The 115,343-nt window shown below is 71.8% G+C and carries 79 protein-coding genes and 1 tRNA gene (2 of these 80 cut by a window edge); 40 read left to right on the forward strand and 40 right to left on the reverse strand.

The annotated features are described in order from the left end of the window. From TU31_RS16025 to TU31_RS16060, 8 genes are all read left to right on the forward strand, one after another. Nucleotides 1-1,604, forward strand: the 3' portion of a protein-coding gene (locus tag TU31_RS16025; protein ID WP_078885801.1) for a serine/threonine-protein kinase. It extends 1,012 nt beyond the left edge of the window; only the last 1,604 of its 2,616 coding nucleotides appear in the window; the start codon falls outside the window, past its left edge; its stop codon occupies nt 1,602-1,604. 277 nt (nt 1,605-1,881) lie between these two features. Then, nucleotides 1,882-3,078: a PP2C family protein-serine/threonine phosphatase gene (locus TU31_RS16030; RefSeq protein WP_423610934.1), complete on the forward strand. Its 1,197-nt coding sequence runs from the start codon at nt 1,882-1,884 to the stop codon at nt 3,076-3,078. 137 nt (nt 3,079-3,215) lie between these two features. After that, nucleotides 3,216-4,565, forward strand: coding sequence for a vWA domain-containing protein (locus TU31_RS16035; RefSeq protein ID WP_042154856.1), 1,350 nt, complete (start codon nt 3,216-3,218; stop codon nt 4,563-4,565). Nucleotides 4,566-4,625: 60 nt separating this feature from the next. Continuing rightward, nucleotides 4,626-6,254 (forward strand): FHA domain-containing protein, encoded by a 1,629-nt coding sequence (locus tag TU31_RS16040; RefSeq protein WP_042154858.1) that lies wholly within the window; start codon nt 4,626-4,628, stop codon nt 6,252-6,254. 116 nt (nt 6,255-6,370) lie between these two features. Next, nucleotides 6,371-6,775, forward strand: a complete 405-nt coding sequence (locus TU31_RS16045) for a globin (RefSeq protein WP_042154860.1) — start codon at nt 6,371-6,373, stop codon at nt 6,773-6,775. 142 nt (nt 6,776-6,917) lie between these two features. Continuing rightward, a complete protein-coding gene (locus TU31_RS16050; RefSeq protein WP_042154862.1) occupies nt 6,918-10,307 on the forward strand; it encodes an FtsX-like permease family protein in 3,390 nt (1,129 codons plus the stop codon). A 96-nt stretch (nt 10,308-10,403) separates the two neighbouring features. Further along, nucleotides 10,404-13,118 (forward strand): FtsX-like permease family protein, encoded by a 2,715-nt coding sequence (locus TU31_RS16055; RefSeq protein ID WP_042154863.1) that lies wholly within the window; start codon nt 10,404-10,406, stop codon nt 13,116-13,118. Further along, on the forward strand, nt 13,115-14,188 hold the full coding sequence (locus TU31_RS16060) for an ABC transporter ATP-binding protein (protein ID WP_245698559.1): 1,074 nt from the start codon (nt 13,115-13,117) through the stop codon (nt 14,186-14,188). The genes TU31_RS16055 and TU31_RS16060 overlap by 4 nt, the downstream gene beginning before the upstream one ends. Before the next feature lie 90 nt (nt 14,189-14,278). On the opposite strand, the gene TU31_RS16065 is transcribed toward TU31_RS16060, so the two are convergent. The 7 genes from TU31_RS16065 to TU31_RS16090 form a co-directional block, all read right to left on the reverse strand. Continuing rightward, on the reverse strand, nt 14,279-14,998 hold the full coding sequence (locus TU31_RS16065; RefSeq protein ID WP_042154865.1) for a DUF8010 domain-containing protein: 720 nt from the start codon (nt 14,996-14,998) through the stop codon (nt 14,279-14,281). Beyond that, nucleotides 14,995-15,429 carry an acyl-CoA thioesterase gene (locus tag TU31_RS16070; RefSeq protein WP_078885802.1) on the reverse strand — a complete coding sequence of 145 codons (435 nt, stop codon included), beginning with the start codon at nt 15,427-15,429 and terminating at the stop codon, nt 14,995-14,997. The genes TU31_RS16065 and TU31_RS16070 overlap by 4 nt, the downstream gene beginning before the upstream one ends. Nucleotides 15,430-15,434: 5 nt before the next feature. Beyond that, entirely contained in the window at nt 15,435-17,099 is a 1,665-nt protein-coding gene (ettA, locus tag TU31_RS16075) for an energy-dependent translational throttle protein EttA (RefSeq protein ID WP_042154866.1), read from the reverse strand. Nucleotides 17,100-17,624: 525 nt separating this feature from the next. Beyond that, nucleotides 17,625-19,022 (reverse strand): Cys-Gln thioester bond-forming surface protein, encoded by a 1,398-nt coding sequence (locus TU31_RS16080; RefSeq protein WP_078885803.1) that lies wholly within the window; start codon nt 19,020-19,022, stop codon nt 17,625-17,627. A 226-nt stretch (nt 19,023-19,248) separates the two neighbouring features. Then, the gene (locus TU31_RS39750; RefSeq protein ID WP_245698579.1) at nt 19,249-20,313 is read right to left on the reverse strand and encodes a single-stranded DNA-binding protein; all 1,065 of its coding nucleotides are present in this window, start codon (nt 20,311-20,313) and stop codon (nt 19,249-19,251) included. 445 nt (nt 20,314-20,758) lie between these two features. Next, nucleotides 20,759-22,834 carry a YfjP family GTPase gene (locus tag TU31_RS16085; RefSeq protein WP_042155519.1) on the reverse strand — a complete coding sequence of 692 codons (2,076 nt, stop codon included), beginning with the start codon at nt 22,832-22,834 and terminating at the stop codon, nt 20,759-20,761. A gap of 791 nt (nt 22,835-23,625) precedes the next feature. Further along, complete coding sequence (locus TU31_RS16090) at nt 23,626-25,482, reverse strand: dynamin family protein (RefSeq protein ID WP_370682739.1); 1,857 nt, start codon at nt 25,480-25,482, stop codon at nt 23,626-23,628. Nucleotides 25,483-25,784: 302 nt separating this feature from the next. On the opposite strand from TU31_RS16090, the gene TU31_RS16095 reads away from it, so the two are divergent. After that, nucleotides 25,785-25,860 (forward strand) — tRNA-Arg (locus TU31_RS16095). 277 nt (nt 25,861-26,137) lie between these two features. Here the strand turns inward: TU31_RS16095 and TU31_RS16100 are convergent. After that, nucleotides 26,138-26,707 carry a MarR family winged helix-turn-helix transcriptional regulator gene (locus TU31_RS16100; protein ID WP_042154871.1) on the reverse strand — a complete coding sequence of 190 codons (570 nt, stop codon included), beginning with the start codon at nt 26,705-26,707 and terminating at the stop codon, nt 26,138-26,140. Nucleotides 26,708-26,958: 251 nt separating this feature from the next. Here TU31_RS16100 and TU31_RS16105 point away from each other — a divergent pair, with 251 nt between their 5' ends. The 3 genes from TU31_RS16105 (at nt 26,959) to TU31_RS16115 (ending at nt 30,298) form a co-directional block, all read left to right on the forward strand. After that, entirely contained in the window at nt 26,959-28,029 is a 1,071-nt protein-coding gene (locus tag TU31_RS16105; RefSeq protein ID WP_042154872.1) for an alkene reductase, read from the forward strand. An 83-nt stretch (nt 28,030-28,112) separates the two neighbouring features. Continuing rightward, entirely contained in the window at nt 28,113-29,018 is a 906-nt protein-coding gene (locus TU31_RS16110; protein WP_042154874.1) for an NADP-dependent oxidoreductase, read from the forward strand. A gap of 131 nt (nt 29,019-29,149) precedes the next feature. Next, nucleotides 29,150-30,298, forward strand: coding sequence for an alpha/beta fold hydrolase (locus tag TU31_RS16115; RefSeq protein WP_078885804.1), 1,149 nt, complete (start codon nt 29,150-29,152; stop codon nt 30,296-30,298). A gap of 491 nt (nt 30,299-30,789) precedes the next feature. On the opposite strand, the gene TU31_RS16120 is transcribed toward TU31_RS16115, so the two are convergent. The 3 genes from TU31_RS16120 to TU31_RS40450 are packed head-to-tail and all read right to left on the reverse strand — an operon-like array spanning nt 30,790 to nt 36,337. Further along, entirely contained in the window at nt 30,790-31,677 is an 888-nt protein-coding gene (locus TU31_RS16120; RefSeq protein ID WP_042154876.1) for a DUF6339 family protein, read from the reverse strand. Continuing rightward, a complete protein-coding gene (locus tag TU31_RS16125; protein WP_181018611.1) occupies nt 31,674-32,666 on the reverse strand; it encodes a hypothetical protein in 993 nt (330 codons plus the stop codon). Before TU31_RS16125 ends, TU31_RS16120 begins: the two co-directional genes overlap by 4 nt. Continuing rightward, on the reverse strand, nt 32,663-36,337 hold the full coding sequence (locus TU31_RS40450) for a sigma-70 family RNA polymerase sigma factor (RefSeq protein ID WP_078885805.1): 3,675 nt from the start codon (nt 36,335-36,337) through the stop codon (nt 32,663-32,665). Before TU31_RS40450 ends, TU31_RS16125 begins: the two co-directional genes overlap by 4 nt. A gap of 45 nt (nt 36,338-36,382) precedes the next feature. Here TU31_RS40450 and TU31_RS16135 point away from each other — a divergent pair, with 45 nt between their 5' ends. Genes TU31_RS16135 through TU31_RS16150 form a run of 4 tightly spaced genes read left to right on the forward strand, consistent with a single transcriptional unit; the run spans nt 36,383 to nt 44,148 of the window. Further along, nucleotides 36,383-37,999: an NERD domain-containing protein gene (locus TU31_RS16135; protein WP_042154878.1), complete on the forward strand. Its 1,617-nt coding sequence runs from the start codon at nt 36,383-36,385 to the stop codon at nt 37,997-37,999. Continuing rightward, on the forward strand, nt 37,996-41,154 hold the full coding sequence (locus TU31_RS16140) for a helicase-related protein (RefSeq protein WP_042154880.1): 3,159 nt from the start codon (nt 37,996-37,998) through the stop codon (nt 41,152-41,154). The genes TU31_RS16135 and TU31_RS16140 overlap by 4 nt, the downstream gene beginning before the upstream one ends. A gap of 4 nt (nt 41,155-41,158) precedes the next feature. Beyond that, the gene (gene drmB, locus TU31_RS38030; protein ID WP_245698560.1) at nt 41,159-43,051 is read left to right on the forward strand and encodes an MrfA Zn-binding domain-containing protein; all 1,893 of its coding nucleotides are present in this window, start codon (nt 41,159-41,161) and stop codon (nt 43,049-43,051) included. Beyond that, nucleotides 43,048-44,148: an AAA family ATPase gene (locus TU31_RS16150; RefSeq protein ID WP_042154882.1), complete on the forward strand. Its 1,101-nt coding sequence runs from the start codon at nt 43,048-43,050 to the stop codon at nt 44,146-44,148. Before drmB ends, TU31_RS16150 begins: the two co-directional genes overlap by 4 nt. 251 nt (nt 44,149-44,399) lie before the next feature. Here the strand turns inward: TU31_RS16150 and TU31_RS16155 are convergent, their stop codons facing one another. After that, the gene (locus TU31_RS16155; protein WP_042154883.1) at nt 44,400-45,254 is read right to left on the reverse strand and encodes a LysR family transcriptional regulator; all 855 of its coding nucleotides are present in this window, start codon (nt 45,252-45,254) and stop codon (nt 44,400-44,402) included. Between the two features lie 561 nt (nt 45,255-45,815). On the opposite strand from TU31_RS16155, the gene TU31_RS16160 reads away from it, so the two are divergent. The 10 genes from TU31_RS16160 (at nt 45,816) to TU31_RS16205 (ending at nt 54,582) form a co-directional block, all read left to right on the forward strand. Then, complete coding sequence (locus TU31_RS16160; RefSeq protein ID WP_042154886.1) at nt 45,816-46,589, forward strand: alpha/beta fold hydrolase; 774 nt, start codon at nt 45,816-45,818, stop codon at nt 46,587-46,589. Continuing rightward, nucleotides 46,586-48,160 (forward strand): amino acid adenylation domain-containing protein, encoded by a 1,575-nt coding sequence (locus TU31_RS16165; RefSeq protein WP_042154888.1) that lies wholly within the window; start codon nt 46,586-46,588, stop codon nt 48,158-48,160. Before TU31_RS16160 ends, TU31_RS16165 begins: the two co-directional genes overlap by 4 nt. Continuing rightward, nucleotides 48,157-48,420: an acyl carrier protein gene (locus tag TU31_RS16170; protein WP_052718961.1), complete on the forward strand. Its 264-nt coding sequence runs from the start codon at nt 48,157-48,159 to the stop codon at nt 48,418-48,420. The genes TU31_RS16165 and TU31_RS16170 overlap by 4 nt, the downstream gene beginning before the upstream one ends. After that, nucleotides 48,417-49,580 carry an acyl-CoA dehydrogenase family protein gene (locus TU31_RS16175; RefSeq protein ID WP_052718962.1) on the forward strand — a complete coding sequence of 388 codons (1,164 nt, stop codon included), beginning with the start codon at nt 48,417-48,419 and terminating at the stop codon, nt 49,578-49,580. The genes TU31_RS16170 and TU31_RS16175 overlap by 4 nt, the downstream gene beginning before the upstream one ends. 44 nt (nt 49,581-49,624) lie before the next feature. After that, nucleotides 49,625-50,815, forward strand: coding sequence for an acyl-CoA dehydrogenase family protein (locus TU31_RS16180; RefSeq protein WP_042154889.1), 1,191 nt, complete (start codon nt 49,625-49,627; stop codon nt 50,813-50,815). Further along, the gene (locus tag TU31_RS16185; RefSeq protein ID WP_042154891.1) at nt 50,809-51,327 is read left to right on the forward strand and encodes a flavin reductase family protein; all 519 of its coding nucleotides are present in this window, start codon (nt 50,809-50,811) and stop codon (nt 51,325-51,327) included. Before TU31_RS16180 ends, TU31_RS16185 begins: the two co-directional genes overlap by 7 nt. A gap of 82 nt (nt 51,328-51,409) precedes the next feature. Next, on the forward strand, nt 51,410-51,826 hold the full coding sequence (panD, locus tag TU31_RS16190) for an aspartate 1-decarboxylase (RefSeq protein ID WP_042154893.1): 417 nt from the start codon (nt 51,410-51,412) through the stop codon (nt 51,824-51,826). A 31-nt stretch (nt 51,827-51,857) separates the two neighbouring features. After that, nucleotides 51,858-52,592, forward strand: a complete 735-nt coding sequence (locus TU31_RS16195) for an SDR family NAD(P)-dependent oxidoreductase (RefSeq protein ID WP_042154895.1) — start codon at nt 51,858-51,860, stop codon at nt 52,590-52,592. Nucleotides 52,593-52,666: 74 nt separating this feature from the next. Further along, entirely contained in the window at nt 52,667-53,479 is an 813-nt protein-coding gene (locus TU31_RS16200) for a phytanoyl-CoA dioxygenase family protein (protein WP_042154897.1), read from the forward strand. After that, nucleotides 53,476-54,582 carry a zinc-binding dehydrogenase gene (locus TU31_RS16205; protein ID WP_042154899.1) on the forward strand — a complete coding sequence of 369 codons (1,107 nt, stop codon included), beginning with the start codon at nt 53,476-53,478 and terminating at the stop codon, nt 54,580-54,582. The genes TU31_RS16200 and TU31_RS16205 overlap by 4 nt, the downstream gene beginning before the upstream one ends. Before the next feature lie 147 nt (nt 54,583-54,729). Here the strand turns inward: TU31_RS16205 and TU31_RS38665 are convergent, their stop codons facing one another. Further along, nucleotides 54,730-55,551 carry a helix-turn-helix domain-containing protein gene (locus TU31_RS38665; protein WP_042154901.1) on the reverse strand — a complete coding sequence of 274 codons (822 nt, stop codon included), beginning with the start codon at nt 55,549-55,551 and terminating at the stop codon, nt 54,730-54,732. Nucleotides 55,552-55,712: 161 nt separating this feature from the next. Between TU31_RS38665 and TU31_RS16215 the strand changes: the two genes are divergently transcribed. Next, nucleotides 55,713-56,927, forward strand: coding sequence for an MFS transporter (locus tag TU31_RS16215; protein WP_042154903.1), 1,215 nt, complete (start codon nt 55,713-55,715; stop codon nt 56,925-56,927). Between the two features lie 112 nt (nt 56,928-57,039). Here TU31_RS16215 and TU31_RS16220 read toward each other — a convergent pair whose 3' ends face one another. Then, nucleotides 57,040-58,512, reverse strand: a complete 1,473-nt coding sequence (locus tag TU31_RS16220; RefSeq protein ID WP_042154904.1) for an amino acid permease — start codon at nt 58,510-58,512, stop codon at nt 57,040-57,042. Nucleotides 58,513-59,056: 544 nt separating this feature from the next. On the opposite strand from TU31_RS16220, the gene TU31_RS16225 reads away from it, so the two are divergent. Both TU31_RS16225 and TU31_RS16230 read left to right on the forward strand, forming a co-directional pair. Beyond that, complete coding sequence (locus tag TU31_RS16225) at nt 59,057-60,556, forward strand: glutamate synthase subunit beta (RefSeq protein ID WP_042154906.1); 1,500 nt, start codon at nt 59,057-59,059, stop codon at nt 60,554-60,556. 312 nt (nt 60,557-60,868) lie between these two features. Beyond that, on the forward strand, nt 60,869-62,263 hold the full coding sequence (locus TU31_RS16230; RefSeq protein ID WP_042154908.1) for an NsdA family TPR-like regulatory protein: 1,395 nt from the start codon (nt 60,869-60,871) through the stop codon (nt 62,261-62,263). Between the two features lie 184 nt (nt 62,264-62,447). On the opposite strand, the gene TU31_RS16235 is transcribed toward TU31_RS16230, so the two are convergent. The 4 genes from TU31_RS16235 to TU31_RS16250 form a co-directional block, all read right to left on the reverse strand. After that, nucleotides 62,448-62,972 carry an ATP-binding protein gene (locus tag TU31_RS16235; protein WP_245698561.1) on the reverse strand — a complete coding sequence of 175 codons (525 nt, stop codon included), beginning with the start codon at nt 62,970-62,972 and terminating at the stop codon, nt 62,448-62,450. Between the two features lie 426 nt (nt 62,973-63,398). Next, on the reverse strand, nt 63,399-69,740 hold the full coding sequence (locus TU31_RS16240) for a type I polyketide synthase (RefSeq protein ID WP_078885806.1): 6,342 nt from the start codon (nt 69,738-69,740) through the stop codon (nt 63,399-63,401). 36 nt (nt 69,741-69,776) lie between these two features. Further along, entirely contained in the window at nt 69,777-71,111 is a 1,335-nt protein-coding gene (locus tag TU31_RS16245) for a beta-ketoacyl-[acyl-carrier-protein] synthase family protein (protein WP_078885807.1), read from the reverse strand. Between the two features lie 79 nt (nt 71,112-71,190). Continuing rightward, on the reverse strand, nt 71,191-71,397 hold the full coding sequence (locus TU31_RS16250) for a DUF5988 family protein (protein ID WP_042154910.1): 207 nt from the start codon (nt 71,395-71,397) through the stop codon (nt 71,191-71,193). Nucleotides 71,398-73,063: 1,666 nt separating this feature from the next. Between TU31_RS16250 and TU31_RS16260 the strand changes: the two genes are divergently transcribed. After that, entirely contained in the window at nt 73,064-74,062 is a 999-nt protein-coding gene (locus TU31_RS16260; protein ID WP_042154913.1) for a tyrosine-type recombinase/integrase, read from the forward strand. A gap of 95 nt (nt 74,063-74,157) precedes the next feature. Here the strand turns inward: TU31_RS16260 and TU31_RS16265 are convergent, their stop codons facing one another. Next, nucleotides 74,158-74,976 (reverse strand): IPT/TIG domain-containing protein, encoded by an 819-nt coding sequence (locus tag TU31_RS16265; RefSeq protein WP_042154915.1) that lies wholly within the window; start codon nt 74,974-74,976, stop codon nt 74,158-74,160. Nucleotides 74,977-75,524: 548 nt separating this feature from the next. Then, nucleotides 75,525-76,853: an FAD-dependent monooxygenase gene (locus tag TU31_RS16270; RefSeq protein ID WP_078885808.1), complete on the reverse strand. Its 1,329-nt coding sequence runs from the start codon at nt 76,851-76,853 to the stop codon at nt 75,525-75,527. 96 nt (nt 76,854-76,949) lie between these two features. Here TU31_RS16270 and TU31_RS16275 point away from each other — a divergent pair, with 96 nt between their 5' ends. Continuing rightward, nucleotides 76,950-77,735 (forward strand): TetR/AcrR family transcriptional regulator, encoded by a 786-nt coding sequence (locus TU31_RS16275; RefSeq protein ID WP_042154917.1) that lies wholly within the window; start codon nt 76,950-76,952, stop codon nt 77,733-77,735. Between the two features lie 94 nt (nt 77,736-77,829). Here TU31_RS16275 and TU31_RS16280 read toward each other — a convergent pair whose 3' ends face one another. The 3 genes from TU31_RS16280 to TU31_RS16290 all read right to left on the reverse strand — a co-directional run bounded on the left by TU31_RS16280 (nt 77,830) and on the right by TU31_RS16290 (nt 82,427). Further along, nucleotides 77,830-78,894, reverse strand: a complete 1,065-nt coding sequence (locus TU31_RS16280; RefSeq protein WP_042154919.1) for an alpha/beta fold hydrolase — start codon at nt 78,892-78,894, stop codon at nt 77,830-77,832. A gap of 187 nt (nt 78,895-79,081) precedes the next feature. After that, nucleotides 79,082-80,161, reverse strand: a complete 1,080-nt coding sequence (locus TU31_RS16285) for a rod shape-determining protein (protein ID WP_042154921.1) — start codon at nt 80,159-80,161, stop codon at nt 79,082-79,084. A gap of 151 nt (nt 80,162-80,312) precedes the next feature. Beyond that, a complete protein-coding gene (locus TU31_RS16290; protein ID WP_042154923.1) occupies nt 80,313-82,427 on the reverse strand; it encodes an FUSC family protein in 2,115 nt (704 codons plus the stop codon). Between the two features lie 268 nt (nt 82,428-82,695). Between TU31_RS16290 and TU31_RS16295 the strand changes: the two genes are divergently transcribed. After that, nucleotides 82,696-83,715: an alpha/beta hydrolase gene (locus TU31_RS16295; RefSeq protein ID WP_042154925.1), complete on the forward strand. Its 1,020-nt coding sequence runs from the start codon at nt 82,696-82,698 to the stop codon at nt 83,713-83,715. A gap of 123 nt (nt 83,716-83,838) precedes the next feature. On the opposite strand, the gene TU31_RS16300 is transcribed toward TU31_RS16295, so the two are convergent. The 10 genes from TU31_RS16300 to iolC all read right to left on the reverse strand — a co-directional run bounded on the left by TU31_RS16300 (nt 83,839) and on the right by iolC (nt 97,655). Next, nucleotides 83,839-84,699, reverse strand: coding sequence for an ABC transporter permease (locus TU31_RS16300; RefSeq protein WP_042154927.1), 861 nt, complete (start codon nt 84,697-84,699; stop codon nt 83,839-83,841). Then, nucleotides 84,696-87,395 carry an alpha/beta fold hydrolase gene (locus TU31_RS16305; RefSeq protein ID WP_042154929.1) on the reverse strand — a complete coding sequence of 900 codons (2,700 nt, stop codon included), beginning with the start codon at nt 87,393-87,395 and terminating at the stop codon, nt 84,696-84,698. The genes TU31_RS16300 and TU31_RS16305 overlap by 4 nt, the downstream gene beginning before the upstream one ends. Before the next feature lie 184 nt (nt 87,396-87,579). After that, nucleotides 87,580-88,773, reverse strand: a complete 1,194-nt coding sequence (locus tag TU31_RS16310) for a sensor histidine kinase (protein WP_245698562.1) — start codon at nt 88,771-88,773, stop codon at nt 87,580-87,582. Between the two features lie 317 nt (nt 88,774-89,090). Then, complete coding sequence (locus TU31_RS16315; protein ID WP_370682740.1) at nt 89,091-89,687, reverse strand: GNAT family N-acetyltransferase; 597 nt, start codon at nt 89,685-89,687, stop codon at nt 89,091-89,093. A gap of 274 nt (nt 89,688-89,961) precedes the next feature. After that, nucleotides 89,962-91,101 (reverse strand): hypothetical protein, encoded by a 1,140-nt coding sequence (locus tag TU31_RS16320; protein ID WP_245698563.1) that lies wholly within the window; start codon nt 91,099-91,101, stop codon nt 89,962-89,964. A 176-nt stretch (nt 91,102-91,277) separates the two neighbouring features. Next, nucleotides 91,278-92,771: a CoA-acylating methylmalonate-semialdehyde dehydrogenase gene (locus TU31_RS16325; protein WP_042154933.1), complete on the reverse strand. Its 1,494-nt coding sequence runs from the start codon at nt 92,769-92,771 to the stop codon at nt 91,278-91,280. A 37-nt stretch (nt 92,772-92,808) separates the two neighbouring features. Then, complete coding sequence (gene iolD / locus TU31_RS16330; RefSeq protein WP_042154935.1) at nt 92,809-94,725, reverse strand: 3D-(3,5/4)-trihydroxycyclohexane-1,2-dione acylhydrolase (decyclizing); 1,917 nt, start codon at nt 94,723-94,725, stop codon at nt 92,809-92,811. Beyond that, complete coding sequence (gene iolB, locus TU31_RS16335) at nt 94,722-95,615, reverse strand: 5-deoxy-glucuronate isomerase (RefSeq protein WP_042154937.1); 894 nt, start codon at nt 95,613-95,615, stop codon at nt 94,722-94,724. Before iolB ends, iolD begins: the two co-directional genes overlap by 4 nt. Before the next feature lie 30 nt (nt 95,616-95,645). After that, on the reverse strand, nt 95,646-96,533 hold the full coding sequence (locus TU31_RS16340; RefSeq protein ID WP_042154939.1) for a Cgl0159 family (beta/alpha)8-fold protein: 888 nt from the start codon (nt 96,531-96,533) through the stop codon (nt 95,646-95,648). 129 nt (nt 96,534-96,662) lie between these two features. Continuing rightward, the gene (gene iolC / locus TU31_RS16345; RefSeq protein WP_042154941.1) at nt 96,663-97,655 is read right to left on the reverse strand and encodes a 5-dehydro-2-deoxygluconokinase; all 993 of its coding nucleotides are present in this window, start codon (nt 97,653-97,655) and stop codon (nt 96,663-96,665) included. 490 nt (nt 97,656-98,145) lie between these two features. Here iolC and TU31_RS16350 point away from each other — a divergent pair, with 490 nt between their 5' ends. The 5 genes from TU31_RS16350 to TU31_RS16370 all read left to right on the forward strand — a co-directional run bounded on the left by TU31_RS16350 (nt 98,146) and on the right by TU31_RS16370 (nt 102,878). Beyond that, on the forward strand, nt 98,146-99,066 hold the full coding sequence (locus TU31_RS16350) for a sugar phosphate isomerase/epimerase family protein (protein ID WP_042154943.1): 921 nt from the start codon (nt 98,146-98,148) through the stop codon (nt 99,064-99,066). A gap of 130 nt (nt 99,067-99,196) precedes the next feature. Beyond that, nucleotides 99,197-100,216, forward strand: coding sequence for a Gfo/Idh/MocA family protein (locus tag TU31_RS16355; RefSeq protein WP_042155548.1), 1,020 nt, complete (start codon nt 99,197-99,199; stop codon nt 100,214-100,216). A gap of 208 nt (nt 100,217-100,424) precedes the next feature. Beyond that, entirely contained in the window at nt 100,425-101,846 is a 1,422-nt protein-coding gene (locus TU31_RS16360; RefSeq protein WP_042155549.1) for a sugar porter family MFS transporter, read from the forward strand. A 77-nt stretch (nt 101,847-101,923) separates the two neighbouring features. Continuing rightward, nucleotides 101,924-102,292, forward strand: a complete 369-nt coding sequence (locus TU31_RS16365; protein ID WP_245698564.1) for a peptidoglycan-binding domain-containing protein — start codon at nt 101,924-101,926, stop codon at nt 102,290-102,292. 391 nt (nt 102,293-102,683) lie between these two features. Further along, nucleotides 102,684-102,878: a helix-turn-helix transcriptional regulator gene (locus TU31_RS16370; RefSeq protein WP_018093041.1), complete on the forward strand. Its 195-nt coding sequence runs from the start codon at nt 102,684-102,686 to the stop codon at nt 102,876-102,878. Nucleotides 102,879-102,940: 62 nt separating this feature from the next. Here the strand turns inward: TU31_RS16370 and TU31_RS16375 are convergent, their stop codons facing one another. Then, nucleotides 102,941-104,050: a LacI family DNA-binding transcriptional regulator gene (locus TU31_RS16375; protein ID WP_042154947.1), complete on the reverse strand. Its 1,110-nt coding sequence runs from the start codon at nt 104,048-104,050 to the stop codon at nt 102,941-102,943. Between the two features lie 236 nt (nt 104,051-104,286). Between TU31_RS16375 and TU31_RS16380 the strand changes: the two genes are divergently transcribed. After that, a complete protein-coding gene (locus TU31_RS16380; protein ID WP_042154949.1) occupies nt 104,287-105,318 on the forward strand; it encodes a Gfo/Idh/MocA family protein in 1,032 nt (343 codons plus the stop codon). Between the two features lie 120 nt (nt 105,319-105,438). On the opposite strand, the gene TU31_RS16385 is transcribed toward TU31_RS16380, so the two are convergent. Continuing rightward, nucleotides 105,439-106,086 (reverse strand): DedA family protein, encoded by a 648-nt coding sequence (locus tag TU31_RS16385; protein WP_042154951.1) that lies wholly within the window; start codon nt 106,084-106,086, stop codon nt 105,439-105,441. Between the two features lie 245 nt (nt 106,087-106,331). On the opposite strand from TU31_RS16385, the gene TU31_RS16390 reads away from it, so the two are divergent. After that, entirely contained in the window at nt 106,332-106,619 is a 288-nt protein-coding gene (locus tag TU31_RS16390) for a heavy-metal-associated domain-containing protein (protein WP_042154952.1), read from the forward strand. Nucleotides 106,620-106,623: 4 nt separating this feature from the next. Further along, complete coding sequence (locus TU31_RS16395) at nt 106,624-108,888, forward strand: heavy metal translocating P-type ATPase (RefSeq protein WP_042154953.1); 2,265 nt, start codon at nt 106,624-106,626, stop codon at nt 108,886-108,888. A 424-nt stretch (nt 108,889-109,312) separates the two neighbouring features. Here TU31_RS16395 and TU31_RS16400 read toward each other — a convergent pair whose 3' ends face one another. From TU31_RS16400 to TU31_RS16420, 5 genes are all read right to left on the reverse strand, one after another. After that, entirely contained in the window at nt 109,313-110,602 is a 1,290-nt protein-coding gene (locus TU31_RS16400; RefSeq protein WP_042154955.1) for a citrate synthase, read from the reverse strand. Between the two features lie 177 nt (nt 110,603-110,779). Beyond that, complete coding sequence (gene recD2, locus TU31_RS16405; RefSeq protein ID WP_042154957.1) at nt 110,780-112,993, reverse strand: SF1B family DNA helicase RecD2; 2,214 nt, start codon at nt 112,991-112,993, stop codon at nt 110,780-110,782. Between the two features lie 247 nt (nt 112,994-113,240). Beyond that, a complete protein-coding gene (locus tag TU31_RS16410) occupies nt 113,241-114,101 on the reverse strand; it encodes a sugar phosphate isomerase/epimerase family protein (protein WP_042154959.1) in 861 nt (286 codons plus the stop codon). Further along, nucleotides 114,098-115,231 (reverse strand): dihydrodipicolinate synthase family protein, encoded by a 1,134-nt coding sequence (locus TU31_RS16415; RefSeq protein ID WP_042154961.1) that lies wholly within the window; start codon nt 115,229-115,231, stop codon nt 114,098-114,100. Before TU31_RS16415 ends, TU31_RS16410 begins: the two co-directional genes overlap by 4 nt. Then, nucleotides 115,228-115,343, reverse strand: the end of a protein-coding gene (locus TU31_RS16420; RefSeq protein WP_042154962.1) for a Gfo/Idh/MocA family protein. It continues 1,036 nt past the right edge of the window; 116 of the gene's 1,152 nt are visible here — the last part of the coding sequence; its start codon lies beyond the right edge, outside the window — the gene reads right to left on this strand; the stop codon is at nt 115,228-115,230. Before TU31_RS16420 ends, TU31_RS16415 begins: the two co-directional genes overlap by 4 nt.

A 115,343-nucleotide genomic window follows, 5' to 3' on the forward strand; every position in this document is an offset into this window, starting at 1 on the left:
GCATCGAGGCGCTGGAGGCGCTCGGTCATCTGCACAGCCGGGGTTACCTCTACTGCGACTTCAAGGTCGACAACGCCATCCAGCAGCACGACCAGCTCAAGCTGATCGACATGGGCGCGGTGCGCAGGATGGACGACCACGTGAGCCCGATCTACGGCACGATCGGCTATCAGGCGCCGGAGATCGCCGCGCTGGGCCCGTCGGTCTCCTCCGATCTCTACACCGTCGCGCGCACCCTCGCCGTCCTCACCTTCGACTTCCAGGGATACACGAACATCTTCGCGGACTCCCTGCCCGATCCGGACCACATCGAGGTGTTCCGCACCTACGAGTCCTTCTACCGGCTGCTGGTGCGCGCCACGGACCCGGACCGGGCGCGCCGGTTCGCCTCAGCGGAGGAGATGGCCGAGCAGCTGACGGGGGTCCTGCGGGAGGTGGTGGCGCTCCAGTCGGGCGAGCCGCGTCCCGCGCCGTCGACCCTGTTCGGGGCCGAACTCCGGGTGATAGACACGGAGTTGATGCCCACGGCGGACGGTGACAGTTCACTGCTGGGCGCGCGGGGCGCGGCGCCGGCGCGCGCGGTGGAGGTGCCCGCCGGCGGGCCGCTGCTGCGCCCCCTGGACGTGGCCGGCGCGGCCCTCGCGCTGCCGGTGCCGCGGGTCGATCCGGGCGACGCCAACGCCGGGCTGCTGGCCGGGCTGCCGGCCGCCGGGCCCGCCGAACTGCTGGCCGCGCTGCGCGCCGCGCCCGACGACTCCCCAGAGCTCCGGCTGCGGGAGCTGCGCGCCCGTCTGGAGGCGGGGGACGGCGCGGCGGCACAAGAGGTGCTGGAGACCCTCGCGGCCGAGCCCGCCGGGCCGTGGCCCGCCGCGGGGCGGGGTGGGGCCGAACCGGCCACGTGGGGCGCGGACTGGCGGGTGGTGTGGCACCGCGGCCTGGTGGCGCTGACGACCGACGACCGCGAGAACGCCGCGCTGGCCTTCGACGCGGTCTACGACGCCTTTCCCGGGGAACCGGCGCCGAAGCTGGCGCTGGGCATCTGCGCCGAGCTGCTGGACCAGTTGGACAACGCGCTGGAGTACTACCGCCTGGTGTGGGCGACCGACCGCAGCTATGTCAGCGCCGCGTTCGGACTGGCCCGGGTGCGGCTGGCGACGGGCGACCGCGGCGGCGCGGTCGCGGCACTGGAGTCCGTGCCGGAGTCGTCCATCCACTACATCGCGGCGCGGGTCGCGGCCATCCGCGCCCGGCTGCGGCAGCGGCCGCCCCGCGATCCGCTGCTGGTGGATCTGCGGGCGGCCGCCGAACAGGTCGAGGCGCTCGGGGACTTCGGTCTGGACACCGAGCGGCGGGAACAACTCACCACCGAGGTACTGGGCAGCGCCCTGGACTGGGTAATCTCCGGTAGCCACGGTGCCGGGCCGGACCTCGCGGCGACCGCCGCCGAGCGGCCGGCGCTGCTCGGCAGCCCGCTGGAGGAGCGCGCTCTGCGCTTCGGCCTGGAGCGGTCGTACCGGCTGCTGGCACGGCTGGCACAGCGTGGTGAGAAAAGGATCGAACTGGTGGAACGGGCCAACCGCTTCCGCCCCAGGACGTGGGTGTGACATGGGTGTGACTGGGCCGTCCCGGTGTCCGGGCTGTGACGAACCGCTCGAGGCGGGGGACAATTTCTGCGGGCGGTGCGGCGCCGAACTTCTGGCGCCCGCCGCACAACCGGCGTACGGCGCTCCGCCCGCGCCCGGCGCGGCCGCCGTACCGCCCCCGCCGCCGATGCCTCCCGGGCCGCCGGCGCCCGCCCCGGCGGCGCGTACCGGTCCGGCCGGGCCGCCGCCTCCGGACCCGCAGGCCCGGCTGCCGTTCGGGGACACCGGCGTGCCGCCGATGCCGGGCCACCCGCCGGTGGCCGACACCCCGCCGCCCGCCGACCCGCGGGTCGCCGGATACGAGGCGGTCGCCGACGCGGCCGCCGCCGGGGCCGGGCATGCGACCGCTGCCGGGCCCGGCACGCCCTCCGGGGTGCCCGCCGCGGAGCCCGTGGCACCGGCCGCGGAACCCGGGACGCCCGCCGCGGCACCCGGTGTGCCCGCCCCCGAGCCGGTGGCGCCCGCCGCGTCAGAAGGCCCGCCCGGCACCGCCGTTGCCGCCGGGGCGCCCGCCCCGGGCACCGCCGTCTGCACCGCCTGCCGGTCCGGCGCCGTGGACGCCGAGGGCTACTGCACGCACTGCGGGCACGCCCGGCCGCGCGCCCGCGACCACATGGAATACGAGGTGGGAGGCATCGCGGCGGTCAGCGACCGGGGCCACCGGCACCACCGCAACGAGGACTTCTTCGCGCTCCGGGCCGCCGCGCTGCCGGACGGCACCCCCGCCGTGGTCGCCGTGGTCTGCGACGGGGTCTCCTCGGCGACCCGCCCCGACGAGGCGTCCACGGCGGCGTCCGAGGCCGCCGGGGAGGCGCTGCGGGAGTCCCTGCCGCGCGGTACGCACCCCGCGCAGGCCATGCACGACGCCATCCTGGCGGCCTCCTCGGCGGTCGACGCGCTCGCCACCGACCCGTCCCTGGCGCATGACGAGCACCGTCAGCAGAACGCCCCGGCCTGCACCTTCGTCGGAGCGGTGGTCGGCGGCGGCCTGCTGACCGTCGGCTGGGTCGGCGACAGCCGCGCCTACTGGATCCCCAACGACCGTACGGCGCCGCCCGCCCGGCTCACCGAGGACGACTCCTGGGCCGCCCAGATGGTCGCCAACAACCTGATGTCCGAGGCCGAGGCGAACGCCGATGAGCGGGCGCACGCCATCACCGGCTGGCTCGGCGCGGACGCGTACGAGGTCGAGCCGCACACCGCGACGTTCAAGCCGGACGGGCCCGGTGTCGTGGTGGTGTGCACCGACGGGCTGTGGAACTACGCCGAGAGCGCGGAGCAGATGGCCGCGGTGCTGCCGTACGACGCCCCCGCCAGGCCGCTGAACGGTGCCCGCACCCTGGTCACCCACGCCCTCGACGGCGGCGGGCACGACAACGTCACCGTTGCCCTGGTGCCGTTCCCCGCACCGGCGGGGGAGCCGGCCCCGGCCTGACCGGCGCACCGCCGGCGAGCGGGGCGGGGGTGCGCGGCACGGCGCCCCCCGCCCGTATGCCGCCGCGCGTGCTGCGCCGTGTACGACGCACCACGTGTACCGACCGACCGGTTACGGCGTCTCAAGGAGCGGAACGGATGGCCAACTTCGCCAAGTCCCGGGTACCGCGTTTCTCCGCCGAGGTGTACCAGAACCCCTATCTCCCCGAGGGCGGGCGGGAGGTTCACGCCATCATTTCGGTCACCGCGACCGGCGGCGGCACGACCGGGGGCCGGCCGGTGCCGGCGGCGGGTACCGGCGGCCCGGCCGCCGGAGTGGTGATCATGGTGGACCGTTCCGGGTCGATGGACCATCCACCGGCGAAGCTGCGCGGCGCCCGGGAGGCGACGGCCGCCGCCCTGGACACCGTGCGCGACGGAGTCCGCTTCGCGGTGGTGGCCGGTAACCACCGGGCCGTCGAGGTCTACCCCGGCGGCGGCCGGCTGGCCGTGGCCGCGGCGGCCACCCGTGCGCAGGCGAAGGCGGCGCTGCGCGCCCTGACCGCGGGCGGCGGCACGGCCATCGGCAGCTGGCTGCGGCTGACCGGGCGGCTGCTGGCGTCCGCCGAGCTCGGCATCCGGCACGCCCTCCTGCTCACCGACGGCCGCAACGAGCACGAGTCACCGCGGGAGCTGCGGGCCGCCCTGGACGCCTGCTCCGGGGCGTTCACCTGCGACGCCCGCGGTGTGGGCACGGACTGGGAGGTCAAGGAGGTCACCGGCATCGCCTCGGCGCTGCTGGGCACCGCCGACATCGTCGCCGATCCTGCCGGGCTGGCCGCCGACTTCACGCGGATGATGGAGGCGGCGATGGGCAAGGAGATCGCCGACGTCGGGCTGCGGCTGTGGACGCCACTGGGCGCCGAGACCGTCTTCGTCCGGCAAGTGGCACCCACCGTGGCGGATTTGACCGGCCGGTGCCGGGAGTCCGGTCCGCGGTCGGCGGACTACCCGACCGGTTCCTGGGGCGACGAGTCCCGCGACTACCACCTCTGCCTCCGGGTACCGGCCGCCGGGATCGGCCGGGAAATGCTGGCCGGCCGGGTCTCGTTGATCACTTCCGCACCGGACGGCGACCCCGCGCGGCGCCCGCCGCAGCCCCTGTCACAGGGCCTCGTACGGGCCGTGTGGACGGACGATGTGGCCGCTGCCACGGCGATCCATCCGCAGGTGGCGCACTACACGGGCCAGGCGGAACTGGCCCAAGCCATTCAACAGGGGCTCGATGCCCGCAAGTCGGGCGATACCGACGGTGCCACGGCGAAACTGGGCCGCGCGGTACAACTGGCCGGTGCCTCGGGGAACGAGGGGACTGCGAAACTCCTTGCGAAGGTGGTGGACGTCGTCGATACGGCGACCGGTACTGTGCGACTGAAGGCGAAGGTCGCCGAGGCGGACGAGATGACTCTCGAAACGCGCTCGACGAAAACCGTTCGCATGAAGAAATAGCCACGAACAGTACCGAGCGGCACCACCGAAAGAAATCGGTACGGAGGGGGAAGAACCGACATGCCGACCTGCCCGAGCGGCCACCAGTCGGTGGCCGAAGACTGGTGCGAGGTGTGCGGCCAGCGGATGGCGGGCGCTGTCCCCCCGCCGCCCTCCCTGCCTGCCGGTTTCCTGAACACACCGCCGCCCGGCCAGCCCACCGGCCAGCCCGGACCGCCCCCGGGACAGCCCGGTCCGCCGCCGGGACAGCCCGGTCCGCCGCCCGGCGGCCCCGCTCCCGACTTCGGCGGCGGCCCCGGCCCCGGCTCCCAGGGCGGCCAGGGCGGCTATGGCTTCCCGCCGCCGCAGCCCGGCCCCCAGGGCGGCCCCGGTGCACCCGCTCCCGACTTCGGCGGCCCCGGTGCGCCCGGCCCCGGCACGCAGGGCGGCCAGGGCGGTTACGGCTTCCCGCCGCCGCAGCCCCAGCAGCCCCAGCCCCCGCAGCAGCAGGGCATGCCCGGCGGCCCCGGCCCGTCCGGTCAGCCGGAGACCTGCCCGCAGTGCGGTACGCCGCGTGAGGCGATGGCGCCGTTCTGTGAGGGCTGCCGCTACAACTTCCTCACCAACTCCCCGACGTCCTATGCCCCGCCCGGCCAGCAGCCGGGTCCGCCGCCCGGTGGTCCCGGTCCCGACTTCGGCGGCCCCGGCGGTCCCGGCACGCAGGGCGGCCAAGGTGGCCAGGGCGGCTATGGGTTCCCGCCGCCGCAGCCCGGCCCCCAGGGCGGCCCCGGCCCGCAGGGCGGCCAGGGCGGTTACGGCTTCCCGCCGCCCCAGCCCCAGCAGCCCCAGCCCCCGCAGCAGCAGGGCATGCCCGGCGGCCCCGGCCCCGGCGGTTTCCCGCCCGGTCCGCCCCCCGGCATGCCCGGCCCCGGCCCGCAGGGCGGCCCGCCGCCGCAGCAGGGCGGCGACGACTGGACGCTGAACCCGCCGAGCGCCCAGGCCGCTCCCCCGCCGATGGCGCCCGCGCCGCCCGGCCCGGGCCCGCAGGCCCCGTACGAGCAGCAGCCGCCCGCGCCGTTCCCGCCGCAGCAGCAGCCGGGACCGTACGAGCAGCAGCCCCCGTTCGAGCAGCAGCCCGGCCCCTATGAGCAGCAACAGCAGCAGCCGCCGTACGAGCAGCAGCCCGGCCCGTACGAGCAGCAGCAGATGCCGCCGCAGCAGCAGCCCGGACCGGACCAGCAGTGGAACGGCGGCCCCGGCCAGGGCCCCGCGGCACCGCCGCAGGGTCCGGCGCCGGTCGTCGGCGCCGGCTGGGTGGTGGCGGTCGCCCCGGACCGTGAGTACTTCATGGCGATGATGGGCCGCAGCGGCCCGGAGGCGGCGGGGCTCAACCTGCCCTCGTACTCCCCCGAGCAGGTGCTGCCGCTCGCCAACGGCCAGATCGCGGTCGGCCGCCGCCGCAACAGCACCGGCGAGTCCCCGGACATCGACCTGGGCAGCGCGCCGGAGGACCCGGGCGTCTCGCACCAGCACGCGCTGCTGGTACAGCAGCAGGACGGCAGCTGGGCAGTGGTGGACCAGAACTCCACCAACGGCACGACGATCAACCTCGCCGAGGACCCGATCCAGCCCTATGTGCCGGTGCCGCTCCATGAGGGCGACCGGGTGCATGTCGGTGCCTGGACGACGCTGACCGTCCGCCGCGGCTGAGCCACCACCGGTCGTGCGCGACCCCGGGGCGTGATCAACCGATCACGCCCCGGCGGCATTTCCGGCCGCGGCCTAGGACCGGACTCCTCCGCCGGGACGTCTGCCACCATGGACGGGTGAACAAGATTCCACGCGGCACGCTCGAGGAGCAGACCTTCTACGAACAGGTCGGAGGCGAGGAGACCTTCCGGCGCCTGGTGCACCGCTTCTACCAGGGAGTCGCCGAGGACCCGCTGCTGCGGCCGATGTACCCGGAGGAGGACCTGGGTCCGGCCGAGGAGCGGCTCGCGCTCTTCCTCATGCAGTACTGGGGCGGCCCCCGTACGTACAGCGACGGCCGCGGGCACCCCCGGCTGCGGATGCGGCACGCCCCGTTCACCGTCGACCGGGCCGCCCATGACGCCTGGCTGCGGCACATGCGGGACGCGGTGGACTCCCTCGGCCTGTCCGAGAAGCACGAGACCCAGCTGTGGAACTACCTCACCTACGCCGCCGCCTCGATGATCAACGCCGCGGACTGAGAAGCACCTCACACCGCACCGCACCGCGCCCGGCCTTCGCCGTCATGATCCGGCCAGGGTTGTCCACAGCCCCCTCCGCCCGAGCCGCTCCTCTGACACCATTCGTTCATCTGTGTGGTGCTGAGCGCGGTAAGGGGGGTCCGTGTCCGGCTTTGTCTTTCTGCGGGTGCGGGCGCACCGTCTGCTGCTGGCCGCGGCCCTGCTCTCGGTGCTGCTCACCACGACCGTACTGACGACGCTCGCGGCCTTCTCCGGAGCGATCGGGGACGCGGGGCTGCGGCAGGCGCTGCGGACCCGCTCCGCGCCGGCCGCCGCGCTCCAGGTGAAGGCCCAACTGCCCACCGGGGCCAGGGAACCGGCGGACCGAGCGGTCGCCCGGGGTGCCCGGCGGGCCTTCGACAGGCTGCCGTTCACGGTGCGCACCCTGGTCCGCTCCGGGCCATACGCCCTCCCCCGCGCGCTGCGGTCGCCGGACGCGCGCACGGGTGAGCCGGATCTCACCCACCTCGCGGCCCTGGACCGCTCCCGTCTGGCCCTCACCGCCGGCCACTGGCCCGGCCCGGCCTCGTCCGGCCGGGTGCCCGTCGCCCTGCCGGAGGCCGCGGCGGCCCGGCTGGGGATCGCGCCCGGCCGGCGGTTCACCCTCGACAACCGGCTGTCCGGTCCCGCCCGTCTGGCCGTCGAGGTCACCGGCGTCTACCGCCCCAAGGACCGCGCCGACCCGTACTGGAAGCTCGACGAACTCGGCGGGCGCGGGGCGCGCACCGCCGGTTTCACCACGTACGGGCCGCTGCTCACCGATCCGGCGGCGTTCCGCGGCGGGTCCCTCGCCCAGGACACGGTGGGCTGGCTCGCCACCGCCGACTTCCGCTCGCTGACCGCGGACCGGCTGGCCCCGCTGGCCGCCGCTGCGGGTCCGGCGCCCAAGGCGCTGATGGCCGATCCGGCGTTCGCGGGCCGGGCCACCGCCACCACCGATCTGCCCGACGCGCTGGGGCAGTTGCGGCGGGCGCTGCTGGTGAACCGCTCGACGATCCTGATCGTCGCGCTGCAACTGATCCTGCTCGCGGGCTACGCACTGCTGCTGGTCGCCCGGATGCTGCGCACCGAGCGGGCGGGCGAGACGACGCTGCTGCGGGCCCGCGGCGGCTCCCGGCGGCGGATCGCGGGACTGGCCCTGGCCGAGTCGCTGCTGCTGGCCGCGCCGGCCGCGGTGGGCGCGCCGCTGCTGGCCGGACCGTTGATGCAACTGCTGTCCGGGCGGGGCGCGTTGGCCCGTATCGGGCTGCCGCTGGACACCCGGCTTACCGTGCCGGTCTGGCTGACCGGCGGCGGCGTGGCACTGGGCTGCGCCCTCGCGGTGGCAGCGCCCGCACTGCTGCGGACCGGTACCGACGGTCCGCGGCGACGGCGGGTACTGCCCGGTGCCCCGGGGTCCGCCCCGGCCCGCGCGGGGCTGCGCGCCTGGGGAAGGACCGGGGCGGACCTCGGGCTGCTGGTGATCGCCGGGGTCGCCTACTGGCAGCTCCAGCGGCAGACGGCGGGCGGCGACGGCACCGGCAGCGGGGTGCTGACCGCGGACGCCGCCGGGCAGTTGGGCATCGATCCGGTGCTGGTGGCCGCCCCGGCGCTGGCGCTGCTCGCCGGTACGGTCCTGACGCTGCGGCTGCTGCCGCTCGCCGCCCGGATCGCCGAGCGGGGCGCGGCCGGTGGCCGGGGACTGGCGGCGGCGCTGGCCGGCTGGCAGATCAGCCGCCGCCCTCTGCGGGGTGCCGGCCCGGTGCTGCTGCTGGTGCTGGCGACCGCCCTGGGCATGCTGGCGATCGGCCAGGGCACTTCCTGGGACCGTTCACAGGACGACCAGGCCGACTTCCGGGCGGGCGCGGCGGTACGCGTACTGGCGAGCCGGACACCGCCGTTGGGCCAGGGCGGCGCCTACGCGACGGCGCCCGGGGTGGCCGCGGCGCTGCCCGCCGGGCTGGCCGGTCTGGAGCTGTCGGACGGCCGGTCCTCCTCGCTGCTCGCGCTGGACGCCCGGAGGTCGGCTGGGGCGCTGCTGCTGCGCGGTGATCTGGTGGGCGGTGGCGCGGACGGCCCACGGGGCCGGGCGGCGGACGGGGTGCTGCGCGCGGTGGCGCCGGACGGAGGCCCCGCGGCGGGGGTGCAACTGCCGTCCGGCAGCGACCGGTTACGGCTGACCGCCGCACTGCGCTCGCTGCGGGCGCTGCCGCCCGCGCCCGGCCGGCAGGCCACCGGGCACGACACCGGGCCGGTCCCGGCGGCCCTCTCCGCCCTCGTCACCGACCGCCACGGCATCCCGTACACCCTGCCGCTCGGCCCGCTCCCGGCCGACGGTGCGCCACACACTCTGCACGCGGACCTCGGTGCCGCGGCCGGCGCCCCGGCGGGCCGCCCGGCCGGTCCGCTGCGGCTGACCGGCCTGCTCGTCGCCATGGACCAGTCGCCGGTCTCGCACCGCCAGCGGCTCACCGTCACCGCCGTATCGGCCGCCACCGGTCACGGTCCGTCCCGGCCCCTCACCCCGCCGACCGCGCTCGCCTGGAAGACGCGGATCACCGACGAGAGCACCTCGGTGGGCGAGCCCTCCGGGCCCCGGGCGGACCGGGCGGGGGTCCCCGACGGCGGGCTGCTGTCCCAGACGTACGACACCGGCGCCAGGCTGGACGACTGGGGAGCCGCGGTCACCACGGTGCGGATCACCGCCGCGCATGCCGCCCGCCCGCCGCTCGCCGCCGTCGCCACCGAGAAGTTCCTGCGCGACAGCGGATCGCGGACCGGCTCCCTCGTCGAGGTGCCGGTCAACGGCCGGCCGCTGAAGGTACGGATCGTCCGGGCCGTGCGGGCGCTGCCGGGTCCGGCGGACGCCCCGGCCACCGGCGGGCTGCTGGTCGACCTCGGGGCCGTCAACGAGGCGCTGTCCGACCACGGTGCGCTGCCGCTGACCGCCACCGAGTGGTGGCTGCGCCCGCGGCCCGGCGCGGCGGCCGGGGTCGTCGCGGCGCTGCGGGACCGCCCCGACACCGACCCGGGCCAGGTGCTGGTCCGCGACGAGATCGCCGGACAGCTGCACGACGATCCGCTGGGGCTCGGCCCGCAGACCGCGCTGACCGCGGCCGCCGCGGTCGCGGTGGCCCTGGCGGCGGTCGGCTTCGCGGTCGGTGCCGCCGGGTCGGTCCGCGAACGGGCCCGGGAATTCGCCGTGTTGCGGGCCCTGGGGGCGCCGCGTCCGCAGCTGGCCCGGATGATCGTCGCCGAGCAGGGTGTGCTGATCGCCCTGGCACTGGGCGTCGGTGCGGCGCTGGGGACGGCGCTGACCCGCGCGGTCGTCCCGCTGATCGTGCTGACCGAGGAGGCGGGCCGCCCGGTGCCGCCGGTTGTGGTGGAGCTGCCGCCGGGTCCGGTCGCCGTGCTGCTCGGGGCGGTCGCGGCGGTGCCGCTGCTGGTCGTCGCGGCCATCGGGCTGCGCCGCGGCGACCCGGTGCGGGCCCTGCGCGGCCAAGGGGTGCGGTGAGATGACGAGATATGTCGCAGGGCCGGTGCCGGAGGCGGGCACGAAATCACGGCCCGTCGGACAGCCGCCGGGCCCCGGTCGGCGGGGTGAGCGCCGGTGAAGGCACCGACGTGGCGGGCCCGGCCGCTTCCGGCGCGCGCGACGGCACTGGCCCTGGGCGCGCTGGTGCTGGTCACGGCGTTCCTCGCGGCCGCGTTCCCGCGAGGCGTGGCGGCGTACGAGACGCGGGGCGTGCGCCAGGCGCTCGGCTCGGTGCCGGCCGGTCAGCGGACGGTGGAGATCACCGTCTCGCGTACCGACGTGACCGGCGACCCCGCGGCCGCCTACTCCGGGGACGAGCTCGCCCGCCAGGACCGGGCGATCCGGGGCCGGTTCCACGCCCCGCTGCGGATCGACGCGGCCGAATCCCTGCACGGCATCCGCACCACCAAGCCGCTGAACGCCCAGGACACCTGGCTGCCCCGGCCCGACGGCGTCGCTCCCTCCTTCTCCCTGTACGCGGCCGCCGGGCTCGGTGTCCATGCCACGCTCGCCGAGGGCCGGCTGCCACAGGGCGCGGCCCCCGGAAAGCGCACCCTGGAGGCCGCGGTCACCGTCGCCACCGCACGGGCCCTCGGCCTGCACGTCGGCAGCACCCTGCATCTGCCGGGCCTGGCGGTACGGATCTCCGGGCTGCTCACCCCGAGCGCCCCGGACCGCGCGTACTGGGCCGTGGACCCGCTGATGGCGGCCGCCCGCCAGGACGTGGCACCGGGCCTGCCACCGCAGAGATTCTGGCGCGCCGGTCTGCTGCTGTCGCCGCAGGACGGCCCGGCGCTGCTGCGCACCGAAGGTGAGCCGGAGAAGTTCTGGCGCTACCCGGTCGACACCCGCGCGCTGACCGCCCGGGACGCCCCGCTGCTGCGGGACCGGCTGCTCTCCCTCGAACACGGCGCGGCGCTCGCCGGGTTGCGCAGCGTGGCGGGCAGCGGTGCGCTGGCCGACAGTGCGGTGGACGGTCTGCTGGACGCCTTCGCGCGGATGCGGGCGGCGGTCGCACCGGTCATCGCGGTGGCCGCGTACGGCATCGGCACCGTCGCGGGGGTGGTGCTGCTGATGACCGCCGGGCTGACCGCGGCCCGCCGGCGCGCCGAACTGGCCCTGCTGCGGGCCCGGGGCGCGTCCCTGGCCGGGCTGGCCGGGCGGCTGACGGCGGAGACCGCGGCGGTGGCGCTGCCGGCGGCCGCGGCCGGGGGTGGTCTGGCGCTGCTGCTGGTGCCCGGGGAGCGGGTGCTGCCCTCGCTGCTGGCGGCGGCCGGCACCGGGCTGCTGGGGACGCTCGCGCTGCCGTTGCGGGCGGCGGTCGCGCACCGCCGTCCGCGCACCGTGGAGCGCGCCGACGGGGCGGGCGCCCGCCCCTCCCGGCTCCGTACGGTCGCCGAACTGACCGTGCTGGTACTGGCGGTGGGCGCGGTGCTCGCACTGCGGGGCCGCAGTACGGCGACGGGTGGGGTGGACGCGCTGGTCAGCACCGCGCCGGTGCTGATCGGGGTGATCGCCGCGCTGGTCCTGATGCGCCTCAGTCCGATACCGCCGCGGCTGGCGGCCCGTCCCGCAGCCCGCACCGCCGGGCTGACCGGCTTTCTGTCGCTGGCCCGCGCGGGCCGCGCCCCGGCCACCGCCGGGCTGCCGCTGCTGGCCCTGGTGGTGGCGCTGACCACGGCGTCGTTCGGTGGCTCGGTGCTGGCCGGGGTCGCCACGGCCCGGGACCACGCGGCGCTGACCGCGGTCGGCGCCGAGGCCCGGATCTCGGCCGACAAGCCGCTCCCCGAAGCACTGCGGCGGGCGGCCGGCCAGGTCCCGGGCGTCGAGGACGCGGTTCCGCTGCGTATCGACGTCCAGGCCGCCGACGACAACGGGCCGCCTCTCTACCTGGTCATCGCCGACGCCAAGGCGTACGCCCGGCTCGCACGGGCCACCGGCCTCGGCGCGTTCGCCGCGCAGGACCTGGCCGACCCCGGCGGCGACCGCCCGCTGCCCGCAGTCGTCTCCCCCCGTTTCCTGACCCGCTTCGGGCGCGCTCCCATGGCCCTCCAGCCGGAGTTGGGCCAGCTCGTCATCCGTCCGAAGACCGTACGCGCCGACACCCCCGCGCAGCCCGGCGGCGACTTCGTCGTCGTCGACGCCGCGAGCGTCGCCCGCCGCCACCCGGACACCTACCGCGACCCCGCCACCGGCCCCTCCGTCCTCCTGCTGTCCGGCCGCTCCCTGCACACCGGTGCGCTGCGCACCGCCGTGCGGGCCCACACCCCGGGATCGCTGTCGGTCCGGCTGGCGCTGCGCTCCGCCGTACGCGCCGAGTTCGCCGACTCCCCCCTCCAGCAGGGCGCGGTACGCCTCTACACCGCCGCGGTCGCGGCCGGCACCGGCTTCGCCCTGCTCGCCCTGCTGCTGTCCCTCCTCCAAACCGCCCCACAACGCAGCCAACTCCTCGCCAGGCTGCGCACGATGGGGCTGACCCGGGCCCAGGGGCGGCGGCTGCTGGTCCTGGAGGCGCTACCGCCGGCGCTGCTCGCTGCCGTCGGGGGCGCACTGGCCGGCGCCGCCACGATCCGGCTGCTGGGCCCCGGTACGGACCTCACCGCGCTCGCCCTCCCCGGCACCTCGGGCGGCGGCACGGCGGACACCATACGACTGCACACCGATCCCGCGTCCCTGCTGCTGCCGTCGGCGGGCGTGGTGGCCCTGGCCCTGGCGGTGGCCCTGGTCCAGGCCTGGCTGAGCGGACGGCGGCGCGAGAGCACCGAGTTGAGAGCGGGGGACACCCGATGACCACACGGCCCGACGACACCTCACCGGACGCGCCCGCACCCGCGGCGGACCCGGCGTCCCCGCCCCGGTCCGCCGCGCCCACCAGCCTGGCCGAGCTGGAGCGGCGCGCGGCCTCCCGCCGCGGGCAGCCCGCCTACGGGCACGATGCGCTGATCGCCTGCGACCGGCTGGTGCGGGTCTTCACCACCGACGGGGTGGAGGTGCAGGCCCTCCAGGGGCTCGATCTGCTGGTCGCGGAGGGCGAGTTGATGGCGCTGGTCGGCGCCTCCGGCAGCGGCAAGTCCACCCTGATGAACATCCTGGCCGGCTTGGACGTGCCCACCGCGGGCGCCGCCACCGTCGCCGGCCGCGATCTGCTGACGATGGACGCCAGGGCCCGGCTCGGGTACCGCCGCGAGGTGGTCGGTTTTGTCTGGCAGCAGACCGCCCGCAATCTGCTGCCGTATCTGACGGCCCTCCAGAACGTGATGCTGCCGATGCAGTTGCGGGGAGGCCGGCGACGGGCGGCCCGGACGAAGGCGGCCGAGGAACTGCTGTCGATGCTCTCGCTCCACCACTGCCGGGACCGCCGTCCACACCAGCTCTCCGGCGGCGAACAGCAGCGCACCGCCATCGCGGTGGCCCTGGCCAACACCCCGTCCGTCCTGCTGGCCGACGAGCCGACCGGCGAACTGGACTCACACACCGCCGAACAGGTCTTCACGGCCTTCCGCACCGCCAACGAGGAGCTGGGCACCACCATCGTGATCGTCACCCATGACCAGACGGTGGCGAGCGAGGTACGGCGCACGGTCGCGATCCGCGACGGCCGCACATCCTCGGAGGTCCTGCGCCGCACCGAACGGGACGCCACCACCGGCCAGGAGTCCCTGGTGTCCCGCGAATACGCCATGCTCGACCGAGCGGGCCGACTCCAGCTGCCCACCGAGTACACCACCAGCCTGGGCATGGCCCACCGCGTCCTGCTGGAGCTGGAGAGCGATCACATCGGGGTGTGGCCGGACCACACGGCGGATGGGGCGGCCCGGGGGCGGGGTGAGGGCGGGGACGGGGACGAGAGCGGGGGCTAGCGCGCCGGCGAAGGGGCGTGGGCCCCGGAACCGCCGCCCAACCGACCGGCTACCTCCCGACCGACTGCCTCCCCCGCAGCCGCCCGCCCGTCAGAGCGGCGTGACCGTGAGGCCCGACAGCCCGGTCAGCCCCGCCGGGCCGCCGGTGCGTACGGCGATCGACCCGTACGGGGTGCTCAGCCGCAGCCAGCCGCCCGTGGACAGCAGGCTCAGCGGCCGCTGCGCGGGCTGCGCGGATGCGGTGCCGCTGCCCGCCAGCGCCCCGGCCCGTACCGGCCGCAGAAAGCCCAGCGACTGTGCGGCATGGGCGGCGCGCAGCGGGAGATGGGTGTCGCCGAGAGTGCGCGACCAGATCTCCCGGCCGATGCGGTCCCGCTCGGTGCGGGTGCGGTGCTGCGGCGGCAACGCCTCGTCACGGGCGCGGAATTCGGCGACCGCGGCGGCCACCGCACGCATCAGCGCCTCGGGCGCGGGCAGCCCCGGTACCCGCTGCCAGCCGCCGCGTGGCGGCAGCAGCCCGGTCCACGGCGGACCGGTGACGGCGGCGGGCACGGTCAGCACACCCGCCGACCCGTCCACGCCTTCGAGGAGTTCACCGGCCGAGACCGTCCGGTCCAGGGTGGTGTCGTCGGCGAGCCGGGCGGTGCGGATGGCCAGCACCTCGAAGGACGGCGGGCGGCCGAAGACGGCGAGCACCCCGCCGCCGGCCTGGAGCCGTACCGCGGCGGCGCGGTCGTAGTGGATCAGGCGGGCGAGGAAGGCGGCGAGATCCGCCGCCTCCCCCGCATCGGCCAGGTGCAGCGCCGTCATACCGCGGCGGATCCCCCTTGATGCGCGGCGTCGTCCAGATACTCCTTGAGGATCGCCTTCTCCTCCGCGCTGAGGCGGCGGGGACGCTCCTCGGTGAAGTCGAACGGGACGACGACGGTCGAGGCCCGCAGGTAGAGGGTGTCCTCGTCCTTGACCTCGTAGCCGACCGTCATCGACGCGGCGCTGATCTTCGTCACCCACAACTCGACGGTCACCGGGGCGTGCCGGTGGACCAGCGGCCGCACATAGTCGATCTCGTGCCGGGCGACGACCGAGCCGCCCGTGAACGACGGGCTGCCGTCCCCCGGCGCCAGCCGGCGCATGAAGTCGATCCGCGCCTCTTCGAGGTAGCGGACGAACACCGCGTTGTTGACATGGCCGAACGCGTCCATGTCCGACCAGCGCAGGGGGCAGGAGTAGAGGTGTCGCACGCCGGTCAGCCCCGGGTCAGCTTCTTGTACGTGGCGCGGTGCGGGCGGGCCGCGTCCGCACCGAGGCGCTCGACCTTGTTCTTCTCGTACGACTCGAAGTTGCCCTCGAACCAGAACCACCGGGAGTCGCCCTCGTACGCCAGGATGTGCGTGGCGACGCGGTCGAGGAACCAGCGGTCGTGGGAGACGACCACGGCGCAGCCCGGGAACTCCAGGAGCGCGTTCTCCAGCGACGACAGGGTCTCGACGTCGAGGTCGTTGGTCGGCTCGTCGAGGAGCAGGAGGTTGCCGCCCTGCTTGAGGGTGAGCGCCAGGTTGAGGCGGTTGCGCTCACCACCGGAGAGCACCCCGGCCGGCTTCTGCTGGTCCGGGCCCTTGAAGCCGAACGCGGAGACATACGCCCGCGAGGGCATCTCGACCTGGCCGACGTTGATGTAGTCCAGCTCGTCGGAGACCACGGCCCACAGGGTCTTCTTGGGGTCGATGTTCTCGCGGCTCTGGTCGACGTAGGAGATCTTGACGGTCTCGCCGACCTTGATGTCGCCGGAGTCCGGGGTCTCCAGACCCTGGAGCATCTTGAACAGCGTGGTCTTGCCGGCGCCGTTCGGGCCGATGATGCCGACGATGCCGTTGCGCGGCAGGGTGAAGCTCAGGTCCTCGATCAGGACCTTCTCACCGAAGGCCTTGTTGAGCTTGTCGACCTCGACGACGACATTGCCCAGTCGCGGGCCCGGCGGGATCTGGATCTCCTCGAAGTCCAGCTTCCGCATCTTGTCCGCCTCGGCGGCCATTTCCTCGTAACGGGCAAGTCGCGACTTGGACTTGGCCTGCCGCCCCTTGGCGTTGGAGCGGACCCACTCCAGCTCTTCCTTGAGGCGCTTGGCGCGCTTGGCGTCCTTCTGGCCCTCGACCTTGAGGCGGGTCTGCTTGGTCTCCAGGTACTTGGAGTAGTTGCCCTCGTAGCCGTGCAGGCGGCCGCGGTCGACCTCACAGATCCACTGGGCGACGTGGTCGAGGAAGTACCGGTCGTGGGTGACGGCGACGACGGTGCCGGGGTACTTCGCGAGGTGCTGCTCCAGCCACTGCACGGACTCGGCGTCCAGGTGGTTGGTGGGCTCGTCGAGGAGCAGCAGGTCAGGGGCCTCCAGCAGCAGCTTGCACAGCGCGACGCGGCGGCGCTCACCACCGGAGAGGTTGGTGACCGGCCAGTCGCCGGGCGGGCAGCCGAGGGCGTCCATGGCCTGTTCGAGCTGGGTGTCCAGGTCCCACGCGTTGGCGTGGTCGAGGTCCTCCTGGAGCTTGCCCATCTCCTCCATGAGCTCGTCGGAGTAGTCGGTGGCCATCAGCTCGGCGACCTCGTTGAAGCGGTGGAGCTTGCCCATGACCTCGGCGGCGCCGTCCTGGACGTTCTGGAGCACCGTCTTGGCCTCGTCCAGCGGCGGCTCCTGAAGGAGCATGCCGACGGTGTAGCCCGGGGAGAGGAACGCGTCACCGTTCGACGGCTGCTCAAGACCGGCCATGATCTTCAGCACCGTGGACTTACCGGCGCCGTTGGGACCCACGACACCGATCTTTGCGCCCGGCAGGAAGCTCAGCGTCACGTCATCGAGGATGACCTTGTCGCCGTGCGCCTTGCGCGCCTTGCGCATCGTGTAGATGTACTCAGCCAAGAGAAACCGTCCGGCAGATTGGATCGATAAGGGTCTGTGCGGCACCGCCCCGGGGCCATCGTGCACGGCAACCGTGGGAGGGCAGATACACCCCATCTTGCCGTACGCCTGCGCTCAGGCGGAAACGAGTAGGTCAGAGCGCCCCTGCTCAGCCCCGACCTGCCACGCCTCTGTGTCCACTTGATCGCCGTCTGTCAGCGTTGATCACCCGGGGGCGGACTTCGGCCGTGCGCGTTTGCGTGCCGACGCGCCCTGCCCGGTGTGCGTAGCCCGGCCGGCCGACTGGCGGGCTGTCCGCGATGCGTCTACCTGGACCGTCGCACGTCGGCCCTGCCCTGCCCTGCCCTGCCCGCTGTATGTCGGCTGCTGGACAGCGGGGGCCGGGGCGGGGTGGACGCCGGCGGCACCGCGCGAACGCCGACGGCCCCGGAGCGCTGCTGCGCTCCGGGGCCGTCGGGGGCTCACCCTCGGGTCACCGAGTGGTTACCGGCGCGGCCGGACGCCGGGGGTCACGGCCGCCGGGTGTTACTGGGCGGGGGTGCCGGTCTTCTTCTTACGGAGGAAGAACACCGCCGCGCCGCCGACCACCACGAGGACGACCGCGATGCCCGCGATCATCGGGGTCGCGTTGCTGGAACCGGTCTCGGCGAGGTCGCCGCCCTTGTCCCCACCGGTGCTGCCACCGACCGAGGCCGGGCTGGGCTGGCTGGAGGGCTTGCCGCCGCCGCTGCCGGCGGTCTTGCAGTCCAGGACCCCGGAGAACGACTTCTTGAAGCCGCCCTCACCCTTGATCGTGATGTTGTACGGCTGGTCCTCGGCCACCGGCACGGTCACGGTCTGCGACTTGCCCGGCGCGATCTCGTAGTCCTTGCCGGAGAGCTGGAAGCGGAACGCCTCATCGCCCTTGTTGCTCGCCGTGACGTCCACGCCACCCTTGGCGCAGTTCTTCTCCGCGGTGATCGCCGGGATGGCGCCCTGCTTCTTCCACGAGAACGTGGCGGCCGCGGAGACCGTGGACTCGCTGGAGCCGGCCAGGATCTGGGTCTGGCTCTTGGCGTGCTCGCCGATGCCGGTGAAGGCACGGCCGACCGGGACCTTGGTGGCGGCCTGCGCGGTCAGCGAGCTGCTGCCGTCCGCGGCGCCCGCGGGCACGTCGAAGAACAGCTGGGTGCCGTCGGTCGCGCTGGTGACCGGCTTGCCGTCCTTGCCGACGACCTTGGCACCGGCAGGCACACCGGCGGCCGGGGAGATCGTGACGCTGTCGGCGTTGGTGTGCACGGTGACCGGACCGAGCTTGCTGCCGGACTTGCCGGAGACGGCCGGCGGGTCGAGCGTCAGCGAGGCCTTGGGCTCGCCGACGTTCTGCGCGCTCTTCTCGAGGTAGTCGGCGAGCTTCTCGGCCGCCGGGTCGACCGCGTCCACCTTGGCGTGGTCGGAGAAGCGCCAGATCGCGACCTGGGTGCCGGCCGCGGCGGTCTTCTCGGTGAGGTTCCCGGCGCCGGCCTTGGCGGCGAGCGCGGCCAGGTCGTTCACCTGCGGGTAGGAGTTCTGAAGGATCCAGCGGATCTTGCCCGCGTCCCCGTTGTTGTGCAGCGACGAGGCGCTCCAGGGCACTTCCTGGTACTTCGCCTGCTGCTGCGTCGGGTTGTGGATGTCGATGCAGTACGTCTGGAGCGTGCCGCCGTTGTCGACCGCCATCTCGAAGAGGCCGGCGCCGACGCGCTGGTCCCCTCCGTCGTTGTGCACGACCGCCTGGTCGAAGGTCTTCAGACCGCCGAGCGTGGCGGTGGCACCCCCGTGGGCGGGGGTCGTCTCGTCCGCCGCGGCAGGCCCCGCGGTGGCTATCGCACCCGCCGCGACCAGGCCGGAGGCCACGACCGCGGCGGCAAGGCGGGCTGCGCCCCGCCTCTTTATCGAAAGCATGAAATTCCCCTCTGGGCGAGGCGGTCGAGTGGGAGAGGTTGCCTCGCCGGAAAGATCCCAAAGAACTCAACAGCCGAACACGTCAGCCCCCGTGAGTACTTGTCGGATCTTATGGAGCAGGTGCATCAGGGTCCCCAGTAATGGCATCCCATAAGCGATCCGAATCGCAATCGTTACCGATCACGAGCACCTTGACCTGGCATTATCGACAAATCACCAGAACTTTTCAGGGCACAGTCACCTTCCCAGGCGAATGGGTCACGGAGGAAGGCGCTGCGGCGGAGTCCCCCGATTCCCCGGCGCCGGCCGCAATCCCGCTGGTCGTAGGCGTTTTGGCGGTCGTGGAGCCCTTGGCGGCCCTCTGCTCCTTGAGAACTCGCCGACCTCCGGCGCCTGTCCGAGGTCTGGAACCCGGCCGTGCTTCACCGACTGCCCGCACCGTGGCGTCCGTTGGCGGGTGGGCGTCCGTTGGAGAGTTGGTTGGAGAGCTGGTTGCTGTTGGAGAGTTGGCCGCCGTTGGAGTGTCGGTTGTCGTGGGAGAGCCAGCTGCTGTCGGTGCTTTGGGGGTTGTCCGGGTACCGGCTTCGGCTTCCGGCAAGGGGCCTTCCCATAAATCTTGTTGTGCCGGCGAGGCGGGGTGCTGCGATCGCGAACGTTGCGGGGAGGGAGAGGGGGAGGGGGACAGTGACACGGACTCCGGTGGGGGCGATTGCGATGGATGCGGTTTCGGTGGCGAGGGCGAGTCCGGTGCCGGGGGCGAATGCGGTGCCGGGGCCAACTGCCCTGGCTGGGAGGGTTCCGGTGCTGTGGAAGGTCCCGGTGCCGGGGAGGGACCCAGTGCCGGGGAGGGGCCCAGTGCCGGGGAGGGGCCCGGTGCCGGGGAGGGTTGCTGAGTCGGGGCCGAGGGGCCGTCCGCTGCCGTACGTACCGCCCGGAGGACCCTTCGGAATGCGGCGGTGCCCCGCGCGAGATCGTGGCCGATCGCCACGGCGTCGACCTCCGCCGAGAACCAGCGCTGCCCGCCCTTCTCGGGCGGCTGCTCCCCCTCCCGCAGCCGTAACCGTCCCTGGACGATGAGTGGTTCACCCACCGCCACCGACGCCGCCACATTGTCGGCGAGCCCACGCCACGACCGGACCGTATAGAAACTCGTCTCGCCGTCGGTCCAGCGTTCCTGTGCCTTGTCCCACCGGCGGGATGTCGCCGCCAGCCGGAACCTCGCCACCGTCACACCCGCCGCCGTCTGGCGATGCTCCACCGCCGTCGCGGCATTCCCCACCAGCGTCACCATCGTGTCGTTCACCCGCTACGCCTCCCCCGTGTCCGGCGGTCGCTCTTGTCGCGTACCGCTCGCGCTGCGTTGACCTCATGCTGCACGGATTCGGCAAGCGCCGCGGCGGCGTGTGGACGGGTGGCCGACTGTGGACAACTCGGCCACCCGGAAGGGGGCGAGAAGGGGGCCGACGGCGGGGTGTTCACAGCCCGGGGTCACCATCTGCCCTCCCCCCCGGGTCTGCCAGCAGTCATCAGCCCTCTCCGTGCTCCCCAGCCGCCATCGGCCCCCAGCCGCCATCGGTCCCCGGTCGTTATCCGCCCCGATCGCCCTCGGTCCGGTCGCTGCCGGCCCCAGTCACTGCCGCCCGGCCGCCTCGGCGGTCCCATCCACCCCGTCGGCCGCCAACTCCCTCCCCCGCCCGACCGTTACGCCGCGCCCTGCTGCTCAGCCCCTCCCGCCGTCACACACCCGAGGCCACCGCGTACTGCTCCCGCACCTCGCGATAGCGCAGCAGCTCGGCAGCCACCGGCTCCAGCACCCGCGCCCGCCCGCACGCCGCCGCCGTACTCCGCAGCCGCCGCTCGGCGTCCTGCCCGTAACGCCGGGCCGGTCCGCGCGCCACCACCCGGCACATCCACGCCAGCGCCGGCCCGCCCACCGACCCGAGAACCGCGGGCAGCAGCCCGGAGATCCAGGCCGTCGCATCGCCCACGCCCGTCATCGCACCCAGCAGCCACAGCACGCCGACGACTTGGAGGACGGACAACATCCCCTGCAACGAGGCGGCAACCGTCCACCACCGCGGCTTCACGGCCGGCCCGCCCCGTAGGGCCTCTTCGGCATCCGCCGCCACCTTGTCCAGCGCCTCCGGCAGCCCGTAGGCACCGCGGTCCGCCGCCTCCCGCACCGCATGGGCCCAGGGCGCCGGCAACCCGTGCGCCGCCTCGCCGGCCACCGTGCGGACGGCGTGTTCCACCACCGGCCGGGCAGCCGCCCGGCCGTCCACCGCCGACGCACCCACCTCACCGGCCCCGGCCCCGCCGTCCCCCGGATGCCCGGCCGCCCACGGCCGCTCCACCAGGCCCTGCCGCCTGCCGCGCCGCCCGGAAGCCGTCAGACCCTCGGGGCCCTCACCGTTCCGCCCGGTACGGGCCCGGCCCGTGCCCGTCCGCCCCGCTTCGCCGTGCCCCGCGCAGACCTGCCCCATGGAGGCCCGCCCGCCCCGGCTCCACCTCGCTCCCGCCCGCCCTCTACGGCCCCGCGCCGCACCGATCCGCCCCTCGTCGGTCCGTCCGGCGCCCGTCTGCCCGGCGCCCGTCTGCCCGGCACCTGCACGCCCTGCACCCCGGCGAACCCCCGCTCCCGTCGTTCCCGGTCCCGCCGCCCCCGCTCCCGTCATCCACCCCTCATTCGCCCCCGCCCCGAAGCCACCGGCCCCCCTCCGACTCCCCCGCCACCGCCACCGCCGCATCCGCGACCACGGAGACCCGCAGGCCCGCTCCGCGTACCGCAGCCAATCGCGCTCCGCCGCCCGCCCGGTGGCCACCGCCCCCACCGCTTCCGCCAAACGGTCGTCGAACTCCGCGCGGGCCCGTTCGGTCAGCCCGACCCCGTGCTGCGCCACGTACGCCGACCGCAACCGCTCGGTCGCCGCGTCCACATCCGCCGCCAGCCGCCGGTCCGCCGCGCCCCGTTCCGCGACGAACTGGCCCAGTGCCTCCCGCAGTTCCCCCACGCCCCGGCCGGTCGCGGCGGACAGCGCGAGCACCGCCGCCCCGGGCTCCCCGTGCTCGCCGAGCGCCAGCCCGTCCTCGTCCAGCAGCCGGCGCAGATCGTCCACCACCTGGTCGGCGGCGTCCCCGGGCAGCCGGTCCACCTGGTTGAGAACGACGAACATGACCTCGGCGTAGCCCGCCAACGGCCGCAGATACCGCTCGTGCAGCACCGCGTCCGCGTACTTCTCCGGGTCCACCACCCAGATCACCGCGTCCACCAGCTCCAGCATCCGGTCCACCTGGGCGCGGTGCTCAGTGGCCGAGGAGTCGTGGTCGGGCAGATCGATCAGGATGAGTCCGCGCAGCTCGGAGCTGCCGTCCGCCGGGACGTGCCGGCGGTGGGCGGGCACGCCGAGCCGGTGCAGCAGCCCGTCCGCGCCCGGCCGGCTGCCCGGCCAGACGCAGGCCACCGGATCCGCGGTCGTCGGCCGCCGCGGCCCGACCTGTGAACGGTTCGCCCCCGCCAGCGCGTTGAACAGCGAGGACTTACCGCTGCCGGTCGCCCCCGCGATGGCGACGACGGTGTGCTCACCGGACAGCCGGTACCGCTCGTCCGCCGTCTCCAGCACCCGGCCCGCCCCCTCCAGCGTCCGCCCGTCCAACCGGGTCCGGGACAGCGCGATCAACTCCCGCAACGCATCCAGCCGCCCGCGCAGCCCGCCCCCCGCGGCCCGCCGCCCCCCATCCGCGACCCACCGGTACGCGCCTCCGACACCGCTCTCCATCTCGGCGGGCAAGCGCGGCTGAACCATGGCCTCCATACGCGGGTCGGCACGGAACGCGCCACGTGCTCCCTCGCCACGCGCCCTCTCCATACGGGATCCCGCGCCATGCGCTGCCGCCGTACGGGCCGCCGCGACACGGGCTTCCGCAGTACGGGTGGCCCCGGCACCGGGCCCCTCAGCGGGAGCCATACCCCCCACCCGCACACTCGGCTCGGCACCCCCGACCGACACACCGGCCGACGTGCCGCCGGGCGCACCGGCCGACGTGCCGACCGAGATACCCGCCGAGGTGCCCTCACCCGCCGCCACACCTGCCCCCGTAGACAGCTCCCCCCTCGTCCCCGGCCTGGGCACACCCGCACCCCGCGCCCGCCGCGCAATCAACCCGTCATCCCACGCCCCACCCACCGCTGCCTCTTGCGCAGCCATTCCCGAAGCCACTCCGGACTCCTGCTGCTCCGCCTCCGGCACCCCGGCCCCCTGAGGCTCCACAGCCCCCACCGACGCCTCAGAAGCCATACAAACCTCAGGCGCCACAGCCCCCGCACCCACCCCAAGCTCCCCCTCCACTGGAGACGCCCCCGCAGTCCCCGCCGCCCCCGCCGCCAACTCCCCCGGCTCCCGCTCTCCCTCAGCCGCCCCACCCACCACCGGCGACTCACCCACCACCAACGCATTACCGGCCACCGACGCCGCCTCCCTCCCCAACACCACACCCCCACCCGGCATCACGCCCTCCCCTGCCGCACCGCCGGTCTCCCCCTCCCCCGTCCCCCGCCGCCCGTTGTTCTCCGCGCCCTCCCCGGAACCAGCCGCCTCGGAATCGCTCACCCCGACACCTCTTCCTTCTCCATCGCCCTCGCCCGCTCGTCCGCCTGCCGCTGCTCCTGCCGCGGTTCGTTCTCCGTCTCCCGCTGCTTCTCTCTCTGCAATACGGACAGCGCGGCAATCAGCTCCGCCTGTTGGTCCAGTGGCACGGTCAGCTGGTCCAGGGGGGCCAGCCGCCGCTCGCGCTCACCGTCCAGCGCGCGCTCCAGATACGTGGCCAGGAGCCGGCCGCCCCGCTCGCAGAGCCGGAGCGCGGTCTGCACCCCCAAGAGATCGGCGAGGTTCTCGCCCGCCGTACGGGCGCGACGGCCGCCGAGCAGGGCGGTGGCCAACAGCGCCGCCGACTCCTCCGGCTCCACCGACCCCGCACGCTCCCCGGCCTGTCCGGCGCGCGCCTCACGGGTCTCCTCCTCGGCCAGTTCCTCCAAGCAGCGCCGCCAGCGCCGGACGATCACCCCGAGCCGGCCGCCCGCACCCGAAGCGCCCGCGGCGGCCGTCAGCGACACCTCGGCCGCCGCGGGGTCCCGCCGCCAGGCCTCCGCGGCCCGCTCGTCGGCCTCGTCCACGGCACAGGTCAGCAGCGAGGTGAGCCCGTCGGTCAGGGCGTCGAGCAGCTCGTCCGACCGGCCGTCGAGCCCATGGTCACGCCAGTGGGCGCGGGCGTCCCCGGACAGCACCTCACCGGCCGCGACCTCCTGCCGTACCCGCTCCGCGGCCCGCTCGTACGCCTCCTCGACCCGGCCTGCCAGCCGCAGCGCCGCGGCGTGCTGGGCGGCGGCGGCCCCGGCCAGTGCGGGCAGCCGGCTACGCAGCGAGGCGATCACCCCGGCCGCCGTACGTTCCGCAGCGGCGGAGCGGGCGACGGGGTCCTGGGCGTGCCGCTCCAGCCAGCCCCGCAGCGCCGCGACGGCCGTGGCGGGCAGCAGCCCGCTGCCTCCGCCGGCCGATTCGGGCAGCTCGGGAATGGTGAACCGCGGGACATGGCCGAGCCCGGCCCGCTGGAGAAGTTCGGCGTACCGCCCGGCGATGTCGGTGGCGATCTGGTGCGGCACCCGGTCCAGCACGGTCACCAGCGTGACGTCGTACTCCTTGGCCGTACGCAGCAGGTGCCAGGGCACCGCATCCGCGTACCGGGCGGCCGTGGTGACCAGCACCCAGACGTCCGCCGCGCAGATCAGCTCGGCGGCGAGCTCCCGGTTCCGCGCGACCAGCGAATCGATGTCCGGTGCGTCCAGCAGCGCCAGCCCACTGGGCAACGCCGCATCCGTCTCGATCCGCACCGTCAGCATCCCCGCGTCGGCCCCGCCCCCGTCCCTCCCGAGCCCTACGCCACTCCCCCCGCCCCCATGGGGCTCACGATGTCCCCCGTGAGGCGCATGCCCCGCACAGGACTCATGCGCCATACGGGCGCCCGCCCCGCCGGCCGCCCCACGCCCACCACCCGCCGCATACGCGTTCTCGCCGCCGTCATCCTGCTCAGGGACCCACACCCGGGCGAGCTGCGGCAGGACGCGTGGTCCGGCGAACCAGTGGAGATCGTCGGGATGGCAGACCAGCACCGGCGTACGCGTCGTCGGGCGCAGCACCCCGGCCTCCGAGACCCGCCGCCCGACCAGCGAATTGACCAGCGTGGACTTGCCCGCACCGGTCGATCCGCCGATCACCGCGAGCAGCGGGGCCTGAGGAGAGCGCAGACGGGGAATCACATAGTCGTCGAGCTGGGCGAGCAGCTCGGCCCGGTTGCGCCGGGCGCGGGCAGCGCCCCGGAGTGGCAGTGGAAAGCGTGCGGCGTCGACGCGGTCGCGCAGAACGGACAGTGCGTCGATCAGCCGGGGTCGTACGTCCAAGGTCGCCACATGTGCAGAATGCCCAATTTCGTTAGGTTTTTGAAGCGTATAACCCCTCGTGCGCGCCGCAAGAACCCCTACAGAACGGGATAAGTGGCGCGCGAGACGTCCGCGACAAGTGAGGCGCAGGCATAACGAGTGCACAACACCCGCCGCACGAGGCGCCAAAAGCGGTGCAGGATTCGTACCTGCCTGCGATTATCGGGACCGCTTCACCGAACCTCCACAACGTGCCACGGAGGTGAAGCAACCGGGACGAGGCACCCGGACCTCTATCCTTGTCCGCGGTCCGTGATCCACGTCCACACCCGGCCCCCGTAGCTCAGTGGATAGAGCAGGTGCCTTCTAAGCACTTGGCCGCAGGTTCGAGTCCTGCCGGGGGCGCCATGACAGACCCTCCCTTGGGGAGGGTCTTTTTGCTGTTCAGAGCACGTGTGGCCACACGCAGAAAAGCGCCGGACACTCCCCCGGTGACCCAACAATCTCCGGTACCGCGCCCCCAAGAGGGCGCAACCTAGGCCCCACCTCTGAACACTTCCAGCTTGAAGCGCACTTGGGCCGGCCGTGCGACTACTGTCCCGCCCCGGCCCCCTGGCGGCACCTGTCGCCCCTGCGCTCCAACGGGCCGTTCCTTCGAGCGGCCCCTTCGCCCACCATCGAGGCGCTATGCGGCCCCGCCCGTACCCGCTGCTCCTGCCGCGCCGGCCGCAGCGCCGGCGTCGCCCCCCTCAGCCGCCGCCCGAACCAGGTTCTGTTCCAGGCGTTCGAGGGTGTGCAGGGCCGCCGTCCGTTCCTCGTCGGAGAGGCCTGCCGTTGAGAGGTCCTCGAGGTGGCTCCAGACCTGTTCGACCTGGCGGCGCAGGGCGTGGCTGGCCGCTGTCGGCTCGATGAGGGAGGCGCGCTTGTCCGTGGGCGAGGGGCGGCGGCGGACGAAGCCGGCCTGTTCCAGGCGGCGGACGGTGCGGGTCATGGTGGCGGCGTCGGAGTCCATCAGGCGCACCAGGTCGGTCTGCCGCTGGGGGCCGAGTTCCCACAGGTGCATCATGACCAGCTCCTGACCCGGGTGCAGGCCGATCCGGCGCAGGAGCTGGCCGGCGAACATGCGGTGCAGACGGGCCAGGCGGAAGATCGCGTGACTGACCGGCCCGCCACTGGCCGCGGCCGGTACCGGGACGGTGGCTTCCTGCCCGATCCCTGCGGGGCCCTTCCCGGCTTCCGGCGTGGACTGCGTCATCTGAATCTCACTTTCCTGTTTGGGCAAGTTAATCCTACCTCCCGGGCCCGGGGCTCCGCGGCGCCCACGACTCCTCCCGGGCCCACAAGGGCAGGCAGCGGTGCGTTACGTACTTCACATCGGAAGGCGGGAAGGGATTCGAGGTCGTTACTTGTTCGGACAGGTGATTTACTTGTTCGGACAGGTATCCGCGTGAGCGGGCACCCCGAGCGCCCGTGCCGCGGCACGACACGACTCCCGAGGGAGAGACCATGACCACTGCTTTTGATCCGATCGTCCTGGGCGGTAAGCACCTGGCGAACCGCCTGGTGATGGCGCCGATGACCCGCAGCCGCGCCTACGGGCCGGGCGCCGAGCCGACCGAGCTGATGGCGACGTACTACGCGCAGCGGGCCGGCGCCGGGCTGATCGTCACGGAGGGCATCCAGCCCTCACTGCTCGGCCAGGGATACCCCGACACCCCCGGTCTGCACACGGCCGGACAGGTGCGGGCGTGGCGGACGGTGACCGACGCCGTGCACCGTGAGGGCGGTGCGATCTACGCGCAGCTGATGCACACCGGCCGGATCGGCCACCCCAGCCTGCTGCCCGACGGACTGGTCCCGGTGGGGCCGTCGGCGGTGACCGCCAAGGGCCAGGTCTTCACCCATGAGGGGCCGAAGGAGTTCGTCACGCCGAAGGAGCTGACCGAGGCGGAGATCCGGCAGACCGTCGCCGACTTCGCCGAGGCGGCCCGTAACGCGGTCGCGGCCGGGTTCGACGGCGTGGAGCTGCACGGTGCCAACGGCTACCTGATCCACCAGTTCCTCGCGCCCAACACCAACCTCCGCACCGACGCCTGGGGCGGCGACACCGAAGGCCGGATCCGCTTCGCCGTCGAGGTCGTTACCGCCGTGGCCGAGGCGATCGGGAGCGACCGGGTCGGCCTGCGGATCTCGCCCGGGAACCAGTACAACGACATCGCCGAGGACGACCCGGACGAGGTCTACCTCGCGCTGCTGGACCGGCTCGCCGGCCTGGACCTGGCCTATCTGCACCTGATGGAGGGGCCGAACCGCGACCTGACCCCGCGGCTGCGCAAGGTCTGGCCCGGCACGTTCGTCCTCAACCCGTTCACCTACCCGGACTCCACGGGTCCGGACGCACTGAGGCTGATCGAGGACGGCAGCGCGGACATGGTGGCCTACGGCGCGCTGTTCCTGGCCAACCCCGACCTGCCGCGGCGCCTCGCCTCCGGCGGCCCGTTCAACTCCGCCGACAAGGCCACCTTCTACGGCGGCGACCACCGCGGCTACACCGACTACCCCACCCTCCCCGCCTGAGCGACGACCCCGCCGAGGCGGCCGCACCGTGCGTGACAGCCCGTGCGGTTCCTTCTCCACCCGCCCCTACCTGGGAGTTTGCGATGTCCAAAGCGATCACCTTCTCCGAGTACGGCGCACCCGAGGTGCTGCGACTGTCGGAGGTCACCACGCCGGAGCCGGGCCCGGGCCAGGTCCGGATCCGTGTGCGGGCCGCCTCCGTGAACCCTCTTGACATCAAGATCCGGTCCGGTCTGATGGCCAAGGCCGCCCCGGCCCGCTTCCCCGTGGTCCCCGGTCTGGATGCGGCCGGTGTCGTCGATGCCGTCGGCGAGGGGGCCGACGCGGCCGTGGGCGACGAGGTTCTCGGTGCCGCGGTCGGCGGCAGCTACGGCGAATACGCCCTGCTCGACCGGCCGGTGGCCAAACCGCGGGCGCTGCCGTGGGAGGTCGCCGCCTCGCTGGTCACGGTCGGTCGGACCGCGTTCCGGGTGCTGTGGCAGCTGGAGGTGCGGGCGGGGCAGACCCTGCTCGTCCACGGCGCCGGGGGCAGTGTGGGCACCGTCGCGGTGCAGCTGGCCGCCGCCCGCGGCCTCGATGTCGTCGGGACCGTCGGCGAGCACGACATCGAGCGCGTCACCGCGCTCGGAGCCACCGCGGTCCGCTACGGCGACGGCTGGGTGGAGCGGGTGCGGGCCGCGGCTCCCCAGGGAGTCGACGCCGTCCTCGACGCCTCCGGCGCCGGCGTACTCGCCGACTCCGTCGCCCTGACCGGTGACAGCGACCGTGTCATCACCATCGCCGACATGTCCGCCGCACAGCACGGCGTCCGCTTCAGCGCCGGCAGTGCCGACCCGGCCGACGACTCGCTGCCGCAGCTGGTGCGACTGGCCGCCGCCGGCGAGCTCGCTCTCCCCGTATGGCGGGCCTATCCGCTCGACGAGGCCGCCACCGCACACGGTGACCTCGAGGCCCGCCGCAACCGGGGCAAGGTCGTTCTCCTTCCCTGACCCCCTGCCCCCTGGCCGCCGCCCCGCGCGCCGGAGCGGACGGGGCGGCCGGGCCGCAGTCGAGACCCCCGGCCGGCTGCGGCCCCCGCCCACCGAACGCCCCTCACCAAGGACGCGAGACCGCGAGACCCATGGCAGCCCGGCCCCACCCCCTGCCGCTGACGGCCGACGCGGACCTCATCGCCGCGTTCGAGGTCCTCGGCCAGAAGTGGACCGGCGTCATCCTCCACACCCTGGCCACCCGCCCCGCCCGCTACGGCGAACTGAGCGCCGCCATCGAGCACATCAGCACCAAGGTGCTCGCCGACCGGCTGCGCGAACTCGTCGGGGCCGGGCTCGTCACCCACGCCCAACTCCCGCCCGGGCCCGCCACCTACACGCTCACCGCCGACGGCCGGGCCCTGCTGCCCGCCCTGGAACAGCTCCGCTCCTGGTCGCAGCACCGCCCCCACCCGCCCCGTCACTCCTCAAGGAAGGCAACCCCCATGTCCGCACGCACCCTGCCCGAAGCGACCTTCGCCCGCACCGTCCTGGGCTCCGGCCCCGGCCTCGCCCTCGCCCACGGCGCCGGCAGCAGCGTGGCCGGCACCTATGGCCCGATCCTGGACGGTCTGGCCGCGCACCACACCGTGGTCGGTGTCGACTACCCCGGCAGCGGCGACACTCCCCGCTCCGCCACGCCGCTGTCGCTGGACGACCTGGCCGATCAGCTCGTCGCCGCCGCTGTCGCCGAGGGCCTGGAGACCTTCGCGGTGTCCGGCTACTCCCTCGGCGGCCCGGTCGCCATCCGCGCGGCGGCCCGCCACCCCGAGCGCGTCACCGCCCTCGTCCTGACCGCGACCTTCCCCCACCGGGACAACCGGCTCGCGCTCGCCCTGCCGGTCTGGCGCAAGCTGGCCGAGTCGGGCAACCGCGCACTGCTGGCCGAGTACCTGACGATGATGGCCCTGGGCGCCGACGCACTGGAGGCGATGCCGGACGAGCAGCTCCAGCAGGCCATAGGCTTCACCGCCGCAAGCGTCGCCGAGGGCACCCCCGAGCACGCCGAGCTGGCCCCCCGGGTCGACGTCCGCGACGACCTGCCGGGCATCCAGGCACCCACCCTGGTCATCTCCACCACGCAGGACCGGTTCACCTCCACCCGCCTGCACCGGCAGCTCGCCGACACCATCCCGCACGCCCAGCTCGTGGAAATCGCCACCGGCCACCTGCCCATGGTCGAACGCCCCGAGGAATGGCGGCAGCTGATCACCGACTTCCTCAAGCAGCACAGCGCCTGAGTACCCACCGGCGGGGGGCCGCATCGGCAACGGCGGTGCGGTCCCACGCCCGCCTTCCCGCAGGGCGTTCGCCCTGCGGCGGACCCTGCCTTGACGGCACCACGCGCGGAGGCGGTAGCCCGTGCGGGGCCGGTCACCGATCCAGGCCGGAAGACCGACGACCTGGCCGGGATGGAGCAACCGCATGCGCACTGCCCGGCTACGCAGCGACGAGCAGCAGCGCACGGAAGGACCACGCGAGGCTCTGCAAAGCCACGCTGAATGCCGATGGCCGTGGCACTCGAGAAGGGCGATTCTCCCGAATTCCCTCAGCCGGGGCGCAATCAGGCCCGGCAGGTAAGCAGCACCGTACCGCCCCGGTTCAGCATGCATATGCTCAGCACGGCGCTACGCGGAAAGGCGTCCACAGAGAAGGAGATGGCGACCGCCACCACGTGAAGTGCACGAAATCGGGTGTGGCGCCCGGGATCGGCGCCACTGAAGTCACAAGATCACCCTCTCTCCTCGGAGACTCGCCCCCTTACCGATACATCCGCGAAGAGCCCTTCGAAAAGAGCGGCCAGACGCTCCACGGACTCGTCCGGCGCAGGCTCCTCCTCCGGCCCCTCCGGCAGAACGTGTCGGGAGACCGCGCGTGAGGTCTCGGCGGCCGCGATCCAGCCCCGCAGAGGATCCGGGTCGTACTCCACGTCGGGAGCAATGAGGTCATACATCAGCGTGGCAGCCGACGCGTTCACAGCGGCCACCAGAGCGTTGACCTCTCGTCCGGTCTGCACGATCTTGTGGTCCATGAGACGTACGAGCGCCTGAGCGGTGGGGCGATGGTCTATGACATCCAGGCGCAGCGTGGTGTTCAGCATGTCCTGGTTGCCACATGCCCTGGCCGCCGGCCCGTAGTCGGCCCCGTCGCGGAAGAGCTCGGCAGCCCACCAGAGGCGGGCGAATGCCTGGGTGTGGTGCGGACCGAGAAATCGCTTCCGGGCGACACCTCGCGGCGCCTCGTCCGCCTTCGGCTCGGGCTGGTGCCGCCACACGACGTAGTCCGGTGCGACACCAAGTGCCAGGTAGGACCAGAGTCCGGCATCGGCCGCTTCACGTCGGCTCAGACGGAGCGTCGCGTGCAGGCGCGGCGCCAGCCAGGCGTCGGCCGCCGTGGGGCGGGTCTCCTGAAACTCCTGAAGTGCCTGCTCGATCAGATCCCGCACGGGGTGGAGACGGCCCCGCTCGTCGTCCCCCTCGAGTGGCTCGGCGACCTTGTTCAACGCGATCGACGCCACGTCCTCGCGTCCGGCGAGCAATCCCGCGGAGATGAACTCGGCAGCCTGCATATCGGAGATCCGAGCAAGCCTCTCCGGCAGATGCTCAGGCCTGGCGGTCATGCGTGGTTCTCCTGCTCAAGTCGCTCGATCTTACGGACGGTGTCGGTCAGGGTCTTGGGCACTCCGGCACGGCGCGTGGCCGCGATATGGATACGCGGCTGAAGTTCGGCCCAGCTCCCGTCACCGCGACGGCGCGTGTGGACCTCGCGCAGGGCATCCTCCACCGAGTGTCCGGGCACGACGTCCGGGAGCATCTCGCGGAGCACCTCCCCGCGCCAGTCCGGTGGGAGGAGCGGGGTTCCGTCGTCCTCGATCTCCAGGTCACCGATGGCGGTGTGGAACACCGCCGTCCACACGTCGGTGCACATCTGGGCCATCAGCATCTCCCCGACGACGCTCTCGACCTTCGATGCCTCGCCTTCCACAAGCGCGAGGAGCCCCTCGAAGTCGGAGTTCAGCCGGACGGTGGGCATCCGCCCCGAGGGGTCCACGATCCAGGGCGCGTCCCGATAGGGGCGCAGCCAAGCGGCACCGCGCGCGAAACTGCTGGTGGTGACGTCCAGTTCACGGTCCCTGAGCGGTACGTCCGCCGTCACGTCGATCATCCATTCCCGCTCGGTGGAGCCGATGATCCGTCCTGCCACCCCATCGACGGTCGCCACCACGTGCACGGCAAGTGAGGCACGGTCAACGAATCCGGGCCGGTGAACCTCTATCTCTCCCGCCCACTCCTTGCCGTCACCGGCGGCACAACCGAGTCGCGTGACGAACCGTGCGTTGGTGGCCTTCTCCGTCAGAACAGCCACCACGGCCACTTCGGACCATCGCCCCTTTTCCGCGATCTCGCGGGCGGGGATCGTCGCCGACAGAGAGAGCCGGGCCGTGTGCCAATCGTCCCGCTCGGCCCGCCCCAGAGCCACGACGTGCTCCACCACTGAGAATCCCTTGGTGTCCAGATCCTCCCGCACGTCGCCGGGGCCCCTGAGTCGCACAGCCGTGACCCGGGACGTCACCGCTCCGGAAAGACGTGGATACGGATAGGCCCTCATGCGAAGTCTCCCTTGCCTGCCTGGAGTTCGACGACGAGTCCGGTGAGCGCCGCGCGGACCGGATGGGTCGACACGTCCGTGACGCCCCTGAAGACGGCACGACGCGTACCCGGCGTGAACTGGATCGTGTCACCATCGAATTCACAATTGCTCACGGCTTCGAGCTTGGCCCACTTGACCACCGGGCGCGGGCCCGAGCGCACCTCCAACTTGGCCACAGGACTCATGCGCCAGGCCTCTCCACCGGTCGGCACCTTGACCTCGGCCGTGACCTGCCACGCTCCGGACGTGTCGACCACGGCATCGAGGTCGTCGAGCTGCGGAGGTTCGGTCGAGCCCTTGACCTTCGCCGACGCATTACCTGTGATCTTGAGCCGCTTACGCACCTTTCCCGTGCCGCTGGGCTTCTTCTCCTGTGGGATGGCCACGAGCTCACGCACGGCCCTGTTGGTCTCCGTGGTCAACGCTGCGATCCTGCGATGGGCCGAGGGCGTGTAGCGCATCCTCAACTCCTCCGTCTGACCCCACTTGTTGTGCTCCGGTGGCTCGGAGGTCCGCAGAAAATCCTCCGCCTCCGCGGCGAACGGGGCGTCCTCACCCGCGGCCCGGCCCGCGAGCAGAACAGCCTGAAACGGATTGGTTCCGATGGGGAGGTCCGGCACCCGGCTCGTCTTGACCGTCATGCGATTGCCGCGCATGGCCGTCACCTGGTTGATCCTGCCGTCGGCGTCCGATGCCTCGGTGACGAGGAGAACCGCCCGGTGTTCGCCTACCGCTCCGGGGACTCCGTCCCGCGCCGGCACCTTCAACGGGACGGTGGTTATGGCCACTTGGCCGGACGAGGTGAGGCGGTCCACCGTGGTGCCGCTGAAGAACGCCTGAAGGGCGCGCGAGCGCGCGGGCTGATGAACCAGCGGATCGATACGTTCCTCCTCGATGAGCTCGACACCGTTGCGCAGCGTCCGCACCGACGCCTCCAGCAAGGGCCGTCGAGCGCCTCCTGCCGTCATCGCAGCCCAGAAGTTCCGGCCGAGTGCCCGGACCAGACGCTGGTGCATGCCCTCGAGGCTGTCCTCGTCGTCGTCTCCTTCGTGGTCCCGGCCGACCTCCGCGAGGCTGGCAACGTCGTGCGCTCCGACGATCAGAAATGAGGTACCCGGGTCATCGCCCTCGCGGGTGAGGTGAAGGTCCTCGACCGTGCTTTCGTCGCCCCACCAGGAGCGCACCACGTCCGCATTGTCCGCCTCGGTGTCGGGACGGCCGAGCCAGGCCGGGCCGGAGTATCGCTTGCCTTGCACCTCCCGCCACGGCAGATCGAGTCGTCCGATCAGCCGGCGTGCCAGGCGCCCCTCATGAGGTTCGGAGAGCGTGGAGTTCATGAGGACCAGTCCCAATCGGCTGGTTGCCCAGAGAGTGGCTTTGCCCAGGCCGTACGAGCCCCCTGCCGCGACATCGGATTTATGGCTGTCGAGTTGACGCCGCACAACGGCGGAGAACCGACCGTCCTCGTAATCGTCTCCGGTCAGCCCGTTGGCGTTGTAGTCGTCGACTCGGAGGAGTACCAGTCGGTCCCGCTCCCGCATCTCCCTCAGGCCGACACTGATGACACGTCCGACCTTCTGATCCTGGAGGGCGGCCGCCTCATAGTGCGGCAGAAGGTCGTCCCAGCGGATCGCCGTACGGAAACGAGCCAGGGTGTCTCCAGTCAGTTCATGCAAGGTGTAGCGAACCCTGACCGGCCGCTCGTTCCCCTTGCAGCGCTCGTCCAGACTGTTCTGAGTCGCCTCCCGTGCCAGCACCTCCAGGTCAGCCTCGAAGGCAAAGGCCGCTGCGTTGCCGAACTCCCGTCCCCCGTCGTCATGTCCAGGGCGGTGGTACCACACGGCCGGCTCCTCGGGCGGTTGACCCTGACGTTCCGGACCGGCCGCGGGGCCATGTCGGCTCTCGTCGTCGACCGTGAACACCTCCCGCACCCCGGCCAGGCGGTCCGGGCCCGGCACGGAACGGTCCGCCAGCCAATCAGAGACAAGCGCTCGCGTCGCTCCCAACCTGCGCGCCAGCTCGACTTCGTCCATCCCACTGCTGTGCATCCGCTCGGCCAACCAGCGGCCGAAGTCTTTCTCTTGTGAGCTCAACGCTCCGTCTCCCCCTTCGGAACCCTTCTCCGCCTCGAAAGTGGCGTTCTTGCCACTGAATGGCTCTCCGACATCTGGGCCCTCTTGTCCCTCCGCGCTTTCCAGGCGTCCCGCCCTTTCAGCGGCCTCCTTCGCACTGTCCCGAGCGGCTCTTTTGCGACGTCGCTCCTCGGCGGGATCATCGGGATCCAGGCCCATATAGGTCCTCATCTCCTTCATGGCGCGTTTCTCGATCTGCCTGATGCGCTCCCGAGAGACGCCAAATCTCCCGCCAATCTCTTCCAGCGTCCAGGACCTGCCGTCGACGAACCCGAACCGCAGAAGGAGAACCTCCCTCATCCGATCCGTAAATGCGCATGCCTGGAAGAGCTGAAAGAGTTCCTCGCGCTCAAAACTCGAGTGAAGAGTCTGCTCGGGGCCGGGCACCGATTGCCCTTCGTCGACGATCAGTTCTGCGAGCGTGGTGTTCTCACCGACAGGAAGTTCGAGTGAGACCACCGGACGACGGCTGAGCCGCAGGCACTCCACAACCTTGGCCGGACTGATTCCACACGCCAGGGCCAGATCCTCCACATTGGGCTTCACGCCTTGGTTCAGGAACATCCGCTCTCGCTTGCGAACCTTCGCAATCTGGTCCCATATGTGAACCGGAAGCCGAATGGACGATCCTTCATTGATCACCGCTCGACTTATGTGCTGGCGAATCCACCAGGTTGCGTAGGTCGAAAACTTGCAGCCCAGCGAAACATCGAACTTCTCCACTGCCCGTATCAAACCGGTCATACCGTGCTGAGCAAGGTCTTCGTACTCGGAGCCTCCCTCCCGGTATCCCAGGGTGTTCAGCATCTTGTGAACAAGTCGCTGATTGTGGACGATCATCGCAGTGAAGGCCCGGTAGGGTTCGCTGTCTCTCGGCAGTCGTGCCGCGTAACCGGAGGTCAGCGACTCCGATGGCGTCCGGACCGCCCGGAACAGGAGACAGAGCCCCACCTCCTCCTCGGCGCTCAGCAGTCGCTGTTCCAGGTCCACCCCCTTGGCGTCGGCCGCGAGGAGGGCTCGCGCAGCGCGTCTTGCCGCATGGTGGTCTTCGACACGCACCGTGCCTCGAAACGACTCGAGGTCCGGGACCTCCTCCACCCCTTCCTCGGGATCTCCCTCAGGGGAATCGAAACCGTCGGCGAGCTCATCGATCTCGACACCCTCCCCCTCGCCGCACTCCCGTTCGAATTTGGTTCCTTTGCTCTCCGCTTCCTTCGCTGCCACCGCCGCGTGCAAGGACCGCGCCTGCGACGCGTCGAGTCGCGCAGCCCTCATCACCTGCTCCAGGGCGACGCGAAGTTCGATGCCCTCCGCCATGAATCGCCGCATGAGCCGGACAAGCGCATTCCAACTGCCGGCCCCCACCGACTCGTTGGATGCACCGTCCCGTTCCCTCGTCATCACACCCCCGAGCTCCGCTTTCGCTCCTCCCAGTCCATCATTCATCGAGCCGCACTGCCGGCACTTCCTCAACAGGTCCTGCAACGTGACGATCAATCACTCGCTACCTTGGAGGCGTTGGCGTGACCATGGGGAGAGTTGATGCGGATCATTCCGAGCGAGATCTCGAGCAGTACCAGGAGCCAGGCCGAGCGCAGCGTGTTCGCCGCACTCAAGGCCATCCCGGACGACGAGAGCGTCGCGCTGCACACTGTCCACCTTCCCAAGCACCACAAGAAGCGACTCGGCGAGATCGACTTCATCGTCATCACGCCCGACCTCCTGCTCTTCATCGAGGTGAAGGGCGGCCGCGTGCACCACAAGGACGGAAGGTGGTTCTACGGTCCCGTCGGCCGCGAAGTCGGACCCAAGGAGAGCCCCTGGGAACAGGCCAACGGGGGTATGCATGAGTTCGAACGCGAATTGGGCGCACTGGTCGGTAACTTGAGGCACCACGGCGTACCCAGCGGTTACCTGGTGATCACCCCGGACGTCAACATCCAACGTATGACCCAGTTCGAGCCCCAGCAGTACCTGGGTCGGGATGCCTACGCCGGCGGGCGCGGCTTGGCACAAGGTATAGAACGGGCTATCCGATTCTGGCTTCCACGGAACAGTTGGGCCCGCACTCCCATCCCCGCCCCCCTGCGCAAGAAGATGCTCGAGGCCGTGCGACCGGACTTCGACCTCGTTCCGAATCTGCAGTCGCGGTTGACGCATCTCGAAGTCGCCTTCGAGCGGCTGACGGGCGAACAGCTCGACAGACTGGATGAGTTGGAGTCGACCCCACGCCTCATCTGGACGGGCGGAGCCGGCACGGGCAAGACGTTTCTCGCCGCCGAGGCTGCCCGGCGCAAGTCGGCCATCGGCACAGTCCTGTTCACCTGCGCCAGTGTCACGCTCGCGACTCACATGGGCCGCATCCTCACCGATGAGGCGATCACCGTCCTGCCCTTCGACCGTCTCGACGAAGTTCGAGGACGCACCTTCGACCACCTGATCGTGGACGAAGCACAGGATCTGATGAACTTCGCGAGCCTGGACACCCTGGAGAAGCTGGTCGATGGCGGTCTCGCCGAGGGCCGATGGCTCTTCATGCTCGACCAGAACAACCAGGTCTTGGCTCCGGAAGCCTACGACCCGGGTGCCTGGGAGTACCTGCATCCGCTCGGATTCCCCTACGGACCGTTGAAGCGCAACTGTCGCAACACCGTGCAGATCGTCAAGCAGGTGCACTTCCACACGGGCGCGAACCTGGGCGTGGCCTCCGCGGGCGAGGGGGAACCGGTTCGGTTCACCGAGGTACGCAGTGCCCAGGAGGAGGCAACCGCTCTCGATGCCTATGTGAACGAGCTCGTACGGCAAGACGTCTCCCCCAAGGACGTCACCCTGCTGTCAGTGGCCGGGGACTGGCAGACGAGTTCAGCCCGCCTCTCACAGCGCGCCTCCAGAATCGAACGGTTCGCGGACGTGGTCGGAACCGATCGCACCAAGCACCGGCTCACCTGGTCCTCGGTCGCCGACTTCAAGGGCCACGAGAACAATGTTGTCTGCCTCATCGACCTCGAACCCGAACACCTGGAAGGCAGGCTGGACGCCATCTATGTCGCCTGGACGAGAGCCCGCGCTCAGCTCTGGGTGGCTTGCCGTCCCGGCACCCGCCAAGTGCTCAAAGATCTCGGTGTTGCGGTGCTGAAGCGGGAGGGACGTCTCGGATGAACGACATCGACCCCCGGCTCTCCGAGCACCGCGAAGACTTCGTCAAGTACCTCCGCGACCAATTGGTCGGGCCGGCTATTGCCGAGGACGAGACGCTCGTCGACCCCCCTGACCGGCGCTATCTCATGGGCACCTTGTATCCGCGTGGTGCTTCCCTGACGAAGCACTCGCAGAACGACGGCGAACAAGACTTCAACGAGATCGCGGCCGGCATCGGGGAAGAAGACGGATTTGCCGACGACCCCGTGGCCGAGGCGAATGCTTGGCTCCCTTCCTCTCTCGGATTCTCCTTCTTCACCAATGCCCGTCATATCGAGGTGACGTGTGAGGCGTCCCGTTACGTGACATCCCGCGACGGCGGGCGGCGCAGTTGGCAACGGCAGCCTCGACTGTCGGCCACGGAGACCATCTCCGTGGAGCAGACGACTCCCGTCCCGGTTCTGGACGGACACGGGCGCCTCCATGTCCGTTGGCGCCCCTTCGGTCGTGGGTATCTCGTCACATGCGTGCTCGCCAATGCGCATGACGAGGAGGAGAGCTCCCACAAGGACCGGGACCTGATGCTCTTCCAAGCCGAGTTGCGGGCCACGACAATCGGCGGCACGATCCGCGAGTACCCGAGCACCCGTCTCAACAGCCGAGACGAAGAAGAGCAGGAGCTGCGGGTCCAGTACCAGCACATCCTGACGCGAGCCGTGGGGCACGGGTGCGCCGTCGAGTGGGACGAGGACTCCGAAGAGGTCACCACCGTCAGGGCGCAGATCATGCCCTCGCAGGTGGTCGAGCACATCAAACCCGACGGGCCGAAGAACCTGTCGGTGCTCAACCTCGCGTATCTCTCCCGACCGGAACTCACAGTGGACGATCTGCGGACCGGGCTGCACTCCTTCGTCCTCGGATATCGCGAATGGTGTGATACCCAACGGTCGGACGCCGCGACCCTGGACTCGTGGGCCTCAGCGCCCGCCGCCCGTATTCTCAAACGCATCGATACCGCGCTCCACCGCATGGAATCGGGCGTGCGGGCTCTCACCGCATCGACCCCGGCGGGGGCCCAGGCGCGCGAGGCGTTCAGGCTCGCCAACCGCGCCATGGCACTCCAAATGCTCCACAGTTGCCCCGAGTTGGCGGGCCGCCGCCGCAAGAGGGACGGCGAGGTACTCGAGCTGACCGAGCCCCCCGCCCACTACGCATGGCACCCGTTCCAACTCGCCTATTTCCTTCTCGTCGTCGAGGGGCTGATGAACCCCGAGCACGAGGACCGCAAGACGGTCGATCTCATCTGGTTCCCCACGGGCGGTGGCAAGACGGAGGCATACCTCCTCACGGCCTGCTTCGAGATCCTCTGGCGCCGGCTGCGATTCGGCGCAGCGGGCGGAGGCACAGCCGTCCTGAGCCGATACACGCTGAGCCTGCTCACCACTCAGCAGTTCCAACGCACGGCAACGGCCATCTGCGCCCTCGAGTACATCCGTGCGGGACACGACGGTCCCCTCTCCCACGACCTGGGCGAGGAGCCCATCTCCATCGGGCTCTGGGTGGGCAAGGACACCACACCGAACAAGATCGCCGCCGCTCGGGACGAGCTCAGCGTCCTCAAGCAGATGAACCAGCCCGATGATCGGTTCCTGCTGGAGCGCTGCCCTTGGTGCGGCACCGAGATCGTCCCGGCCCGACAGGGACAGGACAAGGACTTCGGCATCAAGGCGGACGGGGTCACCACCTCGTTCTTCTGCCCTCGCGGCACCTGCATCTTCCACGATCGACTTCCGGTTTCCGTGGTGGACGAGCAGATCTACGAAGAACCGCCGACCTTCGTGCTCGGCACCGTGGACAAGTTCGCCCGCCTGGCGTGGGAACCGAAGGCGGGAAACCTCTTCGGCCGGAACGGCACACGTAAACCCTCGCTGGTGATCCAGGACGAGCTGCATCTCCTGGCCGGTCCTCTGGGAACAACCGTCGGCCTGTACGAATCGGCGATCCTCGAGCTGTGTGCGTGGGGCGGTACCGTCCCGAAGGTCATCGCTTCCACCGCAACCATTCGGCGTTCGCAGGAACAGGTCCGCAGCCTTTACGGTCGCCCTGCCCAACTCTTCCCCCCGGCCGGTATGAAGGCCGGCCACTCGTACTTCGCCTCACCGGACAAGGAGAAGCCCGGCCGCCTGTACGTCGGAGTCATGGCTCAGGGGCACACGGCGTCGACCTCGACCGTCCATGTGGGGGCGGCCGCACTGCAGGCCCCTAAGGAGATCTGCGACGATGACGCCCTTCGGGACACGTACTGGACCGTGGTCGCCTATCACAACAGTCTGCGAGAGCTGGGCCGAACCGTCACGATCGCTCGGGACGACATCCCCGCCCGCCTCGAGCACCTGACGAACGACGCCACACGACGCCGGACGCTGAACGAGGACTCGGTGCTCGAACTCACCAGCAACATCCCGCGCGCGGTCCAACCACGGCTCCTCGAGCGTCTGGGCAAGCATTTCAAGGAACGCGACAGCATCTCTTTCCTCGCCACGACCAATATGCTCTCGGTCGGTGTCGACGTTCCCCGCCTCGGCCTCATGCTCATGAACGGGCAGCCCAAGACGACATCGGAATACATCCAGGCCACCAGTCGCGTCGGCCGACGTCACGTGCCCGGATTGATCGTCACGCTGTTCCGCTCCAGCAAGCCACGCGATCGATCGCACTACGAATCCTTCGGTATCTACCATCGCTCGCTCTATCGTCACGTCGAACCCACCAGCGTCACACCGTGGTCCATGCCCTCCCGCAAGCGCGCCCTACATGCAGTCCTCACCATCCTCGTGCGTCATGGACTCGGCCTGAGCGCCGAGAATCGGGCGGGCGAAATCCTCGATCATCCGGACGGTGTCGCACGGGTCCGCGAACTCATCGTTGATCACGTACGGCGGGCCGACCCGATGGAGGCCAATGATGCAGCCGAGAAGCTCGACAGCCTGATCGAGACCTGGCAGCAGGAGGCCGAAATCGCTAGAGGCGATGGCAGCCGCCTCTATTACCAACCCCAGGGGCGCTTGCACACATCGCTCCTCACCGACTTCGGCAAGCAGGGCGGCATCTGGGAAACACCGCAGTCGATGCGCAATGTCGACCGCGAGTGCCTGATTGCTGTGAGAGGAGCATGAAGCAGTGAAGGACATTCGTCGAAAAGTTCGCAGGGCTCAGACCATCGTGCCCTTCGGTGTCGGTGGGATCATCGACATTCGAGGCGAATCTTTCGTCGCCGCCGACATTCGCAGTTGGGCGGCCAACGGAGAACGGGTCGAATCCCCCCGACTGGCGGCCAAATTGGGCGTGCAAGGCTTTCGCTCGGCACCAGTCATTCCCTCCGGCAAGGCCGCGTACGCGACCCGCATCGGGCCCACGTATGTACGATTTCCCAAGTGGTTGTTCTGCCCTCAGTGCAGGAAGATGGTGCTCTGGCGGCAGAATCTGGAGCAATGGGAGAAGCAGGCGGTCTGTGGCATCTGCCCGGGAAAGCCGCAACTGGCCCCGATGCGTTTCATCCAGGTGTGTCGGGAAGGCCACATGGCTGATATCGACTGGCGGCGATGGGCTCACTCCAGGAGTGAAGGACACGACCAACGCCAGTGCCGAGTTTACAAACTTCGATTCGTGGCAACTCCCGAATCCTCCGGGTTGGAAGCTCTGCGAGTCACCTGCTTCGCCTGTCATGCCGGAAGGAATCTGGCAGGGATCAGCCAGAAGAACGTTCTCAAGCAGGTCGGCCTGGAATGCACGGGAAGCCATCCGTGGCAATCCACGGATGAGGAGGCGGATCCCTGCGAGGAAACACCGCAAGCTGTGCAGCGCGGCGCATCCAACGTGTACTTCCCGATCACGCACTCGGCCCTGGACATCCCTGCACCCGAAGGGCTTTCCGAGGACGACGAGATGGCGCAGATGGTCGTCAACCACCGCATGTGGCCCGACTTCAAGAGCTCCGAAGGCAGTCCGGCCTCCGATGTCTTCAGAGAGTACATCGCACGGGACTGCGGGGTCCCGGAGGAATTCGTCGAGACTCTGCGTCGCCGGTACGCGGACGAAGCCGCCTCGATGCCGTCAGCGGATGACCCTGACGACGATCTCAGCATCGCTGAATGGGCGGCCTTCTCCGCACCGAAGCCCGGTGCCGGCTCCCAGACGTTCTCCGTCCGTCGCACCCACCTCGGAGTGGACCACGACCACCCCGAATCCATGCGTGAGCTGGACGCGCGGATCTCCGGGGTCGTCGTGGCCGATCGGGTGCGCGAAGTCCGCGCGCTCGAGGGTTTCTCGCGATACGAACCCAGCACCGGCGACGGCGAGGAGGGCGACGGCGGCCGCGTGGTGTCGGTCAACACTCAAGGACGGCCCCTGTGGTTGCCCGCCATCGAGACTTACGGTGAAGGAATCTTCATCTCCGTCGAGGAGCATCGTCTGCGCACTTGGGAGGAGCTTCCCTCGGTTCGCGACTGGACCCGACGGATCGAGCAGAACCTGGACGCCTCGTTCAAAGCCGACCGCCTGAGGGATAAGTCCGGCCCGAAGCTTCTACCGCGATTCGTGATGCTGCACACCTTGGCCCATCAGTTCATCCGCCAGCTGTCCTACGACAGTGGCTACAACTCGTCCGCACTGCGTGAACGCGTCTATGCCCGAAGCCACGCGCCGGGCAGTGAACTGCCACCACAGGCAGGGGTTTTCATCTATACGGCCGCAGGGGACTCGGAGGGCACACTGGGAGGCCTCGTCCGTCAAGGTCAAGCACCGAATCTGATCGAGACCCTGATCCGTTTGCTCGAGTCGGCGCAATGGTGCTCCCAGGACCCGCTCTGCGCCGATTCGACGGGGAGGTCCCTGGCCAACCTCAATCGAGCCGCTTGTCATGCGTGCACGCTCCTCCCCGAGACGTGTTGTGAGATCGACAACTCCCTTTTGGACAGGACCCTGCTGATCGGTGACGGCGCGGTCCCCGGATTCTTTCGGGAAGTTGTCCAAGCGGCACTGGACGAGTCGGCAGAGGTCATTGATCTGCCGTGAGATTTCCTTCCCTTCTCGACCTCGAGCCCGAGCAACAGACGATCGTCGATCTCCCCTTCCACGGATGCCACGTGGTCACCGGAGCACCTGGTGCCGGTAAGACCGTGATGGCCGTCTATCGAGCCTGGATGCTGGCGACGGCAGGTCGCGAAGTCACCCTCTTCGCACGCTCCAACCTGCTGCGGCAGTACCTGGCCCAGGCAGCCCCTCGCCTCACGGAGGCCCTGACCGTCACCACATTCCATCGATGGGTCAGGGAATTCTGGAAGGCGCGTTTCCAGACTGCTCCCCCGCAGACGGACGAGGGTGGTTGGAGCTACGACTGGTTCGAGATGCAGAGGCACTGCATCCTGCAACACGTCACATCCAAAGCGCATCTGGTGATCGACGAAGGTCAGAATCTTCCGGTCGCCTTCTACGATTTGTGCCGAATCCTCAACATCGGTGTCACTGTCTTCGCCGACGAGGAGCAGCGGATCGGTGAAGACCAGAGCACCCTGCTTGAAATATGCGAAGCGCTCGCTGCACATTCCGGTCCACTCGTACTACGCAACAACCATCGAAACAGCCGCGAAATTGTCATGCTGGCGTCCGAGTTCCATAAGAACTCCTGTGGAGAGAAGGAGCTTCCGGCAACCGCCGGACAGCTGCCCTGTGTCCTGAGAGTCCCCTCCTTGGGGCACCTCCTGACCAGCATCGCTCAATACTTCAACGCGCAGCCGGAGCAGCGCATCGGGATCATCTGTAGGTCGACCCTGATGATCCGGGAAATCCAGAGCAGACTCACGCATCACGGTCTCGCCAAGTACACGCAGGCGTATGTGCACGACGACGAGCATCGAAAGCGTATGGACTTCTCAGGGAGATCCATCCGGATTTTGAGCACGGCCAGCATGAAGGGCCTCGAGTTCGACAGCGTCTTTGTCCCGGACCTGGACACATACACGGAGGATCCGACGAGCGTCGACGCGCGTCTGCGCTTCTTCGTGCTGTGCACTCGCGCTCGCGAAGATCTGCATTTCGCCTATCGCGGCTCCCACGAGCCCGCCATCTTGTCCGGTATCCCGGAGTCCGTGCTGGCCCGACGCTCCGATTGAGCTTTCGGCGCAGTCATTTGCACCCCAGGGCATGAGCGGAACCGGGCCGGCGCGCCGAGCCCAGGATTCATACACACCGGACTTCGCACTGATTCGCCCGTGATCTTCCCGATCTCCTGCTTTCTGACTACAAAGCAGGAGATCACCATGCGGGGCTTTCTGCTGGTCAGCGGCGGGCCCGTGGAGCCCGGGCAGCCGGCAGGTATGCGACGAGGCCCCGACCGGAGCTTGGTCGGGGCCTCGTCGTGCGGCTACTCCTGGAGTTCCTCGGCCGCCCGCCAGGCCAGATCGGCGAAGCGGGCCGCCTGGGGGTGGGCGCCGTGGGAGGGGTAGGCGAGGTAGGCGCGGACGGTGGGGGCGCCGGTGAGGGGGACGAGGCGGACGGAGGGGTGGGTGTAGCGGCGGGCGGCGGAGACCGGGGCGGTGCCGACGCCGAGGCCGACGGCCACCTGTTCCAGCCATTCGTCCATGTTGCGGCATTCGGCGCCGACCGCCGGGCGGCGGCCGTCGGGCCACATGTCGGGGAAGGTGGTGCCGCTGACGGTGTTGATGATCAGTGGCAGGTCGGCGAGTTCCGTCCAGTCGAGTGCGGTGCGTTCGGCCAGCTGCCAGCTCGCGGGGACCGCCGCGATGCGGGGCTCCTCGTAGAGGAGGACGGTGCGCAGGCCCTTCGGCAGGGGTTCGCCGCGCAGCAGGCCCAGATGCGCCTGGCCGGTGTCGAGTCCGGCCTGGGGGGTGTCACAGCGGATGAATTCGACGCCGACCCCGGCCTCCGCACCGAAACGGGAGGCGAGGCGCGACAAACCCTGGGGAAGTCCCCAACTGAACCCGATGCGCAGTTTCTCCCCTTTCTGTAAATCCCGCAGTGCCGAATCGAGTTGGCGCAGCAGCGGGGCCACGGTGTCACGCAGGGTTTGTCCTTTGTCGGTCAGCTCCGTTCTGCGGGTGCTGCGTTCGAAGAGCCGGACGCCCAGGGACTCCTCAAGAGACCTGATGTTGCGGGTCAGGGTGGGCTGGGCGAGATGCAGGCGGCGGCCGGCGGCCGTGAAGCCGCCTTCCTCGGCTACGGCAAGAAAGCAGCGCAGATGACGTAGATCGATGTTCATTCGCTGAGCGTATAGGCGGTTCAGCAATTTCATTTCTCCACCCCCTGCCCAGTGTCTAGTGTTCTTGGTGCCGCCGAGCGGACAGCACCCCGGGAAGCACCCGGCCGGTTGCCGACGCCGCCGGTGTGAGTCATGCGTTCAACGGGGGTTATGTGCAAGGACGTTGGTGTGCGCCGTCAAGTGGGACGGCGCAAAAATCGACCAAAGTAAGAGTAAAAGAGTCCCTGGCCCGTCGGGCCGTTCCGCAGGTGTCCGCGGTCGGAGTTGCTTTCTTCGCCGCCGCTGCGAACGCTTCCTAGTTCTGTTACCGGACCGCACCGCCCATCGGCGGCGCGAGGTTCGGCTTGATTGATTCGACCTAATGCGATGCGCCGGCCTTTCACCGTCGCTGCCTTGATGACCGCTGTCCTCTTTTGATTCTTTTTCCTTAACCTTTGCTGCCGCCTTTCCGGCTGCTCATTCACCTTCCTCCCGCGCTCCGGCACGCCGCCGCGGCGTGCCATCGGCTGCGTTTTCCGATTTGCCCCTTCTGCTGCCGTAAATCACTGAGAAGGATTTGCTGTGCCCGTAATCGATACGCGCAACGGTCCCCTTGAACATGTCCTGATCGACGGTGACCCGGACCTGACGCCCCTGGTCTTCCTGCACGGCGGACTCGGCTGCCTCGCGGCCTGGGGACGCTTCCCCGCCCGGCTGGCCGCCGCCACCGGACGCCGCGCCCTGGTCTACTCCCGCCACGGCAACGGCGGCAGCGGTCCCGACCCGCTGCCGCGCACCCCCCGCTATATGCATGAGCACGCCCAGGACGTACTGCCCGAACTGCTCGGCGCGCTGGGCCTGCACCGCCCCGTCCTGGTCGGCCACAGCGACGGCGCGTCCATCGCCCTGCTGTACGCCTCGGCGCACCCCGTCGAGGCCGTCATCGGGATGGGCCCGCACATGTACTTCGAAGAGGAGAACCGCGTCGGCATAGAGAACGCCCGCGCCTCCTACGACGCGGGCCCGCTCGCCAAGAAGATGGCCATGGTGCACGACGACCCCCGGGGCGTCTTCGACCGCTGGAGCGGGGTCTGGCTCTCGCCCGCCTTCCGCAGCTGGTCCCTGGAGAACGACCTCGACATCACCGCGCCGGTGCTGATGATCCAGGGAGACGCGGACGAGTACGGCTCGCTGGCCCAGGTCGACGCCGTGGAGCGCGCGGTCAGCGGCCCGTTCCGGCGCCTGGTCCCCGAGGGCTGCGACCATTACCCGCATCTGGTCTGCCCCGACCTGGTCACCGACACCGTGTGCGACTTCCTCGCCGGGCACCCGCAGTCCGTGGGGGCCGCCCGATGACCGCGCCCGCTTCCGTACGCCTCGACGCCCTGCTGGCCCGCTCGGCACAGGTCCACCCCGACCGGACCGCCCTGGAGGGGGCCGGGGAGAGCTGGACGTACGCCCAACTCGACCGTGCCGTGGACGCGTTGGCGGCCCGGCTGACCGCCGAGGGCGTGGCACCGGGCGACCGGGTCGGCGTCTACGCCCCCAAGACCCCGGCCACCGTCATCGCCCTGTACGCGGCACTGCGGGCCGGTGCGGTGACCGCGCCCCTGGACACCGCCGACCCGCCCGAGCGCACCGCCCGGATGATCCGCAACGCGGGGCTGTCCCTGCTGGTGACCGTCGACCGGGCGCTGACCGGCGCCCGCCGCGCCGCCACCCGCGCCCGCGACGGCGCCCCGGCCGACGAGGGCGCCCTCGACCACGGTCTGCACCGGCTGCGGATCCTCGCCCCCGAGGAGCGGCCCGCACCGCTGCCCGCGCCCGCCGACTCCGGCGGCTACATCCTCTTCACCTCCGGCAGCACCGGCTGGCCCAAGGGCGTGCTGCTCTCGCACGAGAACGTCGCCCACTACGCGCTGTGGGCCGCCGGTGAGTTCGGCCTCACCCCGGACGACCGGATCGGCTCACAGGCCGCGCTCACCTTCGACCTGACCACCTTCGACCTGTTCAGCGCCGCCGCCGCGGGGGCCTGTACGGTCCTGATGCCGGATCTGCTGCGGGCCTTCCCGCGCGATGTGGTCGGCTGGCTGACCGAACAGCGCATCACCGCCTTCATGGCCGTGCCGTCGCTCTACCACAACATGCTCCAGCAGGGCGGTATCGCCGACGCCCCGCCGCCCGCCCTGCGCATCGCGGCCTTCGGCGGGGAGGCGTTCGCCCCCGAACTGCTGGAGCGCTACCTGCGGTTGCTGGACGGGGTGCCGTTCTACAACCTGTACGGGCCGACCGAGACCAACGCCTGCACCTATTACCGGGTGCCGGCCGACTGGACCGCCGACCGGGAACTGCCCATCGGCCGCGGGATCGGCGGCGTCCACATCGAGGTGCTCGACGAGGACGGCGCGCCCACCGACGGCGAGGGCGAGATCCATATCGCCGGGCCCGTCGTCTTCCAGGGCTATCTGCGCGGCGGCGCCCCCGACGACCCCACCACCACCGTCACCTGCCGCGACGGCGTCGCCCGCCGCGCCTACGCCAGCGGCGACCTCGGCCGGATCACCCCCGACGGCCTGGTCTTCCTGCGCGGGCGGCGCGACAACCAGGTCAAGCGGCGCGGGCACCGTATCGATCTGATGGACGTGGAGAACGCCGTCCTGGAGCTGCCGCGGATCGCCACCGCCGCGGTCGTCGCCAAGGACGGCCCGCACGCCGGCCAGATCTGGGCCTACGCACAGACCGACGCCACCGAACGGGAGGTCCTGGCCGCGCTGCGCGAGGTGCTGCCCCGGCGGATGCTGCCGGACCGGATCGTTCCGCTCGCCACCCTGCCCACCACCACCAGCGGGAAGGTCGACCGCCGCGCGCTGCGCGACACCGACGGCCACCCCGCGGCCCCCGCACTCCCCGAGGAGATCACCGTATGAACAGCGTCGAAGAACTCTGCACCCTCATCGGCAGCCGGATCACCTGGGGACCCGGCGAGGACGCCGGTTCCCTGGACGCCGACACCCCGCTGCTGGAGCGGGGCCTGGTCGACTCACTGGCGATCATGGAGATCGTCGCGGCGCTCGACAAGGAGGCCGGTGTCAGCCTGCCCGACACCGAGATCGTCGCCGCCAACTTCCGTAGCCCCAAGGCCCTTTGGGCCGCCATCGAGAAGCTCTCCGCCGAGGGCGGCAAATGAGTACGGCGGCGGCCACCGCGGCGCTGCGCACCGGCGCACCGGAGACCGAGGGCTTCGTCGACACCTACCAGGCGCTGGCCGCGCCGGTGCTGAACCAGCTCGCCGGCCAGGACTTCCGCGCACAGTGGCAGGCCATGGCCGACCTCGGGGTGCTCAAGCTCGCCGCGCCGGAGGCCACGGCACCCGGCCCGGTCACCCGCTCGCTCGCCATGATCGAGGGAATCGGTCTGGCCGGCGCCGACCCGGGCCTGTGCTACGCGCTGGCCTCGCAGATCTTCGGGATGCAGTTCCCGCTGCGGGACGCCCTCGGCGCCGACGCCTGGCGCGCGGTCGCCGATGTCCAGGAGGGCCGGGAGCTGCTGTGCCACGCGCTGACCGAACGCGGCGGCGGCAGCGACCCGTTCTCCATGGAGACCCGCGCCCGGCGGGACGGGGACGGCTTCGTGCTCGACGGCGCCAAGACGTTCATCACCGCCGCCCCGGTGGCCGACCGGGCGATCGTCTTCGCCCGTACCGCCGAGGGACGCTCACCGTTCGCGCTGTCCGCGTTCCTCTTCCCGCTCGATCTGCCGGGGATCCGCCGCGGTGAGACCTTCACCAAGACGGCGCTGCCCACCGTGCCGATGGGGGAGCTGCTCTTCGAGGGCGCCAGGCTGCCGGCGAGCGCGCTGCTCGGCCAGGAGGGCTCCGGGCTGGCGGTGATGGCCTCCACCACCGCCTGGGAGCGCTCCCTCGTCCTCGGTTACGCCCTCGGCCCGATGCGGCGCCTCCTGGCCCGTACGGTCGACTGGGCCGCGGAGCGCGACCACTTCGGCCGCCGCATGGGCGCCAGCCACCAGGTCGCGGGGCGGATCAGCGAGATGGCCCTGGCGCTGCACCGCTCCCGCGTCCAGCTCTACGCGATGGCCGCCCGGCTCGACGCCGGTACACCCGCCCGGCAGCTCGCCGCCGGGGCGGCCCTCACCAAGATCTCCGTCTCCGAGGACTACGTACGGATGACCGAGCACGCCACCGCGCTGTCCGGTGTCCGGGCCTTCCTCCCCGGCTTCGACCTCGCCGCCGACCTGGCCGCCCCCATGGCGGCCCTCACCTACGCCGGTCCGAACGACCTGCTGCGCGTGGGTGTGGCGCGGCAACTCGGCCTGCCCGTCGAGAACTGACCGGTCGGAACCCGACCGGCCGACCACCGACCCGAAGGACTTCGATGACGCTGCCGACCCCCCTCGACGATCTCCTCAAACTCGCCGCGGAGACGGGCGAACGGCTCGCCCCGCTCGCCGCGGACACCGACGCCGGACGCGACAACGGCCACGAGAGCTACCGCATCCTGCGCGAGTCCGGTCTGCTCGCCCTGCTCGTCCCCCAGGAGGCGGGCGGCGCCGGCCTCGGCTTCGGCGACTACTGGCGGGTGCTGGCCGAACTCGGCGCGCACCACGGCGCGGCCGCCCTCGGCTTCAACATGCACCATGTCGTCATCGGCGCGCTCGCCGATGCCGCCGGCACCCGGCTGCCCCCGGCCGCCGAGGCCTTCCGCGCCTGGATGCTGGACGAGGTCGTGAACGGCCGCAAGCTGTTCGCCTCCGCCACCTCCGAGGCCGGCCGCGGCGCCAAGCTCCGCGGTATGCAGACCCGTTACCGCCTCTCCGACGACGGCACCCACTACATTCTCAGCGGCAGGAAGTCGTTCGTGTCGCTGGCCGGCGCCGCCGACTACTACGTCGTCGCGGCCGCCCCCGACAGCGGCGGCGAGGACACCGGCGAGGCCTCGCACTTCGTCGTCGCCGCCGACGACCCCGGGGTCAGCTTCGGCACCGTGCCGCAGCTGTCCGCGATGTACGGCACCAGCACCGCCCCGATGACGCTGGACGAGGTCCCGGTGCCGCGCTCCCGGCTCTACCTCGGCGTCGAGGGCATGTCCCTGTTCAAGGTCGTACGCGAACCGCACTGGATGATCGCCGGCTACACCGGCGCCTATCTCGGCATCGCCGAGGCCCTCTTCCAGTACACCGTCGACCATGTCACCGCCTCCCCCGCCCGCGCGGACTCGCCCGTGGTGCAGCAGGAGCTGGGCCGGATGTCCGCCCGGCTGCGGGCCGCCCGCGCCCTGGTGCACGAGGCCGGTGATCTCGTCACCGACCGGCGCGGCAGCCTGGAGGCCAACGCCATGGTGCACGCCGCCAAGTACGTGGTCGGCGAGGTCGGGCCGCAGCTCGCCCAGGACGCGCTGCGGCTGTGCGGCTCGGCCGCGATCAGCCGCAGCCATCCGCTGGAGCGGCTGATCCGCGAGGCGCAGTTCGCCCATGTGATGCCGGCCAAGCCGCAGGAGTGCCTGGAGTACCTGGGCAAGGCCGCCGTCGGGATCAATCTCTACGACGCTCGGGCGTTCGCATGGTGACCCCGGTCCAGGACGAACTCGCGGTGACCCGGGACGCGTTCCGGGCCCTGATGAGCTCGCACCCCAGCGGTGTCGCCGTCATCACCACCGCCGACGCCGAAGGCACACCGTACGGCTTCACCTGCACCGCCCTGTGCTCGGTCTCCCTCGATCCGCCGCAGCTGCTGGTGTGCGCGGGCAACAACGGCAGCACCCTGCCGGTCCTCGCCGCGCGCGGGGCCTTCACCGTCAACCTCCTGCACGGCGCGGGGCGGCGGGCCGCCGAGGCGTTCGCCGGGCCGGCCGCCGAACGCTTCCGCACCGTCCCCTGGCAGCCGGCGCCCGTCACCGGGCTGCCGGCGCTGATCCAGGACGCCCATGCCACCGCCGAGTGCCGGGTCGCCCGGCTCACCCCGGCCGGCGATCACACCATCGTGATCGGCGAGGTGCTGGGCATCCGGACGCACACCCCGGCCGCCGAAGAGGCGCCGCTGCTGTACGGCATGCGCCGCTACGCGACCTGGCCGGCCTGACCCGGCCGTTGCCCCACCGGCCGGCCCCACCCGCGGCCGTGCCGTGCCATCCCACCCCTCCCACCACACGTGAGGAATACGCATGTACCGCACCCTGATGAAGTCGAAGATCCACCGCGCCACCGTCACCCAGGCCGATCTGCACTACGTCGGCTCGGTGACCGTCGACGCCGACCTGATGAAGGCCGCGAACCTGATGGCCGGCGAGAAGGTCGACATCGTCGACATCGACAACGGCGCCCGGCTGTCCACCTACGTCATCGAGGGCCCGGCCGGTTCCGGCGTCATCGGCATCAACGGCGCCGCGGCCCGGCTCATCAGCCCCGGCGACCTCGTCATCCTCATCGCCTACGCCGCCATGACGGACGACGAAGCGGCCTCCTTCGTCCCGAACGTCGTCTTCGTCGACGCCCACAACGGCATCAGCGGCGTGGGTGGCGACCCGGCCGAGGTGCCCGAGGGCTCGGGCCTCCAGCGCGGCGACCTCGTCGCCAACTGACCGTTCTCACACGCCACTTCAGGGAGATGTCATGACGCTCTCCGTGGTCAGCGGGGGCACCCGCGGCATCGGACGGACACTGAGCCTCAGGCTCGCGGCCCTCGGCCACCGGGTGATCGCCCTCTACCGCGGTGACGACGACGCCGCACAGCAGACCGTGCGGGCCGGCGACGGCCGGATCGAGACGCTGCGCTGCGACCTCGCCCGGCCCGCGGAGATCCGGGCGGTCGGCGCCCGGATCACCGACGGGTACGGCGCACCCGCCGTCCTCGTCAACAACGCCGGCGTCAACCGCGACCGGCCGTTCCTGTCGATGGCCGACGAGGACTGGGACACGGTGCTGGCCACCAACCTCTCCGGCCCCTTCCACCTCACCCGGGCCCTGGCGCCGGCGATGGTGGAGGCCGGCGGCGGCAGCATCGTCAACGTCGCCTCCACCACGGCGATCCGGCCCCGGGCGAACGGCGCCAACTACTGCGCGAGCAAGGCGGGCCTGCTCCAGCTCACCAAGTGCCTGGCCCTCGAACTCGCCCCGCACATCCGGGTGAACGCCCTGCTGCCCGGCTTCACCGACACCGAAGAGGTCACCGAGCGCTACCGCCTCGATGACCCGGAGCGGCTGGCCGCCGTCCTGGGCACCATCCCCGGCGGCCGGCTCGGCACGGCCGAGGACATGGCCGACGCCCTCGAATTCCTGGTGACCGCGCGCAGCGGCTACGTCACCGGACAGCAACTCGTCGTCGACGGCGGGCACTTCATGGGCTGACCCCCCACCCACCGGTCCGCTCACCCCACCGGTCCGCCCCGACGGATTCCCTCACCTCTCAGGAGAAGAACCGCATGCGACTGACCCAGCAACAGGCCGACCAGTACCACGAGCAGGGGTTCCTGCTGCTCGAATCCCTCCTCGACCCGCAGGAGGTGGCCACCCTCCGTACCGCCTTCGAGCGCGATGCGAAGGTGCCCGGCCCGCAGGTGGTGACCGAGGACGGCGGCACGGAGGTGCGCGCGGTCTACTCCTCGCACCAGCGACAGCCCGAGTACGCCGGACTGATCCGCGACCCGCGCATCCTGGAGCCCGTCCGGCAGCTGCTCACCGACGATGTCTACATCTACCAGTTCAAGATCAACGCCAAGCCGGCGTTCGGCGGCGACAAGTGGGCCTGGCACCAGGACTTCCTGGCCTGGCGGCTCGCCGACAACCTGCCCGCTCCGCGCCAGGTCAACATCGGCGTCTTCCTCGACGATGTCACCGAGTTCAACGGCCCGGTGATCTTCCTGCCCGGCTCGCACCGCGGCGGACTCGTCCACGAGGGCCGCTCGGCCGCCGCCCGGTCCGAGCAGCACCTCGACCCCGACGACATCTCGCTGTCGCCGCAGCAGCTCGCCGAGCACGTCGACCGGCACGGGATGACCAGCCCCAAGGGCCCGGCCGGCTCCGTCGTGCTGTTCTCCCCGGAGATCGTGCACGGTTCGTCCCCCAATATGTCGCCGTTCGCCCGCCGGCTGCTGATCGCGACCTACAACGACACCGCCAACCTGCCGCGGCCCCAGGGCGAACCCCGTCCGGAGCATGTGGTGTGCCGCGACACCGAGCCGCTGCGCCCGCTGGCGGCCCCGTTCTCGCAGAGCCTGAGCGCGGTGACGGCATGACGGAGCGCACCGGACGCGCCGTCGTCCTGGAGGAGTTCGGCCGGCCGCTGCGGCTGCGGGAGTTCCCGCTGCCCCCGGCCCCCGCCGGCGGGATGGTCGTGGCCTGCGGCTACGGCGGCATCTGCGGCACCGATCTGCATCTTCAGCAGGGCCACCTGGACATCCCCGTCCCGCTGGTCCTCGGGCACGAAGGGCTCGGTGTCATACGGGAGTTGGGGGACGGCCACCACCAGGACGCCACCGGGGCCCCGCTCGCGGCCGGCGACACGGTGATGTGGGCCTCCTCCCTCGCCTGCGGGGTCTGCCCGCCCTGCCGGCTGCACCGCGAACCGACCCTGTGCGAGCGGCGCCGCACCTACGGCGTCAACCGCGCCCTGGCCGATGGGCCGGAACTCTCCGGGGCCTGGGCCGACCACATCGTGCTGCAACCCGGCACCACCGTGATCAAGGTCCCCGACGGCACCGATCCGCTCGCCGCCATGTCGCTGGCCTGCGCCGGTCCCACCGTGGCCCATGCGCTGTACGAGCGGCGGCCGGTGCGGCTCGGGGAGACCGTCGTGGTGCAGGGCAGCGGCCCGGTCGGGCTGGCGGCCGCCGCGTTCGCGCAGCTGGCCGGGGCCGCCAAGGTCGTGGTCGTCGGCGGCCCGGCCGGGCGGCTGGAGCGGGCCGCGGCGGCCGGCATCGGTGATGTCCATCTGAACATCGCCGACGCCGCCGACCCCGAGAAGATCCTGCGCGAGGTACGGGCCGCCACCGGAGGCGACGGCGCCGACCTGGTGATCGAGTGCGCCGGGGTGCCGGCCGCCGTCGGACAGGGCCTCACCCTGGCCCGCCGGGGCGGCAGCTACCTGATCATCGGCCAGTACACGGACGCCGGGGACACCCTGATCAACCCGCACCAGATCGTCCACCGGCAGCTCGACGTGGTCGGCTCCTGGGCCTTCACCGGCGCCCATCTCGTCGAGTACGTCCGGCTGTTGCCGGCCCTCACCGCCCGCTTCGACCTGGCGAGCCTGGTGACGCCGTTCCCGCTGGAGCGGCACGCCGACGCCCTCACCGCGGTGGCCGACGGGTCGGTGATGAAGGCGGTGCTCACGTCCTGACACCGCACCCCTGACGCCCGCCCCCTGCCGCACCGACCCCCGCGGTGCGCAGTCGGCGCGGGCGACGGCCCGGCCGCAGCCCTCCGGCGCGCGGCCGGGCCGGCACCGTTTGCCCGCGCGCCCGCCGCCGCACGGAGCGGCGCCGGCTCACCCGGTGAGCGCCGTCAGCGCCTCCTCCGTCGCCCGGTCGTCGGGAAGGTAGGCCAGCAGATGGTGGCCCGGCTGGTCCACGGCGGCGAGCTTGACGTACCGCAGCCGCAGATCCCCGGCCACCGGGTGCCGGAAATGGCGGACGGCGGGGTGGAACGCCGAGGTCTCCCGGCGGCCGTACCAGCGGACCGCGTCCGGGTCGGCCAGCAGCTCCTCGGTGATCTCCGCATAGCGGCCGTCCTCCGGATGCCGGGCCGCCTTCGCCCGGAACTGGCCCAGCAGACTCCGCGCCTCCGGCTCCCAACTGGCCAGCAGCGACCGGGCCGGCGGCCAGCGGAACACCAGCCACAGCAGATTGCGCTGCTTGGGCGCCAGCCGCGCCAGGTCGGTGAGCAGCGCCGTGTAGCCCGCGTTCCAGGCCAGCAGGTCCCAGTGCGGGTCGAGCACCACGGCCGGGTTCGGTGCCAGCTTCTCCACCAGCGACAGCAGATTGCGCGACACCCACCCCGGCGACCGCTCGGCCGGTGCGGCGTGCTCCACGAACGAGAGCACATGCGCGGTTTCGTCCGCGTTCAGCCGCAGCGCCCGCGCCACGGACCGCAGCACCTGCTCCGACGTACGGACCCGCCCCTGCTCCAGCCACGCGTACCAGGAGCTGCTGACCCCGGCCAGTCCGGCGACCTCCTCGCGCCGGAGGCCCGGGGTACGGCGCCGCGGTGAGCCGGGCAGCCCCACGTCGGCGGGCGCCAGCCGCTCACGACGGGAGCGCAGGAACGCGCCCAGTTCGCGGCGCGGGCCACCGGATCCGCCGTCGTTCACGCCCCACTCCCCTCCCGCACCGCCGGCCTGCCGCTGGGGCCTCGGCCGTGCCCCAGGGTGTGAGCAAGGGTAATCGGCTGCGGGGTCCCGCCGGCCGGCCGCGGTGATGGGCTGGAGCCGCCGGTCCGACCACACCGGCAGTGCACGCCACAAGGAGCCCCATGGACACCGCCGACTCACCCCGCACCACTCCCCCGCCCGCTCCGGCCGCCGCCACCGGCCCGGCCGCCCCGCCGATGCCCGCCGCCTCACTGCGTCTGCTGCGCACCGCCGGATTCGTCAGCAACTTCGACCGCTTCTGCATCACCCCGATGCTGCTGCTCATCGGCACCCAGCTCGGCGTCCCGCTGACCACGGTGATGCTCGCCGCCAGCGGCTACTTCCTCTCCTACGGCCTGATGCAGCCGGTCTGGGGGCTGCTGAGCGACCGGCTGGGCCGGGTGCGGGTGATGCGGCTCTCGCTGGCCGGGGCCGCCGTCGCCGCCCTCTGCTCGGTGCTCGCACCCGGCGCGACGGTCCTGATCGTGGCGCGGGTGGCGGCCGGTGCGTTCTTCGCCGCGTCCATCGCCGCGTCCATCACCTACGTCGGCGACACCGTGCCCGCCGCGGTCCGCCAGCGCCCGCTCAGCGAGCTGATGACCGCGTTCGCGCTGGGCACCGCCGTGGCCACCGTCGTCGCCGGGGCGCTGGCGCACTACGTCAGCTGGCGGCTGGTCTTCGCCCTCCCCGGCGTGATCGCCGCCTTCCTGGTCGTCGCCCTGCGTCGGCTGCCGGAACCGCCGCGGGCGGCGCCGGGCGCGCTGCTCGCCCCGTTCAAGGTCGTGCTGCGGTCCCGCTGGCAGTGGTACGTCATGGCCGTCGCGATGCTCGAAGGGGCTGTCCTGCTGGGGTTCCTGACGTACCTCGCACCGGCGCTGGAGGCCCAGGGCGCCTCGGCGACGCTGGCCGGTGCGGTCTCCGCGCTGTACGGCGTGGGCTCGATGGCCGCTGCGCAGCAGGTCAAGCGGCTGGTGGGGCGCTGGACGCCGGTGCGGCTGATCGTGGTCGGCGGGGTGCAGATGGCGGTGGCGTTCGGCCTCGCCACGGCGAGCCAGTCGGTGCCCGCGCTGGTGGGGTGCGCGCTGCTGCTCGGTGGCGGCTGGTCGTTCATGCACTCCACGATCCAGTCCTGGGCCACCGCGCTGTCCCCGGCGGCCCGCGCCACCGGCGTCGCGATGTTCGGCGTGGCCCTCTACGTCGGCAGCGCGCTGGCCAGCGCGATCGCCGCGGGCCCGGCGGAACACCACGCCTACCGGGGGATGTTCCTGACCGCGGCGGTCCTCACCGTTCCCCTGACGGTGGCCGCCGCCGTGGGCCGGGCCCGGTACCGCGGCTGACCGGTCCGGGTCCGGCCACGCCGACAGGGCGCCCAGGCTGTCTGCCTGGGCGCCCTGTCAGGGTTTCGACGGCGTCACGGCCGTCTGTCCGGGGCCTTCGCGGCCGCTCCGGTCAGCCGCGGGGCTGCCCGGCGGACTCCAGCTGCTTGTCCTGGTGCGTCGACTTCGCCGCGATGTGCGGGTTGCGCGACTTGAGGACGGCCCAGCCGATGGCCAGGCAGACGGCCCAGCCGGCGCCCACGTACAGCGAGATGCGGCTTTCCGGGTCGATGGCGATCAGGCAGGTCACCAGCAGCAGGAAGGCCACCGCGATCCAGCTGCACACCGTGCCGCCGGGCGCCGGGAAGGACGAGGCGGGCAGGCGGCCGGCGACGACCGCGCGGCGGTAGAGGATATGGCTGACGAGGATCATCAGCCAGGTCCAGATACCGGCCGCGGTGGCCACCGACGTGACGTAGCCGAAGGCCTTCTCCGGGACGACGTAGTTGAGGATCACGCCGATGCCCATGAGGGCGGCGGAGAGGGTGATGCCGAGGGCCGGGGTCTTGGTGGAGCTCAGCTTGCCGAGGACCTTCGGGGCCTCGGAGTTGGCGGCGAGGTCGCGCAGCATGCGCCCGGTGGAGTACATACCCGAGTTGCAGGACGACAGCGCGGCGGTCAGCACGACGAAGTTGATGATCGCCGCACCGGCCGGGATGCCGATCTTCGCGAAGGCGGCCACGAACGGGCTGACGCCCGGCTGGAACTCCGTCCACTTCACGACCATCAGGATCACGCTCAGCGCACCGACGTAGAAGACGATGATGCGCCACGGCAGCGTGTTGATGGCCTTGGGCAGGGTCTTCTCCGGGTTCTCGGACTCACCCGCGGTGACACCGACCAGCTCGACGGCGAGGTAGGCGAACATGACGCCCTGGAGGGTCATGAGGCTGGAGCCGATGCCGTTGGGGAAGATCCCGTCGTGGGCCCAGATGTTGGAGACCGCGGCGGCGTCTCCGGCCTGGCTGAAGCCGAAGGTGACGACGCCGAGACCGATCACGATCATGCCGACGAGCGCGGTGACCTTGACCATCGAGAACCAGAACTCGATCTCACCGAAGATCTTCACCGAGATCAGGTTGGCCACGAACAGCACGACCAGGAAGACCAGTGCGGTCACCCATTGCGGAATGTCCGGGAACCAGAAATGGACGTAGATCGCGGCGGCCGTCAGCTCGGCCATGCCGGTGACGACCCACATGAGCCAGTACGTCCAGCCCGTCACGAACCCGAAGAACGGACCGAGGAACTCACGGGCGTACTCCGAGAAGGACCCCGACACGGGGCGGTACAAGAGCAGCTCACCGAGCGCCCGCATGATGAAGAAGACGATCACGCCGGCGAGGGCGTACATGAGGATGAGACTGGGCCCGGCCTTCGCGATGTTCGCGCCCGCGCCCAGGAAAAGGCCGACGCCGATGGCGCCGCCGATGGCGATCATCTGGACCTGACGGCTGCCGAGACCTCGCTCGTAGCCCTCTTCCGGCGTGGTGCCCGAGGCTCCGCTGCCGTCGCCGAGGTTGGTGCCGACCTGCTTTGAGGTCATGTGTGGTGCGCCTTTCCGCTCCATGCCGACCCGCGCCTAGCTTGGCGACGGATCGGGTCTCGATCCCCCCGGATGCTGATGGAGTTGCATGCCGGCGGTGGCCGGCTCAAGCGCCCCCTACGCGGACATGGGTGACGTCCGTCAGGTGGTCGTGAAGATGTACCACGGGCGAATTTCAGCCAGCGTGATCCAGATCACGGATCGAAACGACCAAAATCCTCTGAACTGGGCAAATTACTGGCCGCTGTGACCTAATCGATATGCGGCACAGGCAACCCGCCAGGGCGATACCCACGCACCGCCGCCACCTCGTCGCCGTGAGTACACACACTTTGCCCCATATCGCCGCGAAGAAGGCCGGCCCTCGCGACCGTCGAGCGCCACCCACGGCCATCGATCGGGCACGCAGGGCGTCTACCTGGTGGCGAGATCTGGTTCATGATCGGCCCCGCGATCGCCCTCATCGACCCAGGAAACCCATACAAACCAGGCGTAGGCTGGCAGAACGCCTTATTGCACCGTGAGTGAGCGATGGAGGCGGCGCATGACCGACCCGCACGGCTTCCTCAAGACCTCCCGCCGGCCCGTTCCCGCGCGCCCCGTCGAGGAGCGGCTGAACGACTGGAACGAGGTCTACGCGGGGCAGGCGCTGCTGCCCCTGGTGGCCGAGCAGGCGGGGCGCTGCATGGACTGCGGCATACCGTTCTGCCACAGCGGCTGTCCGCTCGGGAACCTCATCCCCGAGTGGAACGCCTACGCGACGCGGGGCAACTGGCGGGCCGCGGCCGAGCGGCTGCACGCCACCAACAACTTCCCCGAGTTCACCGGGCGGCTGTGCCCGGCGCCGTGCGAGGACGCCTGCGTACTGGCCATCAACGCCGACCCGGTGACGATCAAGAACGTCGAGCAGACCATCGCCGACCGGAGCTGGGAGCAGGGGTTCACGACCCCGCATCCGCCGGAGCGGCTCAGCGGGAAGAGCGTCGGGGTCATCGGCTCCGGGCCCGCGGGCCTGGCGGCGGCGCAGCAGCTGACCCGTATCGGGCACACCGTCGCCGTCTACGAGCGCGCCGACCGCATCGGCGGACTGCTGCGCTACGGCATCCCCGCGTTCAAGCTGGAGAAGCGGTATCTGGACCGCCGGATCGCGCAGATGCGGGCCGAGGGCACCAAGTTCCGTACGGGGATGGACATCGGCGGTGCGGTCGACGCGATCGAGCTGAGCAGGCGGCACGACGCGCTCGTGGTCGCCGTCGGGGCCATGGAGCGGCGGGAGCTTCCGGTGCCCGGGCGGGAACTGTGCGGCATCCACCAGGCCATGGAGTATCTGACCCTCGCCAACCGGGTCGGGGAGGGCGACCTCGCCACGACGCCGGTCACCGCCGAGGGCAGGCATGTGGTGATCGTCGGCGGCGGCGACACCGGCTCGGACTGTCTGGGCACCGCGCTGCGGCAGGGCGCGGCCTCCGTGGTGCAGCTGGACATCAACCCGGAGCCGGGCGACGCCCGGACGGACACCGAGCCCTGGCCCGTCTACCCGAAGGTCTACCGGATCTCCCACGCCCATGAAGAGGCCCGCGGCCGGGCGGGCACGGATCCGCGGTTCTTCTCCTCCGCCACCCTCCGGTTCGAGGGGGACGCGGCCGGCCGGGTGCGCGCGCTGCATCTGACGGAGGTGGAACCGGTCGCCAGGGCGCCGCGGCCGGACACCGAGCGGGTGATCCCGGCGGAGCTGGTGCTGATCGCCCTCGGTTTCTCCGGTCCGGAACGGGGCACCGGGCTGATGACGCAGCTGGGGCTCGTGCTGGACGCCCGGGGGAATTTCGCCCGGGACGCCGGCTTCGCGGCCACGCGGGGCGAGCGGCCGGTGGGGGCCGGGACGGACGGGGTCTTCGTCGCGGGCGACGCGGGGCGGGGACAGTCCCTGGTGGTGTGGGCCATCGCGGAGGGCCGGGCCGCCGCGGCGGCCACGGACCGCTATCTCACCGGCGCCACCGCGCTGCCGGCCCCCATCGCCCCGACGGACCGGCCGATGGTGGCGTGACGCCGCGGGGTGCGGGCTCCGGTCCGTACGGCTCACCCGGGCGCGTGGGCCGCGCTCAGGGTGGTGGCGGTTGTGCGCGGTGGGGTGCGCTGGGCGCCGGAGGGGACGGCAGGGGCGCGCAGGGCAGGCGCGGGCGAGGGGCGGGCTTCTGGAGCCCCCGTATGCACCTTTGCTACTGGGCGCAACGCCCAGGCGACGACTTGACTTTGGTCATGGCGATTCAGCCCCGCTTGTTGGGTATTGACTGTCCTGTCCCGTTCTCTCTGGATATGCCAACGTGAATCGTTGGCGGCATGTGCTTGGAGGCGCACCATGGCCGCCCGACCACTCGTCGCGCGTCAAACCAACCAGCGGCTGCGGTCGCTCATCCAGGAAGCCTCACTGTCCAACTCCGCCCTGGCCCGGCAGGTGAACGTCCTGGGAGAGGCGCAGGGCCTGGATCTGCGGTACGACAAGACCTCCGTGAGCCGGTGGCTGAGCGGTCAGCGGCCACGTGGCCGGGTGCCCGCCATCATTGCCGAGGCGCTGAGCGGCAAACTCGGCCGCACGGTCTCGACGGAAGAAATCGGCATGGCCAACGGCAACAGCGTGACCTGCGGGGTCGGCCTCCACTTCGCGGCCACGGTGGAGGACGCGCTGGAACAGGTCCGTGAACTATGGCATATGGACGCCGAGTCCAGGGGGCTTTTGTCGCGTTCCGCCATGACCGCCTCGGCGCTGGTCGAACCCAGCAGGGACTGGCTGATCAGCTCCCCGGACCCCCAGGTGGCCCGCAACTGGCGGCTGGGGCCGCGGGTGGGGACGACCGATGTGGAGCTGGTCCGGTCGACCACCCAGGCGCTGGCCGAACTCGATCACCGGGTCGGCAGCGGATATGTGCGACCGGTCATCGTCAGCTGCCTCAGCAGTGTGCTGTCCGGTCTGATGGACGGGAGTTACGGCGAGACGACCGGGCGCCAACTGTTCGCCGCGGCGGCCCGGCTGACGGAGCTCGCCGGGTACACGGCGCAGGACGTCGGGCAGCCGGGTCTGGCGCAGCGGTACTACATCCAGGCGCTGCGGCTCGCGCAGGCCGCGGACGACCGGTGCTACGGCGGCTATGTGCTGGCGGCCGGGCTGAGCCATCTCGCCGTCGGCGCCGGCTGCTCCCGGGAGGCGGTGCAGCTCGCCCGTGCCGCGCAGGAAGGCACCCGGGGGCAGGCCCCGCCGGCCGCGCAGGCCATGTTCTACGCGACCGAGGCCCGCGGCTACGCCATGCTCGGGGACGCGCGGATGTGCAAAATACTGGCGGACAAGGCGACCGAAGCGATGGCGCAGGTCGTTCCGGGGGACGGTCCCGAGTGGATCGGGCACTTCGACCGTGCCTATCTGGCCGACGAGTTGGCCCACTGCTACCGGGATCTGAAGCAGCCGCGGCCGGCCGCCCGGCGGGCCGAGGAGGCCCTCGCCCGGCATCCGCGGACCCGGGTACGGCGCCGGGCCATCGATCTGCTGTTGCTGGCCACCGTCTTAGTGCAGGCCGGTGATGTCGAGGAGGCGTGCCAGATCGCCGTGCAGGCGGTGGCACTGCTCGGCCGGCTGAAGTCGGCGCTGGGGGAACGGTACTTGCAGCACTTCATGGACGAACTGCGGCCCTTCGGCGACACGACGCCGGTGCGCGAATTCGACGCCCTGGTACAGGAGAGCGGTGTGCGGGTGCCCAAGTGACGCCCGCCCGGCGCCGGTCCGCTCAGGGGGACACCGACGGCCGGCGGGCCCGAACCGTCCCGCGGGGAGGGGGGTGCGGAGCCGGAGCCTGCCTGACCGTCGGCGGTAGGGAACCACCCGCGAGGGGTGCAGTGGCGGAGGTGCACCGGTCGCCGGTGGCGATCCGGCCCGCCGCCCGGGGGTGTTACGGCGCCACGCCGTGCGGTACGCCGATGGCCAGCGGCACCGCGGCCCACACGGTGCAGCCGTGGTCCGCCTCGGCCCTGCGGCCCCATCGCGAGGAGGACTTGGCGACCAGTTCCAGACCGCGGCCGTGTTCCTGGCTCGGTCCCGGGCGGCGCATACGGGGCACCGAGGGTGTTCCCCCGCGGTCGTGGACCTCGATGTGCAGTTGGTCCTCCGACTTCCATATCCGGCAGGTGATGTGCGGACCGGCGGAGTACTGGATGGCGTTGGTGAACAGTTCCGACAGGACCAGCAGCACCAGATAGCGGGTGTCCTCGTCGTCTATCCGCTGTCCGTCGAGCCAGGAGCGCACCAGGCTCCGGCAGACCGGTACGGCCCGTTTCAGTGCCGGCATACGCAGCACCACGCGCTGCGCGGAACCCCAGCAGTCGGCGGGGACCAGGGAGTTTCTTTCCTCGGGCCAGCCGGCGATATGCCGGGCGGTCACCATGACTTCGGCCGAATTCATTGTGGTGGGTAACATGACTACCCCTTTCGCACCTGCCTCATGGACTCCGATGCCGCTTTCGCCTCATGAAGCACGCCGGCGCCATCGCTGGGTCCGTCCTGGCGGCCTTGGGAGTTCGGCGCGCCTCCGGTGTGTGCACCGGACCGCTTCCGCCCTCTTTCCCGTATTTATTCAAGCAGCGCGAGAGGCTGCCCGGGAAGGCGTACAGTGCGGCATCGGTAGCGGCCGGGGATATCGCCGACGCGAAATACTATCACCATAAGAAAACGGTTGCGCATTATTCGGCAATGCCATTGATGAAAAGACATCGAGAGGGCGCCGGAAATGAATGCGGCAAGAATGCGGAAGAAATGCTACCGCTTCCGCGGTCCCGTGAACAGAAGGACGCCCGGCGGGCTTCGGCTGCCCGCCGGGCGTACTGTGCCCCCGATGACCGGGGAATTACGGTGCCGTCAGTTCCAGGCCCAGCTGCTCGGCGATACCGGCGGCGAGGGCGGCCAGCGTCGGATGCTCCCACACGAAGTTCCGCGGGAGGTTCAGGTCGAAGGAGCGGTCGATACGGGCCCGTAGCTCCATGGCCAGCAGCGAGTCGAATCCCAGGGATTTCAGCGGGGTCTGCGGGTCCAGCGAGCTCTTGCCCAGCCGCAGGACGTCACGGACATGGCCCGCCAGATGCTCCTCCAGCGCCGCCCGCCGGGCCAGGCCGGGGGGCAGCGCGGTGAGCCGGGCCCGGATGTCCTCGGCGCCGTCGGGCGCCGCGGCGGCCTGCTCCGCCGGGGCGTCGTCGGACATCCCGCTGAAGAAGGGGAGATGGCGGCCGGCGGGCGGCAGCCAGGTGTCCGGCGGGCCGGGGAGCACCCCGGTCTGCACCCGCCGGTGCGCCAGCAGCGTCTGGAGCGCCGCCAGGCCCTGGTCGGTGGGGATGGTGCGGTAGCCGCGGCTGCTGAAGTCGGTGGCGACGCCGATCTCGCCCCACGGACCCCAGTTGACGGCCAGCGTCGGCAGGCCCTGCGCCGAGCGCCAGGCCGCGAACCCGTCGAGCCAGGAGTTCGCCGCGGCGTAGGAGCCCTGGCCGGGGTTGCCCAGCAGCGAAGCCATCGAGGAGAACACCGCGAACCAGTCCAGCGGATGCCCGTCCGTGGCCCGGTGGAGCTGCCAGGCGCCGTCCACCTTCGGCATCCAGACCCGCTCCAGTTGGTCCTCGGCGACGTTGGCGATCACCGCGTCGTCCAGCACCATGGCGCAGTGCACCACGCCGTGCAGCCGGAATCCGTCGGCCACCGCCGTGGACACCAGCCGCGCGGCGACATCCGGCTCGGCGATGTCACCGAGGACCACCGACACCTTGGTGGTCTTGCCGACCACCGTGGCGAGGGTCTGCGCGACCTCGGGGGACGGCGCGGAGCGGCCGTTGAGCACGAGGTGGCCGGCGCCGTGGCCCGCGAGCCATTTCGCCGTGGCCAGCCCCAGCCCGCGCAGCCCGCCGGTGACGATATAGGCGCCGCCCTCCTGTACGGGCATGTCCATATCGGGCAGCACCGCGGGGGCCTCCCCGCTGTCGGGCACGGTCAGCACCAGCTTGCCGACATGGTCGGCGGCGGCCATCGTGCGGAACGCCGTGGTGGCCTCCGACAGCGGATACTCCGTGCAGTGCAGGGGCTTGAGCCGGCCCTCCTCGAACGCGCCGAGGACCTCCTGCCACACCGTGGCGAAGGTGTCCGGGCGGTTGCGCCGCAGCTCGATCAGGTCGACGGTGCTCAGGCTGATGTTGTGCCGCAGCGGCAGCATGCCCAGCGGCGCGTCCGCCAGGATGTCGCGGACCCCCAGCTCCACGAAGCGGCCGAACGGGCGCAGTGTCTCCAGGCCCGTCCGGATGGCCGCGCCGGACAGCGAGTTGAGGACCACGTCCACCCCCTCGCCGTGGGTCGCCTCACGGGTGCGTTCGCCGAACTCCAGCGTGCGGGAGTCCATGACATGGCGGATGCCCATGCCCCGCAGGTAGCGGCGCTTGTCCTCGCTGCCGGCCGTGGCCAGCACCTCGGCGCCCAGCATCCGGGCCACCGCGATCGCCGCCATACCGGTGCCGCCGGTGGCGGAGTGGATCAGCACCCGCTCCCCCGCGGAGAGCCGGGCGACCGATCGCAGCGCGTACCAGGCGGTCAGGAAGGCGATCGGCAGCCCCGCCGCGACGGCCGGTTCGATGCCGAACGGGACCGGGGCCACCGCGTCGGCGGGCACGGTCAGGAACGACCCGAAGGCGCCGCCGCTCAGATCGACCGCGATCACCTCGTCGCCGACCTGTCGGTCCACCCCGTCGCCGACCGCGGTCACCACCCCCGCGCATTCGAAGCCGATGCGGTAGCGGACGTCCGTCTCGCCGGGGAGCAGGCCCATGGCCGTGAGCACATCGCGGAAGTTCAGGCCGGCGGCGGTGACCCGCACCTCGACCTCGCCGGGCCGGGGCGCGCGCCGTTCGGTGACGGCGTACTCCAGGCTCGACAGATCGCCCAGCCGGCCGGCCCGCAGCCGGAATCCGTCCACCCCGTAGCGCACGGTGCACGCGGTGGCCGCCTCCTCCTGCCCGCCACCCGTCCCGGCGTGCTCCAGGCGGGCCACGTACCGGCCGTCGGCGCGCAGCGCGACCTCGTCGTCGTCCGCGTCCGCCAGCAGTTCCAGGGACACATCCTCGGGATCGGCGTCGTGCGGATCGGCATCCACCAGCACCGGCCGGAGCTCGGGGTGTTCCAGGGCGCCGACCCGCAGCAGTCCGCGCAGGGCGCTCTGGCCGAGGTCGACCTCGTCGCCCGGCACCACGCCGCGGGCCCCGCGCGTGACGACGTACAGCCGTGGCGTGTCCGTGGTGGCGGTGAGTGCCTGGAGGGCGCCGAGCAGCCGGCGGGTGCGCCGCAGGGACTGCTCGGTGGGCTCCCCGCCGTCCGCGGGGCCGCACACCAGCACCACGCCGCGCGGGGTTTCGAGGGTGGCGGCCAGCCGCCCGGTGAGGGCGTCCCGGAAGGTGTCGAGGGAGGTGTCGTCCAGCGGCCGGTCCCAGACGACCGTACGGGCGCAGCGGGTGCGCAGTGCGGCGGCCAGCGCCTGGGCCGAGCCGTCCGCCTCGCCCACGATGACCCAACTGCCCGGCGCGTGACCGCCGTCGGGGGCCGCCCGGGGGGTGGCGCGCCAGCCGATCTCCAGCAGCCAGTCGTCGACCGCCGGGGTGCCGCGGGCGGCCGCGCGCCGTGCGAAGCGCAGTCCGTTGACGACGAGCACCACGGCGCCGCTGTCGTCCAGCAGGCGCACATTCGCCACGATGGCTTCCGGCGTGATCTCGCTGACGTGCGCGTGGCAGTACACGGCGGTCGCGGGATCACCGATCAGCCGCAGCGCCTGCATGCCCACCGGCAGCACCAGCGCCTGGTCCTCCTCGTTGATCAGGGGCGCCACGGCGAGCTGGGCGCAGACATCGAGGAGGACGGGGTGCACCGGCAGCCCGGGGGGCGGGCTGCTGGCCTCGCGCGGTACCGCGACCTCGGCCCAGAAACTGTCGTTGTGGCGGCCGGCGTTCAGCCGGCGCACGCCGGTGAAGGCCGGGCCGTGTTCCAGGCCGCGCCGGCGCAGCCCGGCGTAGAGGTCGGCCGGATCGACGGACAGCGGGTGGCGCCGGCTCATGTCCTCGACGGACCGGGGCCGCAGTTCGGGCCGGACGCTGAGCCGGTGCAGCACCGCGTCGGCCTGCGCCTCCCAGTCGCCGTTCTCGTTCCGGGCGAGGATCTGGCACTCCGCCCGGTCCGGTGCCGTCATCGTGACGACGGTGGAGACCTCGGTGTCCGCCTCCAGTCGCAGCAGCTGCTTGAAGTGGATCTCGGTGACCTCCACTTCGTGCGGTGCCGCGCCGAAGGCCTCGCAGGCCACCGAGAGGGCCAGTCCGCAGTGCGCCGCCCCGGGGAAGACGGCGTTGCCGTGCACCCGGTGGTCGGCGAGCCAGGGCAGCGCGCCGGTACCGGCGTCGGCCCGCCAGCAGTGCCGCACGGGCTCGCCGGGGAATTCGGTGTGGTGGCCGGGCAGCTGGGCCCGGGGGGCCTCGGCGACGGCCGGGGGCTGCGGGGGGTCGGCCCAGTGGTGGCGGCGGTCGAAGGTGACGGTGGGCACGTCCACCAGCTCGCCCTCGGCGTAGAGGTGCCGCCAGTTCACCGGGACCCCGGCGCAGTGCAGCGCGGCGAGCTGGGTCCGCAGCGTGGACTGGTCGTCCTCGTCGCGGCGCAGCGTGGGCAGCACGACCGGGTCCCCGACGAGACCGGCCAGACTGCTGTCGACGGAGTGGGTGACCACGGGGTGCGGGGAGACCTCGACGTAGACCACGTGCCGGTCGGCCGCCGCGGCGGCGACCGCCTCGGCGAACCGCACCGGGCGGCGCAGGTTGTCGCACCAGTAGTCGGCGTCGAAGGCCGGTGTCTCCCCGGGGTCGACGACCGTCGAGTAGAACGGCACCTTGGGCTGCCGCGGCGCGAGTGCGGACAGTGCCGAGCGCAGCGCCGGCAGCACCGGGTCCACCAGCGGACAGTGCGAGGCGACGTCCACCGCGATCGGGAACACCGGGATCTTCCGGGCCTCCCAGGCGGCGGCCAGCCGGCTCACCTCGGTGGTCCGCCCGGCCACGACGGTGGAGTCGGGCGCCGAGAGGACGGCGACCGACACCGTGTCGGCCGCGCTGTCGGCGAGTTCGGCGCGCACCGTGTCGGCGTCCAGACCGACGCTGAGCATGCTGCCGCTGCCGGCGATATCGCTGAGCAGTCCGGAGCGCCGGCAGATCACCCGCACCCCGTCGGCCAGGGTCAGCGCCCCGGCCACCACCGCCGCGGCGACCTCGCCCATGGAGTGGCCGATCACCGCGGCGGGTTCGACGCCGTACGAGCGCCAGGTGGCGGCGAGGGCCACCTGGAGGGCGAACAGCACCGGCTGCACCGTGCCGCAGCCCTGCACGGGTCTGCCCTGCCGCACCACGTCGAGCACCGACACCTCGCTCTGCGCCCTGATGAGCTCGTCGAGCTCGGTCAGGGCGTCGAGGAAGGCCGGTTCGGTCTTCAGCAGGCCCCGCCCCATGCCGGGCCACTGGGAGCCCTGGCCGGAGAACACCCACACCGGTTGCCGCTCGACCGCGGCACCGACCGAGCCGGTCACCACCGCCGGGTGCCGCTCCCCGGACGCGAAGGCCCGCAGGGATCCGATGAGTTCGCGGCGCGCGGAGGTCACCACGCCCATCCGGCCGCGGCCCGCGCAGCGCCGCAGGGCCAGGGTGTGCGCGATATCGCGGAGCGGCACATTGGCGCCGTCGCCCTCCATCCAGTCCGCGAGCCGGGTGGCGGCGGTCGGCAGCACGTCCGGGGAGCCGGCCGACACCAGGAAGACCTCGGACGTCGTCCGGGTCGGCCGGCCGAGGTCCTGGCTCGGGGCGGGCCGCCGTTCCGGGGCCTGTTCGAGTACGACATGGGCGTTGGTCCCGGAGAAGCCGAACGAGGACACGGCGGCCAGCCGGGTGGCGGTGCGCAGCGGCCAGGAGGTCAGTTCGGTGGGGACGAAGAAGCGGGTGCCCCCGGGGGTGATGGCCGGGTTCCAGCGCCGGAAGTGCAGATTCGCCGGGATGGTGCCGCTCTGGAGACACAGCACGCTCTTGATCAGCCCGGTGACCCCGGCGGCCGGTTCCAGGTGGCCCACGTTGGTCTTCACCGACGTCAGGGCGCACCGGCCCGGCCCGTAGCCGTAGACCTCGGCGAGGCTGGCGAACTCGATCGGGTCCCCCACGGGGGTGCCGGTGCCGTGGGTTTCCACCATGCCCACGTCCCGCGGGTCGACCCCGGCCTGGGCGAGGGCGTCCAGATACAGGGCCCGCTGGGCGGTCACCGACGGTGCCGCCAGCCCCTCGGACGAGCCGTCCTGGTTCGTGGCCGAGCCGCGCAGCAGCGCCAGCACCCGGTCGCCGTCCCGCACCGCGTCGGACAGGCGCTTGAGCACCACGACGCCGCAGCCCTCACCGCGTACGAACCCGTCGGCGTCGGCGTCGAAGGTCCGGCAGCGGCCGCCGGCCGACAGCATGCCCATACGGGCGAAGGACCGGGTGATGCGCGGCTGGAAGCTCAGCGTGACGCCGCCGGCGAGCGCGACCTCGCACTCACCGGCGGCCAGGGCCCTGCGGGCCATGTGCACGGCCACCAGGGAGGAGGAGCAGGCGGTGTCCAGCGCCACACAGGGCCCGTGCAGACCGAGCAGGTAGGAGATCCGGCCGGCCGCCACGCAGTGTCCGTTGGTCAGGATCGAGCCCTCCAACTCCTGTGGCTGTCCGGCTAGTTGGTCCATGTAGTCGCTGTAGCTGAGGCCGGCGAAGACGCCCGTACGGGTGCCGTTCATCCGGTCCGGCGGGAGACCGGCGTGTTCCAGGGCCTCCCAGGTGACTTCCAGCAGCAGGCGGTGCTGGGGGTCCAGAACGTCGGCCTCACCGCCCGCGACGCCGAAGAAGGCGGCGTCAAAGCCGGTCACCTCGCGTAGATAGCCGCCCTGACGGGGCGTCGGTGCCCGGCTCCCCGGACCCGGGGAGGCCTCGGGAACCAGGCGCCGGCGCTCCGCGGGCAGCTCGCCGACGGCGTCGCGCCCGTCGACCAGCAGCCGCCACAGGGCCGCGGGGGAATCGGTGTCGCCGGGGAGCCGGCAGCCCATGCCGATCACGGCGATGGGCTCTGTCTCATGGAGGGGTCGTGACTCGGCTGGCGAGCCGTGCATGTCGTTGCTCATCGGGGTCTCCGTATGTGGGAGGTGATCTGCCCGTGGTCACACGGCTTCCGGACTGCCGAGGAGGATGGCGTTCTTCACGCCGCCGACCTGGTAGTTGAAGCTCAGCGCGTAGTCGAAGTCGAGCGGGCGGGGCCGCACGCCGGGGACGGGGTCGAAGGGCAGCCCGTCGGCCGGCTGCTCGCAGTTGGCGGTGGGGCAGACCTGCCCGCGCTCCATCATCATCAGCGTCATGGCCACGCCCAGGCAGCCGGCCGGCGCCCCGTTGTGGCCGAAGCAGCCCTCCTGGGACGTCACCAGCACATCGCTCTCGGGCCCGTACAGCTCCCGGATGGCGGCGGCCTCGAAGGCGGTGACGACGATGTTGCCGTCGCTGCCGCCGTGGACGTACGGCACGTCGTCGATCCGCCACCGGTCGCCGAGGCAGCGGCGGACGGCGGCGACCAGCTCCGCGCCGGTCTCGTCGGACGCGAGGGGGTTGGCCAGGCCGTCCCGGGTCATGGCGGTGGCCAGCACCTGGCCGTACATGTGCGCACCGCGCCGGGCCGCGTGCTCACGGCTCTCCAGGATCACCGTGGCGGCGCCCTCACCGTGGTTGATGCAGTCCGCCCGGCGGTCGTAGGGCCGCATCAGGGAGGTGAAGGACGGCAGCAGCTCCGGCATGTCGTTGGTGCGGAGGGCGTCATAGGTCTGCTGCGCGCCGCTCAGCAGCCGCTGGATGTTCTGGATGAGGTGGACGTTGAAGACGTCGACGCCGGTCACGACGGCCACGTCGACCTCGCCCTGGGCGATCATCCGCCGGGCGTTGCCGATCTGTACGGCGGACGAGGCGCAGCCGCACGAGACGGTGTAGCAGGGGCCGTTGGACTGGGTCAGCGCCGCCTGGACCAGGGCGACGTCGGAGGGTGTCACGGCCTGTTCGGCGGCGACGAACAGCTCCATGGCGTCCGGCGCGCTGGTCTTGCCGGGGTCGGCGCTGAGCACCGAGAGATAGCTTTCGACGTTCGCATCGACACCACCGCGGCCGACCAGGATGGCGGCCTCGCTCAGGGCGCCGCCGTAGGTGGTCAGCCCGGCATCGGTGGTGGCCTCCGCCATCGACACCAGGCCGAAGCGGTGCGCCGAGGTGTAGTGGCGGGAGAAGAACGGCGGCACATCCGGGAGCCGTTCGTCGAACATCTCCTGGGTGAGCTCCACCGAGCCGTAGTAGACCTCGTCCCGCTTGAGGCAGGACCGGCCGTTGGAGATCACCGCCCACATGTCGTCGGCGGTGAAGACCGGCTCCGTCTGGCCGGGCAGACAGAATCCGACGCCGGTCACCACCGCATCGCGGTTCTTGTTTCGTTCTCCGGAGTTCCCGGACCGTTGGTTCATGACAGAACTCCGTCCCTCACGAGGTTCAACATGTTCGTTCTCCTCTGCACATCGCTTTCTTCTGCGGGCCGCACCACGCCTACTCGGCGATTCGTGTGCGGTAACACCAGCGGTAGACCGGGACCTGTTGTCCGCCCAAGTCCGCGTATTCGCCGTAGAATTCGAAACGCTCGTACCCGTTGCCTCGCAGGAGCCTTATCGGGTCGCCCGCATCGTCACGCATGTGCTGCGGCAGGGCATTTCCCTCCGGCCCGTCGACGAGGATCACCATTCTTCTTTTCGCCATACTGTTCTCCCGATGTTCTGTCGCAGTGGGTTGTGTGGGGCAGGCTTCAGTGGTTGAGGTGGGGGGACCTGGTGGCAGATCACTGCGGGACCGGTTACGGCGGGATGACAACTGTCGGACCGGCCAAGGCGGATGGAGCGGCGACGGCGACGTCGGGGGGCGTCGTCGACGGTGCGGGCGCGGCGGAATCGGTGACCGTTCACGGTCCCGGCGGCGCCCGGGGCAGGCTGCGGGATTCCGGCCCGCTCAGGCCTTGTTACTGCATTCCGTCGCGAGAAATGCGGCGGGACGGGTGCCGGTGACGCGGGCGGCGTTCATCGTCACGCTTCCGTTGCCGAGGGAGCGGCTCGCGCCGCGCGACAGGCAATTCCCGTCCGACGAGGCGGAGATGGGGGATTCCGTACTCCCGCTCCCGGCGATATCGCCGTCGGTGCAAGGGAATGCGGGCCGGCCGCCGCGAACGCCGGGGCCGGCCGCCACGGGGCGTCCGCCGGCGCCGGGGACCGGGACGGCCCCGGCCGGTACGAGGGTGCGGAAACACCGGGCGGATTCCCCGCGGACGGGGAGGGGGCACCGTCCCGCCGGGGAATTTGCAGTGGTGGTGCGCCGGCGCATGGCCTGCGCGCTTCCGTTGCCGTGCGGAGCGTGGATGCGGTGCGGCGCCGGGATGGCGGTGCCGGACGCGGGGGCCGGGCCGGCCGCGGAAGAACGCGCGGATTCCTCGCCGGGCATCGGGATCGGGAGACTCAGGTCACCGCCGGACCGGTCGGGTTCCGGTGCGGTCGCGGTGCGGGCCGGGATCAAGGCACCTACGCCGTTGACCCAGCGAATGGTGGAAATGGTTCGCATGACGCCCCCTGATCCGAATGTGGGGGCCGATCAGCCGGTGCCGAGGTGCCGGCACCGGCTGACGGATCCAAAACCCTCTACCGGGGACGCCCATACGGCATCTCGGTCTGACCGCAACCAGGCGCTGGGCCGGGCCAACGGGTAGGCCAGGTGCCGCTCCCCGGAGAGGATGGGCGGCCCACCGGTTGGATGCGACTAGTTATCCATGCGGCTCGGCGGGCTACAACAGTCAACCGATAAGGCCACCCGTTCGGAGCAGCGCGAAAAGCGGAAACTCGTACCAACTTGCGCAATGGCCTTAGAAGATGCCTTTATTCCACTCATGACTGATGCAGCGTTGGATTGCGCACTGTGCCGACTTGATCGCGATGAAGAACCGTGTGCAGCAGCAGGCTCCACGCTTGTCATTCTTGTGTGTGGTGAAACACAGCGGGAACCGACGCGCCGTCAATAGCCCGACCACCGCCGGCCGCCGCTGATGGTGACAATGGAAGTCACTTCGGCATAGGAAAAAACCTACGCCGCCTCGCATCTTCCGTTGTCCATAAGCGAGTTGGAGGTGCGTCACAATACGCCCGCACCGGTGAGTGATCCACGGGAGGGCCGTCGGCGCGGACCCCGTCTGTGCGGTGCAGCCCGGCCTTTTGCACCGCCCACAGGCACGATGTGGTCACGATTTCCCGGCTTCGGTTTCACGCTCAAGAGCGCCTCGCACCAAGAGCCCTGCCGGACGAATAACTTCCCAGCAGACAAGGGTGATTCGAATATGAACGATAACGCCGGGTGCCGGATTCCGCCCGGGACCGACACACACACGATGTCACTCGCCGCCTACGGCGAACGGAGGTGGGAGGCAGCGATGCACGGCCTGGAAGCCCTGACCATGTCCCCCTACCAGGCCGGGTGGCGGCTGCGCGTCGTCCCCAGCATCGGGCATGTCCTCGTGCGCAAGGTCACCCGCCGTGTCGTCAACCGCGCCCTGCACTGCTGGATCGCCGACGAATGCGGCCTGTCCACCGTGAAGAACAGCCTCGCCGTCCTCGTCCGCGTCCTGGAACAGGCCGTCCGGGACGGGGTGCTGGATGCCAATCCGGCGCGGGTGGCCGGCTGGCAGCAGGAGTACCAGCGTGCGCAGGGCGAGCGCACCGCACCACGGTCGCTGGCGCTGCCCGACGCGGACGCCCTGGAGCGGCTGGCGACCGCCCTCGTCCGGCGGGCCTCCGACGGCTACGAGGGGTGGGGTGACATCGTCCGGTTCGCCGCCTGGACCGGCACCCGCTTCAGCGAGGTGTCCGCCCTCCGGGCCCAGGACATCGATCTGAGCACCTGGACCTGGCAGGTCCAGCACTTCACCGTGTCCGAGCCGGAAGGCATGCACGACCGCCCGTGCAGAGGCAGACACCACCGGGTGGTGCCGCTTCGCCCCGCCGCCCGCGAACTGGCGGCCGGACGGCTGGAGACGGCGCGGCACCGGCCGCAGGCCCGGCTGTTCACCGGCCCGCACCGGAGCCGGTTCACCGCCGCGGCGCTGCGGGACGCGACGCACTGGGACGACGTGGTGGACGAGCTCGGCCATGAATACCTCCGGCGCCAGGATCTGCGCCACACGGGTCTGACATGGATGGCGGACGCCGGGCTCCCGCTGCCGCTGCTGTGCGGCGCCGCCGGGCGGCCCCCGCAGGACACCCGGCGCTATCTGCCCCCTGACGGGCCTCGTCTCCCCGCGCAGAGCCCCGGGGAGCCACCGGCGAGTTCGGCCCCCGCCCGGCGTACGGGCGGGGGCCGAACCGTTTTCCTGCGCCCCCCTACGGAGTGACGGTGCCGGGCTGCCCGGCTGGGCCCGGCCGGGGACCGCGCGAGCGGTGGACCTCGGACGCCGGGACCCGGACCGTCCTCCCCAGGGGCGGGCCGTCACAGGTAGGTGAACGACCCGGCGTTGACGCTGCCGGCCGCGGTCTGGACGGTCACCTGCACCGTCGTCCCGCTGGTGCCCGGCGGGATGGTGCCGGTCACGGTCGTACCGCTCACATTCACCGTCACCCCCGTGGCGGGTGTGGCCCCGAAGAGCACGCTCGCCCCGAAGAGGTTGGTTCCGACGATGGTGAAGGTGCCTCCCGCGGACCCGGTGGCCGGCGTCACCGTTCCGGTGACCGTCGGAGGCAGCGGCAGGTAGGTGTAACCGCCCGGGACGGACGCGGTGCCGCTCGCGGTGGTCACCACGACCGGGACATTGCCCCCGGAGGGCGGCCCGGCGGGCGTGACACCGAACAGGACGGAGCCGCTGGGGTCCGTGCCCAGCACGGTCGCCGCGTTGCCGCCGATGGTGACGGTGGCGCCCTGAAGGTTCGAACCGATGAGGGCGAACGGCGTGCCGCCCGCGGTCGGCCCCGAGTTGGGGCTGATGGCCGCGGCCACCGGAGCGCCCGCCGTGACGTAGGTGTACGACGCCGGGTTGCTGGTACCGGCCGCGTTGGTGACGGTGACCTGTACCGAACCCGCGGCGTGCGCCGGGGCCAGGACGGTGACGGTCAGCCCCAGCGGGTCCTGCCCGACGATGGTCGCCGACGTTCCCCCGAAGAGGACGCTGGTGGCGCCGCCGAGGCCGAGACCGACCAGCTGCACCGTGTTGCCGCCCGTGGTCGGCCCGGTGGCCGGCACCACGCCGAGCAGCACCGGCCCGATCGCGAGCGGCAAGGCCGGCAGGCCCGGCTGGAGTGTGGGTGTAGTCATGAAGGTCCTCCTGCTGTGTGAGCTCGTTGCTCGGCCGCTCGTGGCAGACAGGGCACACAAGCCGGAACCCGAGCACTGGCAGCAGCCGGCCGCACAGGAGGACGACGCAGACGGGCGGACGTGGCCGGCGCACACCTGGGCGGTGCGGGGGGCCATCGCGCTCCTGGCCGCCCTTCACAGCCCCTCAGCGAAGAGGACTGGTGGGCGGGCCGGCTACCGAAACCCGAGGGGGATGGACGGCCCACCGACAGGCCCCACCAGTAACCCAGAAGAGTTGCCACCAGGCAATCGCGTTGCCCCCTGAGCACCCGATCGGCGGAGCGCGAAAATGGGGTCTTCACTACGGGGCCGGGGGGCGAGGGGCGGGGCGTTCGCCATGGGCCGTTCGCCACGGGCCGTACGCCATGGGCGGTTCGCCACGGGGGTCTTCGGGGGCTCCCCCTCCCCCCTCCCACCCCACCCCACTCCACCCCGAGCCGCGCCCGCCCGCCCGCCGTCCCCCTCAAGTAGCTCTCATGCAGCGCCAGTTGCCACTCCCCAGCCCCCCGTCACCCCACAGCCGAGGCCGCCCCCGCGACCAGCGACGGGTAGTCCTCCAACGTGATCGCCGCCGAGATGTCGTGGCCCTCTTCCAGCATGGCGGTGACGGTGGACGGGGTGTTCAGGGCGGTGTTGCGGGCGTCGATTGCCTCCTGGGTGGTGGGGGCGAAGAACTCGCCGGCGCCGCGGCCGCCTTCCTGGCAGCGGGTGACGTAGGGGCGCAGCTTCTGTTCGTAGCGGGCGAAGGCCGTGCGGTGGTCGTCTCCGGCGAGGGCCAGTTCGCCGGCGAGGACATAGGCGCCGACGATCGCCGAGCCGGTGCCCATGCCGCCGAGCGTGGCGCCGTACGCGGCGTCTCCGAGGAGGGCTGTGCGGCCCGTGGACCAGTGCGGCACATCGACGCGGCTGATGGCGTCGAAGTAGAGGTCGTCGACCTGCCACAGGGTGTCGAGCAGTTCGGGTATCCGCCAGCCGGCTCCTTCGTAGGCGCGGGCTATCACCCGCTTCTGGGACCGGATGTCCCGCCGGTCGTAGGGGAGTTCGTCCTCGGAGGCGAAGACGCAGAAGGTCTCGCCGGTGTAGCCGGGTTCCCCGGCGCGGCGGGGCAGGCGGCCGACCGTGGCCAGCCGGCCGGGTTCGCCGTAGCCGACCGGGCGGGCGCCGAGGTCTGCGGCGCCGGCGGGCAGGTCCCATGCGGCGAAGTAGTAGCCGAGGTGACTGACGCAACGCTCCTCGGGGGCGAAGGCGAGCCGGCGCACGGTGGAGTGCAGACCGTCGGCGCCGATCACGAGATCGAAGGTGCGTGGCGCGCCCCGTTCGAAGGTGGCGTGGACGCCGTCGGCGGTCTCGGTGAGGGAGGTGAGGGAGTCGCCGAAGAGGTACTCGGGGGTGGCGCCGGGGACGGGGCCGCTGCCGGGCGCGGTCAGGCTGTGCTCCCGAAGGAGGCGGGACAGGTCGGAGCGGAGTATCTCGACCTCGCCGGCGGCGAAGGCGGGCGGGAGGGTGGCGAGGTCGCGGCCCTGCCCGTCGATGAAGGTCATGGGCGCGCCGGGGCCGGTGCGGTGCCGTCTGATGGTGTCCAGGACGCCCATGCGCTCCAGGACCGCCAGATGTGCCGCGCCGCGGAAGTCGACCGCGAAGCCGCCGCCGCGCAGGGCGGGGGCCACCTCGATCACGGTCGTCCGGTAGCCGTAGCGGCCGAGCCAGTAGGCCACGGCCGGGCCGGCCACGCTGGCGCCGGAGATCAGAACTGTCCGCTGCCGTGGTGCCGTTCGCTCCCCCCGCGCCCGGTCGGACCGGTCCGTGGCCGGGTGCCCCGCTGTCGTTTCGTACGTCATCGCACGCTCCCCACGTCGATCGGTCGTACTGACGAAAGAAACTGTATCCGACGGACACTGTTTTGTGTACCCCGGACACAGTTTTAGGATGCGGGGATGGCTGGAGACGACGAGAAGCACAGCGTGTTCGGGGACCAGGCGGGCAGCGTCGAGTTGCTGTGGGGCGGGCGCGAGCGGCCCAGCCGGGGGCCCAAGCCGGCGCTGAGCCTGGAGCGGATCACGCGGACGGCCATCGCCCTCGCCGACACCGGCGGGCTCGGGGCGGTCTCCATGCAACGGGTCGCGGCCGAGCTGGACTTCACCAAAATGTCCCTGTACCGCTATGTGCCGGGGAAGAGTGAGCTGGTCGCGCTGATGATCGACCGGGCGATGGGCGAACCGCCGAGCGCGCCGTCACCGGACACCGCCGGCCGGGACGGCGAGGAGCCGTGGCGGGGGGAGCTGCGGGCCTGGGCGCACGCGCTGGCGGCGGTCTACCACCGGCATCCCTGGCTGCTGGGCGCGGCCGTCGGCCCCCGGGTCATGGGGCCGCATGAACTCGGCTGGACCGAGCGGGCGCTCGCCGCGCTCGCGGACACCGGGCTGACCGGCGCCGAACAGCTCGACGCGGTGGTCGTGGTCAGCGGTCACATCCGGGCCATCGCCCAGGTCGCGACCGCGATGGGGCTGAGCAGCGCTCGGGCCAAGGAGCCCGAGCAGGTCATGAGTGCGGCGCTGAACGAACTTCTCGCGGGCCGCGCCGACCGCTTCCCCGCGGTCGCCGCGGCCGTCGCGGCCACCGAGGCCGACCGCGCCTCCCGCGACCGGGCCGGGGAGTTCGGCCTGGAGCGGATCCTGGACGGCCTGGCGGCCTACATGAGCCGGGCGCGGGGCGGCGCCTAGGCCCGGTCCGGGGCCCTGACCGTGCCCCCGGACCGGGCTCGCCGTGCCCCCTCCCGCCGACCCGGCCCCCGGCCCCGCCCCGCCGGCCGCAGCCCTAGGACGCCCTCCGCACCACAGCCGCCGGCAGGGACCGCAGCCAGTCGGCCATCAGCCGGTTGACCTCCTCGGGGCGTTCCTGCTGGACCCAGTGGCCGCAGCCGTCGAGGATGTGGGCGGCGGAGAGGCCGGGGAGGGTGCGGGGGAAGGCCTTGATGGCGTCGGCCAGCCACTGGGTGGTGGCGTCGCGTTCGCCGCCGATGAAGAGGGCGGGCTGGGTGAGCGGGGCCCCGGCCCAGGCGGCGAGGTCCTCCCAGTCACGGTCGACGTTGCGGTAGCGGTTGAGTCCGCCGGTCAGGCCGGTGCGCTCGAACTCGGCGGCGTAGAAGTCGAGATCGGCCTCGGTGAGCCAGGAGAGGGGCCGGGGCGGTCCGGCGGGGAAGCGGTCGGACAGCTTGCCGCCCGGGGGGACGGAGAAGATGCCGGGGCCGGAGGTGGGCTCGGCGTCGCCCGAGAGTCCGGCGTAGAAGCCGGCGAGCCAAGTACGGACATCGGGTTCGATCTCCGCCTCCGCCCGGCCCGGCTCCTGGAAGTAGTTGATGTAGAACTCCTCGGCGCCGTCGAGTTGGGCGAAGGCTTCGGTGGGGCGGGTCGCGCCGCGCGGTGTGTACGGCACGCTCAGCAGTGCCACGGCGGTGAAGACGTCGGGCCGCAGCAGCGCCGAGTTGGCGGCGATGGGTGAGCCCCAGTCATGGCCCGCGATGACGGCGGTCTCCTCGCCCAGGGCGCGCACCACGGCGGCGTTGTCGGCGACATGGGCCAGCATCCGGTAGGCCGCCACGTCGCGGGGCTTCGACGAGCGTCCGTAGCCGCGTACGTCGAGGGCGACCGCCCGGTAGCCCGCCGCGGCGAGGGCGGGGAGCTGGTGGCGCCATGAGTACCACGACTCGGGGAATCCGTGGACGAGCAGGACGAGCGGTCCGGTGCCCTGCTCCACCAGGTGGATGCGGCCGCCGGGGACCTCGACGGTGCGGTGGGTGGCCGGCGGGACGGCGGCGGGCCGGTCCGGTGCCGCTCCCGGGGGCGTCGCCGGCGGGGGCGTCGTCTCGGCGGACTGCGGCATGTTTCCTCCTGGGGCGAGTACGGCCGCGCTCATGGCGGTGGGCGGTGGACGGGCGCGGGGCCGACGGGTCGTCATGCCCCGCCGTGGCCCGGCCCGCTCCGCCACGATCATGGCGCGGCAGGCCCGGCGGGCGCGAGGGTTCTTGCCGGAACGGCAAACGCCCGCCGCGGACGCCGGGTCGCACGCCCTACAACCGCACCGTCTTCCTCGGCTGCTGCTTCGCGCCCGTCAACAGGCCGTGCAGGGAGGCGAATTCGTCGACGCACTTGGCGGTGCCGTTGACCACACAGTCCAGCGGCGCGTCGGCGACCCGGACCGGGACGCCCATCTCCTGGCGCAGCCGCCGGTCCAGGCCGCGGAGCAGGGCGCCGCCGCCGGTGAGGGCGATGCCGTGCTCGACGATGTCGCCGGAGAGCTCGGGCGGGCAGTCGTCGAGGGTGCGGTGGACGGCGCGGACGATCGCGTCGACGGGCTCGGCCAGTGCCTCGCGGATCTCCTCCTCGGTGATCTCCTGGATGCGGGGCAGGCCGTTGACGTGGTCGCGGCCGCGGACGGTGTAGGAGGACGGACGGTCCGGTTCACCGTCCTCGTCGACGTCGACCGGGGTCCAGACCGCCGAGCCGATCGCGATCTTGATGTCCTCGGCGGTGCGCTCACCGATGTCCAGGGCGTGCTTCTTCTTGATGTAGGCGCTGACGGCGGCGTCCAGGGCGTCACCGGCGACCCGTACGGACTGGGCGGTGACCAGGCCGCCCATGGAGACGACGGCGACCTCGGTGGTGCCGCCGCCGATGTCCACCACCATGCAGCCGACCGGCTCGTCCACCGGGAGGCCGGCGCCGATCGCGGCGGCCATCGGCTCCTCGATGAGGTGCACCTCGCGGGCGCCGGCGCCCCGGGCGGAATCGATGACCGCGCGCCGTTCGACACCGGTGATGCCGGAGGGGACGCAGATGACGACCCGCGGCCGGGAGAAGCGGCGGCTGGGCAGGGCCTTCTTCATCAGGGCGCGGAGCATCTGCTCGGCGGCGTCGAAGTCGGCGATGACGCCTTCGCGCAGCGGGCGCATCGCGGTGATGCCGGACGGGGTGCGGCCGATGGTCCGCTTGGCCTCCAGGCCCACGGCGATCACCGCACCGGCGGCGTTGACCGCGACGACGGACGGCTCGTTCAGCACCACGCCCTTGCCGCGGGCGTACACCAGGGTGTTGGCGGTGCCGAGGTCGATGCCTATGTCATACGTACCGGACGAAGTGCTGGAGGCCATGGGGGGTTCGTGTGCTCTCTCGCGACGGGGTGGGTTCCCGGGGCATTGCGCTTCAGACAACCCCATGGGCTACCAATAGCGTTCATTGCGGGCAACTGTTAAGACTACCGGGGATGCCGATTGGTTCCCCGCCCTGCCGCCTCCTCTCCGCTCACCGGCTGCTGTTCTCCTCGGCGCCGCGGGTCTCCCCGCGGTCGGTGTCCGGCTCCCTGGACAGCGCCTCGGCCAGGTCGTCGAGGGCGTCGAGAAGCAGGTCCGCGACGCGCAGGGCGACACCACGGTTCTCGTCCTCCGCGTCCCATCTCTCCCATACGGCCCGCAGCTCGGTCCAGTTCAGTTCGCCCCGTTCCCGGACCGCCCGGGTGGCCTCCTCCAGGGAGGCCCGCAGCTCGAAGGCGAACGCGGTGGCACCCGGCGAGGACGCGGCATCCCGTTCCGGGAGGTGGACCTCCAGGATCATCGTGACCCGGCCCATGGTGGCGAGCGCGGCACCGGCCGCCTTCGCCGAGGCGGGCGAGAGACCGCGGTGGCGTACGGGTTCCTTCTCGGCGCGTGCCTCGCTCTCCTCCCAGGCGGCGCGGGCGGCCCGGGAGTCCAGCAGGGCGTCGCGGATCTGCCGGGGGCGGCGTTCGGCGGGCGTGGCATACAGGTCGTACACGGCCAGGGCGTACTCCCCGTTGGCGGCCAGCCAGGCGGCCAGGCCGTCGCGGAGCTTGGGTGTCTCCCAGGCGGGGAACAGCGCGTACGACAGCATCGCGAGCAGCCCGCCGAGGAGGGTGAGCACGACGCGTTCCTGGACGGTCTGTTCCCAGCCCGCGCCGGCGATGCCGAGCAGGAAGACGACATAGGCGGCCACACACGCCGAGGTCACCGAGAAGCCGGTGCGCATCAGCAGGTACATCAGCGCGACGCAGACCACGGCCAGCCCGGCGCTGACGTACATCCCCGGATGCGCCAGCGCCATCAGCGCCCCGGCGATGCCGACGCCGACGAGGGTGCCGCAGAAGCGGGCGACGCCGCGGGAGTAGGTCTGGGCGAAGTCGGGGCGCATCACCATGACGGAGGCGAGCGGCGCCCAGTAGCCGTGGCCGAACGGGAGCGCGGTGCCCAGCAGATAGCCGGCCGCGGCGACCGCGGCGACCCGGAGGGCGTGCCGGAAGATGTGCGAGGTCCAGCGGGCCTCGCGGTGCAGGGCGCGCAGGGCGCCCGGTACCAGCCGGGGGACGCTGGGGCGCAGCAGATGGCCGCGTTCGGCCTCGGTGGTGGGGCGGGTGGCCTCGACCGGCTCATCGGTGAGTTCGACGGCGTCGGCGAGCAGGGAGATCAGGCGGTAGGCGGAGCGGCGGGCGGCCCCGTGGAGCATCGGGCCGGTCGCGGGGACTTCGAGGGTGGCCATCGCCTCGGGCGGCAGCCGGACCGGCTTCGCGTGCCGTACGGCATGGGCGACGGCGTCCAGGACGGTGGCCGCGGCGCCCAGCAGATCGCGGACCCGGTCACGTTCGGGGCCTTCCGTCGGGGCGCCGACGACCGGGTCGGCGAGGGCGGCGAGGACCGGCCGGACGCGTTCGGCGAGGCCGCGGGGGCCGTGCAGCTGCACGGGGCGGCGGCGCGCCTGACGCGGGGTCACGGCGGAGGCGAGCCGGGCGTCCATCAGGGGCGCCGGGTCGAACGGGGCGACCGGGTCGTGCCGCAGCCGCCGGGCGTAGTCGGCCTCGGCGGCCAGGGCGTCGGCGAGCGCATCGCGCTGGACGCCCCACGGGCGGACCGGGAAGACCACGATGAGGGTCGCCTGGACGAGCCCGCCGAAGAAGATCAGCGCGGCGTGTTCGGCCGCGCCGAGGACGGACGTCGGCAGGGTGACGGTGACCAGCATGATCGCCACGGTCTGGGTGCCGGCCAGCCCGGAGACCGGGCCGATCGCCCAGGCCATGCCCGCCAGGAAGGTCCAGCCGGCCAGCAGCAGGACGAACGCGACGACATGGGCGGCGGCCAGATAGCCGAGGAAGGTGGAGACCGCCAGCGCACCGGCGACGGCGAGCGCGAGCACCGGGCGCGGCCGCATGCTGCGCTGGAAGGTGACGATGCCGGAGGAGAACGCGCCGAAGGCGGAGGAGACCGCCAGCACCGGGTCGCCCAGCCACAGGCACAGCCCGATGACGATGGCGACACCGACCGAGCCGCGGACGGCGATCAGTGGGGTGAGCTTGGTCCGCTCGATGGTCAGCCCCGAGCGGGCGGCTTCCTTGAGCGCACGCGACCAGGTCATAGCGAGAGGATACGGGGACGGAGGCGGGCGTTCCGGAATGTCCCGGGCGGGCTCCGCGTCCCCGCGCGCCGCCCGCACGCCGGGAAAATCCTGGTAAAACCACTTTCCCACTTCACGGGCAACATCCCAGGTCACCAAGGGGATGCCGGCATTCCGGACGGGCGGTGCGAGGAAGCCGACACCCCGGTAGGGAAACCGGGGGCCGGGCCGCTGCCCTCTTGCTCCCCAGCCGGGACAAGTCCCGGGTGTCCGGCAAGGAGAAAGACCCGTGCACAGAGCCCTGTTCCGCCCGGTGATCGCGCTGATCACCCTGACCGTCCTCGCCGCCACGGCCGGCTGCGGCACCGGCGCCTCCCAGACCTCCCCCGTCCGGTTCGGCGCGACCCAGGCCGATGCCGCACTCCACGCCGGCCCGCCCGGGAAGCAGTCGCTGGTGCAGTGGCCCACGCGGCCGATCAGCTTCGAGGAGGAGAGCCGGGTCGGCGGAGCGGGCGGGAACACCCCGATCGGCGTGACCACCCTGCACGGCCCGAAGTCGGGCTTCACCGGGAAGGTCTGGGTCTGGGCGCCGCCGGAGTACTACGAGAAGCGGAACGCGCACAAGGGCTTCCCGGTGATGGAGGCGCTGCCCGGCGCGTACGGCTACCCCGTCAACTACTGGATAGGCGCCGACCTCAAGCTCCAGGAGAACCTCGCCCAGTGGTCGAAGAACGGCAGCAGCCTGCCGTTCATCGTCGTCATGCCGGTGCTCAACCCCGACGCCAAGCAGTACTACGACGGCAGCGACATACCGGGCCAACCGAAGATCGGCACCTGGCTCAGCCAGGACGTGCCCGACCTCGTACGGCAGAACTTCCGCACCCTCAAGACCCGTGACGCCTGGGCGATCATGGGCTCTTCGTCGGGCGGTTTCGCGGCGCTGAAGAACGTGCTCCAGCACCCGGACACGTTCAAGGTGGCGATACCCAACGGGCCGGACATCGTGCCCGACTCACCGCTGTGGAAGGGCCATGAGCGGGAGGAGCGGGAGAACAACCCGGAGGTGCTGGCCCGCCGGCTGATGGCGCGCGGCGGACCGGACGTCTACCTCGCCTTCCAGGACGGCTCCCGGGAGCACACGGTGCTGCCGAAGGTGCGGAAGTTCCTCGCCCGGTACGGGCACGGTCCGGTGCACACCCGGCTCCAGATAGTGCCGGGCGGCACGCACAGCGCGGCGACCTACGTACAGGGCCTGGGCGAGGGCACGATGCGCTGGGTCAGCGCGCACATGCAGGGGCCGACCGCCTGACGGAGCCGGCCCCGGGGGACGGGCGCCGCGGTGCACGGCCCGCCGGCCACCCCACCGTCACACCGCCACGCCCCCGCCGTCACGCCACCTCGTCCTCGCCGTCCCACCACCCCGTCCTCGGCGTCACGACACCACGTCCTTGCGGGCGAACCCCCGGAACGCCAGCGCGCACAGCACCAGGGCGTACGCCACCGAGACCGCCGAGCCCTGGATCATCCCGGACCACTCCATCCGGGGCTGGAGGGCGTCCGCCCAGGAGTACTGCCAGTGCGCGGGCAGCACATTCCGCCAGGTGCCCAGGGCGGTGACCTGGTCGAGGACATTGCCGACGATGGTCAGCCCGACGGCACCGCCGACCGCGCCCAGCGGCGCGTCGGTCACCGTCGACAGCCAGAACGCCAGGGCCGCGGTGACCAGCTGACTGACGAAGATGTAGCCGACCACGACCGCCAGCCGCGGCACCGCCTCACCCGCCGACAGCGCGCCGCCGGTGGGCAGTTGCAGCGGCCCCCAGCCGTACGCGGCGCTGCCCACACCCAGCGCCACCAGCGGCAGCAGCAGCATCGCGGCGGCGCTGAACAACAGCCCCACGGTGAGCTTGCTCAGCAGCAGCCGGGCCCGGGGGACCGGTGCGGCCAGCAGATAGCGCAGCGAGGCCCAGCTCGCCTCCGATGCGACCGTGTCCCCGCAGAACAGGGCCACCGGCACCACCAGCAGAAAGCCCGCGGAGACGAACAGCGCGGTGGCGGCGAAGTTGCCGCCGGACGCGGTGGCGGTGTCCATCAGGGTGATCCGGCCGTTGCCCCGGCCGGCCGGGTCGCCGCCGATCGCGAACGCCGCCACCAGCACGAACGGCAGCGCCGTCAGGATGGCGGCGATCACCAGCGTGCGGCGGCGGCGCAGCTGGCGGCGGGCCTCGACGCGCAGCGGGAGGGTGCGGCGCGGGCGGTAGCCCGCCGCCCGCGCCATGGGGGTCGCGGTCATCGGTCCCCTCCGATCAGGGTGAGGAAGGCGTCCTCCAGGCGTCGGTGCGGGCCGACGCGGTCCACCGGCACCTCCAGCCGGAGGAGTTCGGCGAGCAGTTGGGGCGTGTCGGTGCCGTCCAGCCGTACCAGCAGGCCGCCCTCGGCCCGTACGGCCGAGGCGACGCCCGGCAGCGCGGCCACCTTCTCCACCACCGCGTCGTCGATGTCTTCCGCGACACCGACCAGCAGGGTGTCGCCGGAGCCGACGATCTCGGCGACCGGGCCGGCCTGCACCAGCCGGCCGCGGTCCATCACGACCAGATGGGTACAGCTCTGTTCGACCTCGGACAGCAGATGGCTGGAGACGATGACGGTGCGTCCGGCGGCGGCGTAGCGGATCATCACGTCCCGCATCTCCCGGATCTGCGGCGGGTCGAGCCCGTTCGTCGGCTCGTCGAGGATCAGCAGATCCGGCAGGCCGAGCATGGCCTGGGCCAGGGCGAGACGCTGCCGCATGCCCTGGGAGTAGGTGCGCACGGCACGCTGGAGGGCATCGCCGAGACCGGCGATCTCCAGCGCCTCGTCGAGGTGTGCGTCGGCGGCGGGCCGGCCGGTGGCCTGCCAGTACAGGTCGAGGTTGGCGCGGCCGGACAGATGCGGCAGGAATCCGGGGCCCTCCACGAACGCGCCGACCCGCGACAGCACCGGGGCGCCCGGCCGGACGGCGTGCCCGAAGATCCTGATCTCGCCCTCGTCGGGCGTGATCAGCCCCATCAGCATCCGCAGGGTGGTGGTCTTGCCGGCGCCGTTGGGCCCGAGCAGCCCCAGCACCTGGCCCTTCTCGACGCGGAAGGACAACTCCCGTACGGCATACCGGTCGGTGGACCCGGCGTACCGCTTGCTCAGCCCGCCGATCTCCAGCGGGACCTCGGCGAGCGCCTCGTCGGGCGCGGGCGCCGCGGTCCGGCGGCGGGCGGTGAGCAGCAGCAGCGCGGCCACCACCGCGGCCGCGGCCGGCAGCGCCCAGGTCCAGGCGGGCAGCGGGGCGGCGGGGCTGCGCACCTCGGGCGCGGTGGGCACGTCGAGGGCGCCGTCCTTCAAGGAGACGGTGTAGGTGGCGGGTTCGGCCGGGGTGGCATAGCCGAGGTCGGTGGCGGAGAGCACCAGCCGCAGCCGGTGGCCGGCCGCGAAGTCATGGTCGACGGCGGGCATCCGGAGCCGCACGGTCCGGCCCTCGTCGGCGTCCTTGATCCGGTACGGCGTGACGAGCTGGGACGGCAGCACCTGGCGGCGGCCGTCCGGCCCGACGTCGTAGACCTTGGCGAAGAACACGGCGTCCGGGGAGTCGGAGCGGATGTGGACGGTGGCGGTGGGGCTGCCGGTGAGATGGACGGGGGTGCGCAGCGGCGCCGATTCGAAGCGGGCGTACTGGCCGGAGAAGTCCAGCGACAGCCCGCCGGCGCCGAGCGAGGAGAGGTTGCCGAGCGCGCCGACGCCGGGCACCGCGGAGATCGCCGGCGGTCCGGCGCCGGGCGGGTTGCTGAAGGTCTGGGTGCGGCCGGCCAGCCGGATCCGGCGCGGGTCGTGGTCCAGTCCGGCGTAGCGGTCCGCGTGCGCGCCGCGCAGCCGCACCGCGCCGTTGGTGGAGTCCACTCCCCCGCTGCGGCTGATGCGGAACGCGGGCCCGGTGCCGGCGTGCTTGTCGCCCTTGAGATAGCGGTCGAACCACGCCTTCGTCCGCCCCTCCAGGCGGGCGGCCTCCCGGTCCCCGCCGTCGTGCCCGCCGGAGATCCAGTCGACGCCGACCGGCGCCCCGTTCTTGCGGAGCTTCTGGTAGAGGGCGTCGGACTGGTCGAGCGGGAACAGCGAGTCGGTCTGGCCCTGCATGATCAGGGTCGGCACCTTGATGCGGTCGCCGACGGCGGACGGGCTGCGGCCCGCCAGGAGGTCCCGGGCGGCGTCGTCCGGCCGGCCGTGGACGGCGACCCGCTGGTACATCCGGCACAGCACGGGCTCGAAGCGGCCGCAGCCCCCGGACGTGGTGGGCGCGGCCCCCGCCGCACCGGTGGCGGTGCCGGCCGAACCGGTGGTGAAGAAGATCCCGGCCCACAGCTTCTTGAACACCCCGTGCGGGAAGAGGGCGTCGGCGAGGTTCCAGTAGGTGATCTGCGGGGCGATGGCGTCGACCCGCCGGTCGTGGCCGGCCGCCAGCAGCGAGATCGCCCCGCCGTAGGAGCCGCCGGCCACCCCCACCCGGGGGTCACCGTCCTTGTCGAGCCGCACCTCGGGGCGCTCGGCCAGCCAGTCGATCAGCCGGCGGACGTCGGCGACCTCACCGTCCGGGGCGTTCAGCCCGATCTTGCCGGTGGACTTCCCGAAGCCGCGCGCCGACCAGGTCAGGACGGCGTAGCCGTCCCGGGCCAGCTGCTCGGCCTGGGGACGGAGGTTGGCCTTGGTGGCGCCGAAGCCGTGGGCGAGCAGCACCGCGGGCCGTCGTCCGCCGGAGTCGCCCGCGGTGAAGTAGGAGGTGTCGATCCGCACCTTCTTCGTGCTGCCGGGCTTCTCCGGCATCGTCATCAGCCGGTCCGTACGGTGCACGGCGGGCGCGGCGTCCGAGGAGGCGGCCGCCCAGGTGCCGCCTCCTATGAGGACGGCCAGCGCACCCGCGGCGGCGTACCAGCGCCGGCCGCGCGGTCGGATACCTCGGAGATCCATACCGTGAATCCTAGGGAGGGCCCGGACCGGGCGGCCGGTACCCCGGGCGGAACCCGGCGGCCTCCCTGGGGAGTAGGGTGCGGCCTCCCGTACCACGGACGCGGTACCGGGGCGGGGAACCGGGGCCTGGGGCCGGGACCGGTCGGTCCGGGTGGTGCGCGACGGCACGGGACGGGCGCCGCGCCTACCGCGGCAGGACGACCCGCATGATCAGACCGCCGCCCTCACGGGGCTGCGCCGTGATGCTCCCGTCATGGGCCCGCACCACCGACCGCACGATCGACAACCCCAGACCCACACCCTTGTCACTGCCCGTCCGCTCCGTCCGCAGCCGCCGGAACGGCTCGAAAAGATTCTCCACCTCATACGCCGGCACCACCGGCCCCGTATTGGCCACCACCAACACCGCACACCCCGGCTGCGGCTCGGTGACCACCTCCACCCAACCCCCCTCCGGCACGTTGTAGCGCACCGCGTTCTGCACCAAATTCAACGCAATCCGCTCCAACAACACCCCATTCCCCTGCACAAACACCCGCTCACGCGCCCCACGCAACGCCACCCCCTTGGCATGCGCCTCCTCCCGCGTCTGATCCACCGCCTGCGCCGCCACCTCCGACAAATCCACCGGCTTCTTGTCCACCACCCGGTTCTCACTACGCGCCAGCAGCAACAACCCCTCCACCAACTGCTCACTGCGCTCATTCGTCGCCAACAACGTCTTACCCAACTGCGCCAGCTCCGGCGACGCCGCCGGATCCGCCAGCTGCACCTCCAACAACGTCCGATTGATCGCCAACGGCGTCCGCAACTCATGCGACGCATTCGCCACAAACCGCCGCTGCGACTCAAACGCCCGGTCCAACCGGTCCAGCATCTGATCGAACGTGTCCGCCAGCTCCTTCAACTCATCATCCGGACCACCCAACTCGATCCGACGATGCAGATCCGAACCCGCCACCCGCTGCGCCGTCCGCGTGATCCGCCCCAACGGCGACAACACCCGCCCCGCCATCGCATAACCAAAAGCGAACGCCACCACCGTCAGGCCCACCAAAGCGGCCAGCGAATGGTTCAGGAAGCGGTGCAGCGCCCCCTCACGCTGGTCGTGGAGGCAGTCGCTGATCGCCGCGTTGATCTCGCCGATCGTGCCGAGCGACGGCAGACCGGGACAGCTGGCATTGCCCACCCGGACGTCGGTGCCGAAAATCCGGAACTCCGGGGTGCCCTTCCTGAGGGTCTGGGCCGCCAGGACGTAGATGAGCGTGAGCAGTACGACGCCGGCCACCAGGAACATGCCGCCGTACAGCAGCGTCAGCCGTATCCGGATGGTGGGGCGCAGCCACGGCGGCGGGCGGCGGCGCGGCCCGGGACCCACGGGGGGCGCCGGCGGCAGGGCCGGCGGTGCGGGCGCCTGGGAAGCAGGTGGCAAGGTACTCAGCCCCGGGACGCCGATGAAGCGGGCATCGCGAGCGGTATCGGGGCAAGAGGTAAACGCACGACTGATCCTTCCTCAGATGCCGTAAGGCACAGGACAGTTGCCAGGCATGTGCCATCCTGCACAAAGGGGGTATAAACCGGCAGTAAACAACGGTTCACCTCCCGGCCCCACAGCCCCGCCCCCACCTGCCCTTTCCGCACCGGGCACGCTGCCGGGGCCGGTGAGACGCGCCCCGGCAGCGTGCCGTACGAGGGCTAGCCGGCGGTCGGCTCCGGCGCCGTCAGCCGGTATCGCGCGAGCCGGTCATCGCTGCTCCAGCGCACCAGCCCGGCCTTCTCCAGGACCCGGCCGGACGCCGGGTTCGACAGCTCCACGTCCGCGCACACCGTGTGCACCCCGGGTGCCGTGCACGCGAACGCCACCATGGCGCGGGCGGCCTCGGTTGCGTAGCCGCGGCCCCGCCGGGACGGCACGATGCCGTAGCCGAACTCCAGCGACCCGTCGCGCGGCGGCCAGAACAGCCCGATGGCGCCGACCACCCGGCCGCCGTCCCGTTCGAGGATCTGCCGCTGGCCGTACACACCGCGGGCGTCGGGGTTCTCCGCGGTGAAACCGGCGATGATCCGGTCGCCGTCGGCGGGGAAGTCCGCGGCCCAGTGCGGCTGCGATGTCCCGTCGAGGACGGCGGCGAGCTCACCGTCGGTCCAGGGCCGCAGCAGCAGCCGAGCGGTGAGCAGTTCGGCACCGTTCAGCGAGAAGGCGGAATCCGGGGATGCCGGGGACGCCGGGGATGCTGGGGATGCCGGGGAATCAGAGGAAAGCGGGGAATCGGCGGAAAGAAAGGAAGACACGCGTCACTCCTGGTCGTTCGTCGACGACCGGACCGCGCTCAGGACATCAGGCGCTCAGGCGTCCCGCTCAGGCGGCGGCCCGGACAAGGGCATGCTGATGAGGCGTCTGGCGGGCCATATTCATCAACCTCCCTCGTCCGGCGGTGATCGCGCGCGGGCGCGCGCCGCCGCACCGTATCAACCGGCGGGCGGCCGCACCCAGTTGTTTTCCCCGGGCGGTCCCGCCGGGGCCGAACACGCGGAGCGGGCACCGCCTCCGCGCCCCGGCCCCCGGTCAGTACTGCGGCGGCCCGAACCCGCCCTGCGGGGGCTGCGGGGTGCCGGGCGGCATCGGCGGGGCACCGGCCGGCGGCATCGGCGGACCGCTGACCGGGGGCACCGGTCCGGCGGGCGGCTGCCAGGCCGGCGGGGCCTGCGGGCCGGGCGGCGGGACGAAGCCGGGGGCGGCGAACTGCGGGGCCTGGGACGGCGGGTACCAGGCGGGGGCGACCGGCTCGCCACGGCCCATCAGGAACAGCAGGGCCACCGAACCGAACAGGTCCAGCGCCAGCTGGAGGTGGTTGATGATGCTCATGCCCGGCACGGCACCGGACAGTTCGAACAGGGTGCCGTTGCCGGCCATCCCGATCACCGACAGCAGGGCGCCGGGCAGCGACACCACCGCCAGCCCGATGGCCAGCCCGCGGGCCGCGGCGCCGCGCAGCAGGCTGTTGAGCGCGGCCGGCGCGGTCAGCGCCAGGAAGAGCAGGGCGTACCAGCCGGAAGACAGGCCCAGCAGCTCCCCGAGAGCACCCTTGCCGAGGTAGAACAGGTCGAAGTTTTCGCTGCCGCCCTGCACCAGCATGTAGACCTGCCAGACCAGGTTGAGCAGCACCATCGCGCCGAGCACCAGACCGGCCGCCACACCGGCCGTCCTGGCCGGGCGCATCGGCGGGTCGCTGGGCTTCTGGCGCGGCCAGGAACGCATCCCGGCGAGCAGCACGATGCCCGCGACGAGGGTCAGCGGGAACAGCCCCAGGCTGCTGAGGAAGACGCCGTCGAAGGTATCGGTGGCCGTTTCGGCGTGCCGGAACCAACGGTCGTCGCTGGTGTGGTCGCCGACGCTGACGAGGGCCTGGAGCACGGTGCCGAAGGTGAGGGTGGTGGCGACGGCCAGCAGCCCACCGGCCACCCGCTGCCCCGCGAACGCCGTGAACGCCGCCGCCAACTGGACCAGGGCCAGCCCGAAATGGAACGGGTTCGTGACCTGGTTGACGCCGCCGGAGCTCTGGAACGTCCAGGACTCCCAGACCCCGTCGAGGCCGAACTCACTGACGTCGACCACCATCCAGGTGGCGATGAAAAGGAAGAACAGCAGGCAGAAAATCCCGCCGGTGATACGGGCGCCCTTGGCGAGCGCCATGGATTGAGGCATGTCATCCCCCGTTGTGTCCGTGCTACGCGAGGGAGCACGGTAGCAATGCACCGGGCCGGGGTCTCCCCCTGGACCTGGGGTTTTCGCGGGCCGACGACGGCCGGGGAGACCGCGGCGGCCGGACATGCCGGACCCCCGGCCGGCGGGGGTCCGGCCGGGGGTCCGTCAGGACGTCCTCAGTGGTGGCTGGGGAAGCCCAGGTTGATGCCACCGTCGGACGGGTCCGGCCAGCGGGTGGTGACGACCTTGCCGCGGGTGTAGAAGTGCACCCCGTCGTTGCCGTAGATGTGGTGGTCGCCGAAGAGCGAGTCCTTCCAGCCACCGAACGAGTGGTAGCCGACCGGCACCGGGATCGGCACGTTCACGCCGACCATGCCTGCCTCGACCTCCATCTGGAAGCGGCGGGCCGCGCCGCCGTCCCGGGTGAAGATCGCGGTGCCGTTGCCCCACGGCGAGTTGTTCATCAGCGCGATGGCCTCGTCGTAGGTCTCGACCCGGACCACGGACAGCACCGGCCCGAAGATCTCGTCGCGGTAGGCGTCCATCTCGGGCGTGACGTGGTCCAGGAGGGAGACACCCATCCAGTGCCCGTCCTCGTAGCCCTCGACGGTGTAGCCGCTGCCGTCGATGACGACATCGGCACCCTGGGCCGCGGCGCCCGTGACGTACGAGGCGACCTTGTCGCGGTGCACCTTGGTGATCAGCGGGCCCATCTCGGAGGCCGGGTCGTCGCCGGGGCCGATCCGCAGCTTGTCGGCGCGCTCCTTGATCTTGCCGATCAGCGGGTCGGCGGTCTCGCCGACGGCCACGACGACGGAGATCGCCATGCAGCGCTCACCGGCCGAGCCGTACGCGGCGTTGATCGCCGAGTCCGCGGCCAGGTCGAGGTCGGCGTCCGGCAGGACCAGCATGTGGTTCTTGGCGCCGCCCAGCGCCTGCACCCGCTTGCCGTTGGCGGTGCCGGTGGTGTGGATGTAGCGGGCGATGGGGGTGGAGCCGACGAAGGAGACCGCGGCGATGTCCGGGTGCTCCAGGATGGCGTCGACGGCCACCTTGTCGCCGTTGACGACATTGAGCACACCGTCGGGCAGCCCCGCCTCGGCGGCCAGTTCGGCGAGCTTGAAGGCGGCGCTGGGCACCTTCTCGCTCGGCTTGAGGACGAAGGTGTTACCGCAGGCGATGGCGAGCGGGAACATCCACATCGGCACCATCGCCGGGAAGTTGAACGGCGTGATGCCGGCGACCACACCGAGCGACTGGCGGATCGCCGCCACATCGACGCGGGTGGAGACCTGGGTGGACAGCTCCCCCTTGAGCTTCTCCGGGATACCGCAGGCCAGCTCCACGATCTCCAGACCGCGGGCGACCTCGCCGAGCGCGTCGGAGTGCACCTTGCCGTGCTCGGCGGTGATCAGCTGCGCGATCTCCTCGCGGTGCGCGTCGAGCAGCTCGCGGTACTTGAACAGCACCGAGGTGCGCTTGGCCAGGGAGCTGGTGCCCCAGGTCTTGAAGGCTTCCTTGGCCGCGCGGACGGCCGCGTCGACCTCGTCGGCCGAGGCGAAGGCGACCTGCTTCTCCTGGGCGCCGGTGGCCGGGTTGTAGACCGGGCCGAAGTTGCCGGAGACGCCCTCGACGGGCTTGCCGCCGATCCAGTGGCTGATGGTCTTCATGCGGGGGCCTTTCTGGGCTGACGACTTCGGGCTGGGGTCAGAGGTGGCGGCGGCGCCCGGCGGCGTGCCGGTCGTACGCCTCGCGGGCGGCCACCGCCGCCGGACGTGTCGCGGTCTCGGCAACGGGTACATCCCACCAGGCCTGTGCCTCCGGCGCGCCCGGCACAGTGTCAGCCGTTTCGGTCTCGACATAGACACATGTGGGCCGGTTCGCGCCACGCGCCTCGGCGAGCGCGGCACGCAGCTCACCGACCGTGCCCGCCCGCAGGACGTGCATACCGAGCGAGGCGGCGTTCGCCGCGAGATCGACGGGCAGCGGCGCGCCGGTGTACGTGCCGTCCGCGGCGCGGAAGCGGTAGTCGGTGCCGAAGCGTTCGCCGCCGGTCGCCTGTGAGAGCCCGCCGATCGAGGCGTAGCCGTGGTTCTGGATGAGGACGAGGTTGATGGGGACGCCCTCCTGGACCGCGGTGACGATTTCGGTGGGGTTCATCAGATACGTACCGTCGCCGACCAGCGCCCACACCGGCCGGTCGGGGGCGGCCATCCGCACGCCGATCGCGCCGGGGATCTCGTAGCCCATGCAGGAGTAGCCGTACTCCAGGTGGTACTGCCTGCGGGACCGGGCGCGCCAGAGTTTGTGCAGGTCACCGGGGAGGGATCCGGCCGCGTTGAGGATGATGTCGGTGTCGTCGACGAGGGCGTCCAGCGCCCCCAGGACCTGCGTCTGGGACGGCCGTACGGAGTCGTCCGCGGCGCCGAACGCGGCGTCCACCCGGCGCTCCCAGTCCGCCTTCGCCGCTCCGTATCCGGCCTCGTACGCCGCGTCGACGCGGTGCCCGGACAGCTCCTTGGTGAGCGCTTCGAGTCCGGCGCGGGCGTCGGCGACGAGCGAGGCGGCGCCGAGTTTGTGGGAGTCGAAGGGGGCGACGTTGAGGTTGACGAAGCGCACCCCGGGCGCGGCGAACAGGGTCGCGGAGGCGGTGGTGAAGTCGGTGTAGCGGGTGCCGACGCCGATGACCAAGTCCGCCTCGCGGGCCAGCGCGTCGGCGGTGGCGGTGCCGGTGTGGCCGATACCGCCGATGTCGGCGGGGTGGTCGTACCGCAGCGAGCCCTTGCCGGCCTGGGTGGACGCGACCGGGATGCCGGTGGCGTCGGCGAAGGCGCACAGCGCGTCCTCGGCCTCGGAGTGGTGCACCCCGCCGCCCGCGATCAGCAGCGGCCGGCGGGCACCGCGGATCGCCCGGACCGCGTCGGCGAGGGCATCGGCGTCGGGGAGGGGCCGGGTGACGCGCCAGACCCGGTCGGCGAAGAACTCCTCCGGCCAGTCATACGCCTCGGCCTGCACGTCCTGCGGCAGCGCGAGGGTCACGGCACCGGTGTCGACGGGGTCGGCGAGCACCCGCATCGCCTGGAGGGCGGCGGGGATCAGCGCCTCGGGCCGGGTGACCCGGTCGAAGTAGCGGGAGACCGGGCGCAGCGCGTCATTGACCGACACGTCGCCCGCCTGCGGGACCTCCAGCTGCTGGAGGACCGGGTCCGCGGGCCGGGTGGCGAAGGTGTCGCCGGGCAGCAGCAGGACCGGGAGGCGGTTGACGGTGGCGAGCGCGGCGCCGGTGACGAGGTTGGTGGCGCCGGGGCCGATGGAGGTGGTGACGGCGTGGGCGGAGAGCCGGTCGCACTGCCGGGCGTAGCCGACCGCGGCATGCACCATGGCCTGCTCGTTGCGGCCCTGGAGGTACGGGAGCACCGGGGCCCCGGGGGTCTCCCCCCGGCGGGACGCGGCACCGGACTCCAGCAGGGCCTGGCCGAGACCTGCGACATTGCCGTGGCCGAAGATGCCCCAGCAGGCGTTGATCAGGCGGTGCCGGCGGCCGTCCCGCTCGGTGTACTGGTGGGCGAGGAACTCGACCAGGGCCTGCGCGACCGTGAGCCGGCGCGTCGTCGGGGCGTTCATCGGGCGGCTCCTGCGGGCGCTTCGTAGAGAGGGAGACGGGGGTCGACGGGCTGCTCGGGCCAGGTGGCGCGGATCCAGCCGTGGTCGGGGTGGTCGCAGATCAGCCACTCGCGGGTGGCGCCGGGACCGGCCATCACGTTCAGGTAGTACATGGCGTGGCCGGGCGCGGCGATGGACGGGCCGTGCCAGCCGTCGGGGATCAGGACGGCGTCACCGCTGCGGACCTCGGCCAGGACATCGGTGCCGCGGCCCCGCCCCGAGGGGCTCACCCGCTGGTAGCCGACACCGTCCGTGCCGTGTGCGGACTCGATCTCGAAGTAGTAGATCTCCTCCAGCTCGGACTCCTCGCCGGGGCGGCACTCGTCGTGCTTGTGCGGCGGATACGAGGACCAGTTGCCGCCGGGGGTGAGCACCTCCACCGCGATCAGCCGGTCGCACGCGAAGGTGCCCGCCGCGCCGAAGTTGTTGACCTGGCGGGAGCAGTTGCCGGTGCCGCGCAGCTCCACGGGGACGCCGGACGCCGGGCCGTAACGGGCCGGCAGGCGGTTCTCGCAGCGGGCGCCGGTGAGCGCGAAGCGGCCGCCGGCCCCGGTGTCGATCCGGACGTGCGCGTCCCGCGGTACGTAGGCGAAGTCCGTGACCCCGCTGAACACGCTCTCCCGGCCGGTCAGTTCGAAGGTCTCGCCGTCGTCGGTCAGCACCGTGCAGCCGCCGGACAGCGGCAGCACGATCCATTCGCTGTCGCCGGTGGCGAAGGAGTGGTGGGCACCAGGCGGCAGGTCCAGGACACGCAGCGAGGAGTAGCCCCAGCCGGCCCGCTCAGGGTCGATGTCCAGGGCGTACGGGCCCGCTGCCGCGGCTCCGGCCCCCAGATGGAATTCAGTGCTCATATATCGAGTCTCCTGCGGAATACGCGGCGTTCACAGCAGGCCCACGGCGGTGTCCACGGCGGCCGCGACATCCCCGTCGGCGGGGTAGAGCAGGGAGCGGCCGACGACCAGGCCCTGCACCGTCGGCAGCCGCAGCGCCTTGCGCCACTTCTCGTAGGCGGCTTCCTGTTCCTGAACGGTGCTGCCGACGTCGCCGCCGAGCAGCACGGTCGGCAGGGTGGTGGTCTCGCAGACCCGGGCCATGGCGTCGGGGTCGTCGGTGACCGGCAGTTTGAGCCAGGTGTAGGCGGAGGTGCCGCCGAGTCCGGAGGCGATGGCCACGGAGCGGGTGACGGCTTCGGGGCTCAGATCGTTGCGGACCGCGCCGTCCGCACGGGCGGAGAGGAACGGCTCGACGAAGACGGGCAGCTGCCGCTCAGCCATCGCGTCGATGGCGCGGGCGGTGGCCTCCAGGGTGGTCAGCGAGCCGGGGTCACGGTAGTCGATGCGCAGCAGCAGTTTGCCGGCGTCGAAGCGGAGCCGGGCGAGGTCCTCGGGGCGGTGGCCGGTGAACCGGTCGTCCATCTCGAAGGAGGCACCGGCCAGCCCACCGCGGTTCATCGAGCCCATCACGACCTTGCCGTCGAGGGCGCCGATCAGCAGCAGGTCCTCCAGTATGTCGGCGGTGGCCAGCACCCCGTCCACACCGGGCCGCGACAGCGCCAGCACCAGACGTTCCAGCAGGTCGAAGCGGTTGGCCATGGCGAGCTGGCGGTCACCGACGGCCAGCGCGCCACGGGCCGGGTGATCAGCGGCGACGATCATCAGCCGGCCGCTGTCGCCGAGGAGCGGCCGACGGGCACGACGGGCGGCGGCCTCCGCGACAGCTTCGGGATGCCGGGCCCGCAGCGTCGCGAGGTCACTGATCCGAGGAGTCAAGGCTCAACTCACCTTCTTGAGTACACAGGTGGAGGGGGTGCGGCCGGCGGGCGGGGCGGGCGTGGGGGAGGTGAGCGTGGGCGCGGGGCCCGGCCGCGGGGATCACCCGGCGGATCCGGGTCACCGGACTCACCGGCCGGCCAGGAACGCGTCGACCTCGTCGGCCGTCGGCATCGCGGAGGAGCAGGCGAGGCGGGAGGCGACGATGGCGCCCGCGGCGTTGGCGTAGCGCATCATCGGTGCCAGCTCCCAGCCGGCGAGCAGCCCGTGGCACAGCGCCCCGCCGAAGGAGTCGCCGGCGCCCAGACCGTTGACGACCTCGACGGGGGTGGGCGGAACCTCGGCGGTGCGGCCGTCGCGGTGGACGGCGAGCACACCCTTGGGGCCCTGTTTGATGACGGCGAGTTCGACGCCCATGTCCAGCAGCGCCTGAGCACTGGCCTTGGGCTCGCGCAGCCCGGTGGCGACCTCGGCCTCATCGACATTGCCGACCGCCACGGTCGCGTGCCGCAGCGCCGCTTCGTAATACGGGCGGGCGGTGGCCATCGCCGCGGCCCCGGTCGCCCCGCCGTCCCCGGAGGCGCCTCCCTCACCGCCCCAGAACATCGGCCGCCAGTCGAGGTCGAAGACGGTGGTGCCCACCTTGCCGCGGGCCTCCAGCGCGGCAAGGGTGGCGCTGCGGCTGGGCTCCTCGCAGAGCCCGGTGCCGGTGATCCAGAAGATCCGGGCCGCCGCGATGGCGTCCTGGTCGAGCTCCTCGGGCCGGATGACCAGGTCAGGGGCCTTCGGCCGGCGGTAGAAGTAGAGCGGGAAGTCGTCCGGCGGAAAGATCTCGCAGAAGGTGACCGGCGTCGGATAGGCCTCGACGGCGGTCACCCAGCGGTCGTCCACCCCGAAGTCGCGCAGCGCCTGGTGGACGTAGTCGCCGAACGGGTCGCGGCCGGTGCGGCTGATGACCGCACTGCGGCGCCCGAGCCGCGCGGCGGCCACCGCGACATTGGTGGCGGACCCGCCGAGGAACTTCCCGAAGGTCTCGACCCGGGCCAGCGGCACACCGGTCTGAAGCGGGTAGATGTCGACTCCGATGCGGCCCATGGTGATCAGGTCGTACGGCTGGGTCATGTGCGCCCCTTCGGGTCGCCCGGCGCGGCGGGTTCGGCGGGTTCGGCTCCGAGGAAAGGTCTAACGGGGAGAGCCAGACCCTGTCAACAATTTGTCCTTACATACTGACGTCAGGGAGAACAATGAACGGGCCACGGAGGGGCAGCCGCCAGTGGCGGGCCCGCACAGCGGCGCCGCCCGCCAGCGGCGGGCCCCCGCGCCCCAGAGGTGCCACCGCCCGCGGCAGGCCCTCACGCCCCAGCGGTGCCACCACCAGCGACAGGCCCCCACGCCCCAGAGGCGCCGCCACCAGCCCCACACCCCACATGCACCCCGTGCCCCTCCCCCCTCACCCACCCCGCACCCTCCCCGCACCCGAGGTGACAAAGTCCTTAAGTCCTTATGTCAGGACGAAGTCTTGACACTCCCCGGGGCGACAGAGAGGCTGTGCCCCACAACCCCGCCCCAGCGCCTCCCGGTCACCGTCGACCGGCGAGAGGAGAGCCGCAGCATGTCCGTTCCCCATGCCGCCCAGCCCGTCCTGGACCGCATCCGCGTCGGTTCCGCACCCGACTCGTGGGGAGTCTGGTTCCCCGACGACGACCAGCAGGTCCCCTGGCAGCGCTTCCTGGACGAGGTCACCGAGGCGGGCTACGAGTGGATCGAACTCGGCCCGTACGGCTACCTGCCCACCGACCCCGCCGTCCTGCGCGACGAGATCGCCCGCCGCAGCCTGCGGGTCTCGGCCGGCACGATCTTCACCTCGCTGCACCACGGCCCGTCCGTATGGGACAAGACCTGGGCACACGTCTCCGAGGTCGCCACCCTCACCCAGGCGATGGGCGCGCGGCACCTCGTCGTCATCCCCTCCTTCTGGCGCGACGACAAGACCGCCGAGGAGATCGAACCGCGCGAGCTGACCACGGAGCAGTGGAAGCAGCTGACCACCGGCATGGAGCGGCTGGGCAAGCAGGTACGCGACGAGTTCGGGCTGGACATCGTCGTGCACCCGCACGCCGACACCCATATCGACACCGAGGAACATGTCGAACGGTTCCTGCACGCGACCGACTCCGGCCTGGTCAACCTCTGCCTGGACACCGGCCATTACGCCTACTGCGGCGGCGACAGCGTCAAGCTGATCCGCACCTACGGCGAGCGGATCGGCTACCTCCACCTCAAGCAGGTCGACCCCGACATCCTCAGCGATGTCGTCGCCAAGGGCACCCCGTTCGGCCCCGCGGTCAAGCAGGGCGTGATGTGCGAACCGCCGCTCGGCGTACCGGCGCTGCCGCCCGTCCTGGAGGCCGCCCAGGAGCTGAACGTCGACCTCTTCGCCATCGTCGAACAGGACATGTACCCCTGCCCGCCCGACCAGCCCTTCCCCATCGCCGAACGCACCCGCCGCTTCCTGCGCTCGTGCGGCGCGTGAGCCACCGACACCTCATCCGCCCGCCTCGCGACGCCTCCTCCTCTTACCCCGGCAACGATTACAGAGAGTAATCAGTTCCGTTCTCAGGGTATCTCTCGCACTCCGAAGCACGTAAGGACTTGTGGACGACATGACTTCGCACGACACGCTGGGTGTGGCGGTCATCGGTACCGGCCGGATGGGCGCCGACCACGTACGCCGGATCAACGAGGTGATCAGCGGCGCCCGGGTGGCGGCAGTGGTCGATATCGACGCGGCGCGGGTCAAGCACCTCGCCGACGGCATCGAAGGCTGCACCGCCTACACCGACCCGGCCGCCGCCATGGACGACACCGGGGTGGACGCCGTACTGATCGCCTCGCCGGGGCCCGCGCACGAGGCGGCGCTGCTGGACGCCTTCGCGCGGGATCTGCCCGTGCTGTGCGAGAAGCCGCTGACGCCGGACGCCGCCTCCGCGCTGCGGGTGCTGGAGGCCGAGCAGGCGCTGGGGCACCGCCGGGTCCAGGTCGGTTTCATGCGCCGCTACGACGCCGACTACCGCACCCTCAAGTCCCTTCTGAACCAGGGCACTTACGGCCGTCCGCTGATGCTGCACAACAAGCACCGCAACCCCAACTCCCCGCCCGGCTTCACCAACGCCATGATGGTCAACGACTCGCTGGTGCATGAGATCGATGTGACCCGCTGGCTGCTGGAGGAGGAGATCACCGCGGTGCGGGTGCTGCGCCCGGCCCCCACCGGCAACGCCCCGGAGGGCCTCAGCGACCCCCAGCTGGTCCTCTTCGAGACCGCGGGCGGCCAGGTCGTGGACACCGAGCTCTTCGTCAACTGCGGCTTCGGCTACCAGGTCAGCTGTGAGGCGGTCTGCGAGGGCGGCACGGCCAGGATCGGTGACGACCACGGGGTGTTCAGCAACACCGCGGGCCACTGGGGCGGTGCGATCACCCCCGGTTTCGTGGAGCGCTTCGAGGAGGCCTACGACCGGCAGGTGCAGCGCTGGGTGAACGCCACTCGGCGCGGCGAGGTCGAGGGCCCCAGCTGCTGGGACGGCTATGCCGCGGCCGCGGTGTGCGAAGCGGGCGTACGCGCCCAGACGACGGGCGAGCGGGTCACGGTCGAACTCATCGAGCGGCCCGCGCTGTACCGGTGAGGCGGTCGGCCCCGCGCCACGCCGCCCGTCCCCGTCCCGCGTCCCCGGCCCGCGGCCCCACCGCGCCATCCCCGCTCCACCGAAAGGTCCCACCCATGCACGCCACCCCACCCCTCCCCCTCCTCCCACGCCCCTTCCCCGCTCCTGACGCCGCCGCCGGTGCGGCAGCGCCTGGGGTGGCCGCCCGCCCGGCGGGCCGGGGCTGATGATGGCGGCTCCGACCGGCCAGTTGGCGTCCGCCGGCCCGTGTGAGGGGGTGCGGGCCCGCCGCGCCAGGCGTTTCATCGTGGGCATCGCCGCCGTCGCCGCCCTCGGTGGCGCCCTGTTCGGCTACGACACCGGGGTGATATCCGGCGCGCTCCCGTTCATGGAGGGCCACTTCGGCCTCACGTCCCTGGGCGAGGGCGTCATCACCAGCGCGCTGTTGATCGGCGCGGCCTTCGGCTCGCTGATCGGTGGGCGGATGTCCGATGCGCTGGGGCGGCGCAACTCGCTGCTGTGGGCGGGCGCCGTGTTCATCGGCGGGGCGCTGGCCGTGGCGCTCGCCCCCGATGTGCCGTTCATGACCGTGGCGCGCTTCGTTCTCGGCCTCGCCGTCGGCAGCGCGTCGGTCATCACCCCGCTCTATCTCTCCGAGATCGCGCCTCCGCACATCCGGGGCCGGCTGGTCTCGTTCAACTCGCTGATGATCGTCAGCGGCCAGTTGCTCGCCTATCTCATCAATGCCTTCCTGGCGCAGTGGGGGGCCTGGCGCTGGATGCTGGGCCTGGCGGCGCTGCCCGCCGTGGCGCTGTTCGTCGGGCTGTTCTTCCTGCCCGACACCCCGCGCTGGTACATCAGCAAGGGGCGGCAGGGCGAGGCGGCCCGGGTGCTGCGCCGTACGCTGCCCGCCGAGGACGTGCCCGCCGAGCTGGCCCGGATCGATCACGCCCGCAGTCTGGAGGCCGACGCCCGGCGCGGCGGCCGGCAGCAGCTGCGCACCCCATGGGTACGGCGGCTGTTGCTGGTCGGTATCGGGCTGGCGGCCGTGCAGCAGATCACCGGCGTCAACGCCGTGGTGTATTTCGCGCCGAAGATCCTGGCGTCGACGGGCCTGGGCACCGGTGCCTCGATCACCGCGACCATCGCGATCGGTGTGATCTCGGTGCTCGCCACCGCGCTCGGGATGTCCCTGATCGACCGGGTCGGCCGGCGGCCCCTGCTGCTCACCGGCCTGGCCGGGATGACCGTCTCGCTCGCCCTGCTCGGCGCCGCCTTCCGCCTCCCGCACTCCCCCGCCGTCAGCATCCTGGTCCTGGGCCTGATGGTCCTCTACATGGCGTTCATGCAGGGCACGCTCAACACCGGGGTCTGGCTGCTGCTGGCCGAGATGTTCCCGCTCAGGGTGCGTGGACTGGCCATGGGGGCCGCGGTGTTCATGATGTGGCTGGTCAACTTCGCGGTGGCGCTGGCCTTTCCGCTGCTGCTCGACGCGGTCGGCGCCGGCACCACCTTCTGGTTCTTCGGTGTGATGTGTGTGCTGTCCCTGCTGTTCTGCAAGCGGTACGCACCGGAGACGAAGGGGCTGGCGCTGGAGGATCTGGAGGACGAGCTGCGGAAGGCGGCGGGCGCCGCATCGGCCGCGAGCTGAATCAGCGGGAACCACGGACCGCGTTCCCGGCGTCACAGTGGGTGGAATCACATCCAACGGGGGAAACGGTGGAATTCGTGAAGACCAACGCACTCAGCCGAACCGTCAAGCGCACGGCCGTCCTCACCGCGACCGCGGGCCTGCTGACCGCGGGGCTGCTCACCGGCCCGGCGTCCGCGGACGCTCCGGCCGGCGGACAGGCCGACACCCTGGCCGCCTGCGCCTATTACAACGGCAACGCCCTCACCGTCTACGGTCAGCGCGGCGACCGCGTCTCGCAGGCGCAGTGCCTGCTGGCGAACCGCCGCTATCTCCCCTGGGGAGACGTGACCGGGTACTTCGGCCCCAAGACCCGGGCCGCGGTGAAGAAGTTCCAGTCCCGGCACCATCTGACCGCTGACGGCAAGGTCGGCAAGAAGACCTGGTACGCGCTGTACCACGCCTGATCCGCTTCCGACCGTCGACAACACCCTTGTGGCGGGCCGGTTCCCCAGCCGGGGTACTGGCCCGCCACACGGCTGTCTGCCCACGGCGCCGCGCCGCACCCACGGCCCGCCCGTCCTCGTCACCCCGCCCCGTCCCTCGTCATCCCTCCCCCGCCCCGTACCGGAGCGTCTCGCCCCGGCCCCTGATCGTCCCGCCCCCGTCACAGCCGTCCGCCCCGCGTCACCGCTGTCACCGTTACGCGCGCCTTACGTCACAGCCGTTCAACAGCCCCTCCCCGATGGTTACTCGGTGTCGTTGTCCAGGCACAGGGTGAGTGATCACCAGGCCGTACCCAGCCCCCTGCCGGCTCTCCGGGCCGACCCTGCGTACGGCACTCAGGAGGTGGCAGAGATGACCGACCGCAAGCTCTGGTCGTACAAGGAGATCGCCGCGCACATCCAGGTGCAGCCGGACACCGTTCGCTCCTACCGCAAGCACGGGTTGCTGCCCGAACCGGATCTGGTGGAGGGCGGGAAACCGTACTGGTTCGCCGACACGGTCAGAAGGTGGGTGGCGCAGCGGCCGGGCCAACGCGGCCGGCGCTGAGCCACCGGACCGGCCCCGGCTCCGGCGCCCCGGGCGGCAGCGCGGCCGGACGCACCCGGCCGCTAGGGGCAGTCGGGCCGGGGTGCCGCCGTCGAGCCTCTGATCTCCAGTTCCGGGGCGACGAGTTGCTGACCGGCCGGGGTATCGGGGCGTTCCATTCGGTCCAGGAGGCAGCGCGCCGCGCGGCGGCCGACCTCGTGGCTGGCGTTGTTCACCGAGTTCAGCCAGAGGTGGCGGATGCGGGCGAGATAGGTGTTGTCGTAGCCGACGAGGGAGAGGTCGGCGGGTATGCGCAGGCCCAGTTCCTGGGCCGCGGACAGCGCTCCGACACCGGAGATGTCGTTGAACGCGAAGACAGCGGTGGGGCGTTGGGCGGCCGGCGGCCGGGCACCGGTGCGTGCGGGGGCGGACGGTGGGGTGAGGAGCCGGACGGCGGCGCGGTAGCCACCCTCCTCGGTCCCGTCGCCGCTGGTCACGACGGCGCTCTCGGCCAGGCCGTGGGCGTGCATCGCCGCCTCGAAGCCGCGCCGTCTCAGCTCGCCGACCAGGCCCTGTCCGGCGATGTGGGCGATCCGGCGGTGGCCGAGGCCGATGAGGTGCTCGGTGGCGAGCCGGGCGCCGCGCTCGTCGTCGTTGGCGACGAGGTCGGCGTGCGGCAGCCGGGGTTCGTGGTTGCCCGCGATGACGGTGGGCAGCCGCGCGGCGACCTCGGCGAGGCCGTCGGTGTCCGGGAGGGTGCCGACGACGACGAGGCCGTCGACCCGCAGCTCCTGAAAGGTGCGGGCGAAGTCCTGGCCGGCCCGTCGGTCCAGCCGCCCGTCGGCCATCAGCATCCGCAGCCCGTGCGCCTGAAGCAGCGAGTTCAGTCCGTCGAGCACCTCAACGAACCAGGGGTTGCGCATATCGTTCAGCAGCACGCCGACGGTGTGCGTACGGCGGGCCACCAGGCTGCGGGCGGCGGCGTTCGGCCGGTAGCCGAGCTCCTCGATGGCGTGCAGAACGGCCTGCCGCTTGGTGTCGCTGACCCGTGGTGAGCCCTGGAGCACCAGCGAGACCAGCGATTTCGAGACGCCCGCCCGCTCGGCGACTCCGCGGATGGTGGGCGGGCGGCCCGCGGCCGCTCCCGTCCGCGCGTCGGCTTGCTCGTCGGGGCGTCCGTTGGACCGTTCCATGCCCGAAATCCTTCCATCGGCGCAGGTCGGCGTCAATGTGCAACCTCGCTGCCCTGCAAGGTGGTTGACATGCGGACATCAGGACATGCAGGGTGCGGGTATCGCGGGCCGTTGGACCGTTCCAACACACAACACAAACAGCGCCACCGGGCCCGGTCCGCAATCCCGCCACCCCGCGACTCCGCCCCTCCCTCCCCGTCGGCGGCTCCCCTCCCCCTCCGGAAAGGACCCCAGGCATGAAGATCGGTCTGATCGGCACCGGGCGCATCGGCGCGTTCCACGCCACCACCCTCCGGAGCGTCCCGGGCGTCACCGACGTCGTGGTCGCGGACCTGGATGCCGCACGGGCCGCCGCGCTGGCGGATACCCTTGGCGTGCGCGCCGCCGCGGGGATCGAGGAGATGTATGCGGACGGCCTGGACGGTGTGGTGATCACCGCCGCGACCAGCGCGCACGCCCCGCTGATCCACCAGGCCCTGGACGCGGGGGTGCCGGTGTTCTGTGAGAAGCCGGTCGCCCTGGATGTGCCCGGCACGGTGGGGGTGGTGGAGCGGGCGCAGGCCGGCACGGTGCCCGTACAGATCGGTTTCCAGCGGCGTTTCGACGCGGGCTATCGCGCCGCTCGCGAGGCGCTGCGCTCCGGCGAGCTGGGCTGGCTGCACACCCTGCGCGCCTGCACCGGCGACCGGACGCCGCCACCCGCCGGCTACATCCCCACCTCCGGCGGGCTGTTCCGGGATTGCAGCATCCATGACTTCGACATCCTGCGCTGGCTCACCGGCCGCGAGGTGGTCTCGGTCTATGCGCAGGGGGCCAACCGCGGGGCGTCCTTCTTCGCGGACGGCGACGATGTCGACACCTGTGCGGCGCTGCTGCGGTTCGACGACGACACCCTGGCCACCGTTACGGCGACCCGCTACAACGGCGCGGGCCATGACGTCCGGCTGGAGGTGTGCGGCTCCGAGGGTGCGCGCTTCGTCGGGCTCGACGACCGGGCGCCGCTGCCGTCCGCCGAGGCGGCGCTGTCGTGGCGGCGGGCGGCCGATCCGTACGCCACGTTCATGGAGCGCTTCCACGACGCCTACGTCACCGAGCTGGGCGTCTTCGCCGAGGTCGCGGCGGGCCGGACGCCGAGCCCGTGTACGCCGGCGGAGGCGCTGGAGGCGCTCTATGTCGCCGAGGCGTGCGAGCGCTCACGGCGTACCGGTGAGCCGGTGGCCGTCGCGGACGTCCGGGCCCCGGCCGTCGGCGCCGGTCCGGGGGTGTGAGGGCGCCCGGGGGCGGCCCTGTCGGTGGCGCTCCGTTTGGCCGTGGCGTTCTCCGGCCTCGGTCTCCTCGGGCTCTTCCGTAGGCGCGCAGGGGCGCCGCGCCCGGCGCCCCTCGCCCCGTCATGTGGCGGCCACGGAGGAGGCGCGGCCGCCGGGCTCCTCGCCACCGTTGTGGGGGCCGCCGCCCTCGCCTTCGCCGCCTCCCTCCGTGGGGTCGCGCAGGGCGCGGCGGCGGGCGGCCCACTGGATGGCGGCGCCGACCGCGGCGACCGCGCAGGAGACGCCGAAGCCGATGGCGGCGGCGTACAGCGGGCGGCCGGTGGTGGCGGTGCCGAGGTAGCCGAGGCCGACGGAGTAAGTGGCCCAGGTGGCTTCGGCGATGCCGGCGCCGAGGGCGTATTTGCGGAGCGGGTAGCGCAGCACGCCGGAGGCCAGTGCGCCGGCGATCCGCCCACTGGGCAGGAACCGTACGGCGATCACGAACGGCAGACCGTAGTGCTGGATCCGGCCGGAGGTCCAGTCCAGTAGTGCCCGGCGGCGGGGTTTGCGCCGCATCCAGGCCCGTACGGGTCCGCCGAACCGCCGTGCGGCCAGGTACATCAGCAGGTCTCCGAGCAGGGCGCTGCCGGCGACGATCAGCAGGATCAGCGGGAGGAACAGTTCGCCGTGGGAGGCGAGCACTCCGGCGGAGACCAGCAGGGCGGAGTTGGGGACCAGCGGCGGCAGTGTGGTGAGCACCAGCAGGCCGTAGAGGGCGAGTACGTCCATCCGGCCGCCTCCTCGGATCCGCCCCGAGCCCGTATCCCAAGGCTGACGCGTGGTGGGGCGCACGGCAACGCGGGTCCCCGCGCGGTTCAGGCGTGGGGAGCGCCGACGGCTTGGATTGATACCCCCTAGGGGTATACCCTGCTTAAGGTCGGGGGAAAGGCAGTTGCCGGGGCCTCGCATGGCACGCTTCGGCACTCCGACACTTGCACCACACGGAACGCATCAGCACCACAAGGAGAGTCCCCATGGCCGAGAACAGCTCCTGCTGCACCCCGGAAGGCTCCTGCCACTCCGGCGGCACCGATGTCGAGGTCGGGGCGGTGACCACGACCTACCGGGTCACCGGCATGACCTGCGGCCACTGCGAGAGTGCGGTGTCGGCCGAGATCGGCGAGATCGCCGGGGTCAGCTCGGTGCAGGCGGTCGCGGCCACCGGCCTGGTGACCGTCACGTCGAAGGCCCCGCTGGACGAGGCGGCCGTCCGCGCGGCCGTCGACGAGGCCGGCTACGAGCTCGTGGGGCAGGCGGCCTGATCCCATGTCCGGTTCCACCGCACAGGCGCGGGTCGAGCTCGCCATCGGCGGGATGACCTGCGCCTCGTGCGCCGCGCGTGTCGAGAAGAAGCTCAACCGCATGGACGGCGTGGCAGCCACGGTCAACTACGCGACCGAGAAGGCGCAGGTCTCATACGGGGGCGGGGTTTCGGTCGGGGATCTGATCGCCACCGTCGAGCGGACCGGCTACACGGCGCGGCCCCCGGCGCCGCCGCCGGAGCCCGCCGGGCCGGCCGGTGCGGCGCAGGCCGGCGGCGCGGACCTCTACACGGATCCGCGGGCGGATCTGCGCCCCCTGCGGCACCGGCTGACGGTCTCCGCCGTATTGGCCGTGCCCGTGATCGTGCCGGCAATGGTGCCCGCGCTTCAGTTCCCCTTCTGGCAGTGGCTTTCGCTGGTCCTCGCCGCGCCGGTGGTCGTCTGGGGCGGACTGCCGTTCCACCGGGCCGCCTGGACGAATCTGCGGCACGGCGCCGCCACCATGGACACCCTGGTCTCCCTCGGCACGCTGGCCGCCTTCGGCTGGTCGGTGTGGGCGCTGTTCCTCGGCGACGCGGGGATGCCGGGTATGCGGCACGGCTTCGATCTCACCGTGTCCCGTACGGACGCCGGCACCCAGATCTATCTGGAGGCGGCGGCCGGTGTGACCGCGTTTCTGCTGCTCGGCCGGTATCTGGAGGCCCGCTCGAAGCGGCGGGCGGGCGCGGCACTGCGGGCGCTGCTGGAGTGGGGGGCCAAGGACGTGGCCGTCCTCCGGGACGGGCGCGAGGTGCGGATTCCGGTGGCGGAGCTGGCGGTCGGTGACCGTTTCGTGGTCCGGCCCGGGGAGAAGATCGCCACGGACGGGCGGGTGGTGGCGGGCGCGTCCGCCGTGGATACGTCGATGCTGACCGGGGAGTCCGTCCCGGTGGAGGTCGCGCCCGGGGACGGTGTCACGGGCGGGACGGTGAACGCGTCGGGGCGGCTGGAGGTCGAGGCCACCGTGGTCGGCGCGGACACCCGGCTCGCCCGTATGGCGCGGCTGGTGGAGGAGGCCCAGAACGGGAAGGCCGCGGTGCAGCGGCTGGCCGACCGGGTCTCCGCGGTCTTCGTTCCGGTGGTGCTGCTGCTCGCGGCCGGCACCCTGGCCGGCCGGCTGCTGGCGACCGGGGAGGCGGCCGCGTCGTTCACCGCCGCGGTGGCGGTCCTGATCATCGCGTGTCCGTGCGCGCTGGGGCTGGCCACGCCGACCGCGCTGATGGTCGGCACCGGACGCGGCGCCCAGCTCGGCATCCTCATCAAGGGCCCGGAGGTCCTGGAGTCGACCCGCCGGGTGGACACCGTGCTGCTGGACAAGACCGGCACGGTCACCAGCGGCCGGATGCGGCTCCAGGAGGTCGTGGCGGCCCCGGGTGTCGCGGAGGACGAGCTGCTGCGGCTGGCGGGGGCGCTGGAGGACGCCTCGGAGCATCCGGTGGCCCGCGCCCTCGCCGAGGGTGCGGCCCGTCGGGTGGGCGCGCTGCCGGCGGTGGCGGATTTCGAGAACGTGCCGGGGCTGGGGGTACGCGGGACGGTCGGCGGCCACCGGGTGCTGGTGGGGCGGGAGCGGCTGGCCGAGGAGGCCGGGGTCGTGCTGCCGCCGGAGCTCCGGGAGGCGCTGGCCGGCGCCGCGGCCGCGGGCCGTACGGCCGTGGTGGTGGCCTGGGACGGCCGGGCGCGCGGGGTGCTGGCGGTCGCCGATGCGGTGAAGCCGGGCAGCGCGGCGGCGGTGCGGGAGCTGCGCCGGCTGGGGATGACCCCGGTGCTGCTGACCGGTGATCACGAGGCGGTCGCGGCGGCGGTGGCCGCCGAGGTCGGGATCGACGAGGTGATCGCCGGGGTGCTGCCCGAGGGCAAGGTGGCGGTGGTGGAGCGGCTGCGGGCGCGGGGCCGTACGGTCGCGATGGTCGGCGACGGGGTCAATGACGCGGCCGCGCTGGCCACCGCGGACCTGGGGCTGGCGATGGGGACCGGCACGGATGCCGCGATCGAGGCCGGTGATCTCACCCTCGTACGGGGCGATCTGCGGGTGGCGGCGGACGCCATCCGGCTGGCGCGAGCCACCCTCGGCACGATCAAGGGGAATCTGTGCTGGGCGTTCGGCTACAACGTCGCGGCGCTGCCGCTGGCCGCGGCCGGACTACTGAACCCGATGATCGCGGGGGCGGCGATGGCCTTCTCGTCGGTCTTCGTGGTCGCGAACAGTCTGCGGCTACGAAATTTCACATAGCCCTTACAACTGACACAACACCCATACCGCAAGGCCCCGATCTCCATATCGGGGCCCTTGACCGTATTCGCCCCCATATGGCAAGAGACCCAGATCACATAGATTGGAACGTAACCATTGAGGGGGGTCGTGAGTCTAACCGGGCAGTGCAGGCACCCCGGCGGGGCTTGCACAGCAACAGCCGTGCTGATCTTGGGGGATCGTGCCCGGCTACGCGTGGCCGGGGCGACGTGCCCGGGGAGCTTTGAGCGGCCCTCCCGAACGTGCGCGTCCCGGCAGATCGCGGTGCAACCCGGAACGCCCGGACGGATCCCGTGGGGGGAATCCAACCGGGACACGGGAAGCGCCCCGCACTCTGGACCCGTGGGGGGATCCGGAGGCGGGGCGCTTCTTTATGTCTGCGGGCTGCCTCGAAAGGCGGCCGTCAGCGCTCCTCGACCGGCACGAAGTCGCGCTCGACGACACCGGTGTAGATCTGCCGCGGACGGCCGATACGGGAGCCGGGCTCCTTGATCATCTCGTGCCACTGGGCGATCCAGCCGGGCAGCCGGCCGAGCGCGAAGAGCACGGTGAACATCTCGGTCGGGAAGCCCATGGCCCGGTAGATCAGGCCGGTGTAGAAGTCCACGTTCGGGTAGAGCTTGCGCTCGACGAAGTAGTCGTCGGAGAGCGCGTGCTCCTCCAACTTCAGGGCGATGTCCAGCAGCTCGTCGGACTTGCCGAGCGCGGAGAGGACATCGTGCGCCGCCGCCTTGATGATCTTCGCCCGGGGGTCGAAGTTCTTGTAGACGCGGTGCCCGAAGCCCATGAGCTTCACGCCGTCTTCCTTGTTCTTCACCTTGCGGATGAAGGAGTCGACGTCGCCGCCGTCGCGCTGGATGCCTTCCAGCATCTCCAGCACGGACTGGTTGGCGCCGCCGTGCAGGGGACCCCACAGGGCGTTGATACCGGCCGAGATCGAGGCGAAGAGGTTCGCCTGCGAGGAGCCCACCAGGCGGACCGTGGAGGTGGAGCAGTTCTGCTCGTGGTCCGCGTGCAGGATCAGCAGCTTGTCGAGGGCGCTGACCACGACCGGGTCGAGCTCGTAGTCGGCGGCGGGCACCGAGAAGGTCATACGGAGGAAGTTCTCGACGTACCCGAGGTCGTTGCTCGGGTAGACGACCGGGTGGCCGACCGACTTCTTGAACGCGTAGGCCGCGATCGTCGGGAGCTTGGCCAGCAGCCGGATCGTGGAGATGTGGCGCTGCTGCTCGTCGAACGGGTTGTGGCTGTCCTGGTAGAAGGTCGACAGCGCGCTGACGACCGACGACAGCATCGCCATCGGGTGGGCGTCCCGAGGGAAGCCGTCGTAGAAGCGCTTGACGTCCTCGTGCAGCAGGGTGTGGTAGGTGATGTCCTGCTTGAAGTTCGCCAGCTCATCGACGGTGGGCAGCTCGCCGTTGATGAGGAGGTACGCGGTCTCGACGAACGTGCTGCGCTCTGCAAGCTGCTCGATCGGGTACCCGCGGTAACGGAGAATGCCGTTCTCACCGTCGAGATAGGTGATCGCGGATTTATACGCCGCGGTGTTGCCGTAACCGGAATCCAGGGTCACCAGACCGGTCTGGGCGCGCAGCTTCGAGATATCGAAGCCCTTGTCGCCAACAGTGCTGTCGACGACCGGGTAGCTGTATTCGCCGTCCCCGTAACGCAGTACTACAGAGTTGTCGCTCACGTCATCCCTCACCGACGTTGTGCCTCTTCTTCGAGGTGCCCTGACTGCCTATACCTTCCCCCATTTGGGCCTTGGATGTGCACTCGGGGTCGGCCATAGGGCCTGTCTGCGGCACTCAGTGCCGCCTGAGCGCCCCATCCTGCCCCTCTTCGCCCCGAATGGGAAAGAGGGGTGACATCACATCGCACCGGCGAGCCGGTGATCGAGCGCCGTACACCGCCGACCGGCGGATACCGTGCGGACGGCCTGTCCCAGGGCTTTCCGGGAGCCGACCAGCACCACCAAACGCTTTGCCCGGGTCACGGCGGTATACAGCAGATTGCGCTGAAGCATCATCCAGGCACTGGTGGTGACCGGAATCACCACCGCTGGATACTCACTACCCTGCGAACGATGGATCGTCACGGCATAGGCGTGGGCGAGTTCGTCGAGTTCATCGAAGTCGTAGGGAACCTCCTCGTCCTCGTCGGTGCGCACGGTCAGCCGCTGCTCGTCGGGGTCCAGGGCGGTGACCACGCCGACCGTGCCGTTGAAGACGCCATTGCGGCCCTTTTCATAATTGTTCCTGATCTGGGTCACCTTGTCGCCGACACGGAAGACCCGGCCGCCGAAGCGGCGCTCGGGCAGGTCGGGGCGGGCGGGGGTGACGGCCTGCTGGAGCAGGCCGTTCAGGGCGCCGGCGCCGGCCGGGCCGCGGTGCATCGGGGTGAGCACCTGGACGTCCCGGCGCGGGTCGAGGCCGAACTTCGCCGGGATGCGGCGGGCCGCGACATCCACCGTCAGCCGCCCGGCCTCTTCGGCGTCCTCCTCAGCGAACAGGAAGAAGTCCGTCATTCCGGACGTCAGGGGCGGGGTGCCGGAGTTGATGCGGTGGGCGTTGGTGACCACGCCGGACTGCTGGGCCTGACGGAAGATCCGGGTCAGCCGGACCGCGGGCACGGGGCCGGACCCGTCAAGCAGATCGCGCAGCACCTCGCCCGCGCCCACCGACGGCAGCTGGTCGACATCCCCGACCAGCAGCAGATGGGCGCCCGGCGGCACCGCCTTGACCAGCTTGTTGGCGAGCAGCAGATCCAGCATCGAGGCCTCGTCGACGACCACCAGATCGGCGTCCAGCGGCCGGTCCGCGTCATAGGCGGCGTCCCCGCCCGGCTTGAGCTCCAGGAGGCGGTGGACCGTCGAGGCCTCCGCCCCGGTCAGCTCCGAGAGCCGCTTGGCCGCCCGGCCCGTGGGCGCCGCCAGCACCACCGTGGCCTTCTTGGCGCGGGCCAGCTCCACGACGGAGCGGACCGTGAAGGACTTGCCGCAGCCGGGACCGCCGGTGAGCACCGCGACCTTCTGGGTCAGCGCCAGCCGCACCGCCTGCTGCTGCTCGGGGGCCAGCTCGGCGCCCGTACGCCGCGCCAGCCACGCCAGCGCCTTGTCCCAGTCGACGTCCCGGAAGGCCGGCATCCGGTCCTCGTCCGTGCGCAGCAGCCGGGTCAGCCGGCCGGCCAGGGAGATCTCGGCGCGGTGGAACGGCACCAGATAGACGGCGGTGACCGGCGGCGCACCGTCCGCACCGCCCGGTACCTGCTCGCGGACCACGCCCTCCGGGTCGGCGGCCAGCTCGCCCAGGCAGTCGATGACCAGGCCGGTGTCCACCTGGAGCAACTTCACCGCGTCGGCGATCAGTTGCTCCTCGGGGAGGAAGCAGTGGCCCTGGTCGGTGGACTGTGACAGGGCGTACTGGAGGCCGGCCTTGACCCGGTCCGGGCTGTCGTGCGGGATGCCCACGGACTGCGCGATGCGGTCGGCGGTCAGGAAGCCGATGCCCCAGACGTCGGCGGCCAGGCGGTAGGGCTCGTTGCGGGTGACGGAGATGGCGGCGTCGCCGTACTTCTTGTAGATCCGCACCGCGATGGAGGTGGACACCCCGACGCCCTGGAGGAAGACCATGACCTCCTTGATGGCCTTCTGCTCCTCCCAGGCCGCGCCGATCAGCTTCGTCCGCTTGGGGCCCAGGCCCGGTACCTCGACGAGGCGGCCGGGCTCGCGCTCGATGATGTCGAGGGTGTCCGTGCCGAAGTGCTCGACGATACGGTCCGCGATCCGCGGGCCGATGCCCTTGATGAGGCCGGAGCCCAGATAGCGGCGGATGCCCTGGATCGTGGCGGGCAGGACGGTGGTGTAGTTCTCGACCGTGAACTGCTTGCCGTATTGCGGGTGGGAGCCCCAGCGGCCCTCCATCCGCAGCGACTCGCCCGGCTGCGCGCCGAGCAGGGCGCCGACGACGGTCAGGAGATCGCCCGAGCCTCGGCCGGTGTCGACCCGCGCGACCGTGTAGCCGTTCTCCTCATTGGCGTAGGTGATCCGCTCCAGGACCCCTTCGATCACGGCTGCGTTGACCATGCACCGACCGTACCGCCGGGGTCTGACACCGTGCGGGGTCCGCCGGCGCGCCGGGCCGGAACGCCGGGTTCCCATCGAGGGGCCCGTCCGATGGTCGGGCCCCTCGATTCCCCCTCCATGCCGGCCCCGGATCCCCCCGGACCCCTCCCCATTTCGGGACCAACGTCAGCTATGACCTTTGTGGGCGGCCAACGGTTGCACTCTTCCGCGGAGTTATTTCCCGGCCGGGTCGGGGGTGGTTCCCCGGTCATCCGACGTGGGTCAGGAAGCGTTGCACGACCTCGGCGAGGACCTCGGCGCCGTCCCGTGCCCACAGCGCCGGGTTGAAGATCTCCACCTCGACCGGCCCCCGGTAACCGGCTGCCTCGACCCGCTCCCGGAACCACCGCAGATCCACCGAGCCGTCCCCGAGCTGCCCGCGCCCCAGCAGGACGCCTTCGGGCAGCGGGGTGACCCAGTCGGCGAGCTGGAAGGCGGCGATCCGGGAACCGGCCGCGCCGCCGGGGCCGCCCGCGCGCCCGATCTGCGCACCGACCGTGTCGTCCCACCACAGGTGGTAGGTGTCCACGACCACCCCCACCCGGTCGGCGGGGAACCGCTCGGCGAGGTCCAGGGCCTGCGTGAGCGTGGAGACCACGCAGCGGTCCGCGGCGTACATCGGGTGCAGCGGTTCGAGCGCCAGACGGACACCCCGCTCGGCGGCGTACGGTGCCAACTCGCCCAGCACGTCGGCGATGCGCTCCCGGGCGCCGGCCAGGTCCCGGCTGCCGGGCGGCAGTCCGCCGGAGACCAGGACCAGGGTGTCGGTCCCCAGGGCGGCCGCCTCGTCGAGGGCCGCCCGGTTGTCGTCCAGGGCGGCGGCCCGCTCGCCCGGTTCCAGGGCGGTGAAGAACCCGCCCCGGCACAGGCTGCTGACCCGCAGCCCGGCGTCCCGTATCAGCCGGGCGGCCGCGGCCACCCCGTACTGCCGCACGGGTGCGCGCCACAGGCCCACGCCCCGTACGCCGGCCCGTGCGCAGCCGTCGGCCAGTTCGGGCAGTGACCACTGGCGGACGGTCTCCTGGTTGAGGCTGAGACGGTCGAGGAGTGAGGGGGTGCCGTGGCTCATGCGCCGCCTCCCCCGTATACCGCGAGCAGGGTGCGCATCCGGTGGGCGGCTCGCTCGGGGTCCGGGAACAGGCCGAGCGCGTCGGCCAGTTGGTGGGCGCGCCGCAGATGCGGCAGCGAACGGGCCGACTGAAGGCCGCCGACCATGGTGAAGTGCGGCTGGTGGCCCGCCAGCCAGGCCAGCAGGACCACACCGGCCTTGTAGTGGCGGGTGGGTGCCGCGAAGAGGTGCCGGGCGAGTGTGACGGTGGGGTCCAGGGTGGCCCGGAATCCCGCGGTGTCCCCGGCGTCGAGGCGGCGGACGGCCGCCGCGGCCAGGGGGGCGAGCGGGTCGAAGACGCCCAGCAGGGCATCGCTGAAGCCGTGTGCATCGCCCGCGATCAGCTCCGGGTAGTGGAAGTCGTCGCCGGTGTAGCAGCGCACTTCCGGGGGCAGCCGGCGGCGCAGCCGTACCTCCCGGCCGGGGTCCAGCAGGGAGATCTTGACGCCGTCCACCTTGCCGGGGTGGTCGGCGACGAGCGCGAGGAGCGTCTCGGTGGCGGCGTCGGGATCCGCGCTGCCCCAGTAGCCCGCCAGCGCCGGATCGAACAGGGGGCCGAGCCAGTGCAGGATCGCGGGCCGGGTGGTCTGGCGCAGCAGGTGGCCGTAGACCTCCCGGTAGTCGTCCGGGCCGGTGGCGGCCGCGGCGAGCTGACGGGACGCCATCAGGACGGGCCGGGCGCCGGCCGCCTCGACGGTGGCGAGCTGTTCCTCGTACGCGTCCCGGACCTCGGCCAAGGAGGCGCCGTGGGCGGGGAGTTGGTCGGTGCCGGCACCGCAGGCGAGCAGTCCGCCGACCGAGTGTGCCTCGGCGGCGGAGCGCCGGATCAGCTCGGCGGCGGCGCCCCAGTCCAGGCCGGCACCGCGCTGCGCGGTGTCCATCGCCTCGGCCACGCCCAGGCCGTGCGCCCACAGGTGGTGCCGGAAGGCGAGGGTGGTGTCCCAGTCGACGGCGGCCGGGCCGTCCGGGGTGGTGTCGGCGTGCGGATCGGCGACCACATGGGCGGCGGCGTAGACCGTACGGGAGCGCAAGGGGGGCGGCGGGGAAACGGGGTCCGGCGCGGAACGGGAGGGGTGCGCCGGGGCGTTCACAGGGTCGGCTCCGGCACGTCCAGGCGGCGGCCCTCCGCTGAGGACCGGCGCGCCAGTTCGGCGAGCCGGACGCCGCGGGCGCCCGCCGCCAGGTCCCAGTGCCAGGGCTCGT

This window comes from Streptomyces lydicamycinicus, assembly GCF_000829715.2.
Classification (GTDB): Bacteria; Actinomycetota; Actinomycetes; order Streptomycetales; family Streptomycetaceae; genus Streptomyces; species Streptomyces lydicamycinicus.

Excerpts from the sequence above, each read along its gene's own strand:
- TU31_RS16030 (WP_423610934.1), top strand. The coding sequence starts at position 1,882 with ATGCCGGGCCACCCGCCGGTGGCCGACACCCCGCCGCCCGCCGACCCG.
- TU31_RS16035 (WP_042154856.1), top strand. The coding sequence starts at position 3,216 with ATGGCCAACTTCGCCAAGTCCCGGGTACCGCGTTTCTCCGCCGAGGTG.
- TU31_RS16040 (WP_042154858.1), top strand. The coding sequence starts at position 4,626 with ATGCCGACCTGCCCGAGCGGCCACCAGTCGGTGGCCGAAGACTGGTGC.
- TU31_RS16060 (WP_245698559.1), top strand. The coding sequence starts at position 13,115 with ATGACCACACGGCCCGACGACACCTCACCGGACGCGCCCGCACCCGCG.
- TU31_RS16065 (WP_042154865.1), bottom strand. The coding sequence starts at position 14,998 with ATGACGGCGCTGCACCTGGCCGATGCGGGGGAGGCGGCGGATCTCGCC.
- TU31_RS16080 (WP_078885803.1), bottom strand. The coding sequence starts at position 19,022 with ATGCTTTCGATAAAGAGGCGGGGCGCAGCCCGCCTTGCCGCCGCGGTC.
- TU31_RS39750 (WP_245698579.1), bottom strand. The coding sequence starts at position 20,313 with ATGGTGACGCTGGTGGGGAATGCCGCGACGGCGGTGGAGCATCGCCAG.
- TU31_RS16085 (WP_042155519.1), bottom strand. The coding sequence starts at position 22,834 with ATGGAGGCCATGGTTCAGCCGCGCTTGCCCGCCGAGATGGAGAGCGGT.
- TU31_RS16100 (WP_042154871.1), bottom strand. The coding sequence starts at position 26,707 with ATGACGCAGTCCACGCCGGAAGCCGGGAAGGGCCCCGCAGGGATCGGG.
- TU31_RS16105 (WP_042154872.1), top strand. The coding sequence starts at position 26,959 with ATGACCACTGCTTTTGATCCGATCGTCCTGGGCGGTAAGCACCTGGCG.
- TU31_RS16110 (WP_042154874.1), top strand. The coding sequence starts at position 28,113 with ATGTCCAAAGCGATCACCTTCTCCGAGTACGGCGCACCCGAGGTGCTG.
- TU31_RS16115 (WP_078885804.1), top strand. The coding sequence starts at position 29,150 with ATGGCAGCCCGGCCCCACCCCCTGCCGCTGACGGCCGACGCGGACCTC.
- TU31_RS16120 (WP_042154876.1), bottom strand. The coding sequence starts at position 31,677 with ATGACCGCCAGGCCTGAGCATCTGCCGGAGAGGCTTGCTCGGATCTCC.
- TU31_RS16125 (WP_181018611.1), bottom strand. The coding sequence starts at position 32,666 with ATGAGGGCCTATCCGTATCCACGTCTTTCCGGAGCGGTGACGTCCCGG.
- TU31_RS16135 (WP_042154878.1), top strand. The coding sequence starts at position 36,383 with ATGCGGATCATTCCGAGCGAGATCTCGAGCAGTACCAGGAGCCAGGCC.
- TU31_RS16140 (WP_042154880.1), top strand. The coding sequence starts at position 37,996 with ATGAACGACATCGACCCCCGGCTCTCCGAGCACCGCGAAGACTTCGTC.
- TU31_RS16155 (WP_042154883.1), bottom strand. The coding sequence starts at position 45,254 with ATGAACATCGATCTACGTCATCTGCGCTGCTTTCTTGCCGTAGCCGAG.
- TU31_RS16165 (WP_042154888.1), top strand. The coding sequence starts at position 46,586 with ATGACCGCGCCCGCTTCCGTACGCCTCGACGCCCTGCTGGCCCGCTCG.
- TU31_RS16170 (WP_052718961.1), top strand. The coding sequence starts at position 48,157 with ATGAACAGCGTCGAAGAACTCTGCACCCTCATCGGCAGCCGGATCACC.
- TU31_RS16175 (WP_052718962.1), top strand. The coding sequence starts at position 48,417 with ATGAGTACGGCGGCGGCCACCGCGGCGCTGCGCACCGGCGCACCGGAG.
- TU31_RS16180 (WP_042154889.1), top strand. The coding sequence starts at position 49,625 with ATGACGCTGCCGACCCCCCTCGACGATCTCCTCAAACTCGCCGCGGAG.
- TU31_RS16185 (WP_042154891.1), top strand. The coding sequence starts at position 50,809 with ATGGTGACCCCGGTCCAGGACGAACTCGCGGTGACCCGGGACGCGTTC.
- panD (WP_042154893.1), top strand. The coding sequence starts at position 51,410 with ATGTACCGCACCCTGATGAAGTCGAAGATCCACCGCGCCACCGTCACC.
- TU31_RS16195 (WP_042154895.1), top strand. The coding sequence starts at position 51,858 with ATGACGCTCTCCGTGGTCAGCGGGGGCACCCGCGGCATCGGACGGACA.
- TU31_RS16200 (WP_042154897.1), top strand. The coding sequence starts at position 52,667 with ATGCGACTGACCCAGCAACAGGCCGACCAGTACCACGAGCAGGGGTTC.
- TU31_RS16205 (WP_042154899.1), top strand. The coding sequence starts at position 53,476 with ATGACGGAGCGCACCGGACGCGCCGTCGTCCTGGAGGAGTTCGGCCGG.
- TU31_RS16215 (WP_042154903.1), top strand. The coding sequence starts at position 55,713 with ATGGACACCGCCGACTCACCCCGCACCACTCCCCCGCCCGCTCCGGCC.
- TU31_RS16220 (WP_042154904.1), bottom strand. The coding sequence starts at position 58,512 with ATGACCTCAAAGCAGGTCGGCACCAACCTCGGCGACGGCAGCGGAGCC.
- TU31_RS16225 (WP_042154906.1), top strand. The coding sequence starts at position 59,057 with ATGACCGACCCGCACGGCTTCCTCAAGACCTCCCGCCGGCCCGTTCCC.
- TU31_RS16230 (WP_042154908.1), top strand. The coding sequence starts at position 60,869 with ATGGCCGCCCGACCACTCGTCGCGCGTCAAACCAACCAGCGGCTGCGG.
- TU31_RS16235 (WP_245698561.1), bottom strand. The coding sequence starts at position 62,972 with ATGTTACCCACCACAATGAATTCGGCCGAAGTCATGGTGACCGCCCGG.
- TU31_RS16240 (WP_078885806.1), bottom strand. The coding sequence starts at position 69,740 with ATGAGCAACGACATGCACGGCTCGCCAGCCGAGTCACGACCCCTCCAT.
- TU31_RS16245 (WP_078885807.1), bottom strand. The coding sequence starts at position 71,111 with ATGAACCAACGGTCCGGGAACTCCGGAGAACGAAACAAGAACCGCGAT.
- TU31_RS16250 (WP_042154910.1), bottom strand. The coding sequence starts at position 71,397 with ATGGCGAAAAGAAGAATGGTGATCCTCGTCGACGGGCCGGAGGGAAAT.
- TU31_RS16260 (WP_042154913.1), top strand. The coding sequence starts at position 73,064 with ATGTCACTCGCCGCCTACGGCGAACGGAGGTGGGAGGCAGCGATGCAC.
- TU31_RS16265 (WP_042154915.1), bottom strand. The coding sequence starts at position 74,976 with ATGACTACACCCACACTCCAGCCGGGCCTGCCGGCCTTGCCGCTCGCG.
- TU31_RS16270 (WP_078885808.1), bottom strand. The coding sequence starts at position 76,853 with ATGACGTACGAAACGACAGCGGGGCACCCGGCCACGGACCGGTCCGAC.
- TU31_RS16275 (WP_042154917.1), top strand. The coding sequence starts at position 76,950 with ATGGCTGGAGACGACGAGAAGCACAGCGTGTTCGGGGACCAGGCGGGC.
- TU31_RS16280 (WP_042154919.1), bottom strand. The coding sequence starts at position 78,894 with ATGCCGCAGTCCGCCGAGACGACGCCCCCGCCGGCGACGCCCCCGGGA.
- TU31_RS16285 (WP_042154921.1), bottom strand. The coding sequence starts at position 80,161 with ATGGCCTCCAGCACTTCGTCCGGTACGTATGACATAGGCATCGACCTC.
- TU31_RS16290 (WP_042154923.1), bottom strand. The coding sequence starts at position 82,427 with ATGACCTGGTCGCGTGCGCTCAAGGAAGCCGCCCGCTCGGGGCTGACC.
- TU31_RS16300 (WP_042154927.1), bottom strand. The coding sequence starts at position 84,699 with ATGACCGCGACCCCCATGGCGCGGGCGGCGGGCTACCGCCCGCGCCGC.
- TU31_RS16305 (WP_042154929.1), bottom strand. The coding sequence starts at position 87,395 with ATGGATCTCCGAGGTATCCGACCGCGCGGCCGGCGCTGGTACGCCGCC.
- TU31_RS16320 (WP_245698563.1), bottom strand. The coding sequence starts at position 91,101 with ATGCCTCAATCCATGGCGCTCGCCAAGGGCGCCCGTATCACCGGCGGG.
- TU31_RS16325 (WP_042154933.1), bottom strand. The coding sequence starts at position 92,771 with ATGAAGACCATCAGCCACTGGATCGGCGGCAAGCCCGTCGAGGGCGTC.
- iolD (WP_042154935.1), bottom strand. The coding sequence starts at position 94,725 with ATGAACGCCCCGACGACGCGCCGGCTCACGGTCGCGCAGGCCCTGGTC.
- iolB (WP_042154937.1), bottom strand. The coding sequence starts at position 95,615 with ATGAGCACTGAATTCCATCTGGGGGCCGGAGCCGCGGCAGCGGGCCCG.
- iolC (WP_042154941.1), bottom strand. The coding sequence starts at position 97,655 with ATGACCCAGCCGTACGACCTGATCACCATGGGCCGCATCGGAGTCGAC.
- TU31_RS16350 (WP_042154943.1), top strand. The coding sequence starts at position 98,146 with ATGTCCGTTCCCCATGCCGCCCAGCCCGTCCTGGACCGCATCCGCGTC.
- TU31_RS16355 (WP_042155548.1), top strand. The coding sequence starts at position 99,197 with ATGACTTCGCACGACACGCTGGGTGTGGCGGTCATCGGTACCGGCCGG.
- TU31_RS16360 (WP_042155549.1), top strand. The coding sequence starts at position 100,425 with ATGGCGGCTCCGACCGGCCAGTTGGCGTCCGCCGGCCCGTGTGAGGGG.
- TU31_RS16370 (WP_018093041.1), top strand. The coding sequence starts at position 102,684 with ATGACCGACCGCAAGCTCTGGTCGTACAAGGAGATCGCCGCGCACATC.
- TU31_RS16375 (WP_042154947.1), bottom strand. The coding sequence starts at position 104,050 with ATGGAACGGTCCAACGGACGCCCCGACGAGCAAGCCGACGCGCGGACG.
- TU31_RS16380 (WP_042154949.1), top strand. The coding sequence starts at position 104,287 with ATGAAGATCGGTCTGATCGGCACCGGGCGCATCGGCGCGTTCCACGCC.
- TU31_RS16385 (WP_042154951.1), bottom strand. The coding sequence starts at position 106,086 with ATGGACGTACTCGCCCTCTACGGCCTGCTGGTGCTCACCACACTGCCG.
- TU31_RS16390 (WP_042154952.1), top strand. The coding sequence starts at position 106,332 with ATGGCCGAGAACAGCTCCTGCTGCACCCCGGAAGGCTCCTGCCACTCC.
- TU31_RS16395 (WP_042154953.1), top strand. The coding sequence starts at position 106,624 with ATGTCCGGTTCCACCGCACAGGCGCGGGTCGAGCTCGCCATCGGCGGG.
- recD2 (WP_042154957.1), bottom strand. The coding sequence starts at position 112,993 with ATGGTCAACGCAGCCGTGATCGAAGGGGTCCTGGAGCGGATCACCTAC.
- TU31_RS16410 (WP_042154959.1), bottom strand. The coding sequence starts at position 114,101 with ATGAGCCACGGCACCCCCTCACTCCTCGACCGTCTCAGCCTCAACCAG.